The organism is Woronichinia naegeliana WA131 (assembly GCA_025370055.1).
GTDB classification, from domain to species: domain Bacteria; phylum Cyanobacteriota; class Cyanobacteriia; order Cyanobacteriales; family Microcystaceae; genus Woronichinia; species Woronichinia naegeliana.
Map to the genome: position 1 here is coordinate 4,671,391 of CP073041.1, position 115,343 is coordinate 4,786,733.

Below are 115,343 nucleotides of genomic sequence, written 5' to 3' on the forward strand. Positions count from 1 at the left end.
GTGCATCTAGGGAACCCCGCAAGCCATGCAGATTCAAACATTGTTCTTCCCACCAACCCAGACAAATTTGGGGGGTTAATTCGCCAACTTTGGGAGACTGGATGCGCTCAATGATGGCCCGATTATTGCCTTGCAGACCGAGAAAATCCCCCAGAATATACAAATCGCTAATAGTATCACTCTGCTGTTTAATGGAGGCTAACACCGCTTCATAGGCCGCCAAATTGCCTTCAATGCCACTACAAATAGCCCAATAACTATTAATCATTATTTTTTCTTTAAAATTCTCCGTAAAGCTTCTATTTTTAACTATAAGTATTTGCTAACGCTGACAGACGTGGCTAGGATCATCGGCCCGTTCCGCAAATTCCAATCCCTGGGCCAATCGCCAAGCAAAAATAGGTGGTAAACCTTTTTCGATAATGGCGGCGCAGGTGCGTTGATAGTCGTAGGGGACTTCCCGTAAGGTCACCTGGGTTGTCTCCGTATCGTATAAAACATAGGTGGCATTGGGGCGGCCGTGGCGAGGTTCCCCCACCGATCCTGCGTTGATAATCCGTTTCAGGGGCATGGTGAATTGTCGATCTGTTTTACCCTCTCCTCCTTGTGCCACCCGCACAGAAATCGTTCCTCCCTTCAAATCTCGCACATAGGGGACGTGGGTATGACCACAAAATAAAACATCGGCTTCGGTGGATAAAACCCTTTCTAAGGCGGCAAAACCATCCATGCTGGGCAGTAGATATTCGTGCTGACTGTTGGGGCTACCGTGAACAAAACAAAGGTTGCTTTCCCGTATTGTTAGGGGCAAGGTGGACAGGTATTCCCTTACTTCAGGGTGAATAGCCGCATTAGTCCATTCGTGGGCCGCTCGACCTCGGTTTTCTGCCAGTATAGAAGGATAACTACATTCGCAGGCATTCAGACCCTCTACAATATCTTCGTCCCAACACCCTTGGCAGGTGGGAATATCGAGGGAGCGAATCATTTCTACCACAGCGTTGGGGTGGGGGCCATAGCCCACTAAATCCCCCAAGCAATAAATTTGATCTGCTTTGTGCTGATCAATGTCCGATAAAACGGCATTAAGAGCTTCAAGATTACCATGAATGCAGGAAATAACAGCAAGTTTCATCCAGCGATCGCCTCCTCTAGGGGATTCAAATTTTTGTACTGTTGTTGGTAATGGGTCAGGATTTCATTGGATAGGCAACCTTCCATGAGGGTATCGGCAATCAATTTTTGATTGAGGTTCCAACCAGCCAGTTCAATGCCGCTGAAACGCTGGGGACGGCCCTCTAACCAAGGCTCAAGGGGTAATTCGGTGTATTCAATCCCCGTCAGTCCCTGGACAAAATCAATGTAAAAAGCTCGACCGTCTGGCATTTCAAAAATTCCCTTTAACCGTTGCAATTCTCCGTAGGCTCCCCCAGTTAGTTCCGCGAGAATCATGTCTAGACTAGGGGGATCAAAGACAATTCCTGTCAACGGCGATCGCCACAAATTGGGCAAAGACTCGGCATTTTCTAGAAAAAGATCATTGCCAGGGATAATTTCGTCGGCCCAACTATGCCATTCCGAATCCGTTAAGCAGGGGGGCAAGACTGCCAAATGACGACAGGGCCAAGGGTCAAACAGGGCTGAATTTAGATCAATCTGTACACCCAGTTCACAGTAAACCAACGCATTCAGAGGTAAATTTGTCAACCACGATTTCCCTGGGTCTCCAACAATGACCTGCACCGTGGGACAGGTGTAGTTAATGCGGGCCAAATCAACCGTGATCGGCCCCAGTCCTGGGGAAAAATAAAAAGTTGGATGGGTTGAATGCTTGAGTTGTTCAACAATCCAAGTGGTTTTACCGCCACCGGACGGCCCAGCAACAGCAATTAAGGAAGGCGATCGCATAGAGTACAGTGTTCAAGAAAAGACAAGGAGAAAAGGGAGGAAGCAAAACCTAAACGCTACTCCCTTGGGAAAAAATCTAGTGAAAAGAAGGACTATGGCGAATTAAATTCATAAACTCATCGCGGGTTTTGGCATCATCAGCAAAAATGCCCTGCATCGAACTCGTCACCGTCCAGGAGCCAGGTTTTTGGACTCCCCTCATTACCATACACATATGGGTTGCCTCCACCACGACGGCCACTCCCTGGGGTTGGAGTAATCCCTGTAAAGCATCAGCAATTTGGGCCGTTAAACGTTCCTGCACTTGGAGCCGCCGACCATACATTTCGCAAATACGAGCAATTTTGGATAGCCCAATCACCTTGCCATTGGGAATGTAAGCCACATGGGCCCGACCAATAATCGGTAAAATATGGTGTTCACAGGAACTAAAAAGGTCAATATCCCGAATGAGTACCATTTCATTAGCGTTTTCACTAAAAATGGCCCCATTCAACAGTTCATCCAAGGATTGTTGATAGCCAGAAGTCAAAAACTTTAGGGCTTTAACGACTCGTTTGGGAGTATCTCTGAGACCCTCGCGATCGGGATCTTCCCCCATCCCCAACAGTAATGTTCTAACAGCAGCTTGCATTTCTGCTTCGGAAACAGGCGGAGCAGCTTGGGTAGGAAGGGCGGCGATTGCTTGATTAGCGGTGAGTTTTTGGGAAGAAATTAAAGCAGTCATTTGTTTAAAAAATAGGGTTAGAGTAACAAAAAGACGAGAAATTCAAGAAATTGGGTTAGCTTTGCCAAACCAGTTTAACTGGGATAGCAAAGAGCCAACTGTTGATAAATATCAGCCTGGCTGATGTTCCTCCCAATAAAAACGATTTGATTCTTGGGAAAAGAGCCAGACCAGCCTTCAATTTCTAGAGTGCAACGTTTACCACTCAGTTGAAAAATATACTTTTGGGGACTCTCGGTAAACCAAAGTAACCCCTTGGCTCGAAAGACATTACCAGAAAGACTTTCTAGGAAATCTTGAAATGCTTTTAACACAAACGGACGATCGCTTTGATAGGAAATAGAGACAAAACCATCATTGTCTAAATGGTAAGAATGATGATGGTGGTGTTCGTGATCATGGTGGTCATGGCTATGGTGATGATGATCGGGATCTTGGACATCCTGGCGGGTTTGCTCAATTTCTTCCTCGACTAACCTTTGGTAAGTGTCTGGTTTGTTGTAACCCACATCTAAGATCAAGGGCAGGGGAACTTCAGCATTTTGACAACGCACAATGCGGGAATTTTCCTTGATCTCATTAATTTGAAATTCTAACTGATAAAGATTTTCAGGATTGACCAAATCCGCTTTATTGAGCAGAACAATATCTCCGTAAATAATCTGCTTTAAGGCAGCTTCACTATCAAAGTGTTCCGAGGTAAACTCTGACGCATCAACCAATGTAATGACGGAATCTAAATGGGTAAAGTCCCTTAATTCTGTCCCCAAAAAGGTTAACATAATCGGCAATGGATCGGCAATGCCAGTGGTTTCAATGACTAGATAATCAATGCGTTCTGTTTTTTCTAGCACATTGTAAACTGCTTCCACCAAGCCATCATTAATGGTGCAACAAATACAGCCATTGCTGAGTTGAACCATGTCCTGATCAACAGATGACAATAACTGGCTATCAATGTCAATGTCGCCAAATTCATTGACTAAAACTGCAATTTTAAGATTTTGACGGTTGTTCAAAATATGATTGAGCAGTGTCGTTTTACCACTCCCTAAAAAACCCGTGATGATAGTGACTGGTAAACCTCTTTTGGGAATTACTAAATCTGATGGTGAGGGATTGCTCATAGTCTAAATATCAATAAATCAGCAAAAAAAATTATCTAATGTTCAAGATGATTAGCTTGTAATTGCAGAGCCACATCCTTGGCAAAATAGGTCAAAATCAGATCCGCCCCCGCCCTTTTCATGCTGGTAAGGGTTTCTAGCACTACTTTTTTTTCGTCGATCCAGCCCCTGATCGCCGCCGCTTTGATCAGGGCGTATTCTCCACTGACGTTGTAGGCGACCACTGGTAAATGAGTGTGTGTTTTGATCTGACAAATCACATCTAAGTAAGCCAAGGCGGGTTTAACCATCACCATATCCGCCCCTTCCCGAATGTCTAAATCCACTTCCTTGAGGGCTTCTCGGACATTGGCTACATCCATTTGATAGGTTTGTTTGTCGCCAAATTTGGGAGCAGATTCTAGGGCATTCCGAAAGGGGCCGTAGTAGGCGGAGGCATACTTGGCGGCATAGGCTAAAATCCCCACATTGATCCATCCCGCTTGATCCAAGGCCGAGCGAATGGCCCCAATGCGACCGTCCATCATATCGGAAGGGGCTATAAAATCGGCTCCTGTTTCGGCTTGCATCAGAGCTTGTTTGACCAATACTGCCACGGTTTCATCGTTGAGGATTTTGCCGTTTTCCACAATGCCGTCATGGCCTTCACTACTGTAGGGATCGAGGGCCACGTCTGTAATGATGAGGATCTCTGGACAAACCTCCTTAATAGCTTTGATTGTCCTGGGTACTAATCCCTGGGGGTTATAACTTTCTGTGCCTGCATTGTCTTTTTTGGCATCGGCAATGAGGGGAAACAAGGCGATCGCCCCAATACCTAGTTCCCAAACGGTTTGGATTTCCGTCAATAATCGATCCAAGGAGTAACGGAAACAACCAGGCATAGAGGGGATTTCCTGTTCTAACTCTTCACCCTCCATGACAAAGAGGGGATAAATCAAATCTTCTACTGCCAGGGTGTTTTCCCGCACCAAACGTCGCAGGGTTGCTGTCCGCCGCAATCGTCGGGGTCGCTGGATTATCGGGGAAGCAGAATTCGACATGGGTTGACGGACTGGGACTCCAAGGGTTGGGGAACTAGGGGTCATGAATAAAAAGAGAAATGAGAATGATTATCATTCTTATCGTACCGCAGTTATTTCCGAAAGGGAAGTTGAAGGATAAACAAAAAACCGCAACCTTGCTTTTGAGCTGGGTTCACCCCTAAGAATAAGCAATGATATTGATTTGTCAGAAGAATACCGATCTTTTTGCGCTTTTGTGGCTGATTTCGTTAAGGAGTGTGATTGAAACCTTGACCGCGTTTTGTCTGTGACCAAATGAGAATTTCTCCATTTTCGCCCCCTGCGATCAGTTGCTCTCCCCTTGGATGCCAACTGAGACAGGAAAAGCCCTGGGATATGCCCTTTAATGATTGGATTAATTGTTTACCCCGATGCCAGAGATGAACCCGACCATCCTGACCCGCAGAGGCTAATAGGGTTTTTTGGGGTTGAAACGCGATCGCGGTAACTTTTTCGCTATGTCCTGTAATCTGGCTTGACCAACCCACAAAATCGTCTTGCTCCCGTCGGCAAATAACAATCTCTTCGCCACTGCTTACAGCGAGAAGCGGATAACCTTGGGAGGGGACTTGACACCAGGCTAATTGCTGTACTTTGCCCAGAAATCCCTGCATTAACCAGGGATTAGGATTGCCCCATTCATAGATCGTTAGGGTGCTATCTAAGTTACCACTGGCGAGATACTTGCCGTCAAAAGACCAGGTGATCGCGACACTGGCCGAAGGAATCTCTAAAACAGTGGGTTCTGCCTCCCAATTTAATGTGTCCCATACTTGCATACCTTGATAACCCGCGATCGCCAAATAACGACCATCTCTACGCCAATCTAAGGCTAAGACAGAAGATGCTTCAAAATTACGGCTAATCACTATTTTTTGTGACGTGGCATCCCAAACATGAATCCTTTTTCCCAGACTATAGGCCAACTGATTTTGGCTCGGATTCCAAACTAGGCGATCAATCCAAATCTTTGGATACTCCAAGGTTGTCATTAATTCGGGCAACCCGTTATTGATTTTCCAAATTTGTAGTTGCCCGTTTTGACCCGCTATGGCTAATAAGTTGCTATCCTGGGAAAAAGCTAAACAATCCACTGATTGTTCTGTTTTTCCTTGATGAATAATTTCTTCAAAGGTTGTCGCAGAAAATAAGCTGACTTCTCCTGCTCCCGAAGCGGCAGCCCAAAGTTTGCCATCAGGGGAATGGGTGATCGCGGTTACATAGTCGGATAACTGCCCCTGCCACCGTAATTGAAAATCGATAGCGGTTTTGGTTTTCATACTAAACAATCCCGAAATCCTTCTTTTAATTGCGTTTCGTCTAAATTACGACCAATAAAAACCAGTTCATTTTTGCGGGTTTCTTGGGGATACCAAGGGCGATCGGCTTTACCATCAAACAGCATATGAACCCCTTGAAAAACAAAGCGGTTATTTTCTCCCTGAATACTGAGAATTCCCTTCATCCGAAAAATATCTGGACCCTGATTGCGTAGGAGTTCACTAATCCAATTATTGAGCTTTTCACCGTTTAAATCACCCGACTCCACAATGGTGACAGAAATCACGGTTTCATCATGTTGGTGGGTATCTTCACCTAAAATTTCGGGGTCAATTTCGAGGGCATGATCCAGGCTAAAGGCTTCTATTCCCAGAATTTGATCAATCTCAATGTTGGCATCGTAAGTCGGATAAATTTTAGCCATTACATTCATGGACTGAATCTTTTGTTTAAGATTTTCCAGGGCTTGAGTTGTCACCAGATCGGTTTTATTGAGCAAGATGACATCTGCAAAGGCGATTTGTTCTTGGACTTCCTCGGATTCCCAATGTTGATCAATATGTTTGGCATCAACAACGGTAACGACCGAATCTAGAAAAGTCTGCGATCGCACATCTTCATCCATAAAAAAAGTTTGAATAACAGGAGCAGGATCGGCCAGTCCAGTGGTTTCGATGACTAAATGATCAAATTTATCCCGTCGTTTCATCAGATTCCCAATGATGCGAATCAAATCACCCCTGACAGTACAACAGATACAGCCGTTGTTCATTTCAAAGATTTCTTCTTCAACATCAATCACTAACTGATTGTCAATGCCCACTTCTCCAAATTCGTTAATAATAACGGCAACTTTTTTGCCATGCTCATGGGTAAGGATTCGATTGAGTAGGGTTGTTTTACCTGCTCCTAAGTAGCCCGTCAGAACGGTCACAGGAATGGGGGCTTGGCGATCGCTTGAAATCATAGAGTCCTCTTTCAAGAATGATAATCATTCTCAAATTACACCAACAAAGCTCCGCCGTCAAACACTCTGCTTTCACCCTAAAACTAATAGACTGACCAAAACGTCTAGCCCCTTGATTTTTGAGGTGACAAAAAAGATAATAATTCTTGTCCTGGCTTTACTGATTAACGGTATGTTTTGCCCTCCTAGCTCCCCAACTTTGGAGGGAACAATCAAAAGTCCCCCTCTCTTACGGTAGCTTCCCAATGAATAGTGACTGTTGTAGCCAAAGCGAAGAATTGCCGATACAGACTATTATTTCTACGACTGTCCGATTAACTCCTGGTCAAAAAGCCGTACTGAGCGTACTAGAAAAACAGCAAGCTGCGATCTCTGCCCAATCCCTCTTTATCCTTATGCAAAAGGAGCAACCTCTGGGATTAGCGACAGTATATCGAGCTTTAGATGTTCTGAAATTAGCGGGTTTGATTCAGCACCGTGTTAGTATCTCAGGAGAGATTCTCTATAGCGTTATTGAACAGGATCGCCACTACTTGACTTGCTTACAGTGTGGAGCCACTTTTCCTGTACCAATTTGTCCGATCAAAGAACTGAACGAGCAGTTGCAAGGTTCTAGTTCGTTCAAGATTTATTATCATATTCTCAGTATTGCCACCGTGATTGGTTTAGTGGGCGTGATTGAAACTTTCTTGCTCTATTACTTCACTGAAAAGCATTTAGGGCTACCTCACGAGATGGTGCAAACTCTGATTTATTTGCATCTAGCGGTAGGTGGCATGATGACTATTTACGTTACTCGTGTTCAAGGCCCTTTCTGGTCAATTCCCCCCGCCAATAAGATGTTAGCTGCTACAGGATTATCGGTAGCCATTTCGACCGTTATGGCCTGTTTTGGCATTTTAATGACTCCCATCGGCATTATGTGGACGTTAGCGAGTTGGGGCTATACGTTGGTCTGGTTTTTAATTTTTGATTGGGTCAAACTCTGGCTCTATCGTTTACTTGATCCGCACCAAGTCGTTATTCTAGGGTCACGCTATCTCAGTCATTGGAAACAACTGAAACGCCGTTTTTAAGGTAATTACGAAGCTAATGATTATCGCCTCGTTCAAAAAATTATGCCCTTTATTGTGGTCTTAACCCTAATTTTTCTCGGCAATTGGCTGTTTAACGGCCTATTGATTATATTTCCCCTGGGATTGTTGGATGGACTGCAAACCTTTGCCAAGATCTGCATCGGAATACTGATCCTAGGAATAGCGGCTTGGATCTTTGGAGATGAAGAAAAGGGCGGCAGATAGGCATTAACGAAAGTTGAAAAATAAAAAACTCTTGGGAGTCTTGCCTTGTTTCGACCCCAAGAGTTTCTTTTGTCGTTCTTACTACTCACACACTTGCCATTATGACGATAGCGAGATCAGAATGTTTCCAAGAATAAGACAGTTCAGAAATTGCCTGTTAAAGATTACGCTGATATTCTTCCAGTAAATCTATCTCTTTGGTCAGAGCAAGAGAGCTATAATGAAGAGAAAAGGCTAGTAGCAAAGTGGGGTATATGACAAAGCCAAGAGCTACAAAACCAACAGTACAATTTATAGATAGCTACGGTAAATTATGCAAAGACTTATTTCCAGAAGTGAGAGCCTATGAATATTTCAAATATTTACTACTAGGATTAATCAGTGATGTAAAAAGGAAAAGTTTACCAGAAATAGCCAAGATAGTCGGCTTGGAAAATTCTCAAGGTTTGCATAACTTTTTAACAGAATCGCCTTGGGAGGTGGAAGACATGAAAAAAAGAAGATTAGAAATAATTTTAACAGTATTAGAAGGAAAAGAAATAGAAGTAATAGTGGATGAAACGGGGGATAAGAAAAAAGGAAAAACAACGGATTATCTCTCTTGTGTTACTTTAGGAAATGATTTTAAATCTCAAATCCTATAACCCTTGCTCAACAAGGATTCTGTCGTTATTTCTGAGGGTAAAATAAAATATGTGTTTCCTCCTAACTTAATAGCTCAAAAGTCTTGCTATGGAAGGACATTAGTATTTGAGGTCTGAAAATGTCTTCCTAGTCTAACAGAAGAGAATTATGTCGAAAGACAATACTGGGGGACTTTGAACCGCTAAAGAGACCGATCGCCCCTTAAAATGGCTGCGGTGGTAATCATTTCTGTATAGAGCAAGGTTCGACGGCTAATCTGTCGCCAAAAATAACGACAATGGCGATCGGTATAGTCCATCATCGGAGCTGCACTTAAAGGATAACGATTAAGAGGTTTCATTCAGCGATCGCCTACCAATGAACTGACTTTATGAACATTTGTTAAGTTGTGTACCCCTTAGCAAGAAATTCATTAGTTTTATGATATAATGATTAAAAGCAAATTTCCCCACTGGATGAGATCACTCAGTTGCTCAATAACACAGGTGTCTGCTGTGTACATATATCTTGAAAAAGACACGCTTTGAGGGGGTGCGACCTTTAGTTGATAAAAGCTGTTGTAATCAGGGTTCTACAGGGAACCCATATTGATCAAGTTTTGCCCAAAATTGACTCCATCGTTCCTTGGTCAATACCAAAGCTCGTAGGCTCAAAATAATTCCTGCTCCTTTTTCCTTCCATCGCATCCCTGAACAACATAATCGTTGTTTGACCAACGTCTTACAAGCTGCTTCCGTAACACCTGAACCAATCGGATACTTTTTCTCTATGTATTCAGCATAATCCATTTGATGCTGATGATTCTCGTAATAAGTAATCGCCGCTTGTAGTTTCTCGGTAAGATTCTTAGAATGACTTTTTTCTTCTTTGACTTCTTTCATCAGATTTAGCAGTTCTCCTGCTTTTCCTTTTTCATGCTTGAGTTCTCGACAATTTTCAGTCAACCATTCTTTTTGTTTTGACACGGTATTCGGATGCAACGCTTCTGCCAAGGCACCTAAGTAACCAGAGGCATGATAGAAATCTAATATCTGTTCTTCCGTTTGCTTTTCTAAAAACTTCCAATTTGATTCTGCCCCGTCTGCTATCCCGACCAATGTTGCCTCTGGATAACGGTTTTTCGCTCGCTCAATTTCTCTTTCTAATCTTTCTAGAAAACTCTTTTTTCCATACTCTGGTGCCGCACCTAGATAGATTGTAGGTTGACGTTCGCCTTCACTATCGTATAGGGAAACGGTTCCCACCATTGCTTCACGGTAGCCATCCTCACACATCAGCATACAGGTTCCATCTAATCCTATTCCCACTGTTGCAATTTGGCTATCCTCCTTGGGCGGGGCATAACTCCACGCTTCTTCTTTTGCCTGTACCACACTTCCTACTGCTTCACTCAATCTTTGGATATAGGATAGCGCTACTTTTCTACCATGATTTTCTAATAAATCATTTTTCACCTCTTTGCCTGCCATCCCTGACATTTTTGAGGATACCTGTTTTGCCAATAATGGCGTTGATGTTATGATTATCCTTGCTTCTCTTTCTAAGGGGCAATACGTTTTTCCTCCTACTGAACGCTGATATACATGACGATTCACTATAACCTCACCATAAGGTGTTTGATATTCTTTCGGTTGCTCTCCCTTACTCTTCCAGATTTCTTCACCGATTTTTAAGGGTGAACCATCTGTATCTAAATATTTCAAGGCTTCTTTGCTGGCGATGCAACCTACTTCGTTTAAGCCTTTTTGAATATTTATTTCTGTATCCAACATTGAACGACTGAGTTCTAATGTTAGTTCTATTTTTATCTTTGAACCCTCTACATTAATTAGTTTTGCTGTCATCATTGTTTCCTCTTTGTCACTTTTCATCCCATGTTAACACTTTTCTTTTCCTTCATCAACTAAAGGTCACACCCCTTTGAGGCTTGATCCCCCTAAATCCCCCTTAAAAAGGGGGACTTCAAACCTTTAATTTGTCTTTCCCTTTCAAAGTTGTTCGTTACGCAAATCTCCTAATCTAAAAACTCAAAGCCTTACATAGCAAGCTTTTCATCTTCTCCCCCCTTATCAAGGGGGGTTGGGGGGATCTAGACTCAGCAAGGGTTTCAGAGGCTTCTGTGTAATGGATAGCTTGATAAGGGGGGCCGTAGGGCAGGGGGATCTTATCAATTTTAAGACCCATCTACTATTAATTTTAACTACACTTGATCTCCCATGAACAATAACATTCAATTCGCCTTACAACTCATCAACGATCTTCTGGCTGACTTTGCTAAAAGTGGTGATTTTTGGACTGACTTTGAATTGGCCTTTGGCACTCAATACAATCAAACCTTGGCTAATAGCATCAAAGCAAGCCTAGCCAATAAAACTTTTGTTCTGCCCAATATTGCTGTTGTCAATAATACAGTACTCGGTAGTGCCTTTGGAGCCTACGCAAGCAGTAATGATACCATTTATTTGAGTGAAGCTGTTGTCAATGCGGGCAATACTCAGCAATTAGTAGCAGTACTACTAGAAGAAATTGGCCACGCGATCGACAGTCAAATTAATAGTCAAGATAGTGCGGGAGACGAAGGGTGGATCTTCTCCCAACTCGCACAGGGCAATAGTATTAGTGCGACAGACTTGGCCGAATCAAAGGTCGAAAATGATCACAGTATTATTCAAGCAAATGGGACAAGTATTGCTGTTGAAAATAGTACGCCCAATTATATTATTAATCAACTGACTACTACTGGTACTGTCAATGAGTACAATCCTTTAATTTCAGGTGCTAATGTTGTTTGGGGTGTGAGTGATGGTACGGATAATGAAATTTATTTTTATAATGGTACAACTAAGGTTACAACGCAGATAACCAATAATGCTGTTGAGGATATTGATTATCAGATTGACGGTAATCGGGTGGTCTGGCGACAATTCGATACTGTTAACAGCGACTACGAGATATATCTCTATGATGCAACCCCCGCAACCCCTACGATTACTCGCTTAACCAATAATGACAATTCTGATTATGGGCCGAGTATTGCAGGTACTAGCATTGCTTGGAATGGTTATGATAACTTCACTGGTAGTTGGAGGATGTTCTTTTATAACGTTACAACCGCCACCACTACCACTGTTGCTCATAACAGTATTCAGCCTGGCACGATTCCCTTTGTTTCGGGTTCTAATATTGCTTGGATTGGCACTGATCTTGTCGGTGGAGATCAGGATATTTTCCGTTGGAATGGCTCAACCGTAACCAATATCAGTAATAATGCCCTTGTTGATAGTGATGTCCAGATTTCGGGTAATAATCTCGTTTGGCGGGCCTATAACAGCACTGTTGGGGATGATTGGGAGATCTATTTTTTCAATGGTACAACCGTCACCCAATTAACCAATAATATCTACAATGATTCGGCTCCTCAGATATCGGGCAGTAATATTACCTGGGAAAGTGATGGCAAGATCTACCTCTACAACGGCACAACCACTACCCAAATCAGTAGTAGCTTTGCAAGTGCTTCCAATCCTTTCATTTCGGGTAATAATGTTACTTGGAATCAAAATAACATCGTCTATTTGTACAACGGGACAACGGCAACCGTCACGACGATTAATGATGGTTTTTCTGGTGGTTATGGGATTGGCAATTTATGGAAACAAGCTATTTCTGGTACAAATGTAGCGACATTAGGCTATAACGCTGATAACAGTAGTTATGAAGTCTATTTAGCGACCCTAGCAACGGCGACGACTCCGAAACTGTCTGTTAATGATATTACTGTTACCGAAAGTACGGTTGCTGGAACCAACGTCAACGCGACATTTACGATTACGCTATCGGCGGCGAGTGCTGTCCCTGTGACTGTATTCTATCAACTGGTTAGTGGGACAGCTATATCTGGATATGATTATGACGGTACGGGTGGTACTGTTACCTTTGCGGCCAATCAACTCACTAAAACGATTACTGTTCCTGTTTACAATAGTGACGGACTCGAAGATACGCAAACTTTCTTTGTTCAACTCTACGATGCGGTTAATGCGGGAATTTTGGATGGACAAGGACAAGCCACTATTACTGATCCAGGCTACCCGACCTTAACCATTACGGCGACCGATGCTACAGCAGGCGAAAATGTCCCTGGCGCGCCTATCAATTCGGGTGTATTTACGATCACTCGTGGTGGTGTGTTGACTGATGCCTTAGATTTATATTTTGACCTTTCTGGTACGAGTTCTAACTACAACGTTTATTATAGCCGTGACTATGATTATACGGCTGCTTATCTAAACTCTGGCTACATTCATTTTGATGCTGGGGTGGCGACAGCAACAGTGACGATTAATCCCTTAGATGATCTCTACAAAGAAGGAACAGAAACGGTCACTCTCAAAATTGGTAATCAGAGTGCAACACTCAATATCTTAGACAACGACAGTGCATCAAACATCGTCCAGATTACGACCGACCATCTAGAGAAAGATCAGTTTGTGATCTCTGGCAATAATGCGGCTTGGCGGATTGATGATGACATTTATTTCTACAATGGCACTACTGCTACCAAAGTTACTAATGCCGATCAAAGCCGTCAGAATCAACAGATTGTTTTAGATGGCAGTAATCTAGTTTGGCTGGGTTACGATGGCCGAGATTGGGAGATTTATCGCTACAACGGTACGAGTGTTACTCAAATCACTAACGATAACAGCAATGACCAATATACTCCGAGAGTATCGGGCAATAACATTGTTTGGCAGGGTTGGGATGGTACCGATCAGGAGATTTATCTATACAATGGCACAACTACCATCAATCTAAGCAACAATACCAACTACTACGACAATACTCCTTCTATTTCTGGAAATCGAGTCGTTTGGTCGAGCAATGCGAATGATGGTACTGATACTGAGATTTTTTATTACAACGGTACGACAACGGTCAATTTGAGTGATAATGCCGTTGATGATCGCAACGCAAAAATTTCTGGTACAAACATTGTCTGGGAACGGTCTGATGGGACTGACTATGAACTCGTCTTCTACAATGGCACGACGACAACCCAACTAACAAACGATACCACCTATGAAGTAGATAACTATGCGATTGATGGCAACAAAGTTGTTTGGTCAATCGGTTCTCAAGTCTGGCTCTACAATGGCTCAACTACTACCCAGATAGCCAATGACAACAATAATTCTTATGGCCAACCTTTAGTTTCTGGCAATAATGTTATTTGGAAAAATAGTCCGTACCAAATGAAGTTATACGATGGCATCAATACTACCGTAATTAGCGATCCCAGTTTTCCCAACTATTATCCAGCTATTTCAGGCAATAAAGTCATCTTCACTAACGATAATCTTCAAGATCTTTATATCGTTAATTTGACAACGGTTAGCGTCGTTGCTACTGATAACATTGCCAATGAAACCCCCACTGACCTGGGTACTTTTACCCTCACTCGCACCGGTAGCACCGCTACTGCTTTAACTGTCAATTACACCATTACTGGCACCGCTACCAACGGAACTGATTATACCAGTATTCCTCTGACAGCTACTTTTGCCGCCAATAGTGCCACTACTACGGTGACGGTCACTCCCACCAATGACACCATTTCTGAAGGTAGCATTCCCGAAACAGTAACCCTGACCTTAACTAGCAATGCCAGTTATAGCATCGATACCACCAAACAAGCGGCAACGGTATCCCTGCTCGATAACGATGGTCAACCGATTATTAGTATCAATGATGTCACCCTAACAGAAGGAAATGCGGGAACAACCAATGCGGTCTTTACGGTTTCCCTTTCCAATCCCAGCAGTACGAACATAACCGTTAATTATCTGACAGCAAGTGGTACTGCGGCTGCGGGTAGCGATTATACCGCTTTAACCAGTACTGCCCTTACCTTTACCCCAGGTCAAACCAGCAAAACTATCACCGTTGCCGTCACTGGCGATACTACCTCTGAAGCTGATGAAACCTTCTTTGTCAATCTCTCTGGGGCTGTTGGTGGCATCATTGGGGATGGTCAAGGCCAGGGGACGATTACCAATGACGATGGAACTGTCACGGGTACAGTGATCAGCGTTGTGGCAACGGATAATATCGCCAGCGAAACTTCTGGTAACACCGATTTAGGAACTTTCACTCTAACTCGCACAGGTGTCTTAACCAGTGCCTTAACCGTCAGTTACACCATTGCAGGAACCGCGACCAATGGGACTGACTATACTAGCATTCCTTTAACTACGACTTTTGCCGCGAATAGTGCTACAGCTACACTGACGGTTACACCTACCAATGACACGACCTTTGAAGGTACGATCCCTGAAACAATAGTCCTCACCTTAGCGACAGGTACGGGCTACACCATTGATACCACTAAGCAAACGGCAACGGTACTGATTGCCGATAATGATCTGCCTCCCAGTATCAGCATCAATGATGTTAGCGTTACCGAAGGCAATACAGGGACAACTAACGCAACCTTTACTGTTTCCCTTTCTAATGCCAGCAGTAGTAATGTGACGGTTAACTATGCCACTGCCAATGACACAGCGATCGCCGGTAGCGACTATACCGCTTTGGCCAGTACCTTACTGACCTTTGCGCCAGGGGAAACCAGTAAAACGATTACGGTGGCGGTGACGGGTGACACCACAGTTGAAGCGAATGAAAGCTTTTTTGTTAACCTCACCAATGCGGGGGGCGCAACCATTGCCGATAATCAAGGACGAGGAACGATCACGAACGATGAAGCGACCGTGACTCCCAATATTACTATCTACGATGCCACCATTGTCGAAGGATTTGGGAATCCCAATCAGGCCTTGATTGTTGTTGGTTTAGATACAGCCAGTCTTCTACCCGTTACGGTCAATTACGCTACCAGTAACGCTACCGCGATCGCGGGTTCAGATTACACGGCCAGCACCGGAACAATCACTTTTAACCCAGGCGTTACAACTCAAACCATTGCTGTTCCGATCTTGAATGATAGTGTTAATGAACCGAATGAAACCTTTAATGTCACTCTAAGTACCCCAACCAATGCGGCGATCGCGGATAGTCAAGCAACGATTACCATTACAGATACTTTAGTGAGTAACTTTAACCGAACCTTACCGGCTTTGGTGGAAAACCTCACCCTTGTTGATGGTGCAATTACTGGTACTGGCAATGCTGGGGCTAACGTGATTACTGGCAATGCAAATAACAATACCCTGGCCGGACTAGATGGTAATGATACTTACTTCTATGACGCTGATACAGCCCAGGGGACGGATACCATTAACGAAACCCTCACCGGTGGCACTGATACCCTCGACTTTAGCAAAACTGCCGCACCAGTTAATATCAATCTTGGTTTAACTACTACTCAAACTGTCGCTGGTGCTAATCTTAAACTGGTCATTCCTACCGTTGCCTTGGAAAATGTCATTGGTGGTACGGGCAGCGATCGCCTCACTGGCAACAGTCTAGCCAACACCCTCTCTGGTGGTAATGGTGACGATCTGATTTCCGGTGCGGCTGGTGATGATAATATCTATGGCCAAGCAGGGAACGACTTTATCAATGGTGGCGCGGGGATTGATACGTTTTATTATACGGGTGCTTTAACAGGAGCGACTACTGCTACCAATTTATTCGGCGTAGATACGATCTCCGATTTCACATCGGCCCAGGATAAAATTGCCCTGAGCAAAGCCACTTTTGGACTTACTGCGGCGGCTGGTGCAGCGATCGGCACAGAGTTTGCGACGGTAAACGACATTAGTGAAGTGGAGACTAGTGCAGCAAAAATTGTTTATAGTCTTGGCACTGGCAGCCTTTTCTACAACCAAAACGGTGTCACTGCTGGTTTGGGTACCAATGGTGGCGAATTTGCCAATCTTTTAGGTTCACCCACTTTATTAGGAACTGACATTAGCATTCTTGCTTAAAAATGCCAAAATTATGGGATTTTGCTTTTGGGCGCAAGCCTTGCTACAGAATTACTTTTTTTGAATAGATAACTACCAACTATTCACTAAACGGCGATCGCGTATAATGAGCTTAACAGTTCTCTGAATGAGCAATGACGACCACACCCACTACAGTTAGCTATACCCTCGAAGATGTTCTAGATCGCTTCGAGCAAAAAATGGACAAGCAGTTTGCCGAAGTCAATCAAAAAATGGACAGGCAGTTTGCCGAAGTCAATCAAAAAATGGACAGGCAGTTTGCCGAAGTCAATAAACAGTTTGCCGAAGTTAACCAAAAGCTTAATAAACTGGAAATTGGGCAAGTAGAACTGTCGGGCGAAATTAAAACCCTAGACGAAAAAGTCAGTGGCATTGATAAACGTCTAGATAATCAGGAATTTCTTAATCGAGGAGTATTAGTTGCACTGATTGTTGCTCTCATTGGTGGAGCCGCTAAACTGTTTGGATGGTTGCCGACCAGTTGAACTCTCTCAATTTTGAAAGCGATCGCATTTTGAATGGATAATTGAGAATGGACAATGGATAATTATCAACTATTCACTATCAACTATTAACTAATCGGCGATCGCTGTTGGGTAATTTTCAAAGTAAAAGTCTTAATAATTGATAAACTAGGCGGAAAAGCGAGAGGATGGCCACGAGTCCTAGAGCACCAAAACTTGCCATCACAATTACGCCCCAAAAAGGGGTACTGAGCATGGGAAAAGATTGGGAAAGAGATAGAAAAAGAGAAGTAACTAAGGGGGTTTTAAGATAAAGGAGAGGCAAAAACCAAAATAATACCGTACTTACTCCGGTAATAACCAGCATTTCTAGTTTTTCGATAATCCTTCCCCATTGGGCAAAGATTAATCCGCCGGTCATCATGCCCCAGAGTCCCATACTGATACCTGGTGAGGAGAATAAACTAGTGGTTGCAATCCAGATCAGTGTGCTTGCATAACCTGTAAACGCTGCACAGCCCAAAAGTTCTAGGGTAGAAAATGCAGGTTGGTTTTGATGTTGTACCTGGCCTGAGGGCGGCGGTACGGCTGGTGTTGCTGGGGGAGTTCCTTGAATTTTGGTAGAGGAATGACTGGGGGGACTAGGAGGACTGGGAAGATTACTATTTAAGGCCGCGAGGGTTTCTGAAGCCGATTGATAACGATCCCTTGGTGTGGGTAATAGTAATCGATCAATCACCTGGGCCAGGCGATCGCTGACCTGGGGAGCAAATTGCCGCCAGTGCCAGGTATTGTGGTAGGAATCATAGAGATCCTGGGCTGATTTTCCCGTCAATAAATAAAGACAGGTAATGGCCAAGGCATAGAGATCCGTCGCCGGATAGACCTGACCTCCTGACATTTGTTCGGGTGGCGCAAAACCCATTGAATAAATCCCGGTAGAGCCACCCCCTGGGACAGAACCCACCGCAATCTCCTTAACGGCTCCAAAGTCCAATAGAAATAGAGTACCTTCCTGATCTCGCATAATATTGGACGGCTTAATGTCTCGGTGAATTGAACCCTTATCATGAACAAAGGTCAGGATCTTAAGCATTTCCTCCAATACATTGAGCACTTCTGATTCCGAAAAAGGGCCGCGATCGGCTAGTTCATCCTCTAGATTTTTGCCATTGATAAATTCCTGCACCAGATAAAAAAACTGATCTGACTTCCCTGTTCTAGGGTTATCTACCACCAAGGGGAAAAAGGCAAAGAGGTCTGGGATCTGATCATGCTTATTGCCTAACTTCTCTAAAACCGACGCTTCTCGCTCAAAAAGCCCTAATGCCACTTGTATTTGCGCCGCACTCAGATCACCCGCCGGTTGAAATTGTTTAACCACACAAAAACGCATGGTCGGAGTAAAACGATCTAGTGCTAAAAAGGCAGCCCCAAAACCACCTTGACCCAATAACTTCACCGGTAGATAGCGTCCCCCCAAAATTAAAGGCATTCCACAACTGGTACAAAATTTTTGTTGAGCCGTTTGCAATGTATTACGATTGTCCAGATCTGCAAAAGAATTAATACGAGAGCAACCTGGGCGGGTACAGAGAATGTCCATGCTTCTAATTGATTAGGGGGCAAAGGCTGAATCTTGGACGGAAGAATGAGTTTAATGGCTAGTTCAGTCAGATTTACCTTTGTTCTGATAGCCAAGAAACCTCTTTAGATATCATAATCAATAAAGACCACGCTTACTAGATTAGACCATTAAGCGTAAAGCCAGCCAATCTTCAGGAGTTTAAGCCCATTCTAACCGCTATTCCGATATCATTCTCCGTCAATCCATGAAAAAAATCGCCTATCTTGCGCCAGAAATTCCGTCTCTCTCTGCTACTTTTGTCTATGGAGAAATATTGGCTTTACAACAACGCAATATCACTATTACGTCTCTCTCCATTGATCGCCCTCACTTACCTGAACTAGACATTAATCTTCAGCAATTATTGGCTAAAACAACTTTTTTATATGAGCGACATTGGCTAGCAGTTTTACAGGATAATTTTGCTATTTTCAAACAAAATCCCTTTCGCTATCTAGCAATCATGGGATTAATGTTTCAAGATATTCTCCATTTAGGTTTATTTAATTCAACAGCCTTAAAATTGCTCTATCATTTCTGGCAAGCTAGTGCCGTCGCGAGAATTTTACAGCGTAATCAATGTGAGCACCTCCATATTCATTTTTCCTATGTACCTACCCAAGTGGGAATGTATGGCGCACTTTTAGCGAATATTCCTTTTAGTTTTACGTCTCACGCCAATGATCTGTTTGAACGCTGCTGGTTGATCGAACAAAAGATTAACCGATGTCAGTTTGCTGTAACTATTTCTGAATATAACCGTCAATTTTTAAAGACAAAAATTAATCTATCTCAAATTGACAAGGTAAAGGTTATTCATTGTGGCATTAATTTGAATGACTATACTTTTCAGTTAAAATCAAGCTTTTCGGAAACAATCAGGATTAAATCTCTAGGTAGATTTGTAGAAAAAAAAGGATTTGATACTCTTATTTTAGCCGCAGTCACTTTACGAAACCAGGGAATTAATTTTCATTTAGAAATTGGAGGTGATGGCCCAGAAAAAGCGAAATTATAGCAATTAATTACAGAATATCAACTTAGTTCCCACATTACCTTAGTGGGTTCTTTATCTCACCAGGCGGTTTTTCCCTGGCTTAGAGAAGCAGATATTTTTGTTCTGGCTTGTAAACAGGATCATAACGGCGATCGCGATGGTATTCCAGTTGTCTTAATGGAAGCAATGGCAGTGGGAATTCCCGTGATTTCGACTCAGATTTCTGGCATTCCTGAACTCATTGAGGATGGGGTATCTGGTTTTCTAGCCGTTCCGAACGATTCCCAATCTCTTGCCGATAAAATTATGCAATGTCTTTCCCAATCCGAACAAATGGCAATGATCACAAGTCAAGCCAGAGCAAAGATTGAAGCGTCTTTTAATATAGAAAAAACAACAGAGCAATTACTAGAACTATTTTAAAGATAAAAAATGCTCTAAGCTGTTCACTATTTAAAACGCATATAGGCAAGGGGCTTAAGCCCCTTGTTACAAGACTGTCAGCAAACTTGTTACAAGACTGTCAGCAAAATCGTTATGCCATTTAAATTCGTAACAGCTTGTGAGAACGTACTTTGTAATCTGAGTTTACTTTCTTCCTGATACTTTTCTTAACAATATTATTGCTAATGGATTCACCTATTGTTAATTTACGTCCGGCTCTAGATACAATCTTGGTTCCCCAGGGTTCAGAATATCAAGCAGTAATGAAGGGTTGGCAAAAAAAGCCGAATTGCCCTTCTATTTTAGCAATTCCTGTGGGTGGAAAGGCGGTTGAGAAGGCATTACTTAGGGGATTAATGTTCCAAAAAATGCGGAAAATTTCTCCTCAAGGGATCATTGTGATGGGATTGGCTGGTAGTCTTTCTCCTCAGTTAAAACTAGGTCAAGTTGTTTTATATCGTTCTTGCCTAGATTTAGAAAGTGATCAACTTCTGTTTTGTGATTCTTCTGCAACGGGTTATTTAGTAGAAAAATTAGGACATAAAGTTCAATTAGTCGAAGCTTTAAGCAGCGATCGCGTCATTACTGAGGCAGAGGAAAAGCAAAATTTAGGGAAACGGTATAAAGTCCAAGTAGTGGATATGGAAGGAGCCACCATTTTAAAATTTTTTGCAGCCCAACAAATTCCAGTGGTGATCCTACGGGTGATTAGCGATGAAATTAATCAATCTTTGCCGGATTTAAGTCAAGTTTACAATTCAGCCGGAGAATTACAGACGTGGCCGTTAACCAAGGCATTAATCTCTCAACCGATCGCCGGTTTTAACTTGATTCGGAGTTCCTTGTATGCCCTCAAGATCCTAGAAAAATTAGCCACAGAGATAACATTCATCTAAAAATTACTGATGATCAATGTCTCGCCGTTCCTGTTGTACTTCGGGATCTGCTTCTAAACTGGGATAGGTGGCAACTTGAGGCTTAAAGCCAAACAGCGATCGCAATTGTTGCCAACCTGATTCTTGAAACCAGCCGACAATACCATTGGGTAAAATGGTCACGACAATCAGGAATAATGCCCCTTGAAAGAAAACCCAAACCTCTGGAAATTGTTCACTTAAAGAACTTTGCGCGAGTCTAACTAATAGGGTTCCTAACACAGCCCCCACGAGAGTGGCCCGACCCCCTACCGCTACCCAAATCACCATTTCAATGGAAAAGGCTACCTCCATGATACTGGGGGTAATAATGCCCGTTTGTACCGTATAAAGTGCGCCCGATAAACCAGCGATCGCCCCCGAAATGGCAAATACTAAAACCTTAAAACCAGTGGGATCATAACCAGTAAAACGTACCCGATTTTCATCATCGCGAATGGCGACTAATAGCCGTCCAAACCGCCCACTGGTTAACCAACGACAGACGAGATAAACCAAAATTAGGCTAATAATCGTGATTTCATAAAAGCCAATTTGTACCCGATTATCACTGACTAATAAGCCAAAAATACTTTGGGTATCTGTTTTCAAGCCATTGGTGCCATTGATCAGTTTTTGTTGACCATTAAAGAAATTATAAAAAACGAGCAGGGCTGCCTGGGTTAGAATGGAAAAATAAACGCCCTTAATCCGATTCCGAAAAATAAGATAGCCGAGTAAACCTGCAATAATACTGGGAATAATAAAAATAGCAATAATAGTAATCGGTAAAGAATGAAACGGTTGCCACAACCAGGGTAATTCTGCTACGCCGTACAAACTAAAAAATTCTGGCAATTGACCCGCCGGTAATTGCAAATTAAGATACATGGCTAAACCGTAACCTCCCAGAGCAAAAAAGATACCGTGTCCTAAGCTGAGCAGTCCGGTATAACCCCAGATTAAATCAATTCCTAAAGCAACAATGGTCAAGGAAACAAAACGCCCTAATAGCCTCAGGCGAAAAGCCGGTAAAGCCAACGGTAAGATCACCGCAAAAATCACCGCGATCGCGATAATCGCACCACCTTCAATCCACAATTTACGCTTTTTTTGTTGCCGTTGGGATAACTGAATATCTGTCTCGATCGCCATAATAAAAACTCAGTAAAGATAGATTACAGTTCTGCTGTCCGACCTTTGGGGGCAAAAATACCGGCGGGTTTAATTTGGAGGAAAAGAATGATCAAGATAAAGATCATCACCTTGGCCATGCTCGTGGTCGCAAAAAAGTTAAAGAAATCCACCCCATTCTGTAGGATACCCTCAGGGGGAATAATGAGGGCAAAGGTTCCGCTACCAATCAAGTAGCTCAAAATGCCAATAATCATGGCAGCAATAATTGTTCCTAAAAGATTGCCCACGCCACCGACTACGACCACCATAAAAGTATCGACAATATAGTTTTGTCCCGTACTAGGGCCAACTGAGCCGAGAAAGCTAATGGCACAGCCGGCAATCCCCGCTAAACCAGAGCCGATCGCAAAGGTCAGGGCATCCACCTGGGCCGTGGGAATTCCTAAACAAGCACTCATGGTTCGATTTTGGGTCACAGCCCGAATCCGTAAACCCCAGTTGGAACGGTTAAAAAAGAGAATAATACCAATAATGCAGAGAATGGTCAGGATAATAATTAAAATGCGCGTATAGGGCAATTGAAAGCCAGCAAAGGGTAAACCGCCTCTGAGCCAGGCAGGAGCCGTCACATCCACATTTCTGGCACTAAACCAAGGACGAATTAAACTATCCTGTTTGGTCTGAGCAACGATAAAACCACCCGCCGCCGCGATCGCCGCCGAAAGAAAAAAGAATAATACCCTGGCCTTGCTGCGAATTTGCTCCCAATCAACTCTGCGACTCAGAAACCAGAGACCGCCAAAATACAAACCACAAAAAACAGCGATCGCAATCACTAATAGACCATTCACACTGCGAACAAATTGCTGCAAGATCAGACTTACGCCCCAAGTTGCCAACAAGGTTTCCAAGGGCCGTCCGTAAAGATAGCGAATCACCGTCCTTTCCAAGGCCAAACCCACTAATCCAGCCATCAAAAAAGCGATCGGTAAAGCAGCCAAAATATAAAAATTAAAAACCGGCTCTCCCAGAGGCTTGAAAACATTTTGAACCACATAGGTCGTATAGGCCCCTAACATCATCAATTCTCCGTGAGCCAAATTAATGACCCCCATCAGTCCAAAAACGATCGCCAAGCCTAAAGCTGCGATCAACAATACCGAACCAATGCTAATCCCGTTAAATAGACCTTCTAATAATGCAGACACAAAATTTTACTCCCTACCATGTTTAAGACGCTTGAATAAATTGCCGGTTGGTTTATTGCCAAAGCTTTCCCCCCTCTACTACAAAAGGGGGGTTAGGGGGAATCTAAATCAACTTATTTTTTAGCTGCGTCCTTAAATTTACCAGGGGTTTGAGGGGGTTTAATATCCGTGCGTGTCCAATCGCAACTATAACCCTTGGTTTCTGGAACAAACTGGTTCCAAGGGATCGGTACAACGGGGCCTTCCGTCGCCCAGACAATATCAAACAGACCGTCCTTATTCACCTGACCGATACGAACCGTCTTGGAAATATGGTGATTAGGGTACATCTTAACCTTGCCTCCGGGAGCATCCATCTCCTGACCGATCGCCGCCATCCGCACCTTTTCGAGATCATCGACGGTTCCAGCTTTCTCTGCGGCCTGTTTCCAAAGATAAACAGCAATATAGGCTGCTTCCGCAGGGTCATTCGTCACACGATCCGGGCCATATTTAGCTTTAAAAGCTTCTACAAACTTTTTATTGGCGGGGGTGTCAACGGTTTGGAAATAGTTCCAGGAAGCATATTGACCTAGCAGATATTCTTTCCCAATTTGTTGAACTTCTTCCTCGGCAATACTGACCGATAGTACTGGGTATTTATCAGGGGTTAAACCCGCAGATTGAATCTGTTTAAAGAAAGCGACATTACTATCCCCATTCAGGGTATTGAAAATCACCCCGCCCTTGGGTAAGGCCTGTTTAATCTTAGTAATGATCGGAGTCACCTCGGTATTGCCTAGGGGTAAATAGTCTTCACCGACGGTTTTGCCACCTTTGACCTTTAACTGCTCTTTGATAATGGTATTAGCCGTGCGAGGGAAAACGTAGTCAGATCCCACGAGGAAAAAGTCTTTCCCTTTATTTTTGAGTAACCAATCCACTGCTGGTTCAATTTGTTGGTTAGGGGCCGCCCCAGTATAGAAAATATTCTTAGAACACTCTTGACCTTCGTATTGGACGGGATACCAGAGCATATGGTTTTTGGATTCAAATACGGGTAGTACCGCTTTCCGGCTCGCAGAAGTCCAACAACCAAATACCGCCACTACCTTATCCTGATCGATTAATTTAGTGGCTTTTTCGGCAAAGGTCGGCCAATCTGAGGCTCCATCCTCCTTAATCGGTTCAATCTTTTTACCGAGAACGCCACCTGCTGCATTAATTTCTTCAATTGCCAACATTTCTGCATCAACAACGGTGGCCTCACTAATTGCCATTGTGCCACTGAGAGAATGTAAGATTCCCACCTTAACCGTTTCACCACCACCAGCCGCCGTTGATGCAGGACTGGTTTCTCCAGCGGGGGAGGTCGTTGTTGTTGGCTCTCCACCACCACAGGCTTTTAACAGTAAACTCGTTCCTAGTGTAGCCGAACCGTACAATAAAAATTTGCGTCGTCCTAATCGATTAATCATGGTAAGAATTAAGCAACCTCGTAGAAATTAAGCAGAATCGATGGATGAGGAGAAAAAAGAGCAGTATCTATTTTAATAAACAACATAGACGTTGTATATTACGTCCTAAATAATCTGCAAAATGTTATGAGATATACAAAAAATCCTCCCATCTCAGGAAGGTCAGGGAGAGACAGGGGCTGGGAAGAGAGGTCTGTGTGTGAGAGGTTAATCGACAGAGATCGCCGAATTCAGTAGATTTAATCGAGAGTCAGCACAAATTTTCAAAAATCGCTTGACAACTTCCTAGATAGTTCTGTTATGATGACAAAGGTTCGTCAATGGGGCGTAGCCAAGTGGTAAGGCAGCGGGTTTTGGTCCCGCCATCCCTAGGTTCGAATCCTAGCGCCCCAGTTCAATAAGATGCTGTGTTGTCGTTATTCGGGCTGGGAAGAATTCTTTTCGGGAAAGTCAGAGATTTGGCCAGATGACTCTTCTGGGGGCATCCAGTGCTGCAAAAATGTTTGGAGCTTACCACGCTCAATGTAGGGCCAGCCACCACTTTCCTCCACATCTTTTAAAAAAGCATAGAGATCCTTACGAGTATTGGGAAGCGATGGCTCAAATTGTTCTGTGCGGATCTGACGATGTAAACTTTCCAACGTCCTCAGTAATGACAACAGGCGATCGCTATCTTGGCCACAGAATTGGGACAATGACTCCACGAGGGCAACCAATTGTTGAAGTGTATCATTAAAGTATTGTCCGTCAGTCATGGAGATAAATCCTTAGTCCTTGAAAGAAAAGTAAGCCATCCCTCACTATAGAAGATCGGGGGACGCAAAGAATTCACCAAAGGATGACGCAGGAAGGTAACGAAAGTTTGATAAAGTAGATCCCGATAACAATAGCCTAACTTGCCCTCGATATTATTTGGTTACACCATGCGTAAGTCTTATTCAGGGCAAGAAACTACTAATTTGAGATTGACCAAGCGAGGTTAACCATGAGGTTTCGTTCAATAATCGTTGCCTTTCTATCACTGTGTCTAGGTATCCTTTCCTTATTGAATTGTGGATCGGCCCTAGCAGTTGACAAAAGCCAACTTACCTACGATGAAATTATCGGCACAGGACTGGCCAACGCTTGCCCTGCAATTTCTTCCTTTACCAGAGGGACGATCGCCGTAGAAGCTAACTCGACATATACGATAGCTGACCTATGCTTAGAACCACAACAATTTTTTGTTAAAGAAGAACCCCTTAACAAACGCCAATCAGCAGAATTTGTTCAAGGTAAACTCTTAACTCGTTACACTACTAGTCTGGAGCAAATCCGAGGATCTGTTCTGGTCAGTAACGACGGAGTATTAACCTTTAAAGAAAAAGATGGTATTGACTTCCAACCGATCACCGTTCTTTTGCCTGGTGGAGAAGAGGTTCCTTTCTTCTTTACCATTAAGAACTTTGTCGGCAAGACTGAACCTGGCTTTACCTCAATTAACAGTTCTACGGATTTTGTCGGTACTTTTAAAGTGCCTTCCTATCGAGGAGCAGGTTTCCTAGATCCCAAAGCTCGTGGGGTTTATACCGGCTATGACAATGCTGTTGCCCTTCCAGCTTCGGCAGACAGCAAAGAGTTGCAACGTACTAATGTCAAACAAACCCCCATCGGCAAAGGAACTCTTTCCCTACAAGTAACTCAGGTGGATGGAGAAACAGGAGAAATTGGTGGCATTTTTGAAAGCATCCAACCCTCTGATACGGACTTAGGGGCGAAGGAGCCGGTTGATGTTAAAGTGCGTGGTATTTTCTATGCCAAGGTAGAATCCTAAGGCATTGACTAAATACAGAATCTGTGAGTTTTTTCCTAGGGGCGATCGCCCCTCTTTTTTTGGAAATTTAATAATGACGAGGTTTTAACAAATGTTGTGTTTTATTGCGTTTAATCAGTTTTTTCCTATAATAATTATGCATGTAATAGAACGGATATCCTTGTTTTTGCACAAATTTATTAACCTCTCCGTGTAATTATGGATATTGAATTCTACGACCTCAGATAATTTGGTTAATTATGCCGTTGTAAATATAATTAGAGGAAAAGCAATTGTTAATCCTGCTCTTAAATTTATTGGCTTTTTTGCTTTTTCTATCATCTCAATTAATTCCATTAGTCAATCTTAATTGTTCTTACTAACTATTAAGAGTGTTATTATGCCTACCACCGCGAAAGAATCCCTTAAAATTGAAACCCTCACGCTTTTTCGAGCCTATCGAGAGTCAAAGACCACTCATCTTCGTAATCGTATTATGGAGTTGAATATTGGTTTGGTTCGTAAAGAAGCCCACCATTGGGAAAAACAGTTTGTAGAAGGTTATGAGGATTTGGTTCAAGTGGGTTGTTTGGGATTAATTCGGGCGATTGAACGCTTTGATCTAGATAAGGGTCATGCATTTAGTTCCTTTGCTGTTCCCTATATTCGAGGAGAAATTCAGCACTATTTAAGGGATAAAGGTTACTGTGTCCGTATTCCTCGGCGTTGGCTAGAGATTGGTCAGCAAGCGACCTTAGAACAACAGGCCTTTCAAAGCCGTTTTAATCGTCAACCGAGTGATTTGGAGTTGGTAGAGAAGTTAGAGATTTCCCTGACGGAGTGGCAAGACATTAAGTTAGCTTGGCAGAATCGAGAACCCCTCAGTTTAGATGCCCGTGTTAATAGTGAGGAGGATGGGACAGGCAATTTAGGCGATTGTTTATGCGAAAGTGAATACCGTAGCTTTCAATTGAGTTCCGAAGATCAAATTCGTTTGAACCAAGCTCTGTCTCTGCTAGAAGATCGGACACGCCATATTTTAGAATTTATTTTTCTGCACGATTTAACCCAACGGGAAACGGCTGATCAACTGGGAATTAGTGTGATTACAGTGTCTCGTCGTCTCAAAAAAGGGGTGAGTATCTTGAAACAATCCTTGATGACAGAAATCTTTTAACTAGAGGGATCTGCCTTTGCTATAGTGGTTACTACCCCAGTTCTATTGGGGCGATCGCCGACGAATGGCTAGGAGCAAAGGATGTTTGGATTAGGATGGCCAGAAGTGATTGTGATTCTGGTGGCAATGGCATTGATCTTTGGCCCAAGAAAAATTCCTGAGATTGGGGCAGCCTTTGGGAAAACGTTGCGGGGATTTAAGGAAGAAGTGAGTTCTCCAACAGAGGATTCTTCCCGCAATTCAGATTAATTGATTTTCTGCTGATGGTATGAGAATTTATGGTAATCGAGAACTGAAGACCTTGCCCGGTCAACTAACTCGTCCAACGGCAGCGAAGGTTCGTACTGCCTTATTTAATATTTGGCGGGATATTGAGGGCTGTTCCTGGTTAGATCTCTGTGCGGGAAATGGTTCGATGGGAGCCGAGGCCTTGGGGCGGGGAGCCAAAAAAGTGGTAGGGATTGAACAATCTGGCAAAGCTTGTGCGGTGATTCAGCGCAATTGGCAAAAAGTAGCTCAATCGTCTCAATCTTTTACCGTAATACGAGGTCATGTGTTAACTCAGCTAGGTCATTGGCAAGGAAATCCTTTTGATTATATTTATTTTGATCCTCCCTACGAGAGCAATCTCTATGAATCGGTTTTAATCGCGATCGCCTCTCAACACCTCTTAGAGTCAGGAGGAGAAATTGCCGTTGAACATGATCCTAAATATTGGACTGCTCAGGAGATTCCGACCTTAAGCATCTGTCGCCAAAAACATTATGGCAAAACAAGTTTGACCTTTTATCAAAGAAATGGGTTTAAAACCCCGTCCTTTTAGGACGGCTTTAGTTGGTTTTGAATATATTGCTTAAGGACTTCAAGAGGTGCGCCACCAACACTGGAAACAAAATAGGAAGGACTCCACCGAGCCTCTTTGCCATAAGGTTTTTGGAATCCAGATTGACCGTAGCGACGACTAGAAACACCCTTGAGCGCATTTACCATCTGAGAGATGGAGAGTTTTGGCAGAAATTCAATAAGCGCGTGAACGTGGTCAGATTCGCCATTAAATTCAAGAATTTGAAAATCCATTTTCTTGGCAACCTCTCCAAAGGATTTTTCTATAACAGCAAGACTTTCTAATGTCAAAATAGCTCTACGGTATTTAGTCACACAGACTAAGTGAACCTTAAGACTGGAAACACTATGACGCTCCCTTCGTAATTGGGTTGTCATTTTCACACAGACCAACTAAAATGTAGTTACAGACCAATTCTAGCACGGTAAATGAAAGCAAGGTATCAATTCAGATTTTACCCAACTGACCAACAAATACGGGACTTATCCCGATTATTTGGTTGCGTTCGCGTAGTCTGGAACGATGCTTTGGCGGCTTGTAAAGGTTCTGAAAAACTGCCATCCTATAATCAACTTTCCAGTCTGCTAACCCAATCCAAGCAAACAGAAGAAAGGGTGTGGTTGACAGAAGTATCGGCGGTTCCGCTACAGCAATCGGTTAGGAATCTAAATGTAGCCTATCAGAACTTTTTCAATTCCGTTAACGGAAAAAGAAAAGGAAAGAAAATTAATCCGCCAAGATTTAAAAGTCGAAAATCAAAGCAGTCTGCTACTTTTACTAATGTAGGCTTCTCTATTAAAGGAGAAAAAGTTTACTTGGCAAAAATAGGCTACCTAGATGTGATGTGGAGTCGCCCACTACCCTCGGAACCTTCCAGTGTCACTGTAATTAAAGATGCGGCGGGTCGGTACTTTCTTAGCTTCGTTGTAGAGATTAATCCTGAAAAGTTACCCGACAATGGTAAATCTGTAGGGATTGATTGGGTGCATCCCACTTAAGATAATACATTGACACTCAAAAGAGGAGAGTGATTGAGATAAGCACATCGTAGCCGAAGAATACGAGAAACATTATGAAGATGCCAACGTGCTCCCGACAATTTAACCCTAGCTCCCACCTGTTTAATCTTAGACTCCACATCACCAGAACCAATCACAATACCAAGCTGTTGATAGTATTGGTAATCAGGGATACGCTGATAATGCTTCGTCAAATAGGCTTGAAAATTCTTTGCCCTCTTGCTTTTGACTCCATCAAACGCATCTATTGCCTTGTTCACAAAACCCCGCCACAGTAAATGCTCCACTGCTTCTAGCCGTTTGAGAGAGCCACCCACTTTGAACAGATTCTCCTTGAGATGATACCAATCCAACACCTCTCGTCGTATCAGCCACGATTGAGTGGCGAAACTCTCTACCGCATTCCAGATTCCGGGATGACCATCTCCCAAAAAGGTCACTATTGGGGACAAAGGTTGAACATTGCTCCAATTCTTTAAGCCCTCTGGGTCTTGGAAAAAGGCTTCACAGACATTGCCATGAAGACTCACCAGTTTATAATCTCGCCACTGTCCCCCTTCCTTCTCCTCGCCCCGCAGACAAATCTTTCCCCCATCTATACTGACCCCCGCACTCTCTGACTGAGCTTGAGCTAAGGGCAGTTCTGTCCGTTCTACCAAGCGATGTAAACTGCTATGTCCTACTTTTATCCCCATCAACTCCTCTATATCTTCTTCTGCTTGTTGGTAGGATGTTTTCGCACTGGCTCTTAGACAGCATTTCTCTAAACCTGGACTTAAGACGATTTTTGGCGACACCTTTAGTTTTCTGGCTTGTTTTTGGCTTATTTCCACTTCTCCGACTAGGGTTTTGATTTTTCGCTTGTTTCCAGACCGTTTTTTTCCCCCTTCTGAAAAAAAAACTCCCCCATTGTTGGCCCCACAATTTCTAACATCTGGGTTCTGACTTCTACTTCGATGCTTCCAAAGTCCTTCTGTTTCTCTGGTTCCGTATATTTGCGCAAGATACGGGCTGATTCGGTGAGATGCTGTTTTAACAGTGCTTTTTCTTCTGGGGGAATCGGTAACATACTTTTTTCGCTCATCAGTTTTTTTCCATTTTACCCCAGATTCTATGTACTACTTTATCCGGGATGTACCCGATTGATTTGGGTATAACTGATTTTGCTACTTTAGATAACGGAGAAAAAATCAAGTCTCCTAAACCACTCAAAAAGCGATTTAAGAAATTAAGAAAAGCTCAACGTAATTTGTCTCGTAAGCAAAAAGGGAGTAAAAGACGTGAAAAAGCACGATTGAAAGTAGCTAAACTTCACGCAAAAATCAAAGATATTCGTACCGACTTTTTGCATAAACTATCCACTAGGCTCATTCGTGAAAACCAAACGATTGTGCTAGAGGATTTAAACACATCGGGAATGCTTAAAAATCGTAAGTTGTCTCGTGCAATTTCTGATTTAGGGGGTGCGACCTTTAGTTGATAAAAGCTGTTGTAATCAGGGTTCTACAGGGAACCCATATTGATCAAGTTTTGCCCAAAATTGACTCCATCGTTCCTTGGTCAATACCAAAGCTCGTAGGCTCAAAATAATTCCTGCTCCTTTTTCCTTCCATCGCATCCCTGAACAACATAATCGTTGTTTGACCAACGTCTTACAAGCTGCTTCCGTAACACCTGAACCAATCGGATACTTTTTCTCTAAGTATTCAGCATAATCCATTTGATGCTGATGATTCTCGTAATAAGTAATCGCCGCTTGTAGTTTCTCGGTAAGATTCTTAGAATGACTTTTTTCTTCTTTGACTTCTTTCATCAGATTTAGCAGTTCTCCTGCTTTTCCTTTTTCATGCTTGAGTTCTCGACAATTTTCAGTCAACCATTCTTTTTGTTTTGACACTGTATTCGGATGCAACGCTTCTGCCAAGGCACCTAAGTAACCAGAGGCATGATAGAAATCTAATATCTGTTCTTCCGTTTGCTTTTCTAAAAACTTCCAATTTGATTCTGCCCCGTCTGCTATCCCGACCAATGTTGCCTCTGGATAACGTTTTTTCGCTCGCTCAATTTCTCTTTCTAATCTTTCTAGAAAACTCTTTTTTCCATACTCTGGTGCCGCACCTAGATAGATTGTATGTTGACGTTCTCCCTCACTATCGTATAGGGAAACGGTTCCCACCATTGCTTCACGGTAGCCATCCTCACACATCAGCATACAGGTTCCATCTAATCCTATTCCCACTGTTGCAATTTGGCTATCCTCCTTGGGCGGGGCATAACTCCACGCTTCTTCTTTTGCCTGTACCACACTTCCTACTGCTTCACTCAATCTTTGGATATAGGATAGCGCTACTTTTCTACCATGATTTTCTAATAAATCATTTTTCACCTCTTTGCCTGCCATCCCTGACATTTTTGAGGATACCTGTTTTGCCAATAATGGCGTTGATGTTATGATTATCCTTGCTTCTCTTTCTAAGGGGCAATACGTTTTTCCTCCTACTGAACGCTGATATACATGACGATTCACTATAACCTCACCATAAGGTGTTTGATATTCTTTCGGTTGCTCTCCCTTACTCTTCCAGATTTCTTCACCGATTTTTAAGGGTGAACCATCTGTATCTAAATATTTCAAGGCTTCTTTGCTGGCGATGCAACCTACTTCGTTTAAGCCTTTTTGAATATTTATTTCTGTATCCAACATTGAACGACTGAGTTCTAATGTTAGTTCTATTTTTATCTTTGAACCCTCTACATTAATTAGTTTTGCTGTCATCATTGTTTCCTCTTTGTCACTTTTCATCTCATGTTAACACTTTTCTTTTCCTTCATCAACTAAAAGTCGCACCCGATTTAGGTTGGCGTAGCTTTAGGGATATGTTAAAGGCTAAATCAGAGAGGTATGGGCGTGATTTTAGGGTAATTTCTCGTTGGGAACCGACTACTCAAAAATGTTCTTGTTGTGGTCAAATTGGCGGCAAAAAAGAACTTTCTGTCAGGGAATGGACTTGTCTTTTCTGTGGAGAAACCCACGATAGAGATGTCAATGCTGCCAAGAATATTAAGGTCGCGGGAGGGCTTTCCGAGACTCGAAACGGACACAGAGGACGGCGTAAATCTAGCTTGCTAGTTGCTTCCGATGAAGTGTCAACCCGCCTATTACCCATTCAGTTAAATCTGATAGGAATCACCGTCGCTTCAGCGCGGTGAGGATGTCAAATTGCGCTTGGTAGTTGATCACCGTAATCTTGTTTGGGAAGTCTCCATCGGTTTAAAACACCGGAATTTCCATCATTCCTTGGCTGACCAAAACTGATGAGCCACCAACGGTAATTTTTTTGATGCCATCGGTCGATTGAGTAACCTGAATTTTTAATAAACTGGGACGACCCATTTCGATTCCCTGTTCCACTTGCCAGGTTAACAGTTCTTCTTGGCCAGACTGTAGGCACACTGCGCGATCTCGTTGGGCAAGATAGGCTCCTAGAACAGTGGCGGCGGAACCAGTGGCGGGATCTTCTTCAATACCCAGGTTTGGGGCAAACATTCTGGCTCGCAGATCGATCGAACTGGAACTTGTATCAAAGGTGAAGACATAAACGGAACTGGCCCAAAAGGAACTCAAATATTGCTGCCATAGTTCCCTGCGCAATTTAACGGCAGCGATCGCGCTTTGATCCCGTAGAGGAATTAACAAAAAGGGGAGTCCAGAGGAAAGAGCTTGGGGAGCATATTCGCCTGTTAAAATTTGGCCAGGTTTCAGAGATAAAATCTCTGCCAGAATATGAACAGGAGGCGGTTCCGGCCCGATTTCCGGTAATTGAGCCGCAGTTAATTCACTATAAACAGGCTGATCATTTTCCCAGAGAACTTTGACGGGAATGATCCCCACTCCCTCTTCAAAATACAGCGTCATTTCTGGGCCAGTCATGGGAACAGCCGCGATCGCCACTAAAACAAAGGCCGTTCCCACCGTCGGATGACCGGCAAAAGGAATTTCCGCTTTGGGGGTAAAAATACGAAGGCGTTTCGTCCCGTTAGGCGTTGCGGGCGGAAAAACGAAAACCGTTTCCGAGTAATTAATCTCCGCCGCCACTTTTTGCATTTGTGGGCCAGTTAAACCCACTGCATCGGGAAAAACAGCGAGGGGATTACCGCCAAAGATGGTTTCAGTAAAAACATCGGCGGTGTAGAAAGCGTAACGCATGACAAAAGAGTGGGATTAATTAACCAAAGCGACCACTCACATAATCCTGGGTTGCCGTTTGGGTGGGATTTTGGAAAATGATCTCTGTACGATCATACTCGACCAGATAACCGACCTTGGCCCCTTTCTGAGTGGCTTCTGCATTAAAGAAAGCGGTGTAATCGGATACCCGCGATGCCTGCTGCATATTGTGGGTGACAATGACAATGGTGTATTGCTGTTTGAGTTCGTGAATTAATTCTTCTACTTTGAGGGTAGAAATCGGATCTAGAGCCGAACAGGGTTCATCCATTAAAATTACCTGGGGTTGAATGGCGATCGCCCTAGCAATACAGAGTCGTTGCTGTTGACCTCCCGATAAAGCTAAACCACTTTGACGTAGTTTGTCCTTGACTTCATCCCAAAGAGCCGCTTTTTTTAGGGAAGATTCCACTAACTCATCCAGATCTCCTGAATAATTATTTAACTTGGCCCCAAAAGTAATATTTTCATAGATGGATTTGGGGAAAGGATTGGCCTTTTGAAACACCATACCGATGGAACTACGCAGACTGACCGGATCCACCTGGGCATCATAAATATCTCGACCGCGAAAGGTGACTTTCCCTTCTACTTTGGCACTGGCAACCAGATCATTCATGCGATTAAAGCAGCGCAAAATAGTACTTTTCCCGCAGCCGGAGGGGCCAATAAAAGCAATCACATTAAACTCTGGAATATCCACGGAAACTTCCCGCACTGCTAGATGGGAACCGTAGTAAACATTGACATTTTGGGTACGAAGCACAGCTTCAGTGATGACATTTTGATCAGAAACCATATTAGACATCTCCAAAAACTGGAAAGCCTAGTCTAGCAAGCAGTGTAGCTAAATCTAGACTCAGTAGACTTCTTGGTACATAGACGAGTTTACAGGGCTTTCAGACCTCCAAATTCAATTCTGGCAAAAAACAATGACTCATCTTTACCTCAATTACCTGCCCTGATTCGCTACATTTTATAATGCTTAATATCAGCGCATTTATCCTTAGTCTCACCAATCCACATACTGTTGAGATTAATGACTTATATCTTCCCTTTCTTAGTCTAAATTTTTCTTGCATCACTTTGAATACTTTGAGCAATCGAATCATATGTTCAACCACTACTCGTCGAGACGATAACCAACTATTTCTTTCTTTTTCTTCTTTGCTTAATTCTCGCCCCTTTGGTTTCTTTTTTGGTGTTGTTAATTGGAATTCTCCCTCGTAGGCTTTATCACCTAGAAAGCCTTGTTCTTGATGGAATTTAGCCAATCTTTGACGTAATATTTGTACATCGCTCTTTGAACCTATTTCTCCTATCACAACATCCACAATCTCCTTGATTTTTGGGCAAATGATTATTTGGCTTTTTGAGGTATGCCTTTTTTGTTTACCTGAGTAGTATGGTTTTTGTGCCTCCTGCCCTAAAGGTCTTTCTACTGGTTGTTCTGTCGCATCCACTATTAGTTCATGTTGGATTAGCTCCTCTTTAACTTTTTCTATTTCTTCTGGCAACTTTTTTAGTTGTTCAAATAGACTTGCTGGTAAATTTTCTCCGAATAGTGACTGCCAATAATTGAATATATTATGGGCAGACGATTCACTTATTTCAAACATTATTCCTAGTAGCTGAAAGGTCGGATAATGCCTTAAGTAAACTAGCATTAAAACTATTTGCTCCTCCTCTGATAATTTCGGTTTATTTCCACCACCTGCTTTAATCAGTGTGGTTTTGCTTTCTTCAAATTCTTTTTTAAGTAATTTGCCATAGGTTATAAGCTCTAATAATTTTGGGTACTCTATTCCTAACAACCTCTTTGTTTCTTGAGGCTGTTTTTGAATATAAGCCCACATATAGATGTATTCAGGCATAGTTACTCCTGTCTAAATTTCTATGATTATAGCATATTTGTCGATTTTATAGTATTATGGAGATGTCTATTTGTTAAAACCATTGTTAATAACCTAGAAGATAATTATTTCCCTTTAACCAAAGCGTCCACTCACATAATCTTTGGTTTCTTGTTCCTGGGGATTGCTAAAAATAAATTCAGTTTTATTAAACTCAACTAAATAGCCTACTTTGTTACCGCGATCCGTTGCTACTGCATTATAAAAAGCTGTCATATCAGCGACCCTGGTAGCCTGCTGCATATTATGGGTGACAATAATAATGGTGTATTTTTCCTTCAGTTCGTTCATTAATTCCTCGACTTTCAAGGTAGAAATGGGATCTAATGCTGAACAAGGTTCATCCATTAATAATACTTCGGGTTGCATGGCGATCGCCCTAGCAATGCAAAGTCGTTGTTGTTGACCACCGGAGAGGGAAAAACCACTGGCCTGTAATTTATCTTTAACCTCATCCCAGAGTGCGGCTCGACGCAAGGATTTTTCCACTAACTCGGCTAAATCCCCCGCAAATTTATTGACCCTGGCCCCATAGGCCACGTTATCAAAAATAGTTTTAGGAAAAGGATTCGGCTTTTGGAAAACCATGCCAATATGTTTACGAACTTCTACGGGATCAATCGTAGGGTCGTATAAATCCTGACCATGATAGGTGATTTTTCCTGTGGCCCGAAAGCCGTGAACCAAATCATTAAGACGGTTAAAACAGCGCAAAATCGTACTTTTTCCACAGCCCGATGGCCCAATAAAAGCAGTGATTTGATTTTTGGGAATCGCTAGGGAAACATCACGAACGGCTCGATAGGAACCATAGTAAATGTCCGTGTTTTGTACCTGAAGTACTGTTGTTGTTTGATCGTTTTCTGAGGACATAAGCACTCTTAAAGGGGGTGAACAAAAAATTCAAAACTTAGCTAGTCTTAATAGACTTTACGACGGGTGGCTAATCGAGCCGAAACACTGGTAATGAGGACGAGAAAAACAAGGATTAGAGAGCCAGCCCAGGCGAGTTCCTGCTGGGGTTTAAAAGGAACAGTGGCAAAGTTGTACACCAATACCGACAAAGTGGCGATCGGTTCTCTGATCCCATTCGGCCAGAAATTAGAAAAAAGGGCGGTAAAAATTAAGGGTGCGGTTTCCCCCGCCGCACGGGCGATCGCCAAGGTGACTCCCGTGAGAATCGAAGGTAAAGCTGCCGGTAAGACAATAAATAAAACGGTTTGGTAATTGTAGGCTCCGACTCCTAGGGCCGCCCAGCGAATCTCCTGGGGAACAATTTGGAGAGCTTCATCGGTTGTTCGTACAATAGTGGGCAACATTAACACTGCCAGAGCAACCCCACCGGCGATCGCTGAAAAGCCGACAATGCCCGTCGCCACTAACAGACCAAAGGCAAAAATTCCGGCAATAATGGAAGGCACACCGCTCAGAATATTGGTCGCAAAACGTACCCAACGAGCCACCTGATTATTATTACTAAACTCCGAAAGATAGACCGCCGCTAAAACCCCAAAGGGAACAGCAATTAAGGTGGCCAATCCCACCACAATCAACGTGCCAAGAATAGCATTAGCAATCCCCCCACCGGCTAATCCTGGGGGCGGCGGTAGTTTGGTGAACAAATTAAGATTAATATGGCTTAGACCTTGAACTGCCACATAAGTCAGAACTGCAAACAGGGGAATCAGGGTAATGATAATACAGGCTCCTGCAATCCCGGTCATGATTAAGCCAAACAGGGTTCGAGGACTAAACTTTTGTCTTTTCAGGTTTGAAGGATTCATGGGCAAAAATGAGGAAAATACAAAGTGAACTGATTGTTAATAAGCTTGCAGTAACTTAAACCACATCCTTAATTTGGAAACTAAAGTTTTTTTAGACATATTCCGGGGACAAGTCCCCCTTTTTAAGGGGGATTTAGGGGGATCGACAAACTGATAGATTTTGAGCTTTTTAAGGGAAATTGAGAGGGATAAATGAGCGATCAAAAATGATGGGTTTCGAGTTAGATGGAGTTTAATCAAAATCCGGTGAAATATTTAGGAATATTTAGCTTTCACTTTATTAACAATTAATTCCGCCAGTACATTAACAACTAAGGTTAAAACCATTAGCACCAATCCGGCATACATTAAGGCTGATACCTGTAGTCCCGATGCTTCTGCAAATTGATTGGCCAGTAGAGAGGCGATCGTATTAGCAGGATTAAGTAAAGAAATACTTAATTTATTGGAGTTCCCGATAATCATGGTCACGGCCATGGTTTCTCCCATTGCCCGACCCAAAGCCAACATAATACCGCCCACAATACCGGAAAAAGCAGCCGGAACCAAAACCCGAAAAATGGTTTCCCAACGGGTTGCGCCTAACCCTAAAGAAGCTTGTCTTAACTCAGGGGGAAGCGAAGCTAAAGAATCACGGGCGATCGCCGTAATAATCGGCAGAATCATAATACTGAGAACCATACCGGCAGGTAACATTCCTGGCCCGGCAGGAGCCGTATTGAAAATAGGCAACCATCCAAAATTTTCGTGTAACCAAAAACCTAAAGGTTTAATCAAGGGAATCAACACAAAAATCCCCCAGAGTCCATAAACAACGCTGGGAATAGCCGCCAATAATTCCACTAAAAAAACCAGCACTGTCCGAATATTGAGGGGAATAAAATCCTCACTTAAAAAAATTGCCGTTCCCAAACCTAACGGTACCGCAATCAATAAAGATAAAGCCGCACTGACTAAGGTTCCATAGATAACGGGTAAAGCACCATAGACATTTCTAACGGGATCCCACTGACTTTCAAACAAAAAGCCTAGGCCACTTTGCTGCATGGCAGGAATCGATTCAAAAAAAACAACGATCGCAATAATGAATAAAATTAAACCAATGCCTACCGCAAAGGCCAGGGTTGCCATCCGAAAAATTTTTTCGAGCAGTTTTTCGGTTTCAGAACGGGATTTTAAAGGAGCAGTGATCGGCGGATTAGAGGAAGCCATAACAATATTAACTGGAGAAATTAAGAGAGGAGGAAAGGGTAAAAAACAAAATTTCCTCCTAAGCATTGACTAACTACTTGATGGTGATTTGAAAATCAGGACTAATGACATCTGCTGCTTTAGCAACCTGCTCAACTACGGTTGCGGGGAGAGGAACATAGCCTAAAGCACTACTTTGTTTTTGTCCCTCCGTTAACCCATATTGAATCATCACTTCCATCGCTTTGGCTTTTTCAGGATCATCATATTTTTTGTAAGCCAAAATCCAGGTATAGGTGACAATCGGATAGGATTTTTCGCCATCAGGATTGGTAATAAATAACCGTAAATCGGGGGGAAGAGTCGCCGAAGCTAAGGTATCAGCCGCACTCTCTTCATTGGGTTCTATAAATTGTCCAGCTTTATTTTGCAGACTGGCCATGGTCAAGTTGTTATTTTTAGCATAGCCATACTCCACATAACCGATCGCACCTTGGTTTTGTTGAATCGATGCTGTCACCCCTTCATTCCCCTTGCTGCCGATAAACTTACCCTTGGCAGTGGGCCACTGTACACTTTTGCCTGAACCAATGCTCTTTTTCCATTCGGGACTGATCGCATCCAGATATTTGGTAAAAACGCCTGTTGTACCACTGCCATCGGAACGATGAACTACTGTAATCGGACTATCCGGTAATTTCAGATCAGGATTGTCCTTGACTAATTTAGGATCATTCCACTTGGTAATTTTGCCGAGGAAAATATCAGCTTGGTTGGCTTGAGAAAGTTTTAATCCCTCTACTCCGGGTAAGTTATAGCCCAAAACAATACTACCGGCGGTCATCGGCAACATCAGTACCCCTTTGCTGACCTTGGCAATTTCTTCATCCTTCATGGCCACATCACTGGCCCCAAAATCCACCGTCCCTTTCGTAAACTGTTCAACGCCAGCCCCACTACCCACGGACTGATAGTTAACTTGAAGTTGGGGAACGGCTTGATTTAATTGTACAAACCAATTTTGATATAACGGTGCGGGAAAGGAGGCTCCAGCCCCAGTTAAAGCGACATTACCTTTGAAATCAACTTTAATAGCACCCGCCTTATCCATCTCTCCGCCAGGAGTAGCTGTATTCTCTGACTGACCACCACAGGCAGCCAAACTGAGTGTCAGGGCCAGGGCTGAGAGTAGTGCAACAGATTGACGGGAAAATTGCTTAGAACTGCGAGAGATAGTCATAAAATTAACTGAAATTATCAAATCATTCACTGATAATATCTGTACAAATAACATTTATGGGTAAAGGTAAGATTAAGAAGAGAAGATTGATGGGTCTCTAGTGGTCTGTCAAGCTAAAGATTGTGAATTTGAGGGAAAATGGAGAGGCTATTCATTACCTCAACAGATATCGTAATAAGTAACCATGCTCAAGACCTATATTGTCCGATTAAGTCAAGGGGTGTGACCTTTAGTTGATGAAGGAAAAGAAAAGTGTTAACATGGGATGAAAAGTGACAAAGAGGAAACAATGATGACAGCAAAACTAATTAATGTAGAGGGTTCAAAGATAAAAATAGAACTAACATTAGAACTAAGTCGTTCAATGTTGGATACAGAAATAAATATTCAAAAAGGCTTAAACGAAGTAGGTTGCATCGCCAGCAAAGAAGCCTTGAAATATTTAGATACAGATGGTTCACCCTTAAAAATCGGTGAAGAAATCTGGAAGAGTAAGGGAGAGCAACCGAAAGAATATCAAACACCTTATGGTGAGGTTATAGTGAATCGTCATGTATATCAGCGTTCACCTTTGAGGAAAAACGTATTGCCCCTTAGAAAGAGAAGCAAGGATAATCATAACATCAACGCCATTATTGGCAAAACAGGTATCCTCAAAAATGTCAGGGATGGCAGGCAAAGAGGTGAAAAATGATTTATTAGAAAATCATGGTAGAAAAGTAGCGCTATCCTATATCCAAAGATTGAGTGAAGCAGTAGGAAGTGTGGTACAGGCAAAAGAAGAAGCGTGGAGTTATGCCCCGCCCAAGGAGGATAGCCAAATTGCAACAGTGGGAATAGGATTAGATGGAACCTGTATGCTGATGTGTGAGGATGGCTACCGTGAAGCAATGGTGGGAACCGTTTCCCTATACGATAGTGAAGGCGAACGTCAACATACAATCTATCTAGGTGCGGCACCAGAGTATGGAAAAAAGAGTTTTCTAGAAAGATTAGAAAGAGAAATTGAGCGAGCGAAAAACCGTTATCCAGAGGCAACATTGGTCGGGATAGCAGACGGGGCAGAATCAAATTGGAAGTTTTTAGAAAAGCAAACGGAAGAACAGATATTAGATTTCTATCATGCCTCTGGTTACTTAGGTGCCTTGGCAGAAGCGTTGCATCCGAATACCGTGTCAAAACAAAAAGAATGGTTGACTGAAAATTGTCGAGAACTCAAGCATGAAAAAGGAAAAGCAGGAGAACTGCTAAATCTGATGAAAGAAGTCAAAGAAGAAAAAAGTCATTCTAAGAATCTTACCGAGAAACTACAAGCGGCGATTACTTATTACGAGAATCATCAGCATCAAATGGATTATGCTGAATACATAGAGAAAAAGTATCCGATTGGTTCAGGTGTTACGGAAGCAGCTTGTAAGACGTTGGTCAAACAACGATTATGTTGTTCAGGGATGCGATGGAAGGAAAAAGGAGCAGGAATTATTTTGAGCCTACGAGCTTTGGTATTGACCAAGGAACGATGGAGTCAATTTTGGGCAAAACTTGATCAATATGGGTTCCCTGTAGAACCCTGATTACAACAGCTTTTATCAACTAAAGGTCGCACCCATTAGATGGAACCTGTATGCTGATGTGTGAGGATGGCTACCGTGAAGCAATGGTGGGAACCGTTTCCCTATACGATAGTGAAGGCGAACGTCAACCTACAATCTATCTAGGTGCGGCACCAGAGTATGGAAAAAAGAGTTTTCTAGAAAGATTAGAAAGAGAAATTGAGCGAGCGAAAAACCGTTATCCAGAGGCAACATTGGTCGGGATAGCAGACGGGGCAGAATCAAATTGGAAGTTTTTAGAAAAGCAAACGGAAGAACAGATATTAGATTTCTATCATGCCTCTGGTTACTTAGGTGCCTTGGCAGAAGCGTTGCATCCGAATACCGTGTCAAAACAAAAAGAATGGTTGACTGAAAATTGTCGAGAACTCAAGCATGAAAAAGGAAAAGCAGGAGAACTGCTAAATCTGATGAAAGAAGTCAAAGAAGAAAAAAGTCATTCTAAGAATCTTACCGAGAAACTACAAGCGGCGATTACTTATTACGAGAATCATCAGCATCAAATGGATTATGCTGAATACATAGAGAAAAAGTATCCGATTGGTTCAGGTGTTACGGAAGCAGCTTGTAAGACGTTGGTCAAACAACGATTATGTTGTTCAGGGATGCGATGGAAGGAAAAAGGAGCAGGAATTATTTTGAGCCTACGAGCTTTGGTATTGACCAAGGAACGATGGAGTCAATTTTGGGCAAAACTTGATCAATATGGGTTCCCTGTAGAACCCTGATTACAACAGCTTTTATCAACTAAAGGTCGCACCCAAGTCAAGAAGAACGTCAGACCCTAAAAGATTTGGTATCCATCGGCAAAGGAGCGGCTTACAAAATTAAGCACGCCAATATTCTGTTAAACATTGATGTGAATGGACAAGGATGGACGGATGAGGAAGCTGCCGCCGCCTTTAGTTGTCACCGTAACACAGTCGCCAATCTCAGGGAGCGATTGGTCAATGAAGGTGTGGAGTCAGCATTAAGCCGCAAGCCCCGCAAAACGCCGCCTCGTCAACCGATTATTGATGGAGAGGTAGAAGCAAAACTAATCGCCTTACGTTGTGGAGAACCGCCTGCTGGTCAAGCCCGTTGGACATTGAGGTTACTAGCCGACAAGGCGGTCGAGTTAGAAATTGTGCCAGCAATTAGTCACGAAACCGTGCGTCAAGTGTTAAAAAAAACGAACTAAAACCTCATCTGCGACAGATGTACGTGATTCCACCAGAAAAGAGTGCCGAATTTGTGTCTAACATGGAAGATGTTCTAGAAATTTATCACCGACCCTATGACCCCAATTGTCCAGTGATTTGCATGGATGAGCAACCTATACAATTGGTCAAAGAAACCCGCCTTCCTCTACCAGCCAAACCTGGACAGCCAGAGGCGCATGATTACGAATATGAACGCAATGGAACAGCCAATATCTTTATGTTTACAGAACCCTTGTCTGGGTGGCGAAAGACAGTTGTCAGTGAACGTAGAACATCGGTTGACTGGGCAACAGAAATTAAGAATTTACTCGATAACGACTATGCTGATAACGACAAAGTCATTTTAGTATGTGATCAGCTAAATACTCACAAACTTGCCTCACTATATGAAGCATTTGAGCCTTCCACGGCTCGTCGTCTAGTCGAACGGTTGGAAATTCACCATACCCCAAAACATGGCAGTTGGCTTAATATTGCTGAAAACGAGCTGTCCGCAATGACTCGGCAATGCCTAGCTCGTCGAATTCCAGATCGGGAAACTTTAGAGCAAGAAACAACGGCTTGGTACACTCAGCGCAATCATTCCCAAAAGTCGGTAGATTGGCAATTCACGACGGCTGAGGCTCGTATCCGTCTCAAGCGTCTTTATCCACAAATAGAAAATTGACAGACCACTAGTGTAAGTTGTTTATAGCTTATAATCCTTTTATAGCAACGCTTTTAGAGCGATTGAGGAAATAATCTCATCCGCATAAGCTGTTCACTATCTAAAACGCATATAGGCAAGGGGCTTAAGCCCCTTGTTACAAGACTTTCAGCAAAATCATTATGCCATTTAAATTCGTAACAGCTTAGCGACGACTGTAGTTCTCTTTTTTTCGTTCTCTTAATTTAGTATTTAGGGCTTGCTGAAAAAAGCTGAAACCTTTACGGAGAAAAATAGTAGGCGAATTAAGAACCGCTAGAATGCACGAAAATAGGGTAGAATGCCTCAAAACCATTGCATTAAGAAGAGAGAAAGCAGATGTACCGAAAGCAACAGTACTCAATTGAAACACCAGAAAACTTGAAAAATCTGTTCGGCGGGCAGTTAGACGAAGAAAATCGTTGGATAGAAATGTCAAAAATGATTCTTTGGGAAGAATATGAGGAAGAATATGCAAAAAACTTCACAGAAAAAAAAGGAGCCCCAGCCAAATCATTTAGAATGGCATTAGGAGCATTAATTATCAAAGAAATTTCAGGAAAAAGTGACAGAGAAACAGTAGAACAAATAAAAGAGAACCCTTATTTACAGTACTTTATAGGAATGGAAAGCTATAGTAGCAAAGAAGCATTTAATGCGTCAATGATGGTTCATTTTCGTAAAAAAACAGGAATGGAATTAATAAATAAAATTAATAAAGAAATAGAAAAAAAGCGACGGGTGTAGCGTCAGAAAAAAAAGAAAATGAAGGAAAGTTATTGTTAGATGCGACTTGTACACCAGCCTGACTTTTCCCGTTAAGTGCGGATTGCAAGCTGCCAGCCTTGGCAAAGGTCATGCAACTTCAACCAACCGCGCCAAAGGACTTGGATACCGAGAGGAGTTTTACGACGATGTTCAAGATAACCACCAAGAAAAGCAACAGACTCGACAGCCCAAGCAACAGTCAAAATAGGGGGAAGTTTTTGAGAGGCGGCTGCTTTTAACACCTGAAGTTGAAGAGGATTAAGAATTTCAATCGCGAGAGCATCGGGCTGGGTACGATGAAGATAAGTAACGTGTAAAAGTTCAACAGCAATGACACTTAAAAAACCCAAAAGAGTTTTCATTCCATCAGAGGCAAGTCGATAACGCTCACTCTGACAACCAGACTTAAGGACTTTATGAAATTCTTCAACCCGCCATCGGTAGGTGTACCAACGAAGAATAGTGACAGCCATCTCAATAGTCTCAACAACTTCTGTAGTCAGAAGCATCCAAGATAAAGGAGTTTCGCCTTCGGGACAATCGATTTCTGTCGCATAAACAGCATAGACATTCAACGGGTCACGATTATCAAAACGATAGGGAGTTCGTAGATTAACTGAGCAAAATCGGACGGCAAGCTTAACCTTCCGTGCTTTTCTTTTTCCTGTACTCGGAATCTCGATTTCTTGATGAAAACGAATCGGTTCTGATTCCAAATGTTGCCAAAGTCGTTCACTATTTTTGTCTAAACTACGATTATGAGACGCTCTGACCAGCACTCCTGTATGCTTGAGTTGACGCACTGAGTCAAAGACTTCTGAAACATCTCCTTCTCTGTCAAATACATGAATTACCCTCGTTGAACTTTCTACCTGTTTCTCACAGGTGTTTAGAGCCTCTACCCATTTGTAGGATTCTTTTTCCTCAAATGGTCTTTGACGAGCTGCTTTTCTTTGTTCTTTCTGTCTTTCTTTTTTCTGCTTCGCCGTTTCATCTGTTGGGGGCTTTTCTTTTACCTCCCTATTCCACAGTTTTTGCCATAATAAACCTAATACTTGTCCTTTTTCTGGCTCAATTGCTAAAGCACTATGCAGTATTAATCCATTCCCTCCTTTTCCAGTCGGCCCATACCCTTCCCTTTTTTCCTTGATATTGCGATAATCTAAGAAGGTCGTATCTCCGACTGATAGCATTATCTTATATTCTTCTACGGCGGCAGTTGTCATTTCACAGTGCGGCTCTATTATCTTGACAAAGTCTGTTTTCGGATTCCCAAAAATTCATAGGCCCTCTTTAACTCGTTTCCTCCCTTAAACACTTCTGATAAGGCTTTTCCAAACCCCTCACTTAACTTTTTCCCAATCGAGAAGGCACGATTGTTTAGCCTCTCGTCTCCCAATTCACAACTGGCAAAGTTTTTTGTCCACCATTCCAACATTTTTTGACCTGCCCTTTAAGATTTTCTCCATTTTACAGTCTCATACTCCCTTCATCCTTTGTTTTTGAAATTTGAACGATAAGCGGGATGATGGCTTCAGAATATTTTTTTCCTGTCAAGAGAATCATTACTCAAACCCTTGCCAGATAAAGCCTCTAGAAGTTTGCATTGCTGGATTTTGGACTTAACGGGAAAAGTCAGGTACACCAGCAGATATAAAATATCCAACGGATATAGGAATATTGAATGATGCCAGAGAAAAAACAGAAAAAATAATAGATAAGCTGTATGAAGAAATAAAAGAGAAAAGGAAAGAAAAGAAAAGCCGAGGACTTATAGGGAAGTGGCAAGAAAAGAGTACTTAGCCATAGCAAAAAACGTCGTGTGTCAAAAAAAGAAAGAAGAAAAGGAACAAAAAAACAACTAGGATATATAAAAAGAAACTTGTCTCATATAGAAAAAATGATAGAAGAGGGAGCAAAGTTAGAAAAACTAACGAAAAAAGAGCAAGAAGAGCTTGTAACGATAGGAAAAGTGTATGAGCAACAGTTAGAAATGTATGAAAAAAAGACAAATAAAGTAGAAAACAGAATTGTGAGTGTAAGCCAACCTCACGTGCGTCCAATAGTGCGTGGAAAAGCGGGAAAAGCAGTAGAGTTTGGAGCTAAAATATCGGCAAGTAATGTGAATGGCTTTGTCTTCTTAGACAAATTAAGTTGGGATAATTACAACGAATCGGGAGATTTACAAGCGCGAATAGAAGAATATAAAAGGGAAACAGGATGTTATCCGGAATCGGTTCATGTGGATAAAATCTATCGAACAAAAGCGAATCGAGCTTATTGTAAAGAAAGGGATATAAGAATGAGTGGTCCCCGATTGGGAAGACCGCCGAAAGAGGTGAGCAAAGAAAAAAAGAAAGAGGCACGCTCAGATGAAAGAGTGCGTAATGCCATTGAGGGTAAATTCGGACAGGGAAAGAGGAAATTTAGTCTTGGTCGAGTGATGGCCAAACTACCTGAGACCTCGGAAACGGTAATTGCGATGAACTTTTTGGTAATGAATCTTTCTACTCTACTTCAGAAGACAAAAAGTAAAAAGTTGTAGAGTCGTTTTTCTTGTGAAAAATGGTGTTAATTTTCCTCTCTTTTGTGAGGAGTGATTTGTGTTGACCTTTTTAGACAGAAAGGAACAATAGATTAAACAAAATCTGTATTTTGATTTGTTTCCATAAGGATAAGTTATCTATGCTTTTTCAGTCCATACTTCCCTAACCCACATTTCTTTCGTTTTTTGACTTTTTCAGCAAGCCCTATTTAGTTTTAAATTCGTTTTAAACCGATTCCCAGGATTCGTAAACAGGGCAATATCCTTCCGGGGTGACACGAAAACCGGCCAAGGGAGAAACGGTATTCCAACAACGTTGATGGCGATAGTAGCGACAATTACTACAACAATCTAAATCTTCCTGAGGTTTGGACTCTTGGTGTTGTTTTAAGAGTTCCCGTTGACTGATGCCCCGCAAGACTAATTCTTCTCCCTGCCAACGTCCTTCAACTAAGCCGGTATTCGCAAAGGTCTGCCAACGCGGATCTTCGGTGAGGCGATCGCTGAGGGTAATCGTAATACTAGGGGCCAATTCACCACTGCTGGAATCTAACTCATTCACTTCACCTTCATAAACGGTGGGAGTGGGAGAAGGCGGTTGTAAAAAGCGATCGCCGATAGGTAAATCGACCAGAACACCGGCCGAGGGAGAATGGAGTTGATACCGATTTTGCAGTTCTTCTAAGGCCGTCAGATCACCAATATCGGGGGCAGAACCATGCACAAAAACAATGTGTTGGGGGCGGACATTGTGAATGAATTGTGTTGTATTGCGTCCGTCGCTGTGTTCCGCTAACAAATAGGTTTCGATTGCCACCCTTGGGCTGGGTTGAGCCGCCAGGTTATTAAAATCCGGCAGACTTTCTTCGGTGGGAAATTCAGGTAATAGAACTGTCCAGACTCCCCTTTGCCAATCCTCACTTTGCCAAAAAGTCTCCCACTGATCGGTGAGGACAATATAGGGCTTATCGGTTGCGGTCTGCTCCTGTTTGAAGGTTAAGGGTCGCAAGCGGGGACAAACTCGTTCATCCCAAAAGAGAGGTTGATGTTTAGCAAAATTCTGAACGGCCAGGGGAAATTGCGGTAAAAGCTCCAGATAGCGATCGCAAGCTTGTTGCAAACTACCACCGACCCAAATATCGAGATCCTGTCCGGTAAATTGATGGTGCGATCGGAGTAACTTCAAAATCTCTTGACCCAAACCCAACGGCGGAACTGGCAACAAAACATTCCGTCCCCGTTGTAAGGCCTCATTAATTTGTTCCATCAACCGTTTTTCCTGTTGTCGTCGATGGGGATGACGGCGAGTTCCGTAGCTACTTTCCACAATCAAAACATCAGGAGCCAAGCCTCGCAAATTCTCTAGGGAAAGCCCTTCTACCAGTTGGAGATTAGAAAGGGAAAAATCTCCCGTATAAAGCACCTTATAGGTACGATTCGGTAATTGATAGGTTAAAAGAATCAGGCTGGCCCCAGGCAGATGACCCGCCGGAATTAACTCTAGAGAAAGATTTTCAAAGAGCGGTAGGGAACTGCGCCAGGGTAGGGGCTGACAAAAATCGGAACTAACATTGCGATTAGGCCAATGGAGCGGCAACAACTGGGTCGTCACTTCACTGGCATAGATGGGCAAAGTGGGAAAAGTTTGATGAAGCGCGTACAGTCCCCTCACATGATCGCCATGAGCATGACTACAAACTACTACGTCGGCTGGCGATGTACCATCAGTTTGTAAATCTGTAATATCTGGAAGTCCACAATCCAACAAAATGCGATAGGGGCCTAGGCGCACTAATAGACACACCCCTTCTTTTCCGTGACCCACCGCATAGGAAAAACAGGATAGTAGTGATTTTGAAGGGGCCGAGAAACGACGCTGAGGCATAATTAATGGGCGGAACCATTGCCATCATAATTATCAGTATCATAGAACCCGTTTTTCGTGCCAAAAAAGAGCGCGGAAACAATAAAAATTCCTGTCAGTACGATCAGGATTATTTTGACATCTACCATCGTTTATTCCTCACAGCGATTTTCCTGTCTATCCTATCGTGTTTTTCTGATCGGGGCAGTATTTAACAACGCTTTGTTAAGATTTTGTACCCAGGACAAAGACTCTACCCAAGCGAGCAGGGGGGCCAAGGCCGAACGGGCTGTTAGGGACTGAGCCAAGGCATTCGGTTCGTAACTTTCCAAATAGATTTGTAAATTGCCAGTATTTTGGGAATTCAGATCTTGCTCAAATTTAAAAATAATTCGAGAACCATCGGTTAAGCCCAGACAGTAGCCTCCCTGTTCAATGGTCTGAAATTGTCTCTGGTCATAGTATTTGAGAGGGTAACTATAGACAATCTCATGATGTCCATTGGCTTGTTCTCGAAAATCTTGATTTTGCAGAGATTCCCAGAAAGGATAAAGAATCTCTAGGTCGATGTCTCTATAGGTTTGACAGAGATGGTAATTGCGTCCGTACTTTAACCAATGGGATTGGAGAATCGTTTCTACGGATTGCTGACGGAGAGCAATGATATTCAGCCAAAAAAGGAGGGCCCAAAGTCCATCCCGTTCTCGACTAAAATTGGCCCCTAACTCTCCCTGCTCATTACCCGCTAAGGTGATACCTGGACTTTCTAGACTCTCACTCAGAAACTCCCATTGATCGGAGCTTTCGTAACAAGGAAAGGCTAAACGGGCGCAAACATGATCGACGGCAACACTAGCAAAGGGCGATCGCGCCACGGTAATCTCTTGACCTCGATAAGCTGGAATTAAAGCCGTATGGGCGACTAAAATGGCTAAACTATCACTGGCTGTGACCCCACGTTCCTTGCCAAAAATACCATAGCGATGTTGGGTTAAAACCGCCGTCAAGGAGGGAGGATGATTGCCCCTGGGGAGATTAATACGGGCTTCTAGGGTATCTAAGAGAGGAGGAAAGGTTTCAAAGGAGACAGTGCCAATCGGTAATCCTAGGTTTTTTTCTAATAGCAATTGACCATAGGCATAGTTAACGGGATCAAAGCATTTAACTGCAATGCGGTAGTTTTGTGGGAGTAAATAATCCTGAATCGCATCTAAATCAAACAGTGAGGCTAACAATTTGCTATAAATCGCCGCAGAATTAATCACTTCTAAGGTCAAATTTTCTAGGCTGACCACCATCGCTCGATTGAAGTTAAGATCCGGTATATCCAACAACTGATAGTTCTGAATAATTTGGCTCCGTTCTTGTAGGGCCTCCAGTATATGCGAAGAGGCAATTCTACCGTTTTTCTCGTAGTAATCTAATTGGATCTCTCGTTCATTCTCTAACTGTCGAGAAGAGAGCAGTATTCCGCCGATCGCCTGATAATGGCCAATCAAATAGGAAAGTATCGACGGGGAAAGAACACCCTGGCTACCAATAATAATGCGACTCAGCCCACTAGCCGCCGCAATTTTGAGCACAATTTGGAGCAGTTCCTGGGTCATCATCTGGCCATCTCCCCCAATGACCAAGGTTTGACCCGTTCGATCGCCCAAAATTCCTAAAAAGCACTGCACTAAATTTGCCAGATAGTGAGGCTGTTGAAAAATGCTGAGGGATTGACGCAACCCTCGCGGCAAGTGACGATGTTCAGAAAAAGGTTTAGTGGCAATAATTCGCAGTTCGGTCATGGGGTTGGGGATGACGAAGAAGCAGTGGTGACTGGCTCAACGGTCGAAATAGTTGTAACCGCAATGGGACTTACTTTAGCGCGATAGAGGAGTTTTTTGCCCTGACGATAACCCACGTAACGGACAATCATCGGGGTGCCTGGCTCACTCGGCAATTCACTTTCCATTAATTGATGCCATTGAGGATCGAAAAGAACGGTTTCCCCAACAACTGCGATCGCTTCTACCTGCCACTGTTTCAACAAATTTGCCAAGGGTCGCACTAGAGGGAGTAACTTAACGGCGGGCCATTGGGGGTTTTTCTGGGCAGCCGCAGCCGCAGTGGGCCATTGTAATAACCAGGGTTCTAGGATTCTCAGGACTTCCTGTTGCAACTCTTCCTTGACATTTTCTCTTTGCTCCAGAAGTTGCATTTCTAACCGTTCATAGTCCGCCGTCAGACGTTCAATTTCTGCCTGGCGATCGGGAAGCGTGGGGACTAAGGGTTCTCTGGAAAGATGATTTAAAACAACGGCAAGCGGTAAATTAAGAGCCTTCGCTAACTGCACTAGGGTCTCGACCGACATTTTAGGCAATAGCCCATATTGAATACGGCTCAACTGCCAAGCCGACAATCCAGAAGCTTGCTGCAAGGTTTCCAGGTCGGCAATACCAGCCTGCTGCATCAATTGCTCTAAGGTCGAACGGTAGGGAGGATTGGGCATCGGACAACCTGGAAATCGATAATCCCATCATAACGAAGGAGCGATCACATGGTGATAATGGTGGCAGAAGATCGCCGTTCACTAGTAAGCATCTTAGGGATCACGATAGGGAGAAGGCGTAATCCGATAACGGTAGAGAAACTGATCAATCGATTTTAAAGTGGCTAAATCCTCTAGGGGTAAGGGATGATTTTCGGGAATGAGGGCTGCTTGGTCGCGGGACAATTGTTTATCTAAAAAGGCAAAGGCTTGACGAAATTGTGGCGGAGTCACGGCCAAAGGTGCGTCAAAGTGACAGGGAATCAAGCGATTAAAATGCCATTTAGTAATTTGGTCTGCCCAGTCTAAAGTTTGCTGGGGTTGGCGGTTGAGAATTAATTCTTGCAAAATGGGAGCGACCAACAAACGGCCATTTCCCCGTAACTGCTGAAACGACTGGGGCCAACTGCTTAACCATTGAAAAGGAAAGATCCCCCAAAAGGCCTTCGCCGAGCGATCCCAGGCCTGTTGAGCCTCCTGAACTGCTTGGGAAAATTTAGCCACTTCCAGGGTACTGGCTTGAAAATACAAAGCAAACAGACAAATCCGTTGCCAACCCTTGCGACGATTTTCAGGACTATCCAAGATGGGTGCCCTGGCCTGATCCTTGGCATGAAAAAGCAGAGGATAGGGATCAATCTCTAAAATAGGCGGTGGTTCCTGGGGAATTGAGATCAGAGTATCCGTCACTAATACCGTCTGCGATCGCCGATGAAAGAGAGCCACCTCGCCAAATTGTCCCAGATTCAGATCGATAGGGCCAAGTATGCGATAGTCAAACTCTGCATAAAAAGGAGTGGTACTGCTATCAACCGGTAAAAAATGAGTGCGTTGGGCGGGAAATCCTAGCCAGGATAGCGGCAAATTGAGGGGGAAACTCCACTGGCCAGGAGCGACATAAACTTTTGCCTGGGGAAACTGGCGAGCAAAGGGGCCAACAACGGCCTTATGTTCTAATCCTGATACTGTGGGCAGAATAATATATTGAACAGCACCGTATTGGGCTTCTAATTCTCGCACTAAACCTAAGCATTCTGACGTTAGGGCGATCGGTGCATAGACCAATAATCCTCCTGCTTCCAGACGAATCACCGTCATCCGAATGGGAACGACGACATAAAAAATGCCTTGGTATTGTTCAAAACACCAAATCCAGTCAGGAACCACCTCAAATCGGAGCGTTGGTTTTTGGCTATAGGGATAAAGGGGAACCAAATACCACCAAGGATAGTACCGCTCCGGCGATTTTGGCTGCGTTTGCTTGCTCGGCTTCTCTCTAGTCCACTGCTTCATAATCGCTAGAAATGGTTTCATCCGCATCGAAGTCAAAACCTTCATCATCAGGGAACTGATAAATAGGGGATGTCTCCGCATAACTAGGCATCGCTTCCGTCGGACGAGAAGAGGGGCGAGGCATTCGCTTTGTTTGACTTTCTAATTGAGTATCAATGGCTTCTATTAAATTGTTGCCAAAGGTTTCAAAGGGATGAACACTGCCCACATTGGCTTGCTGATAAACGTCCGTCCCAATCAAAAGAATAATCTGACGGAAATCTTCAACCAAGACCTGAAGTTTCTCTACCGTTACTGTTGGAGTTCGCAAAGCCACAGCCAATTGTTCTTTCTTACGGCGACTTTCCTGTTTGAGTTCTTCGCGGATAAACTGGCTATTTTCCTTAAGGGTTGTATCGTAGGTATAGAACAAACTATCAGACTGATTCCGCAGTTCCATCATGCGCATACGACGGCGATCTTCTTCGGCATACCGTTCCGCTTCCTGACGCATCCGTTCAATTTCATTACTTTTTAGCCCACCCGTGTGACTAATTAAAATACTTTGCTCTCTTCCTGTGCCCTGATCTTGAGCTAATACCTTAAGAATGCCATTGACATCAATTTCAAAACTGACTTCAATTTGGGGAAGACCTCTCGGAGCAGGGGGAATGCCAGCTAAGAGAAACTTGCCTAGACTTTTGTTATCGTTGGCCATGGCCCGTTCGCCCTGAAGCACATGGATTTCAACGGAGGTTTGACCATCCGCAGCCGTAGAAAAGACTTCGGATTTGCTGGTCGGAATAGTGGTATTGCGCTCAATAATTTTGGTAAAAACTTCTCCCAGAGTTTCAATGCCCAAAGAAAGAGGGGTGACATCTAATAACAACACATCATCCACTTCTCCTCCTAATACCCCCGCTTGGATAGCTGCTCCCAGGGCAACTGCTTCGTCAGGATTAATGGAGCGATCTAACTGACTGTTGGGAAACAGTTTTTGGATCATGCTCTGGACGGCCGGAATTCGCGTTGACCCTCCCACTAAGATGACACGCTGAATATCCCCAGGCTTTAATTCTCCATCACTGAGAGCTTGGGTGAGAGGGGTTAGGGTTTCCTGTAAAAGGTCTTTGCTTAATTCTTCAAATTGCGATCGGCTCAGTTCGGTTTCCAGATGTTTTGGCCCACTTTCATCCGCCGTAATAAAAGGTAGATTAATAGATGTATTGAGGAGACTGGAAAGCTCAATTTTGGCTTTTTCGGCTGCTTCTCGCAGGCGTTGAATGGCCATTTTATCCGTACTAAGATCGATTTTTTCTCGATTTTTAAAGTTTTCTACCATCCAGCGGACAATCTTATTGTCAAAGTCATCTCCCCCTAGATGATTATTGCCAGAGGTTGAAACCACTTCAAACACGCCCTTACCCAGTTGGAGGAGCGATACATCAAAGGTGCCGCCACCCAAATCAAAAACAAGAATCAGTTCTTCTTGGGTTTGTTTATCCAAACCATAGGCGAGGGCAGCTGCCGTCGGTTCATTGATAATGCGTAGGACTTCTAGCCCAGTAATGGTGCCAGCATCTTTGGTGGCCTGACGTTGGGAATCGGTAAAATAGGCCGGAACTGTAATGACGGCTTCGGTGACAGATTCTCCTAAAAAGGCTTCTGCATCAATTTTGAGCTTTTGCAGAATCATGGAGGAGATTTCTTGAGGCGTATATTGCTGTCCACGGATATCCACATTGACGGTATCTTCCCGACCCTTCACGCAATTGTAGGGAACACGAGAACGCTCTTCTAGGGTTTCATCCCAACGGCGACCAATAAAACGTTTAATGCTGTAAACCGTATTTTCGGCATTGGTTACGGATTGCCGTTTGGCTAATTGGCCAACCAGTCGCTGACTCCCCTTCCCAAAACCGACAATACTAGGCGTGGTTCTTCCCCCTTCGGAGTTGGGAACCACGATCGGTTTACCGCCTTCTAGAACGGCAACACAGCTATTGGTTGTCCCAAGGTCAATCCCAATGACTTTTCCCATGATGCTTATCGCGTTTTCGTCGGTTTAGGTATAAGGAGGGAGGAGTCAGCTTTTATTTCCGCCAGCAAACAGCGGAGCAGAGGGAGGCTGCACTCAGAAGAAAGGTAGCGTTGTGGGGCTAGATTGGCGTGTCTGTAGATTCTGATGGCTCTGTCGCCTCTCCTTCTGAGGGTATCACGGATTCTTTGGGAGTTGCAACTTTCACCATTGCGTGGCGCAGAACGATTTCTCCAAGCTGATAGCCTCGTACTAATTCTTCAATAACGGTTCCTTCTGGATATTCGCCAGTTTGTTCCCTGAGCATGGCTTCGTGATAATTGGGATCAAAGAGCTGTCCCTCTGGCCGCATGGGAGCAACACCTAAGCGTTTTAAGCCATCGACAAAGCTTTTATAGACACTTTGATAGCTTTTATGGATTTCCATTTCGCCATCGTTAGTGGGTTTGAGTTGGGTTCTGGCTCGCTCGAAATTATCGACGACGGATAACAGTTCTGTAATCGTTTTACCTTTGATCTGTTGTTCGAGTTCTTCTCTTTCTCGTTGAGTTCGTTTGCGAAAGTTGTCAAATTCGGCTGCCAGGCTCAGATACCGTTTTTTAAAGGCATCTAATTGTTCTGCTTGCTGGGCTAATTCCTGGCGATGATTGGCCAATTCCTGTTGTAAAACAGCGATCGCAGTTTCTGGGTGAACAGTATCCTCGTCCGGCTCTGGAGAAGTCGTGTCGGCCGTTTCTGCCGGACTGTCAGGATTGAGATTCAATATTTCCTCTGGGCTGGCCGTTGCACCTTCAGGAGTTTCTAGGGTTGAGGAAAGATCGGGGGTTTCACTTATTCCAGTAGAGACAGATTCCATAGCTTCGTTAGGGTCGTTCAAGATTTCTAAGGGCTTTTGGGCTTCATTCATAGGATATCTTAATGCGTGCTCTGAGTGATTGCGATTTAGCGATCGCGGTCAGGGCGAACGCATCTTATTTTTGAAAGGTAGGCTGGATAAGGGTTTCCGAGATCATGATTGATTTTTTATGAAACGCTGAAAGTCTTATCAGATAAGGAGTCTAGAATTTAGATGCGTTTGCTCTGCGATCGCGGTTTTGAGTCTTGTTATAGAAAATTAATCGCTTTTCCTGTTGATGCTGCTCTTGAGCAAGTTGCCTAACTGGACAGTGCGAAGTTTATGGATGCCAGATAAGGTCAGAACAGGGCAAACGCATCTTATCCGAGTAAAACCTTAAGGAGATAGTCCTCGTCCCAACCAGCGCGTAGCCGTTTATTCTTGATACCAAGTTTCAGAGTATTTTCCTTTGTGAGCAAGTTAAGAGCGATATGGCGTAAGACGGCTAAATTCTCAGGAGCAAAATCCTTGGAACTGGTATCGTCTGATCAAAGTTGGAAAAAGTTATGGTGTAAGGCTTTGAGAAAATAGAAAAATAGTTTAAGACTAGACATCGGCCCGTTTTTATTATACTATTATTATTGTCATTATATCAAAGAAGAAGGAAACAGAAAACAATGTCAATATTAAAGAAAAGCTCTATGAAAATCCTGAATGATGTTGGCTTGTGCCAAGAGAAAGAGGATGCCTTATTCAAGAAAAACTGTCCTCATTGCTATAGTGAAAACGTAAAAATACATTCTCATTATCAAACGAAAGGTAACGGGGAACGTAAAATGTTCATTTGTCAAGAATGTAGTTCTTGTTTTGCTGAGACTTATGGTAGCGTAATCGCTGGCGTAGAAACCCCATTAAGTGAAATTGTAAAAGTATTAAAAGCCAGAATGGAAGGAATAGGATTAAATGCAGCAGCCCGAGCATTCGGCTACGCGAAAACAACAATATTGAATTGGGAAAAGAAATTATCAGGATTACAAGAGACATTATTTTTATACGCCTTAGTGAATGAATTTGTTAAATTAGTAATAGAAGGGGATGAACTATACACAAAAGTTGGAAAAAATAAAGAAGCAAGTGCCTCTGAGGGGTGGACAATCGTGCTCATGGACAGGGCTAGCCGCTTTATTTGGCATTTAAAATGTGGTCGAAAAGAGCAGAAATTATTTCTAGAAGCAATGATGACGGTAGCGGAATTATTTGAAAGGAGTGCAGAATCTCTCCAGTTATTTACAGATGGAGAAAAGCGATATAGTCAACTGCTATTTAATATTTGTCACGAAGTATTAAGGACTGGAAAGCGAGGTCGTCCCACCAAAGTATTACCGAAGGGTCTTGTAGTAAGACTAAAAAATAAGAGTAGTAAACGTCGAGATTCTGAGGGTAAACTAAAGAAAGTAGAAACTCCGAAACCAGAACATCCAGAGACAACAGAAAAACCAGAAGAAAAGGACGTCCATGCCAACCACGTTGAGGCATTTAATAGTGCTATCCGACGCTATTTAGCCGCCTTTCGTCGTCGTACAAATACTTATGCTAAATCTGTTGTGGGATTACAGCGAGTCCTAGATATTTTCTGGATGGTTCATAACTTTGTTCGCAGCCATTTTACGACTAGAGAAGTTCCTGCTGTAGCTCTCGGTATAATTGAAAAGGGGTTAACTTGGGAGGACTTACTCCAAATTCGCCTGATTTCTTGAACCTCTCGTATTGCAACGTTTGTAGCTTCTAGCTAGACGATACCAGTGCCAAATCCTTACGAATGCGACAAGCATCCTCGTTGAAGGCCAAGTCTAGAACCCAATGTAAAGAGTTTTCTATCAACCAATGACTACGAACAGATTGGGATAATTTTTGAGCATTACTCGGCAGGCTACTGATATAGTAGCGAGTCTCATACTCTGTTTTGTCTTTCAATCGTCTCTCCGCTTTAATCATACAGATGCTCGTCAACTTTGCCCATTTCTCCCCACCCAGCAAAAATTCTGTTTGTTCCATCGTCCAGCAACGGCGAATTTCAATCCGTCCATGTCCCTTGTCTATTGTTTGATGAAAATCATGCTTAATTCCCACAAAATTAACCGATTGAGCATGAGCAAATAATTGTTCAACATCCTCACATAAATTACCTTGATTGCCTTTCAATGCCAAAACATAATCTCCCCCTCGCCCTACTATCTGTTGGGCAATCTTTGTCTGAGTTCCCATGGCATCAATCGTTACGATACAACCTTTGACCTCTAGCATTTTCAGGAGTTTAGGAATCGCCGTGATTTCATTCGATTTGCTTTCCACCTTGCACTGTCCTAGTACTAGACGATTTGCTGTTGCCCATGCACTTACCATCTGAATTGCGCCCTTTCCGTTGGCATTGTCATAGGAGTGGCGAAGGGTTTTGCCGTCAATCGCTATCACTTCTCCTTCACTTACCTCCGCTATACTTTTGACCCAATGCAGAAAACAGTCTTGAAATTGCTCTGGATTCAGACTAGCAAATACACGCGCAAACGTATCGTGGGAGGGGATGCCATTCGGCAATTCCAAAATTTTTTTTAGCCATTGATGTTTAGCCTTGCCGAAACTTTCCATGGCTACCCAACCTTCTGCTCCACAAATGACGGCTAAGATGGCAATCGTTAGAATATCAATGAGTTTATGCCGTTTTGTTCGTTCGATGCGAGGGTCATCTATTTCGGCAAAGTGTTCTACCAGTCTATATTTGGGTCGGAGTTTCATCGCTTTTGTTTTCTATGCACTTTCCCTTATTTTCCCTTATCCATCCCTCTATAATGTTCTTGTATCTGTATCATTTTTAGATGCGTTCGCCCTGAAGGTCAGAACTTATGCATTGACAAAAAGACTAAAATGTGCATAATTTAGTTTTGGTAGCTTTAGATACAATTTTCTCTGAACTCTTGACAAAATCCTCTCCGATTTGATTTCCTGACATAAGGGTGTCTCTTTTTACCGAACAAAGCCATGAGAAACATTACTAAGCCAACAACGGCTAAATGTAATAGGGCTATTTATACCTTATTTTTGCTCTGTGAGCCTAAATATGTAAGCTGTGTTCGGTTAGCTCAAATTCTGGGCAATTTATCTCATGACAGTATCAATCGGTTCTTGTGGCGAGAGGACTATACACCCAAGGATTTATTCGATGAAGTGGCTCCGCAAATTGAACTAGAAGGCGGAACACTCAGTGTAGATGACACGGTAATTGACAGGCCTTATAGTAACCAAGCCAAGGCTGAGTTAATCGATTACTTTTACTCAGGTAAACACAAAAAGGTAGTCAAGGGTATAAACGTGGTTACCCTATATTAGACCGACGGGCAGGGATTGTCAGTTCCTGTCAATTATCGAATAGTTAATAAACAGGAGGGAAAGACAAAACATGAATATTTCTTAGAGATGTTGGCAGAAGTAAAAGCTTGGGGACTGAAGGCAGAGACAGCCACAGGAGATAGTTGGTATGCTTCGAAAAACAACCTGAATACCATTAAAGACAAGGGCTTTCAGGGATTGTTCGCTTTGGAAGCAAATCGTTTAGTCTCGGTTGAACTAGAAACTAAATATGTTCAAGTTCAAACTTTAGATATTCCTCAAGATGGCTTAATTGTTTATCTCAAACAAGTGGGACGAGTCAAGGTATTTAGAACGGTTCTCAAAAACGAAATTCGTTACTACGTGATGTTCGTCCCCAATTTAGATAAACTGGACTCAATCACCTGGAGAGAATTCCAGAAAATTCATGATCAACATTGGGGAATTGAGGAGTATCATCGCGCCTTAAAACAAGTGTGTAATATTGAGAGGTTTCAAGTGAGAGAAAGTCGGGCGATAAGGACTCATATCTTTTGTGCCATTCGCTGCTTTGTTCAGTTAGAATGCCTCCGATTTAAAGGGCAAATTATCAATTGGTATTCCTTGCAGAGAAATTTATTTACTGAGGTCATCCGCTCTTTTATTGTTAATAATTTAGAGTCTAACTGCCTTGACCTCAATAACTGGGAAGGAATAGTCTGAAGCTCAAATACACATTATGGAAATCCTGTCAATGCGTAAGTTCTGTTAACAGCAATTCTAAATTTGAAAAATCAGGAGGAATTAGTGGCGGGTAGAGGGTCAAATGGCTCAAGCATAAAATCAAGAAGGTGTTGCCAGCTATCAAAGACAAAATAGGTAGTAAGAGTACGTAAATGGGAAAAAAAGCATCTTCGAGTCCCTAAAAGTAGTCGGATACGTTGGTAGGACTCATCTAAAAGCTGTAAAACGGTGTGAAACAAGAAAGCCAGTAAATTTAAGGTGAGCAAAAAGGTAGCAAGATGCTCGTCACCATGTCCAAAATTGTGTTCTAGATGGTAGCCCTGAGTCTTAAGAGTATTATGGTTCTCATTTTCGGTTTTCCAACGAGAGCGAGCGACACTGACTAACTCAACAATGTTATCGGCTTGGGGAAAAAGGTCGGTAATCCAATCGTTGTGAAAGAGAACCTGACCGTCAGAACGGCGAGTAACAGTGACCTCAAACCAATGAGTATTGAGGGCGGCGGAACCATCTCTTAGGGGCAAGTGATAAGTCCAACGATAATGATAGTCATGCCAATCGCGACCATGACGACGACGCTCATGGAAAGAGTAAACTTCCCCAATCTTCTCGGCATAGTCCAAAAACTCATAGAGAGTAGGGTGAGATTCAGGCAAACAGACAAAAAGATAGTGAAAGTGGTTTTGAAGAGCCTCTTCGCACATCGGTTGACGACTATAGAGGTCATCCCCCAATCATAGTAACGCTAAACGGGTCAAAGAATTCTCGATGTCTGTGGAGCCAACGTTTTGCCGCCGCTACCTCACAGTCCTGTTTCTCGTGACCATCTTGAGGAGTAATAAATTCAGGGTCAAGACTAATCACTGCTTTTTGCTGAGGTGAGACAATTACCGGTAAAATTGCCGAATGAAAGTAAGTCACTGTCCCGTTTTTATGGGTTCGATGGGAACATTGCTCACAGTGAATATTTTGGGAGGAGAAATACTCTGTGCCATCTAGCGGAATTAGTAATTGCTTGTCTAACACCTCATACCGAGTCAATATTCCTCTGGTCTTTAGTAGTTGATAAATGTCACTAAACACCACAAATAACGAATTGGCTTTGATTTTATCCAGGATATTGCGGATTTGATTGTCACTAGGTAGGGCTTGCTGAATAAGTAGGGCTTGCTGAAAAAGTCAAAAAACGAAAGAAATGTGGGTTAGGGAAGTATGGACTGAAAAAGCATAGATAACTTATCCTTATGGAAACAAATCAAAATACAGATTTTGTTTAATCTATTGTTCCTTTCTGTCTAAAAAGGTCAACACAAATCACTCCTCACAAAAGAGAGGAAAATTAACACCATTTTTCACAAGAAAAACGACTCTACAACTTTTTACTTTTTGTCTTCTGAAGTAGAGTAGAAAGATTCATTACCAAAAAGTTCATCGCAATTACCGTTTCCGAGGTCTCAGGTAGTTTGGCCATCACTCGACCAAGACTAAATTTCCTCTTTCCCTGTCCGAATTTACCCTCAATGGCATTACGCACTCTTTCATCTGAGCGTGCCTCTTTCTTTTTTTCTTTGCTCACCTCTTTCGGCGGTCTTCCCAATCGGGGACCACTCATTCTTATATCCCTTTCTTTACAATAAGCTCGATTCGCTTTTGTTCGATAGATTTTATCCACATGAACCGATTCCGGATAACATCCTGTTTCCCTTTTATATTCTTCTATTCGCGCTTGTAAATCTCCCGATTCGTTGTAATTATCCCAACTTAATTTGTCTAAGAAGACAAAGCCATTCACATTACTTGCCGATATTTTAGCTCCAAACTCTACTGCTTTTCCCGCTTTTCCACGCACTATTGGACGCACGTGAGGTTGGCTTACACTCACAATTCTGTTTTCTACTTTATTTGTCTTTTTTTCATACATTTCTAACTGTTGCTCATACACTTTTCCTATCGTTACAAGCTCTTCTTGCTCTTTTTTCGTTAGTTTTTCTAACTTTGCTCCCTCTTCTATCATTTTTTCTATATCAGACAAGTTTCTTTTTATATATCCTAGTTGTTTTTTTGTTCCTTTTCTTCTTTCTTTTTTTGACACACGACGTTTTTTTGCTATGGCTAAGTACTCTTTTCTTGCCACTTCCCTATAAGTCCTCGGCTTTTCTTTCCTTTTCTCTTTTATTTCTTCATACAGCTTATCTATTATTTTTTCTGTTTTTTCTCTGGCATCATTCAATATTCCTATATCCGTTGGATATTTTATATCTGCTGGTGTACAAGTCGCATCTAACAATAACTTTCCTTCATTTTCTTTTTTTTCTGACGCTACACCCGTCGCTTTTTTTTCTATTTCTTTATTAATTTTATTTATTAATTCCATTCCTATTTTTTTACGAAAATGAACCATCATTGACGCATTAAATGCTTCTTTGCTACTATAGCTTTCCATTCCTATAAAGTACTGTAAATAAGGGTTCTCTTTTATTTGTTCTACTGTTTCTCTGTCACTTTTTCCTGAAATTTCTTTGATAATTAATGCTCCTAATGCCATTCTAAATGATTTGGCTGGGGCTCCTTTTTTTTCTGTGAAGTTTTTTGCATATTCTTCCTCATATTCTTCCCAAAGAATCATTTTTGACATTTCTATCCAACGATTTTCGTCGTCTAACTGCCCGCCGAACAGATTTTTCAAGTTTTCTGGTGTTTCAATTGAGTACTGTTGCTTTCGGTACATCTGCTTTCTCTCTTCTTAATGCAATGGTTTTGAGGCATTCTACCCTATTTTCGTGCATTCTAGCGGTTCTTAATTCGCCTACTATTTTTCTCCGTAAAGGTTTCAGCTTTTTTCAGCAAGCCCCACTTACACGCCTCGAGAACTTCCCACTGTCCAGATAAAAAACTCAAATTTTTAAAATGTTTACGACAAAAATTTTATGGTTTAAGATAACAAAAATTAAGCCATAAAACTTTTATCAAAGTTGAGGAATTAATGTTCAATCCATTGGGCATTGCTAGTAATACAAACACCACCTGCTTTTTTTAAGTAAGGATTAAGGTGTTCAGTTACATAATTAAGCTGCTTTTCGTTTGTGCAAACAGTCATAATATAAATGCCCGAAAAGAAACAACTAAAATCGGAACAGGATTCGCCGCGATCGCCTCTGCCCGAAGTTTCATCAATGACTGTATAACCAGAAACTTTAGCCTGATCCAGTAGCTTTAAAACATCCTTAAATACGGCATGGTCAACAATCATTTCAACTTTGGTTACTTCTTGCATAAATACCTCTTAGGAAAGTCTATATTTTTAATAAAACTATTAGTGGACTAACCAATTTGCCTCGGTGACTAAAAAGACACCACCCACCTTTTTAAGTAATGGTGTAATCATTTTTACTAACTGTTCTAGTTGTTGTTCATTAGTGCAAACAGTCATAAAATAACTATTACTAAATTCCCTGTCCAAATCATTATAAGTTTTCCACAGCCTAACATTTTTAAGAGTTACGCATTGTGAAATTTTCCCTAATGTGAATGGACGAAATAAAGACGTTTGAGCCCTCCAGCACAATGTCTAGGAACAGGTCTAATGACGATAAATGTCGCCGAAACCCAAGCAAAAATATATCTTAGACTACCAATTTTTACTTATTCACAATTAAGGGCTTTTGCCAATGCGTAACTTCTAACAGAAAGAAATATTATGGCGGATTGAATATTTTAATCTGCAAACTAATGTTTATAGCGATTGTGTTCTGGGAATGCCCCTGGTAAGCTCGGTATCGGTTCAGGTACCTGACTTTTCCCGTTAAGTCCAAAATCCAGCAATGCAAACTTCTAGAGGCTTTATCTGGCAAGGGTTTGAGTAATGATTCTCTTGACAGGAAAAAAATATTCTGAAGCCATCATCCCGCTTATCGTTCAAATTTCAAAAACAAAGGATGAAGGGAGTATGAGACTGTAAAATGGAGAAAATCTTAAAGGGCAGGTCAAAAAATGTTGGAATGGTGGACAAAAAACTTTGCCAGTTGTGAATTGGGAGACGAGAGGCTAAACAATCGTGCCTTCTCGATTGGGAAAAAGTTAAGTGAGGGGTTTGGAAAAGCCTTATCAGAAGTGTTTAAGGGAGGAAACGAGTTAAAGAGGGCCTATGAATTTTTGGGAATCCGAAAACAGACTTTGTCAAGATAATAGAGCCGCACTGTGAAATGACAACTGCCGCCGTAGAAGAATATAAGATAATGCTATCAGTCGGAGATACGACCTTCTTAGATTATCGCAATATCAAGGAAAAAAGGGAAGGGTATGGGCCGACTGGAAAAGGAGGGAATGGATTAATACTGCATAGTGCTTTAGCAATTGAGCCAGAAAAAGGACAAGTATTAGGTTTATTATGGCAAAAACTGTGGAATAGGGAGGTAAAAGAAAAGCCCCCAACAGATGAAACGGCGAAGCAGAAAAAAGAAAGACAGAAAGAACAAAGAAAAGCAGCTCGTCAAAGACCATTTGAGGAAAAAGAATCCTACAAATGGGTAGAGGCTCTAAACACCTGTGAGAAACAGGTAGAAAGTTCAACGAGGGTAATTCATGTATTTGACAGAGAAGGAGATGTTTCAGAAGTCTTTGACTCAGTGCGTCAACTCAAGCATACAGGAGTGCTGGTCAGAGCGTCTCATAATCGTAGTTTAGACAAAAATAGTGAACGACTTTGGCAACATTTGGAATCAGAACCGATTCGTTTTCATCAAGAAATCGAGATTCCGAGTACAGGAAAAAGAAAAGCACGGAAGGTTAAGCTTGCCGTCCGATTTTGCTCAGTTAATCTACGAACTCCCTATCGTTTTGATAATCGTGACCCGTTGAATGTCTATGCTGTTTATGCGACAGAAATCGATTGTCCCGAAGGCGAAACTCCTTTATCTTGGATGCTTCTGACTACAGAAGTTGTTGAGACTATTGAGATGGCTGTCACTATTCTTCGTTGGTACACCTACCGATGGCGGGTTGAAGAATTTCATAAAGTCCTTAAGTCTGGTTGTCAGAGTGAGCGTTATCGACTTGCCTCTGATGGAATGAAAACTCTTTTGGGTTTTTTAAGTGTCATTGCTGTTGAACTTTTACACGTTACTTATCTTCATCGTACCCAGCCCGATGCTCTCGCGATTGAAATTCTTAATCCTCTTCAACTTCAGGTGTTAAAAGCAGCCGCCTCTCAAAAACTTCCCCCTATTTTGACTGTTGCTTGGGCTGTCGAGTCTGTTGCTTTTCTTGGTGGTTATCTTGAACATCGTCGTAAAACTCCTCTCGGTATCCAAGTCCTTTGGCGCGGTTGGTTGAAGTTGCATGACCTTTGCCAAGGCTGGCAGCTTGCAATCCGCACTTAACGGGAAAAGTCAGAGTAGCTGTTACACTCCCTCCGAACGATTACGTTAAATTTAATTGAAATACTATGGAAATTCATAAAATATGAATGGGTAGAAGTAAGTGCGTATGAAAGCAAAAAGAGTTTACGCAATTACCTCACAAAAGTGCTTGAAGGCTTCGGGACTGAGTATGTAATTAATTTTGCATGATCACTTACTTGCCAGTATTATCTGTTGTCATGAGAGTTTTTCTTATTTTCTTTGTCCTTGTTTTTAGTACGGAATGTGGGTAAAAAACAAAGGTAACGCTGTCAATACAGTTTGGATGCTCAACAGCTTAGTTGGTGGATTTCTTCAATGATGAATTGTGCCATCGGGTAAGATCGCTCCTGCCAAAATTACGCCCGTTAGCTTGACCATCATCCGTTTGCCAACGAGAATTTTCGCGCCCCGAAGATTGGCCTGACTTAAATCTGCGCCACTGAGATCAGCCCCAATCAAGTTGGCTTCCTGTAGGTTAGCAAAGCGGAGATTCGCTTCCAGTAAATTGGCTCTAAATAAATTGGCCTGAAAGAGGTTGGCCTGTTCTAGGTTGATTTGATGAAGAAAGGCATCACTGAGGTCAGCATGACTGAGATCAGCTTGAATCAGTTTTCGCCCAGACAGATCCTTTTCTTTGAGATTGGCCCCTCGTAGATCTGCACCAGTCAAATCCTGATAGTAGGGACGTTTATGGGATTCCCGTGGGGGATGAGTTGGCTCTCGATGGGTGACAGTTTGAGGTGGGCGACGATCGCCGTTCGGAGTCGTCGATGCTTTCGGGGTTGGAAGGGTAGAACAGTTAAGCAGTCGTAGCTGATCGCGCGCTTGGTTAATTTCCTTCAGTTTAATGGCGGCTTTTTCCTGTAAACGAGGATTATCCATTGGTAGGCGATCGGGATGCCAGATAAAAGCCAGATCACGATAGGCTTGGTTAACCTCTTCCAAAGAAGCTCCCACCTCTAATCCCAATACCTGATAATAGTATTCACAGTTTGTCATCACAACTTTAACCTCATTCCGATTCAGTTTTAGGCGGCTTTATACGGCGATCACTAAAAAGAGAGATGGCGCGATCGCAATCAATGGTTAATCGTTTACTAGTTTTAAGGATAAGACGGTTTTTCAGATCACAAGCTTAAAAGAATCCAAAAAAATCAAAAGTTACCAAAAGTTCAAAATTTGTAATCTTTGCTTGACAGAATACTGGGATTGGATAGGATCGGTTTAGAACGCCTTCTCGCCTTGATTCTTGCTATTATCACTAGTCTGCGTTGGTATGAGGAAATATGTTCAGTCGTCTTAAAACTGTATTGAGTTCATTAGGCAGAGGGTCTCAAGGGGTAGGGTTAGAAATTACGCCTGAACGACTGAATTTAATTCAATTAGCAAAACAAGGTCAAAATCACAAACTCAATAAGTACTGTTTTACCGCTCTACCGGAAGGCATTTTTGAGGAAGGCAAAATTATTGACTCTCCTACCCTCGCAGAGATCATTCAGGAGATGTTCAGGGACAATAAAATAACCGCTAAAAAGATCGCCACAGCCGTCCCTATGCGAGAAGCCATTATTCGGATCATTCCAGTGCCAGCCGAACTAGATGAGCAAGAACTACGAGATATGATACTCAATCACGAAGCGGCTCTGTATTTACCCTATCCCCGTGAAGAAGTGGATCTGGATTACCAAAAACTCGGCTTTTTTGAAGATGACGATGGCATTGAGAAAGTCCAAGTTTTATTAGTCGCCACTCGACGAGAAGTAACAGACTCCTATTTAGATACTTTTCAACAAGCGGGTCTAGAAGTGGATATTTTAGAAATTAATAGTTTTGCCCTGATTCGCACCATTCGCGATGAACTGCGTCGATTTGGCTCTAAGGAAGCTGCTGTTCTAGTCGATATTGAGTTTGACAATACAGAAATTGCCATTATTGTAGATGGGGTTCCCCAATTTTCGCGTACTGTTCCTATTGGCACCTACCAGATGCAAAATGCCTTATCCAGGGCAATGAATTTGCCTCCCTCTCGCAACCCTGAAATTCTGCAAGGAATGACCATTCCTGTCACCCAGTTTGATACTCTAAGTACCCAGGGTACTGCGATTAACCCCGGCATGACAGCCCTAATGCGAGTGATGGGAGAATTGACAGATGAGTTAAGACGGTCTATTAATTTTTATCTCAATCAAGCTGAGGATTTAGAGGTTGTGCAATTGTTATTAGCCGGGCCCGGCGGCGGACTGATACAACTAGACGAGTATCTAACCCAACGTCTGAGTATTCCCAGTATGCACATTGATCCCTTTACCTCTTTAAATATTGATAGTGCTCAGGAAATTCCACTCGTGGAGCGTCCGAGTCTAGCTACTGTGCTGGGTTTAGGGTTAAGGGAAGCCTGAATACTTGGAATTCTCTCTGTTGCCCAACTATTGCCCCGTAAGGATCTATGTATAGTTTAGACGTTAATTTTCTTAAAGATCGCAATCTTGACTCCAACAAAGGCGTATTAACGACTCAAAAAGATGCGGGTTCCTCTCTAGAAAAACAATTACCAATTTACATCGGAGCCGGTGTTATGGCTCTCTTACCCTTGCTGGCGGGTTTAGCCATTTTATTTGTGTATTGGCAGAAGGATCAAACGCAGCAAAATATTCAAGCATTGGAAGCGGAATTAAGTCGTCTGAAAGCTCAGAATCAAAAAATTCTGGAACTAGAAGGAAAAACCAAAACCATTGAGGACGATATTGCCGGATTAGTGGGCGTATTTGATCAGATTAAACCTTGGTCTGCCATCTTACAAGATTTGACCGATCAAACTCCCTTCGGAGTTCAATTGGCAAGTATTCAACAAACAGGGAAACAGTTAAACATTAGTGGTTTTGCGGTTAACTATGCGGCTCTCAACGATTTTATGTTGATGCTGCAAAACTCTCAATTTCTCAAGGCGGATAAAACAAAATTAATGACCGCAGTCACATCGGCTCTACCTATTTCAGGGGAAGGGGTAACTTCTGAGACGGATGATCCCATGACCACTCAGGGAACTTCCTTGATTCAAATCCCTAGAGGGGTAAAATATTCCATCCAAACAGAGTTAAGCGATACTCCCGATAAAGAATTAATGCCAGAACTGATTCGGAAAGGGGCGATCGGGTTGATTACCCGCTTTAAAACCCTAGAGCAAAAAGGTATTCTACAATCTCCTTCACCATTGCCACCTCCAAACGTTGCACCAGCACCAGGGGCTAACCCGAATCCATCTACTTCGCCTATCATAAAATCTCCCACTCCTACATCGGCTAATTCCCCAGCTAAACCCTAAAGCGGCTCCTTTGAAGAGAAACGAAGACCATTATGACCTTCACCGAAGACTATACGACAACAACCATTCTCGATTCTGAATTTGAGGGTAATGAGAATTATCCGACTGCCTTTGGGATTACCTTTACGCCAAGGGTAACCGGTATTTCATTGGGGGTGTTGGGTATTGTTGGGGCCTTCTACATTCTATTTAGCTTTTTCTTACCAGCTTGGGATGAATATCAAAAGTTAGTAACAGATGAAGCAGCCAAACAACAGGAAGTCGATACCCAAAAAGCCAGTCAGTTAGAGAGTCGTTTAGCCCAGGCAGAATTAAAGTTAAAACAAGCAGAGGATCGTAAAACTCAAGTGCTAGGATTGTTTGCCAATAGTAATGACTTACAAACATTGCTATTGGATTTAAGTCAACTCTTTCAAGCTCGTAAGGTCAGTCTTTTGACTTTTTCTCCCCAGGGAGATCCAGTGATTGTTGGAGATAGCTCCTTGGGGCCCACCGTTAACAATAAACTTAAACGCCAAACCTTTCTCGTCACTTTTAAAGGTTCCTTTGGCAATACTCACAATTTGATCCGAGATTTAGAGCGATTACAGCCATTAATTGTCATGAAAGATCTTAAAACAGATCTCGTTAAACCGGATTTTCCCATTAAAGTGATCAAAAAAGATAATCAGGTGCAGATTAAAGCAGAACCGAATGACACATTAAGCACTAGTATGACTTTAGAAGTCATCCTAACACTAACACCGGAAGAAATTGCAGCCTTAGCTCCACCACCTCCGGCCTCTGGTGACTCTCCTGCGCCTGGTAAGTAGCTAGACAAAATTAATTACATAGTTGGTTCCAATTTCTCTTAAGATTTTTTCCAGACATTCTACAAAAGTTTTCCAGTCTTTGTAAGCGTCTAGGGGGAGCCACTCATACTTGATGAACTGCTATAAAATTTCAATGAGATTCAACTCTAGCGAATAAGTTGGTAACTCAAAGATAATTATGCTGATTCCGCAAGAGTTTGTGTCTGAGGTAAAATAAAGGAAAAGAGAAGTGGAGAGAAAAGAGAATGTCATCAACCCGCATTTCTCACAAAAAGAATGAGTACGAAACCCAGAAACCTTACAGAGTGTGGGTTTTGACGGGTTACTCGTCTTGGAGAAAAAAAGACAGTGTGTGATTAGGATTCAATCTAAGAACATCATCAATTAGAGATTGAAAAAAGGACGAATTTGGAGCGTATATTTTGGAGCTAATAAATTGATAAATCATCAATTTTAAGCAGAAAAGAGTTAAAAGCTTGCTATAATTTATTCATTAGAATTAGGCTCTCCTGAATAAAGAGTTATAATCAAAACTTATCACGAAAAGCAAGCTAAAAAGCGACTTCGCATATTATCAAAGTTAACAAATCCATAAGCTTGACGCTTAATTAGGGCTTGCTGAAAAAAGCTGAAACCTTTACGGAGAAAAATAGTAGGCGAATTAAGAACCGCTAGAATGCACGAAAATAGGGTAGAATGCCTCAAAACCATTGCATTAAGAAGAGAGAAAGCAGATGTACCGAAAGCAACAGTACTCAATTGAAACACCAGAAAACTTGAAAAATCTGTTCGGCGGGCAGTTAGACGAAGAAAATCGTTGGATAGAAATGTCAAAAATGATTCCCTGGGAAGAATATGAGGAAGAATATGCAAAAAACTTCACAGAAAAAAAGGAGCCCCAGCCAAATCATTTAGAATGGCATTAGGAGCATTAATTATCAAAGAAATTTCAGGAAAAAGTGACAGAGAAACAGTAGAACAAATAAAAGAGAACCCTTATTTAGGGCTTGCTGAAAAAAGCTGAAACCTTTACGGAGAAAAATAGTAGGCGAATTAAGAACCGCTAGAATGCACGAAAATAGGGTAGAATGCCTCAAAACCATTGCATTAAGAAGAGAGAAAGCAGATGTACCGAAAGCAACAGTACTCAATTGAAACACCAGAAAACTTGAAAAATCTGTTCGGCGGGCAGTTAGACGAAGAAAATCGTTGGATAGAAATGTCAAAAATGATTCCCTGGGAAGAATATGAGGAAGAATATGCAAAAAACTTCACAGAAAAAAAAGGAGCCCCAGCCAAATCATTTAGAATGGCATTAGGAGCATTAATTATCAAAGAAATTTCAGGAAAAAGTGACAGAGAAACAGTAGAACAAATAAAAGAGAACCCTTATTTACAGTACTTTATAGGAATGGAAAGCTATAGTAGCAAAGAAGCATTTAATGCGTCAATGATGGTTCATTTTCGTAAAAAAATAGGAATGGAATTAATAAATAAAATTAATAAAGAAATAGAAAAAAAAGCGACGGGTGTAGCGTCAGAAAAAAAAGAAAATGAAGGAAAGTTATTGTTAGATGCGACTTGTACACCAGCAGATATAAAATATCCAACGGATATAGGAATATTGAATGATGCCAGAGAAAAAACAGAAAAAATAATAGATAAGCTGTATGAAGAAATAAAAGAGAAAAGGAAAGAAAAGCCGAGGACTTATAGGGAAGTGGCAAGAAAAGAGTACTTAGCCATAGCAAAAAAACGTCGTGTGTCAAAAAAAGAAAGAAGAAAAGGAACAAAAAAACAACTAGGATATATAAAAAGAAACTTGTCTGATATAGAAAAAATGATAGAAGAGGGAGCAAAGTTAGAAAAACTAACGAAAAAAGAGCAAGAAGAGCTTGTAACGATAGGAAAAGTGTATGAGCAACAGTTAGAAATGTATGAAAAAAAGACAAATAAAGTAGAAAACAGAATTGTGAGTGTAAGCCAACCTCACGTGCGTCCAATAGTGCGTGGAAAAGCGGGAAAAGCAGTAGAGTTTGGAGCTAAAATATCGGCAAGTAATGTGAATGGCTTTGTCTTCTTAGACAAATTAAGTTGGGATAATTACAACGAATCGGGAGATTTACAAGCGCGAATAGAAGAATATAAAAGGGAAACAGGATGTTATCCGGAATCGGTTCATGTGGATAAAATCTATCGAACAAAAGCGAATCGAGCTTATTGTAAAGAAAGGGATATAAGAATGAGTGGTCCCCGATTGGGAAGACCGCCGAAAGAGGTGAGCAAAGAAAAAAAGAAAGAGGCACGCTCAGATGAAAGAGTGCGTAATGCCATTGAGGGTAAATTCGGACAGGGAAAGAGGAAATTTAGTCTTGGTCGAGTGATGGCCAAACTACCTGAGACCTCGGAAACGGTAATTGCGATGAACTTTTTGGTAATGAATCTTTCTACTCTACTTCAGAAGACAAAAAGTAAAAAGTTGTAGAGTCGTTTTTCTTGTGAAAAATGGTGTTAATTTTCCTCTCTTTTGTGAGGAGTGATTTGTGTTGACCTTTTTAGACAGAAAGGAACAATAGATTAAACAAAATCTGTATTTTGATTTGTTTCCATAAGGATAAGTTATCTATGCTTTTTCAGTCCATACTTCCCTAACCCACATTTCTTTCGTTTTTTGACTTTTTCAGCAAGCCCTATTTACAGTACTTTATAGGAATGGAAAGCTATAGTAGCAAAGAAGCATTTAATGCGTCAATGATGGTTCATTTTCGTAAAAAAATAGGAATGGAATTAATAAATAAAATTAATAAAGAAATAGAAAAAAAGCGACGGGTGTAGCGTCAGAAAAAAAAGAAAATGAAGGAAAGTTATTGTTAGATGCGACTTGTACACCAGCAGATATAAAATATCCAACGGATATAGGAATATTGAATGATGCCAGAGAAAAAACAGAAAAAATAATAGATAAGCTGTATGAAGAAATAAAAGAGAAAAGGAAAGAAAAGCCGAGGACTTATAGGGAAGTGGCAAGAAAAGAGTACTTAGCCATAGCAAAAAAACGTCGTGTGTCAAAAAAAGAAAGAAGAAAAGGAACAAAAAAACAACTAGGATATATAAAAAGAAACTTGTCTCATATAGAAAAAATGATAGAAGAGGGAGCAAAGTTAGAAAAACTAACGAAAAAAGAGCAAGAAGAGCTTGTAACGATAGGAAAAGTGTATGAGCAACAGTTAGAAATGTATGAAAAAAAGACAAATAAAGTAGAAAACAGAATTGTGAGTGTAAGCCAACCTCACGTGCGTCCAATAGTGCGTGGAAAAGCGGGAAAAGCAGTAGAGTTTGGAGCTAAAATATCGGCAAGTAATGTGAATGGCTTTGTCTTCTTAGACAAATTAAGTTGGGATAATTACAACGAATCGGGAGATTTACAAGCGCGAATAGAAGAATATAAAAGGGAAACAGGATGTTATCCGGAATCGGTTCATGTGGATAAAATCTATCGAACAAAAGCGAATCGAGCTTATTGTAAAGAAAGGGATATAAGAATGAGTGGTCCCCGATTGGGAAGACCGCCGAAAGAGGTGAGCAAAGAAAAAAAGAAAGAGGCACGCTCAGATGAAAGAGTGCGTAATGCCATTGAGGGTAAATTCGGACAGGGAAAGAGGAAATTTAGTCTTGGTCGAGTGATGGCCAAACTACCTGAGACCTCGGAAACGGTAATTGCGATGAACTTTTTGGTAATGAATCTTTCTACTCTACTTCAGAAGACAAAAAGTAAAAAGTTGTAGAGTCGTTTTTCTTGTGAAAAATGGTGTTAATTTTCCTCTCTTTTGTGAGGAGTGATTTGTGTTGACCTTTTTAGACAGAAAGGAACAATAGATTAAACAAAATCTGTATTTTGATTTGTTTCCATAAGGATAAGTTATCTATGCTTTTTCAGTCCATACTTCCCTAACCCCTAAGTACAGGACAAAAGGCTTGAAAAGTATACGAGAAAGGGGTTTCATGGAAGATGAACGTAATGTAAGAAAACCCATGAACCAATATAACGCATTGAAACAAGCCCTAAAACCCCATTTGGGATGGCATGGTGCCAGACTCTCCTTCCTAGCCTTGTTCTTACTCGCCCTCCTCAAAGTGAAAACGGTTAACCTTAAAGAATTGGCTCTGGGTTTTGAAGGTCGGGCATTGGTGGATTCTCATTACAAACGCTTACAACGCTTTTTCTCAGGATTTGAGCTGGATTACCATCACATTGCCCGTATTGTAGTCAGTTGGCTGGATATCCCTCAACCTTGGGTATTAAGTATTGACCGCACAACCTGGGAGTTTGGCAGTCATGGTTATAATATCCTCACTGTCGGCATTGTCCATGAAGGAGTAGCCATTCCCATCTTGTGGTGGATGCTTAGCAAGAAAAAGGGCAATTCTAACAGTGATGAACGAATGCGTTTTATCGAGGAGATGCTCAAGATTTTTCCCACCGCCCTGATTCGTTGTTTATGTGGCGACCGTGAGTTTATTGGTCAGGCTTGGCTTCGCTATCTTCTGCTCGAACCGCTACTGGCTTTCTGTCTGAGAATTCGGGCTACGGACAAGATTGAGCACAATGGCAAGCTTTTGGCCGCCAAAGTCATTTTTGCCCATCTTGCAAAAGAGTGAATCTCAACGTCTTCAAGGGAGTTGTCGGGTTTGGGGATATCCTGTTTCTGTAGAGGCTCTTCGCTTGCCTGATAATTCTCTACTCATCGTCATTGGACATCCCGATTCCCAAGGTCTTATTCACGATTATGCCCTGCGTTGGGGCATTGAAACCCTTTTTGGCATCTTTAAGACTCGTGGCTTTTGCTTGGAATCTACTCACTTTACTGACCCCAAGCGTCTTCGTAAGCTTTTGGCTTTACTGACTTTAGCTTTGGCTTGGTCTCTCAAAACTGGTCTAGCAATTCATCATCTTCATCCCATTCCCCTCAAGAAACATGGTCGCCTAGCGCAGAGTCTTTTTCGTCTTGGTTTTGACCATCTTCGTCATCTTGTTCTTAATCCTTCTCTACCCAATTTTTCTCTTTTTCTCGACTCCCTACATTTTTTGTCCTGTACTTAGCCCTAACCCACATTTCTTTCGTTTTTTGACTTTTTCAGCAAGCCCTAATTAGTCACCGCAATAAAGAAGGAAATTATTGAGAATGAGAAGCAAATGAAAAAAGTAAAGAATAATGAAGAAAGGAAAGGCGGTTAAAGAGATAGGTTAGAATAGGGAGACTATGAAAAAACTAGACCCAGTTCCAGACTTAAACCAAGAAGAAGTGAAAATGCCATGGCAAAAAGAAGTGGCAAAAGATTGGTATGAAGATTATCAGAAAGAAAAAGAAGAGAACGAAAAGCTGAGAAAAGAATTGGTAGAGTTAAAGAAAGAGATAGAAAAGTTGAAAGAAAAGCTGAAAAAGCTTAACCAAAGGGGTGTGACCTTTAGTTGATGAAGGAAAAGAAAAGTGTTAACATGGGATGAAAAGTGACAAAGAGGAAACAATGATGACAGCAAAACTAATTAATGTAGAGGGTTCAAAGATAAAAATAGAACTAACATTAGAACTCAGTCGTTCAATGTTGGATACAGAAATAAATATTCAAAAAGGCTTAAACGAAGTAGGTTGCATCGCCAGCAAAGAAGCCTTGAAATATTTAGATACAGATGGTTCACCCTTAAAAATCGGTGAAGAAATCTGGAAGAGTAAGGGAGAGCAACCGAAAGAATATCAAACACCTTATGGTGAGGTTATAGTGAATCGTCATGTATATCAGCGTTCACCTTTGAGGAAAAACGTATTGCCCCTTAGAAAGAGAAGCAAGGATAATCATAACATCAACGCCATTATTGGCAAAACAGGTATCCTCAAAAATGTCAGGGATGGCAGGCAAAGAGGTGAAAAATGATTTATTAGAAAATCATGGTAGAAAAGTAGCGCTATCCTATATCCAAAGATTGAGTGAAGCAGTAGGAAGTGTGGTACAGGCAAAAGAAGAAGCGTGGAGTTATGCCCCGCCCAAGGAGGATAGCCAAATTGCAACAGTGGGAATAGGATTAGATGGAACCTGTATGCTGATGTGTGAGGATGGCTACCGTGAAGCAATGGTGGGAACCGTTTCCCTATACGATAGTGAAGGCGAACGTCAACATACAATCTATCTAGGTGCGGCACCAGAGTATGGAAAAAAGAGTTTTCTAGAAAGATTAGAAAGAGAAATTGAGCGAGCGAAAAACCGTTATCCAGAGGCAACATTGGTCGGGATAGCAGACGGGGCAGAATCAAATTGGAAGTTTTTAGAAAAGCAAACGGAAGAACAGATATTAGATTTCTATCATGCCTCTGGTTACTTAGGTGCCTTGGCAGAAGCGTTGCATCCGAATACCGTGTCAAAACAAAAAGAATGGTTGACTGAAAATTGTCGAGAACTCAAGCATGAAAAAGGAAAAGCAGGAGAACTGCTAAATCTGATGAAAGAAGTCAAAGAAGAAAAAAGTCATTCTAAGAATCTTACCGAGAAACTACAAGCGGCGATTACTTATTACGAGAATCATCAGCATCAAATGGATTATGCTGAATACATAGAGAAAAAGTATCCGATTGGTTCAGGTGTTACGGAAGCAGCTTGTAAGACGTTGGTCAAACAACGATTATGTTGTTCAGGGATGCGATGGAAGGAAAAAGGAGCAGGAATTATTTTGAGCCTACGAGCTTTGGTATTGACCAAGGAACGATGGAGTCAATTTTGGGCAAAACTTGATCAATATGGGTTCCCTGTAGAACCCTGATTACAACAGCTTTTATCAACTAAAGGTCGCACCCAACCAAAGAACGAGTGAAAATAGCTCTCAGCCCCCAAGCAGTGACGGTTACAAAAAGAAAGTCGCCAAAACCTTCGGTCAAAAAGGAAAAAAAAGAGGTCCAAAGTACGACCATGTGGGTAAAACCAGAAACGGGTTTGGTCGGGTAGATGAAATAGTAGATTTAAGGATGGAAAAATGCCCAAAATGTGGTGCGTCAGTGGAAAAGCAAAAGGAGACTATCATCAAAAAAAATCAAATAGCTGAATTAGTCAGTAAACCAGTAGAGGTAAGGGAATATGTTAGGGAAAAGTATCAATGCTCAAAATGTGATTGGGAAGGTTATGCCCCACTTCCTTTGGGATGTCGTGAAGATTTTAGCTACGGTGCAACCTTATCCAGCTTAGTGGGATGGCTGGGATATGGGGGAAATTTGACTTGGCTAAAACAACGATACTTGGTAGAAACGGTCTTTGGCATTCCTCTGTCTCAAGGGAGTTTAGCTAAAATGCACCGATGGTTTTGCGAAAGCTTGTATCCTAGTTATGAACAGTGGTGGACTTACATACAGGAGCCTGGAGTCCGTTGTGTGGACGAAACCAGCTATCGCGTCAATGGGGTTAACTATTGGATGTGGGTGGCTACTTCCTCCTCTGTTTGTGTTTTGTTTCTGGCTCCCAGCCGGAGTTCCGATGAGGTTCATTCCCTATTAGGTAAAGATTTTCATGGGCTTCTCAGTACGGACTGTTGGGGGGCTTACCATCGCCAAAATGCCCAGCATAAACAGAAATGTCTGGCTCATATTGGGCGGGAATTGAAGGCCTTGGAAACTTCCCACTTTTCTGAAAATAAACTTTTTGCTCAGAGAGTTTTTCCTATTCTAGAGCAAGCTCGTCAATCCCATCGAGATTATCATCAAGGCAAACTGAGCTTAGAAGCTTTACAACAACAGCGACCCCTAGTTGAAGCTCAACTTCAAGAGGTTCTGGATAATCCGCCGCCCACGGGATGGGCAAGTGATTCCCAATTGTTATCTAATCGCTTTCGACGTTATTGGCATGATTGGTTTACTTTTCTTACTTTTCCTGAAGTTAAACCTGATAACAATGATGCCGAGAGAGCCTTGCGTCCTGTTGTTATTCATCGTAAGGTTAGTGGCGGTGCTAGAAGTCATTGGGGCGGACAACTTGTTGCCATGATGTTTAGTTTTCTTGAAACCATGAGACTTCAAGGTAAAAGTGCGGTCGAACAGTTATCTCTTATTTTATCTTCCTCTGGTCTTTCTCCTCCTTCCATTGATGACTTTCTTCCTCTCTAGTATTTTTGGGGCTTAATGAGAATTAAGCCCCACTTATTGCTGTGACTAATTACTGGTTCCGTATATTTGCGCAGGATACGGGCTGATTCGGTGAGATGCTGTTTTAACAGTGCTTTTTCTTCTGGGGGAATCGGTAACATACTTTTTTCGCTCATCAGTTTTTTTCCATTTTACCCCAGATTCTATGTACTATTTTATCCGGGATGTACCCAGTGCGATCGTTATTAGCCGATTATTAATATAATGTTAATTGAGCTTAGAAGGAGACAAACCTATGACAGCATCCTATGAGCAAGACTATGGATTTTGGGCTGAACAAATGGCAAATCTATTGGCCTCTGGTCGTTTTTCTGAGTTAGACATTGAGAATTTAGTCGAAGAGGTACGGGATTTGTCTAAACGGGAGCGAGATCGCTTACTCAGTAGTCTAAGATTAATTTTGCATCATTTATTAAAGTGGGACTATCAACCTAAACGGCGATCGCGCAGTTGGCTGGGAACTATTCAACGGGAACGGGCTAACATTAGGCTCTATTTGGACGATAGCCCCAGTTTAAAGCGATATTTAACAGATGAAAGTATATTTAAACTCTATGCTGTTGCTTGTTCCGATGCCTTTAGGGAGACAGGATTAGAGTTTCCGCCCATTTGTCCGTATGGCATTGAGGATATTTTAAATCGCTCTCTTGTTTTGTCGGAACGATCGACTTAAAAAGGGTGTGACCTTTAGTTGATGAGGGAAAAAAAAGTGTTAACATGAGATGAAAAGTGACAAAGAGGAAACAATGATGACAGCAAAACTAATTAATGTAGAGGGTTCAAAGATAAAAATAGAACTAACATTAGAACTAAATCGTTCAATGTTGGATACAGAAATAAATATTCAAAAAGGCTTAAACGAAGTAGGTTGCATCGCCAGCAAAGAAGCCTTGAAATATTTAGATACAGATGGTTCACCCTTAAAAATCGGTGAAGAAATCTGGAAGAGTAAGGGAGAGCAACCGAAAGAATATCTAGGGCGTGTCATCAATCAGCAATTCCAAATTCAAATGGTATAAATAGAGACAGAAAAACTTTGACCTATAGGAAGTTATGAATAAAGAGAAAAGTGTCTACTGATTTTGCAGAGAGAAAGATGGAAGTAAACGACCTAAGTTTTGACGGAATCGTTCACTGTTTAAACGAGGTCATTGGGAAGATAGATGACCCCCGTTCGGTTAGTAATGCAACGAAATATAGTCTAAGAGAGGCGATACTGGGGGCATTTGCCGCCTTTTTTATGCAAAATGAGTCATTTTTAGAGTACCAACGTCAGCTTAACAGCCGTTGTGGGCGAGATAATGCTCAGAGCTTGTTTGGACTAGAAAAAATACCAACAGTAGAACAGATTCGCAACATTGTGGATGGGGTAGCAGCGAGTAGTCTATTCCCTTTGTTTGGGTTAATTTACCAAGCATTGAGGAGCATGGGATTCTTGAAAGCCTATGAAATATTGAGGGGAAATCTTCTAGTAGCAATGGATGGGACAAATTACTACAGTTCGGAAAAAGTAAATTGTCCATGCTGTTCAACCAAAACGTCAAAACAGGGAAAAGTCACCTACTTCCATCAGGCATTATTGCCCGTGATTGTTTCCCCAGACCATGAATCAGTTTTTTCCTTACCCCCTGAATTTATCACCCCTCAAGACGGGTCTGAAAAGCAAGATTGTGAGCAAAATGCGGCGAAACGTTGGATAAGTAACCATGCTAGTAGTCCAAGGCGTAAGTTTGGGTGCTATAAAATTTAAGCAGCCAAAACCTTCCCCCGATACGTCCATCGAAAGGGCTTCGCCATAGTGCGGTTAAAATAGTCGATGAATTCAAGAATTTGCGTTCTTAGATCATCTTGACTGAGAAAATTTCCTCGTTTCAGTAACTTACGCATTAAAATACCAAACCAAATCTCAATTTGATTGAGCCATGAACAATGCTTCGGTGTGAAGTGAAAAACAATTCGATGATTGGGGTCACTGAGAAAAGTTGCTCTACTCGCCATTGATTGAAGGATGCCACTCTTGCCCTTCTCTCCTAATTCAAGATTAAGTCCCTCAAATTCTGCTACATAGGGCTTGCTGAAAAAGTCAAAAAACGAAAGAAATGTGGGTTAGGGAAGTATGGACTGAAAAAGCATAGATAACTTATCCTTATGGAAACAAATCAAAATACAGATTTTGTTTAATCTATTGTTCCTTTCTGTCTAAAAAGGTCAACACAAATCACTCCTCACAAAAGAGAGGAAAATTAACACCATTTTTCACAAGAAAAACGACTCTACAACTTTTTACTTTTTGTCTTCTGAAGTAAAGTAGAAAGATTCATTACCAAAAAGTTCATCGCAATTACCGTTTCCGAGGTCTCAGGTAGTTTGGCCATCACTCGACCAAGACTAAATTTCCTCTTTCCCTGTCCGAATTTACCCTCAATGGCATTACGCACTCTTTCATCTGAGCGTGCCTCTTTCTTTTTTTCTTTGCTCACCTCTTTCGGCGGTCTTCCCAATCGGGGACCACTCATTCTTATATCCCTTTCTTTACAATAAGCTCGATTCGCTTTTGTTCGATAGATTTTATCCACATGAACCGATTCCGGATAACATCCTGTTTCCCTTTTATATTCTTCTATTCGCGCTTGTAAATCTCCCGATTCGTTGTAATTATCCCAACTTAATTTGTCTAAGAAGACAAAGCCATTCACATTACTTGCCGATATTTTAGCTCCAAACTCTACTGCTTTTCCCGCTTTTCCACGCACTATTGGACGCACGTGAGGTTGGCTTACACTCACAATTCTGTTTTCTACTTTATTTGTCTTTTTTTCATACATTTCTAACTGTTGCTCATACACTTTTCCTATCGTTACAAGCTCTTCTTGCTCTTTTTTCGTTAGTTTTTCTAACTTTGCTCCCTCTTCTATCATTTTTTCTATATGAGACAAGTTTCTTTTTATATATCCTAGTTGTTTTTTTGTTCCTTTTCTTCTTTCTTTTTTTGACACACGACGTTTTTTTGCTATGGCTAAGTAGGGCTTGCTGAAAAAAGCTGAGACCTTTACGGAGAAAAATAGTAGGCGAATTAAGAACCGCTAGAATGCACGAAAATAGGGTAGAATGCCTCAAAACCATTGCATTAAGAAGAGAGAAAGCAGATGTACCGAAAGCAACAGTACTCAATTGAAACACCAGAAAACTTGAAAAATCTGTTCGGCGGGCAGTTAGACGAAGAAAATCGTTGGATAGAAATGTCAAAAATGATTCTTTGGGAAGAATATGAGGAAGAATATGCAAAAAACTTCACAGAAAAAAAAGGAGCCCCAGCCAAATCATTTAGAATGGCATTAGGAGCATTAATTATCAAAGAAATTTCAGGAAAAAGTGACAGAGAAACAGTAGAACAAATAAAAGAGAACCCTTATTTACAGTACTTTATAGGAATGGAAAGCTATAGTAGCAAAGAAGCATTTAATGCGTCAATGATGGTTCATTTTCGTAAAAAAATAGGAATGGAATTAATAAATAAAATTAATAAAGAAATAGAAAAAAAAGCGACGGGTGTAGCGTCAGAAAAAAAAGAAAATGAAGGAAAGTTATTGTTAGATGCGACTTGTACACCAGCAGATATAAAATATCCAACGGATATAGGAATATTGAATGATGCCAGAGAAAAAACAGAAAAAATAATAGATAAGCTGTATGAAGAAATAAAAGAGAAAAGGAAAGAAAAGCCGAGGACTTATAGGGAAGTGGCAAGAAAAGAGTACTTAGCCATAGCAAAAAAACGTCGTGTGTCAAAAAAAGAAAGAAGAAAAGGAACAAAAAAACAACTAGGATATATAAAAAGAAACTTGTCTGATATAGAAAAAATGATAGAAGAGGGAGCAAAGTTAGAAAAACTAACGAAAAAAGAGCAAGAAGAGCTTGTAACGATAGGAAAAGTGTATGAGCAACAGTTAGAAATGTATGAAAAAAAGACAAATAAAGTAGAAAACAGAATTGTGAGTGTAAGCCAACCTCACGTGCGTCCAATAGTGCGTGGAAAAGCGGGAAAAGCAGTAGAGTTTGGAGCTAAAATATCGGCAAGTAATGTGAATGGCTTTGTCTTCTTAGACAAATTAAGTTGGGATAATTACAACGAATCGGGAGATTTACAAGCGCGAATAGAAGAATATAAAAGGGAAACAGGATGTTATCCGGAATCGGTTCATGTGGATAAAATCTATCGAACAAAAGCGAATCGAGCTTATTGTAAAGGGGTGTGACCTTTAGTTGATGAAGGAAAAGAAAAGTGTTAACATGAGATGAAAAGTGACAAAGAGGAAACAATGATGACAGCAAAACTAATTAATGTAGAGGGTTCAAAGATAAAAATAGAACTAACATTAGAACTCAGTCGTTCAATGTTGGATACAGAAATAAATATTCAAAAAGGCTTAAACGAAGTAGGTTGCATCGCCAGCAAAGAAGCCTTGAAATATTTAGATACAGATGGTTCACCCTTAAAAATCGGTGAAGAAATCTGGAAGAGTAAGGGAGAGCAACCGAAAGAATATCAAACACCTTATGGTGAGGTTATAGTGAATCGTCATGTATATCAGCGTTCACCTTTGAGGAAAAACGTATTGCCCCTTAGAAAGAGAAGCAAGGATAATCATAACATCAACGCCATTATTGGCAAAACAGGTATCCTCAAAAATGTCAGGGATGGCAGGCAAAGAGGTGAAAAATGATTTATTAGAAAATCATGGTAGAAAAGTAGCGCTATCCTATATCCAAAGATTGAGTGAAGCAGTAGGAAGTGTGGTACAGGCAAAAGAAGAAGCGTGGAGTTATGCCCCGCCCAAGGAGGATAGCCAAATTGCAACAGTGGGAATAGGATTAGATGGAACCTGTATGCTGATGTGTGAGGATGGCTACCGTGAAGCAATGGTGGGAACCGTTTCCCTATACGATAGTGAAGGCGAACGTCAACCTACAATCTATCTAGGGCTTGCTGAAAAAGTCAAAAAACGAAAGAAATGTGGGTTAGGGAAGTATGGACTGAAAAAGCATAGATAACTTATCCTTATGGAAACAAATCAAAATACAGATTTTGTTTAATCTATTGTTCCTTTCTGTCTAAAAAGGTCAACACAAATCACTCCTCACAAAAGAGAGGAAAATTAACACCATTTTTCACAAGAAAAACGACTCTACAACTTTTTACTTTTTGTCTTCTGAAGTAGAGTAGAAAGATTCATTACCAAAAAGTTCATCGCAATTACCGTTTCCGAGGTCTCAGGTAGTTTGGCCATCACTCGACCAAGACTAAATTTCCTCTTTCCCTGTCCGAATTTACCCTCAATGGCATTACGCACTCTTTCATCTGAGCGTGCCTCTTTCTTTTTTTCTTTGCTCACCTCTTTCGGCGGTCTTCCCAATCGGGGACCACTCATTCTTATATCCCTTTCTTTACAATAAGCTCGATTCGCTTTTGTTCGATAGATTTTATCCACATGAACCGATTCCGGATAACATCCTGTTTCCCTTTTATATTCTTCTATTCGCGCTTGTAAATCTCCCGATTCGTTGTAATTATCCCAACTTAATTTGTCTAAGAAGACAAAGCCATTCACATTACTTGCCGATATTTTAGCTCCAAACTCTACTGCTTTTCCCGCTTTTCCACGCACTATTGGACGCACGTGAGGTTGGCTTACACTCACAATTCTGTTTTCTACTTTATTTGTCTTTTTTTCATACATTTCTAACTGTTGCTCATACACTTTTCCTATCGTTACAAGCTCTTCTTGCTCTTTTTTCGTTAGTTTTTCTAACTTTGCTCCCTCTTCTATCATTTTTTCTATATGAGACAAGTTTCTTTTTATATATCCTAGTTGTTTTTTTGTTCCTTTTCTTCTTTCTTTTTTTGACACACGACGTTTTTTTGCTATGGCTAAGTACTCTTTTCTTGCCACTTCCCTATAAGTCCTCGGCTTTTCTTTCCTTTTCTCTTTTATTTCTTCATACAGCTTATCTATTATTTTTTCTGTTTTTTCTCTGGCATCATTCAATATTCCTATATCCGTTGGATATTTTATATCTGCTGGTGTACAAGTCGCATCTAACAATAACTTTCCTTCATTTTCTTTTTTTTCTGACGCTACAACCGTCGCTTTTTTTTCTATTTCTTTATTAATTTTATTTATTAATTCCATTCCTATTTTTTTACGAAAATGAACCATCATTGACGCATTAAATGCTTCTTTGCTACTATAGCTTTCCATTCCTATAAAGTACTGTAAATAAGGGTTCTCTTTTATTTGTTCTACTGTTTCTCTGTCACTTTTTCCTGAAATTTCTTTGATAATTAATGCTCCTAATGCCATTCTAAATGATTTGGCTGGGGCTCCTTTTTTTTCTGTGAAGTTTTTTGCATATTCTTCCTCATATTCTTCCCAGGGAATCATTTTTGACATTTCTATCCAACGATTTTCTTCGTCTAACTGCCCGCCGAACAGATTTTTCAAGTTTTCTGGTGTTTCAATTGAGTACTGTTGCTTTCGGTACATCTGCTTTCTCTCTTCTTAATGCAATGGTTTTGAGGCATTCTACCCTATTTTCGTGCATTCTAGCGGTTCTTAATTCGCCTACTATTTTTCTCCGTAAAGGTTTCAGCTTTTTTCAGCAAGCCCTATCTAGGTGCGGCACCAGAGTATGGAAAAAAGAGTTTTCTAGAAAGATTAGAAAGAGAAATTGAGCGAGCGAAAAACCGTTATCCAGAGGCAACATTGGTCGGGATAGCAGACGGGGCAGAATCAAATTGGAAGTTTTTAGAAAAGCAAACGGAAGAACAGATATTAGATTTCTATCATGCCTCTGGTTACTTAGGTGCCTTGGCAGAAGCGTTGCATCCGAATACAGTGTCAAAACAAAAAGAATGGTTGACTGAAAATTGTCGAGAACTCAAGCATGAAAAAGGAAAAGCAGGAGAACTGCTAAATCTGATGAAAGAAGTCAAAGAAGAAAAAAGTCATTCTAAGAATCTTACCGAGAAACTACAAGCGGCGATTACTTATTACGAGAATCATCAGCATCAAATGGATTATGCTGAATACATAGAGAAAAAGTATCCGATTGGTTCAGGTGTTACGGAAGCAGCTTGTAAGACGTTGGTCAAACAACGATTATGTTGTTCAGGGATGCGATGGAAGGAAAAAGGAGCAGGAATTATTTTGAGCCTACGAGCTTTGGTATTGACCAAGGAACGATGGAGTCAATTTTGGGCAAAACTTGATCAATATGGGTTCCCTGTAGAACCCTGATTACAACAGCTTTTATCAACTAAAGGTCGCACCCTTGTAAAGAAAGGGATATAAGAATGAGTGGTCCCCGATTGGGAAGACCGCCGAAAGAGGTGAGCAAAGAAAAAAAGAAAGAGGCACGCTCAGATGAAAGAGTGCGTAATGCCATTGAGGGTAAATTCGGACAGGGAAAGAGGAAATTTAGTCTTGGTCGAGTGATGGCCAAACTACCTGAGACCTCGGAAACGGTAATTGCGATGAACTTTTTGGTAATGAATCTTTCTACTCTACTTCAGAAGACAAAAAGTAAAAAGTTGTAGAGTCGTTTTTCTTGTGAAAAATGGTGTTAATTTTCCTCTCTTTTGTGAGGAGTGATTTGTGTTGACCTTTTTAGACAGAAAGGAACAATAGATTAAACAAAATCTGTATTTTGATTTGTTTCCATAAGGATAAGTTATCTATGCTTTTTCAGTCCATACTTCCCTAACCCACATTTCTTTCGTTTTTTGACTTTTTCAGCAAGCCCTAATTAATGCTCCTAATGCCATTCTAAATGATTTGGCTGGGGCTCCTTTTTTTTCTGTGAAGTTTTTTGCATATTCTTCCTCATATTCTTCCCAAAGAATCATTTTTGACATTTCTATCCAACGATTTTCTTCGTCTAACTGCCCGCCGAACAGATTTTTCAAGTTTTCTGGTGTTTCAATTGAGTACTGTTGCTTTCGGTACATCTGCTTTCTCTCTTCTTAATGCAATGGTTTTGAGGCATTCTACCCTATTTTCGTGCATTCTAGCGGTTCTTAATTCGCCTACTATTTTTCTCCGTAAAGGTTTCAGCTTTTTTCAGCAAGCCCTACATAGCGAACCAAAGATTCTGACTGATGGGTATTTAGGCAATCCATGCTCAAGTGCCATTTTGCTACATCAGGGCTGGTGGCAATGGTTTTTTGGATATGGCTTAAATAGTCTGCCTCTGTGCGAGTATTTCCGACTGTAGAGCAGATTACTTGACCCTTGGCCACATCAAAACTGGCTATTAACGTTTGAGTGCCGTGACGAATATATTCAAATTCTCGACCTTGAATCTTCCCCTGAGACATCGGAAGGTCTGGTGCTTTCCGCTCTAATGCTTGAATTCCCGTCATCTCGTCTAGACAAATAGTCTTTTCTCAGCAATTCTCAGTTTTAGATACAGCAAGCCTTTTAGGGATTTAAAGAACATTTCAAAGGGGGTTTTTGGGGCAATTCTATGTGTACTACCATGCCTGAAAGCCTGAAGACTCGTAAAATGAACTTGTTAATCCCGTTGAATTTTACCCCGTATTACGCGAACTAAAACCTGAAACCCTTGCTACAGGGCAAATTTAGAATTGCTGAGTCTTTTCTCCCTTTTCCTCTCCTAAAATTGCACTCTCATAGACTTGACAGATATCACTCACTTTTTCTTCAAAATTTGGGTCAGGGGGGGGATTCAGCCAGTATCCTGACTGATGAGGTTTAATATCTGCTTCTTCCAGTAATCTTCCTACCTGCCGAGGAGATATACTTTCCACTATTCCTTACTTTACCAATTCCTCTGCTAATTCTCGTCCTGTCCAGTGACTTATCGGACGAGCATAATCCCTTGGGTCATCACAGGCTAATTTGAACAACTGCAATATTTGTTCGGGTTGAAACTTGGCGGGTGCTCCACTACGCTCAGCATCTTTTATTCTTTCTGTTATTTCTATTCCCTTTGCCTGCCCTGCTATCCATCTTTCTCTCCATTGACTTGCCATTTTTCCAGCAATTCTAAATTTAAGGATGGGTAAGGGTTGTAGAAAAAAAGGATAATGGGAAAGGACAACAAGGTAGCCAGAGAGGAAGAAAAGATGCAAGGAACAATCAGTATGACTGGTCTGATAGCGTACTTGGTAGCAAGTATAGAGAAAATGAAAGACCCTCGCCAACCCAGTCCAAATACAACCTACAGCCTAAAAGATGCGGTACTAGGTGGTTTCAGCCTGTTTCTAATGCAATGTGAATCATTCCTAGAACATCAGAGACAACTGCATAGTCGCAACGGTAGGGATAATCTTCAAACTCTATTCGGTGCCATCAAAATACCTAGTGACAATCAAATCCGCAATATCCTGGATAAAATCAAAGCCAATTCGTTATTTGTGGTGTTTAGTGACATTTATCAACTACTAAAGACCAGAGGAATATTGACTCGGTATGAGGTGTTAGACAAGCAATTACTAATTCCGCTAGATGGCACAGAGTATTTCTCCTCCCAAAATATTCACTGTGAGCAATGTTCCCATCGAACCCATAAAAACGGGACAGTGACTTACTTTCATTCGGCAATTTTACCTGTAATTGTCTCACCTCAGCAAAAAGCAGTGATTAGTCTTGACCCTGAATTTATTACTCCTCAAGATGGTCACGAGAAACAGGACTGTGAGGTAGCGGCGGCAAAACGTTGGCTCCACAGACATCGAGAATTCTTTGACCCGTTTAGCGTTACTATGATTGGGGGATGACCTCTATAGTCGTCAACCGATGTGCGAAGAGGCTCTTCAAAACCACTTTCACTATCTTTTTGTCTGTTTGCCTGAATCTCACCCTACTCTCTATGAGTTTTTGGACTATGCCGAGAAGATTGGGGAAGTTTACTCTTTCCATGAGCGTCGTCGTCATGGTCGCGATTGGCATGACTATCATTATCGTTGGACTTATCACTTGCCCCTAAAAGATGGTTCCGCCGCCCTCAATACTCATTGGTTTGAGGTCACTGTTACTCGCCGTTCTGACGGTCAGGTTCTCTTTCACAACGATTGGATTACCGACCATTTTCCCCAAGCCGATAACATTGTTGAGTTAGTCAGTGTCGCTCGCTCTCGTTGGAAAACCGAAAATGAGAACCATAATACTCTTAAGACTCAGGGCTACCATCTAGAACACAATTTTGGACATGGTGACGAGCATCTTGCTATCTTTTTGCTCACCTTAAATTTACTGGCTTTCTTGTTTCACACCGTTTTACAGCTTTTAGATGAGTCCTACCAACGTATCCGACTACTTTTAGGGACTCGAAGATGCTTTTTTTCCCATTTACGCACTCTTACTACCTATTTTGTCTTTGATAGCTGGCAACACCTTCTTGATTTTATGCTTGAGCCATTTGACTCTCTGCCCGCCACTAATTCCTCCTGATTTTTCAAATTTAGAATTGCTGTTCTGAAACCCGGTAGTGTTCTGAATCTGTGGAAGCACATCTAAATAAGACATCCAAATTCAAAGCGATTGATAAATAATCCAAGGACAATATCGTGCATCACAATAGATTTGGAGAAACAAATCGTTTTTCTCGCTAATCTCTTTATTCGAGTTCTCAATGTCAAGTGCTTTCGTTCGATTTTTTGAGTATTATACTTACCCACCTCATGCAATGCTGGCTCAATATGTCGTTCGTAAGCCCCCCATCCATCTGTATAATATTGAGTAATACCAAAAGGTTCTAACAACTCTTTTAGCCTTAGAAATGCTTCATCTTTGTGACCAGACAAAACATAAGCTAATATCTCACCTGTCTTATGATCAATAGCGTGCCATAACCATCTTTGCTCTTTTTTGCTCTTCACAAAACCCCACATTTCGTCGAGTTCTGCTTCCACGTCATTCCATTGGCAGAGCGTTACAATACTCTGACTGGGTTCCAGTTCTGCTAGTTTTTTTTCGTTGACGAATACTAAACTAGACTCTTTTTTTTTAGTTCACTAATCACTGTTGATGGACTAATCCTCAGCACACGGGCTGTATCCCTTATGCCACTACCATTCATTGCCATTTCGGCAATCTTTTCCTTTACTTCTGGCAAATAACCTTTATAAGTAGGGCTTGCTGAAAAAGTCAAAAAACGAAAGAAATGTGGGTTAGGGAAGTATGGACTGAAAAAGCATAGATAACTTATCCTTATGGAAACAAATCAAAATACAGATTTTGTTTAATCTATTGTTCCTTTCTGTCTAAAAAGGTCAACACAAATCACTCCTCACAAAAGAGAGGAAAATTAACACCATTTTTCACAAGAAAAACGACTCTACAACTTTTTACTTTTTGTCTTCTGAAGTAGAGTAGAAAGATTCATTACCAAAAAGTTCATCGCAATTACCGTTTCCGAGGTCTCAGGTAGTTTGGCCATCACTCGACCAAGACTAAATTTCCTCTTTCCCTGTCCGAATTTACCCTCAATGGCATTACGCACTCTTTCATCTGAGCGTGCCTCTTTCTTTTTTTCTTTGCTCACCTCTTTCGGCGGTCTTCCCAATCGGGGACCACTCATTCTTATATCCCTTTCTTTACAATAAGCTCGATTCGCTTTTGTTCGATAGATTTTATCCACATGAACCGATTCCGGATAACATCCTGTTTCCCTTTTATATTCTTCTATTCGCGCTTGTAAATCTCCCGATTCGTTGTAATTATCCCAACTTAATTTGTCTAAGAAGACAAAGCCATTCACATTACTTGCCGATATTTTAGCTCCAAACTCTACTGCTTTTCCCGCTTTTCCACGCACTATTGGACGCACGTGAGGTTGGCTTACACTCACAATTCTGTTTTCTACTTTATTTGTCTTTTTTTCATACATTTCTAACTGTTGCTCATACACTTTTCCTATCGTTACAAGCTCTTCTTGCTCTTTTTTCGTTAGTTTTTCTAACTTTGCTCCCTCTTCTATCATTTTTTCTATATGAGACAAGTTTCTTTTTATATATCCTAGTTGTTTTTTTGTTCCTTTTCTTCTTTCTTTTTTTGACACACGACGTTTTTTTGCTATGGCTAAGTACTCTTTTCTTGCCACTTCCCTATAAGTCCTCGGCTTTTCTTTCCTTTTCTCTTTTATTTCTTCATACAGCTTATCTATTATTTTTTCTGTTTTTTCTCTGGCATCATTCAATATTCCTATATCCGTTGGATATTTTATATCTGCTGGTGTACAAGTCGCATCTAACAATAACTTTCCTTCATTTTCTTTTTTTTCTGACGCTACACCCGTCGCTTTTTTTCTATTTCTTTATTAATTTTATTTATTAATTCCATTCCTGTTTTTTTACGAAAATGAACCATCATTGACGCATTAAATGCTTCTTTGCTACTATAGCTTTCCATTCCTATAAAGTACTGTAAATAAGGGTTCTCTTTTATTTGTTCTACTGTTTCTCTGTCACTTTTTCCTGAAATTTCTTTGATAATTAATGCTCCTAATGCCATTCTAAATGATTTGGCTGGGGCTCCTTTTTTTTCTGTGAAGTTTTTTGCATATTCTTCCTCATATTCTTCCCAAAGAATCATTTTTGACATTTCTATCCAACGATTTTCTTCGTCTAACTGCCCGCCGAACAGATTTTTCAAGTTTTCTGGTGTTTCAATTGAGTACTGTTGCTTTCGGTACATCTGCTTTCTCTCTTCTTAATGCAATGGTTTTGAGGCATTCTACCCTATTTTCGTGCATTCTAGCGGTTCTTAATTCGCCTACTATTTTTCTCCGTAAAGGTTTCAGCTTTTTTCAGCAAGCCCTATTTAGGGCTTGCTGAATAAGTATAGAACCCTTGCCAGATAATGCTTTCAAGCATTTTAAAAACGATCAGGTGCAAGGTTATGGCCTTTGGAGGCTCAAAGCCCATGCACGTCGTTGGAAAACTGGGGGTTGAAATTGGAAACTACTCTCTGAAGTCACCATTTTTCGCCTCCTGTGGCATCTAGGTTCGTTTTGTGGACTTTTTCAGCAGACCCTATTTATTATTACTCTTTTCCACAGGTTTAGAATACGACCCAAATTGAGATGTGGTTCAGTATGCTGATGAGTAAGTTACTCAGACGAGGCAATTTCATGAGCAGAGAACAGCTCAAAACTCGCATCCTTGACTTCATTGATTACTTTAATCGCACTATGGCTAAACCCTTCAAATGGACTTATCAAGGCAAGGCATTAAAGCAATGATAAACGGTCGCTCTATTCCCGCCCAAGTCTACTAGGGAGATTAAAAAAGAGAGAGTCGGACATAAGCCGGGTTCTGTTCCCAATGATCATTCCATCAAAGGGGGGTGTTATCTATCTGGGAAACTTGTTACCAAATTCCTCAAGCGGTTCCTCTAAAGCGGGACGGGAAAAAGATCAACCCTTGTCCCTCCGACCTTGCTTCCCACCGGGGTTTACCGAGCCAGTACCTCACGATACTGCTGGTGCGCTCTTGCCGACACCTTTGCACCCTTACCCAATTAGAGAATAGTTTCAAGTGAATAGTGATTAACTTTAAATTATCAACTATCCATATTCACTATTAACTAATGAGGCGGTATTTTTCTGTGGCACTATCCTCACGCTCACGCGCACTGGGCGTTACCCAGCAAGTTTGATTTTTTGGAAGCCCGGACTTTCCTCAGATTCTCCGAAAAAAATCTGCAACTCCCTCGCCAACTCTCTCCATCATCTAGTGTAGAGTCGCCAGGACGTTTTAGGGACTAGAAATATTTTGTAGCACCACAGAAAAGCAAAACCCCATCCGATTTTCAGAATGAGGTTAACATTGCTTTTAACTAAATGGCGGGAGGCGGATTTGAACCACCGACCTTCGGGTTATGCTTACCATCTACAGCTTTCGCTGCCTGAACTACTCAGTTTGTGGTCTGGACTTTCTCTTCACCCTCAGAATTTTCTGTTAGGGTGTCTCCCATAAAGTCTCTACACCTTCCAATCAAGCTAGTTATTAGCTTTTTGGCTTGGCTCGGGATTACCAGATTAAAGGCTTCCCCGAGTTTGAGAGATTATCACGCACAAGTTTCCTCACGCGCAGCCCTTTTAAAGATTAACTCCCACGCCTCACGATATTGAGAGGAACGAGGTTTTCTTTGACGTTTATCAGTTTCTACCAAGTGAATCTCACTGCCATAACTGATAGAAACATCTACCGGAAACACATAAAACAGATCAAGGTTTTAAATATAGGCAAGGGCAAAATCAAAGTCAGATTGGTCATAAACTTCTCTAAGCATTATTCTGCGGTTTGTCTTAGTCCGACGATTATCTACAACATAGTTGTTAGCTTTTTCATCAAACCAAGAACTTTTTACCTGCACTTTCAACAGAGATCCTTCAACGTCGAAAACTAAGTCATAGGCTAGACGGTCTCCGATTGGCTTTAGAACCCTCCAACCAAGCTTCATTGCATGAAGGATGGCTGCTTGTTCTGCGATGTCTCCTTTGAGTTTGGTACTCATTGTTAACCTTGCGATTCGAGCCCGACGAGCTACCAGGCTGCTCTATCCCGCGTCGCTTTTATTAAGATAACCTATCCCTCCCCCATTAGGCAAGCTATTTTAGAAATTTTTTTTACTTGCCATAAACCGCAGAACCTATGCACTACTCGATCAAGAGGATAATCCAGGAATTCGGTTTACACCGTCAGACAGAAAAGTCATTCGACGTACTGAATACCACCTATTTTCTATACGTAAGTATTCCTCGTCAGTGAAGTCAGGCTTTATTAACTTATGGGTATGAACACAGAGGCAATTAGCAAAAATAAATTTGGAACGGTTTTGCGTCGTTTCAGCGATCACTGTAATTGTTAAGAATTGTACAACTCTCTTGTTATAACCCACATTTCGTGCTAGTTTGAAAAATAAAAATAAAGTGAGAAATGGTAACGGAATAAGCTGTTAGTCATCTAAATGGCATTTAATGAAAATAAAAAAGGAGAAAAGCTATGCCAGTAAAAAACTATCTAAAAAAAGAAGAAAAAGAAAAGCTACAGAGCGAACTAAAATATAATGACCATCCTGATATCAGGGAGAGAATCCTAATATTATTATTACAAAATGATGGTAAAACTCAGCAAGAAATAGCAGACTTTGTAGGATGCTCATTAAGAAAGGTAGCCTATTGGTGTGTTCATGGAGATGCCAATAAATTGGAAAGCCTAAAAGATGAAAGAATGGAAGGAAATTATCAAAAAGCGACTCCAGAATATGTTAATAAACTTATGGAGGTAATAGATAAAGACCCCGAAGAATTAAGTTACGAATTTGGGAGATGGACAGCCCAACGATTAGCAACATATTTAGAAGGAGAGACAGGAATAAAGTTAAGCGGAAGTCAAATAGGAAGAATATTAAAATCAAAAAAGTATGTGTATATCTGGGCAAAGTATAGCTTGGAAGAAAGCCAAGACCCAGAGAAAAGAAAGTTATTTAAAGAAACTGGACAGTGGGAAGTTTATGGATGGCAGAGAAGGTAATGACTATGCGGCCAAAGTAAGTCTATCAGGACTTGGAAAAGGGTCAAGTTTAGCGGCAAGGAATTTAGGCAAAAGCAGACTAGGTGGACTTTGAGGAAAAATCATTGGGGCTTGATGTTGGATGGCTAGTTGAGCAATGCGTTCACTAGGATAGCCATGGGAGGGTAGAGTCCGAAACCAGCGAGGGAAATTAGCCCAAATCCCCTGGGGTAACTCTAAGGAAAGAATTTGAAGTAAGCCGAGAACAATGACATGAAGATTAACAAAACGCTCAAAGGCTTCTACTTTGTTTAAAATCTGAGTCTGAACAGTTTGGGGATAGTCAGGGAGGATAAGATTGCTAGGCCAGGTCGGTAAAGTAGGAAGAGCCTTAAGCCAAAAACGATAGGCAAAGCCGCCCAAAAGACAGCAATTCCAAATTCAGAATGTAGTCAAAGATACAAAAGGCTCGATGTATTTACTGGCAAGGGTTTTGCTATGAAAATTGCCAATTAATCAACTAGGAAGAATTCGAGACAGCGAGAGAAACTGAGTCATCAAGCATAAAATCTAAAAGATGATGCCAGCTTTCAAAGAACAGATATTTGGTCAAAGAGAGAATATCTTGAAAGAATCCCTTACGAGTGCCGCGTTGGACGCGAATTCTCTGGTAACGTTCATCAACCAAACCTAAAACCGTGTGCAAGAGAAAAGCCAGCAAATTCAGGGTAAGCAAAACAGAGGCGAGGTGTTGTTTACCATGCCCAAAATTATGCTCTAAGTGATAGCCTCGATTTTTGAGAATATTGTGATTCTCGTTCTCAGTACGCCAACGAGTCCGTCCAGCACGACAGACATCAAGAACGATGTAAGGGGTGAGAAAATGATTGGTAATCCAACTATTGTGATAAAGAAGTTGAGCATCGGATTCGCGGTGGATTTTTAGCTCACACCAGTTAACCAACAAAGCAGGCTGTTGGTCTCGCAGGGGAATCTGATTGAGATAACGGCAGTGCCAAATCTCGAAATACTTCCCATTCCAACGTCGGTGTTGAGTGGTTTTGACTTCTCCATTAGCTTCTAAATAGGGCTTGCTGAAAAAAGCTGAAACCTTTACGGAGAAAAATAGTAGGCGAATTAAGAACCGCTAGAATGCACGAAAATAGGGTAGAATGCCTCAAAACCATTGCATTAAGAAGAGAGAAAGCAGATGTACCGAAAGCAACAGTACTCAATTGAAACACCAGAAAACTTGAAAAATCTGTTCGGCGGGCAGTTAGACGAAGAAAATCGTTGGATAGAAATGTCAAAAATGATTCCCTGGGAAGAATATGAGGAAGAATATGCAAAAAACTTCACAGAAAAAAAAGGAGCCCCAGCCAAATCATTTAGAATGGCATTAGGAGCATTAATTATCAAAGAAATTTCAGGAAAAAGTGACAGAGAAACAGTAGAACAAATAAAAGAGAACCCTTATTTACAGTACTTTATAGGAATGGAAAGCTATAGTAGCAAAGAAGCATTTAATGCGTCAATGATGGTTCATTTTCGTAAAAAAATAGGAATGGAATTAATAAATAAAATTAATAAAGAAATAGAAAAAAAAGCGACGGGTGTAGCGTCAGAAAAAAAAGAAAATGAAGGAAAGTTATTGTTAGATGCGACTTGTACACCAGCAGATATAAAATATCCAACGGATATAGGAATATTGAATGATGCCAGAGAAAAAACAGAAAAAATAATAGATAACTGGACAGTGGGAAGTTCTCGAGGCGTGTAAGTGGAGAAAAGAAAATCGGACATCCGATACAAAAGAGTGCCGTTATGTCCGAAACTGGCTGATATAAGAAAATCGATAGCCAGTGCTATCTATCAATTATGCAACTATGTCAGCGACTAGAGCAAATCCTAGAGAATCTCCGTCCAGCCTTTAGCCGAGAAGCAACGTTCCAATGGTTTATCCTGTTAGTCTGGGGAGTAGTGCTCAACAGCCAACCCAGCGCAATAACTAGCTATGTCAATGCCATTGGCTTAACAGAGAGCTACTACAATCAGGCTCTACATTGGTTTGATTCCAAGGCGTTTAGGGTCGAAGGACTAACTTTACAATGGTCAAAGTGGCTAAGTCAGCATGAAAGTCTATACAGAATTAAAGGGAAACGGGTGTATGTGGGTGATGGCATCAAAGTGGGGAAAGAAGGACGCAAGATGCCAGGTGTAAAACGACTACACCAAGAATCGGAAGATGTGTCCAAGCCAGAGTGGATAAGGGGTCATTACTTCAATGCCTTGAGTATTTTGGTGGGAGTAGGGAAAGCCTGCTTTGCCTTGCCCTTAGTGTTGCGGCTAGACGATGGCATCAAGTCCAAAGCAACCGAGAAGGGGGAGGGAAAAGGCAAAAAAAAGGTGAAGACGAGCCTGGTGACAAAAATGGCTGACCTTTGTGTTACTTACGCAGAGGCAGGGAGTTATGTAATTTTGGATGCTTATTTTGCTTGCGAACCAGTGCTCAAAAGTTTTCGCCAGAACGCCTTGCATCTAATCACAAGAGTGCGTTGCTCCACCGTCGCCTATGCCCCCTTTTGTTCCGTGCCGACGCTGACGGGGAGAGGACGACCACGGATTTGGGGGAGTTCGATAAAACTAGAAAAGCTGTTCGCTCTGGCGGCGGACTTTCCGACAGCTAAAGTCTGGCTCTATGGTCAACAAGTCACGGTTTCTTATCAGTGCTTTGAGTTCCACTGGGATAGTCCCCATCAGCTCGTCAAGTTTGTTCTGACCCAATTGCCTAACGGACGACGACTGATTCTGCTTTCTACTGATCTCTGTTTGACTGGACCTGAGATTATTGCCGCTTACGGTCTCCGATTTAAGATTGAAGTCACTTTTCGTCAATTAGTCCATCTTTTGGGCAGCTTTGCCTATCGTTTTTGGCTTAAGAGTCTTCCTACTTTACCTACCTGGCCCAGCAATCTTATCCTCAGTGACTATCCACAAGCTGTTCAGACTCAGATTTTAAACAAGGTAGAAGCCTTTGAGCGTTTTGTTAACCTTAATGCCATTGCTTTAGGGCTACTTCAAATTCTCGCCTTAGAGTTACCCCAGGGGATTTGGGCTAATTTTCCTCGATGGTTTCGGACATTACCATCCCATGGCTACCCTAGTGAACGGATTGCTCAACTAGCCCTTCAACATCAAGCCCAAATGATTTTTCCTCAAAGTCCACCCAGTCTGCTTTTGCCTAAATTCCTTACCGCTAAACTTGCCTCTTCCTCAAGCCCTGATATGCTTACTTTCGTCGCATAGTCATTACCTTATCTGGCATCCATAAACTTCCCACTGTCCAGATAGATAAGCTGTATGAAGAAATAAAAGAGAAAAGGAAAGAAAAGCCGAGGACTTATAGGGAAGTGGCAAGAAAAGAGTACTTAGCCATAGCAAAAAAACGTCGTGTGTCAAAAAAAGAAAGAAGAAAAGGAACAAAAAAACAACTAGGATATATAAAAAGAAACTTGTCTCATATAGAAAAAATGATAGAAGAGGGAGCAAAGTTAGAAAAACTAACGAAAAAAGAGCAAGAAGAGCTTGTAACGATAGGAAAAGTGTATGAGCAACAGTTAGAAATGTATGAAAAAAAGACAAATAAAGTAGAAAACAGAATTGTGAGTGTAAGCCAACCTCACGTGCGTCCAATAGTGCGTGGAAAAGCGGGAAAAGCAGTAGAGTTTGGAGCTAAAATATCGGCAAGTAATGTGAATGGCTTTGTCTTCTTAGACAAATTAAGTTGGGATAATTACAACGAATCGGGAGATTTACAAGCGCGAATAGAAGAATATAAAAGGGAAACAGGATGTTATCCGGAATCGGTTCATGTGGATAAAATCTATCGAACAAAAGCGAATCGAGCTTATTGTAAAGAAAGGGATATAAGAATGAGTGGTCCCCGATTGGGAAGACCGCCGAAAGAGGTGAGCAAAGAAAAAAAGAAAGAGGCACGCTCAGATGAAAGAGTGCGTAATGCCATTGAGGGTAAATTCGGACAGGGAAAGAGGAAATTTAGTCTTGGTCGAGTGATGGCCAAACTACCTGAGACCTCGGAAACGGTAATTGCGATGAACTTTTTGGTAATGAATCTTTCTACTCTACTTCAGAAGACAAAAAGTAAAAAGTTGTAGAGTCGTTTTTCTTGTGAAAAATGGTGTTAATTTTCCTCTCTTTTGTGAGGAGTGATTTGTGTTGACCTTTTTAGACAGAAAGGAACAATAGATTAAACAAAATCTGTATTTTGATTTGTTTCCATAAGGATAAGTTATCTATGCTTTTTCAGTCCATACTTCCCTAACCCACATTTCTTTCGTTTTTTGACTTTTTCAGCAAGCCCTACTTATCCAACGTTTCGCCGCATTTTGCTCACAATCTTGCTTTTCAGACCCGTCTTGAGGGGTGATAAATTCAGGGGGTAAGGAAAAAACTGATTCATGGTCTGGGGAAACAATCACGGGCAATAATGCCTGATGGAAGTAGGTGACTTTTCCCTGTTTTGACGTTTTGGTTGAACAGCATGGACAATTTACTTTTTCCGAACTGTAGTAATTTGTCCCATCCATTGCTACTAGAAGATTTCCCCTCAATATTTCATAGGCTTTCAAGAATCCCATGCTCCTCAATGCTTGGTAAATTAACCCAAACAAAGGGAATAGACTACTCGCTGCTACCCCATCCACAATGTTGCGAATCTGTTCTACTGTTGGTATTTTTTCTAGTCCAAACAAGCTCTGAGCATTATCTCGCCCACAACGGCTGTTAAGCTGACGTTGGTACTCTAAAAATGACTCATTTTGCATAAAAAAGGCGGCAAATGCCCCCAGTATCGCCTCTCTTAGACTATATTTCGTTGCATTACTAACCGAACGGGGGTCATCTATCTTCCCAATGACCTCGTTTAAACAGTGAACGATTCCGTCAAAACTTAGGTCGTTTACTTCCATCTTTCTCTCTGCAAAATCAGTAGACACTTTTCTCTTTATTCATAACTTCCTATAGGTCAAAGTTTTTCTGTCTCTATTTATACCATTTGAATTTGGAATTGCTGCCCAAAAGATGGATTAATTGACGAAAAGTGACTTCAATCTTAAATCGGAGACCGTAAGCGGCAATAATCTCAGGTCCAGTCAAACAGAGGTCAGTAGAAAGCAGAATCAGTCTTTGTCCGTTGGGCAATTGGGTGAGGACAAACTTAACGAGCTGATGGGGACTATCCCAGTGGAACTCAAAGCACTGATAAGAAACGGAGACTTGTTGACCATAGAGCCAGACTTTAGCGGTGGGAAAATCCTCCACAAGAGCAAACAGGCTTTCTAGTTTTATTGAACTCCCCCAAAGCCGTGGTCGTCCTTTCCCCCTCAAGGTCGGAACGGAAGAAAAGGGAGCATATGCCACTGTAGAGCAACGCACTCGGGTGATGAGATGCAAGGCATTTTGGCGAAAACTTTTGAGCACTGCTCCACAAGCGAAGTAAGCATCCAAAATCACATAGCTTCCCGCCTCTGCGTAGGTAGTGCAAAGCTCCCCCATTTTCGTGACTAGAGTAGTCTTCTCTTTTTTGCTGCCTTTTTTCCCTTCCTTTGCCGTTACTTTGGACTTGATGCCATCGTCTAGCCGCAACACTAAGGGCAAGGCAAAGCAGGCTTTTCCTGCTTCCACCAAAACACTCAAGGCATTGAAGTAATGCCCCCTTATCCATTCTGGCTTCGCCACATTTCCGGATTCTTGGTGTAGTCGTTTTACCCCTGGCATCTTGCGCCCTTCTTTCCCCACTTTGATTCCATCCCCCACATACACTCGTTTTTCCTTGATTCGATATAGATTTTCATGCTGACTTACCCACTTCGACCATCCCAAGGTCAGTCCTTTGACGTTAAATGCCTTGGATTCAAACCAATGTAGTGCCTGATGGTAGTAGCTCTCTGTTAACCCTAAGGCATTGACATAGCTTGTTATTGCGCTCGGTTGGCTGTTGAGCACTACTCCCCAGGCTAATAGGATAAACCATTGGTACGTTGCTTCTCGGCTAAAGGCGGGACGGAGATTCTCTAGGATTTGCTCTAGTCGCTGACATAGTTGCATAATTGATAGATAGCACTGGCTATCGATTTTCTATATCAGCCAGTTTCGGACATAACGGCACTCTTGGGTATCGCATGTCCGATTTTCTTTTCTCACTTACCCTGCTCGAGAACTTCCCACTGTCCAGTAAAGAAAAATTTTATGAATATTTAGGGTCTGCTGAAAAAGTCCACAAAACGAACCTAGATGCCACAGGACGCGAAAAATGGTGACTTCAGAGAGTTGTTTCCAATTTCAACCCCCAGTTTTCCAACGACGTGCATGGGCTTTGAGCCTCCAAAGGCCATAACCTTGCACCTGATCGTTTTTAAAATGCTTGAAAGCATTATCCGGCAAAGGTTCTATACTTATTCAGCAAGCCCTAATTAGGCGCTACTGAAAACGTTACGTTACGAGTAATCCGCTACGCTGAAAACAGCAAAGGAGAAATTCTCTTCCTGGGTGTGACCTTTAGTTGATGAAGGAAAAGAAAAGTGTTAACATGAGATGAAAAGTGACAAAGAGGAAACAATGATGACAGCAAAACTAATTAATGTAGAGGGTTCAAAGATAAAAATAGAACTAACATTAGAACTCAGTCGTTCAATGTTGGATACAGAAATAAATATTCAAAAAGGCTTAAACGAAGTAGGTTGCATCGCCAGCAAAGAAGCCTTGAAATATTTAGATACAGATGGTTCACCCTTAAAAATCGGTGAAGAAATCTGGAAGAGTAAGGGAGAGCAACCGAAAGAATATCAAACACCTTATGGTGAGGTTATAGTGAATCGTCATGTATATCAGCGTTCACCTTTGAGGAAAAACGTATTGCCCCTTAGAAAGAGAAGCAAGGATAATCATAACATCAACGCCATTATTGGCAAAACAGGTATCCTCAAAAATGTCAGGGATGGCAGGCAAAGAGGTGAAAAATGATTTATTAGAAAATCATGGTAGAAAAGTAGCGCTATCCTATATCCAAAGATTGAGTGAAGCAGTAGGAAGTGTGGTACAGGCAAAAGAAGAAGCGTGGAGTTATGCCCCGCCCAAGGAGGATAGCCAAATTGCAACAGTGGGAATAGGATTAGATGGAACCTGTATGCTGATGTGTGAGGATGGCTACCGTGAAGCAATGGTGGGAACCGTTTCCCTATACGATAGTGAAGGCGAACGTCAACCTACAATCTATCTAGGTGCGGCACCAGAGTATGGAAAAAAGAGTTTTCTAGAAAGATTAGAAAGAGAAATTGAGCGAGCGAAAAAACGTTATCCAGAGGCAACATTGGTCGGGATAGCAGACGGGGCAGAATCAAATTGGAAGTTTTTAGAAAAGCAAACGGAAGAACAGATATTAGATTTCTATCATGCCTCTGGTTACTTAGGTGCCTTGGCAGAAGCGTTGCATCCGAATACCGTGTCAAAACAAAAAGAATGGTTGACTGAAAATTGTCGAGAACTCAAGCATGAAAAAGGAAAAGCAGGAGAACTGCTAAATCTGATGAAAGAAGTCAAAGAAGAAAAAAGTCATTCTAAGAATCTTACCGAGAAACTACAAGCGGCGATTACTTATTACGAGAATCATCAGCATCAAATGGATTATGCTGAATACATAGAGAACAAGTATCCGATTGGTTCAGGTGTTACGGAAGCAGCTTGTAAGACGTTGGTCAAACAACGATTATGTTGTTCAGGGATGCGATGGAAGGAAAAAGGAGCAGGAATTATTTTGAGCCTACGAGCTTTGGTATTGACCAAGGAACGATGGAGTCAATTTTGGGCAAAACTTGATCAATATGGGTTCCCTGTAGAACCCTGATTACAACAGCTTTTATCAACTAAAGGTCGCACCCCTCTTCCTAAACCTAAACAAAGTTTAACCGATGCCCACTGATAACGAACGTCTTGATCGCATCGAACAAATTCTGGAAATAACCCTCACTTTTGGTCAACAGTTTCGTGAAGATCTGATACAGATTGACCAGATGACGAAACGAAACGCTTCTGCCATTACCCGATTAGAGGAAAAAGTTACCCAATTTGTTGACCAGTCCATACAAGACAGGGAAACTGTAACCTCTGAATTCAGGGGATTACGCTTAGAGATGCAACGTTTGATCGAGTTGACTTTGGGGCAAAATGATTAGGCGATCGCTTTACTTAGGGCTTGCTGAAAAAAGCTGAAACCTTTACGGAGAAAAATAGTAGGCGAATTAAGAAGGGTGTGACCTTTAGTTGATGAAGGAAAAGAAAAGTGTTAACATGAGATGAAAAGTGACAAAGAGGAAACAATGATGACAGCAAAACTAATTAATGTAGAGGGTTCAAAGATAAAAATAGAACTAACATTAGAACTCAGTCGTTCAATGTTGGATACAGAAATAAATATTCAAAAAGGCTTAAACGAAGTAGGTTGCATCGCCAGCAAAGAAGCCTTGAAATATTTAGATACAGATGGTTCACCCTTAAAAATCGGTGAAGAAATCTGGAAGAGTAAGGGAGAGCAACCGAAAGAATATCAAACACCTTATGGTGAGGTTATAGTGAATCGTCATGTATATCAGCGTTCACCTTTGAGGAAAAACGTATTGCCCCTTAGAAAGAGAAGCAAGGATAATCATAACATCAACGCCATTATTGGCAAAACAGGTATCCTCAAAAATGTCAGGGATGGCAGGCAAAGAGGTGAAAAATGATTTATTAGAAAATCATGGTAGAAAAGTAGCGCTATCCTATATCCAAAGATTGAGTGAAGCAGTAGGAAGTGTGGTACAGGCAAAAGAAGAAGCGTGGAGTTATGCCCCGCCCAAGGAGGATAGCCAAATTGCAACAGTGGGAATAGGATTAGATGGAACCTGTATGCTGATGTGTGAGGATGGCTACCGTGAAGCAATGGTGGGAACCGTTTCCCTATACGATAGTGAAGGCGAACGTCAACCTACAATCTATCTAGGTGCGGCACCAGAGTATGGAAAAAAGAGTTTTCTAGAAAGATTAGAAAGAGAAATTGAGCGAGCGAAAAAACGTTATCCAGAGGCAACATTGGTCGGGATAGCAGACGGGGCAGAATCAAATTGGAAGTTTTTAGAAAAGCAAACGGAAGAACAGATATTAGATTTCTATCATGCCTCTGGTTACTTAGGTGCCTTGGCAGAAGCGTTGCATCCGAATACCGTGTCAAAACAAAAAGAATGGTTGACTGAAAATTGTCGAGAACTCAAGCATGAAAAAGGAAAAGCAGGAGAACTGCTAAATCTGATGAAAGAAGTCAAAGAAGAAAAAAGTCATTCTAAGAATCTTACCGAGAAACTACAAGCGGCGATTACTTATTACGAGAATCATCAGCATCAAATGGATTATGCTGAATACATAGAGAAAAAGTATCCGATTGGTTCAGGTGTTACGGAAGCAGCTTGTAAGACGTTGGTCAAACAACGATTATGTTGTTCAGGGATGCGATGGAAGGAAAAAGGAGCAGGAATTATTTTGAGCCTACGAGCTTTGGTATTGACCAAGGAACGATGGAGTCAATTTTGGGCAAAACTTGATCAATATGGGTTCCCTGTAGAACCCTGATTACAACAGCTTTTATCAACTAAAGGTCGCACCCATTAAGAACCGCTAGAATGCACGAAAATAGGGTAGAATGCCTCAAAACCATTGCATTAAGAAGAGAGAAAGCAGATGTACCGAAAGCAACAGTACTCAATTGAAACACCAGAAAACTTGAAAAATCTGTTCGGCGGGCAGTTAGACGAAGAAAATCGTTGGATAGAAATGTCAAAAATGATTCTTTGGGAAGAATATGAGGAAGAATATGCAAAAAACTTCACAGAAAAAAAAGGAGCCCCAGCCAAATCATTTAGAATGGCATTAGGAGCATTAATTATCAAAGAAATTTCAGGAAAAAGTGACAGAGAAACAGTAGAACAAATAAAAGAGAACCCTTATTTACAGTACTTTATAGGAATGGAAAGCTATAGTAGCAAAGGAGCATTTAATGCGTCAATGATGGTTCATTTTCGTAAAAAAATAGGAATGGAATTAATTAATAAATAAAATTAATAAAGAAATAGAAAAAAAAGCGACGGGTGTAGCGTCAGAAAAAAAAGAAAATGAAGGAAAGTTATTGTTAGATGCGACTTGTACACCAGCAGATATAAAATATCCAACGGATATAGGAATATTGAATGATGCCAGAGAAAAAACAGAAAAAATAATAGATAAGCTGTATGAAGAAATAAAAGAGAAAAGGAAAGAAAAGCCGAGGACTTATAGGGAAGTGGCAAGAAAAGAGTACTTAGCCATAGCAAAAAAACGTCGTGTGTCAAAAAAAGAAAGAAGAAAAGGAACAAAAAAACAACTAGGATATATAAAAAGAAACTTGTCTGATATAGAAAAAATGATAGAAGAGGGAGCAAAGTTAGAAAAACTAACGAAAAAAGAGCAAGAAGAGCTTGTAACGATAGGAAAAGTGTATGAGCAACAGTTAGAAATGTATGAAAAAAAGACAAATAAAGTAGAAAACAGAATTGTGAGTGTAAGCCAACCTCACGTGCGTCTAATAGTGCGTGGAAAAGCGGGAAAAGCAGTAGAGTTTGGAGCTAAAATATCGGCAAGTAATGTGAATGGCTTTGTCTTCTTAGACAAATTAAGTTGGGATAATTACAACGAATCGGGAGATTTACAAGCGCGAATAGAAGAATATAAAAGGGAAACAGGATGTTATCCGGAATCGGTTCATGTGGATAAAATCTATCGAACAAAAGCGAATCGAGCTTATTGTAAAGAAAGGGATATAAGAATGAGTGGTCCCCGATTGGGAAGACCGCCGAAAGAGGTGAGCAAAGAAAAAAAGAAAGAGGCACGCTCAGATGAAAGAGTGCGTAATGCCATTGAGGGTAAATTCGGACAGGGAAAGAGGAAATTTAGTCTTGGTCGAGTGATGGCCAAACTACCTGAGACCTCGGAAACGGTAATTGCGATGAACTTTTTGGTAATGAATCTTTCTACTCTACTTCAGAAGACAAAAAGTAAAAAGTTGTAGAGTCGTTTTTCTTGTGAAAAATGGTGTTAATTTTCCTCTCTTTTGTGAGGAGTGATTTGTGTTGACCTTTTTAGACAGAAAGGAACAATAGATTAAACAAAATCTGTATTTTGATTTGTTTCCATAAGGATAAGTTATCTATGCTTTTTCAGTCCATACTTCCCTAACCCACATTTCTTTCGTTTTTTGACTTTTTCAGCAAGCCCTACTTAGCACTTCATGAAAATTTATGGGCATCACTAGTTTAACTTTTAGAAGAAAACAAAAGCGATCGCGGTTTTTGAAGACGACAAGGCGATCGCCCTCAACTATAAACTGTAAAATACTTAGGGCTTGCTGAAAAAGTCAAAAAACGAAAGAAATGTGGGTTAGGGAAGTATGGACTGAAAAAGCATAGATAACTTATCCTTATGGAAACAAATCAAAATACAGATTTTGTTTAATCTATTGTTCCTTTCTGTCTAAAAAGGTCAACACAAATCACTCCTCACAAAAGAGAGGAAAATTAACACCATTTTTCACAAGAAAAACGACTCTACAACTTTTGACTTTTTGTCTTCTGAAGTAGAGTAGAAAGATTCATTACCAAAAAGTTCATCGCAATTACCGTTTCCGAGGTCTCAGGTAGTTTGGCCATCACTCGACCAAGACTAAATTTCCTCTTTCCCTGTCCGAATTTACCCTCAATGGCATTACGCACTCTTTCATCTGAGCGTGCCTCTTTCTTTTTTTCTTTGCTCACCTCTTTCGGCGGTCTTCCCAATCGGGGACTACTCATTCTTATATCCCTTTCTTTACAATAAGCTCGATTCGCTTTTGTTCGATAGATTTTATCCACATGAACCGATTCCGGATAACATCCTGTTTCCCTTTTATATTCTTCTATTCGCGCTTGTAAATCTCCCGATTCGTTGTAATTATCCCAACTTAATTTGTCTAAGAAGACAAAGCCATTCACATTACTTGCCGATATTTTAGCTCCAAACTCTACTGCTTTTCCCGCTTTTCCACGCACTATTGGACGCACGTGAGGTTGGCTTACACTCACAATTCTGTTTTCTACTTTATTTGTCTTTTTTTCATACATTTCTAACTGTTGCTCATACACTTTTCCTATCGTTACAAGCTCTTCTTGCTCTTTTTTCGTTAGTTTTTCTAACTTTGCTCCCTCTTCTATCATTTTTTCTATATCAGACAAGTTTCTTTTTATATATCCTAGTTGTTTTTTTGTTCCTTTTCTTCTTTCTTTTTTTGACACACGACGTTTTTTTGCTATGGCTAAGTACTCTTTTCTTGCCACTTCCCTATAAGTCCTCGGCTTTTCTTTCCTTTTCTCTTTTATTTCTTCATACAGCTTATCTATTATTTTTTCTGTTTTTTCTCTGGCATCATTCAATATTCCTATATCCGTTGGATATTTTATATCTGCTGGTGTACAAGTCGCATCTAACAATAACTTTCCTTCATTTTCTTTTTTTTCTGACGCTACACCCGTCGCTTTTTTTTCTATTTCTTTATTAATTTTATTTATTAATTCCATTCCTATTTTTTTACGAAAATGAACCATCATTGACGCATTAAATGCTTCTTTGCTACTATAGCTTTCCATTCCTATAAAGTACTGTAAATAAGGGTTCTCTTTTATTTGTTCTACTGTTTCTCTGTCACTTTTTCCTGAAATTTCTTTGATAATTAATGCTCCTAATGCCATTCTAAATGATTTGGCTGGGGCTCCTTTTTTTTCTGTGAAGTTTTTTGCATATTCTTCCTCATATTCTTCCCAAAGAATCATTTTTGACATTTCTATCCAACGATTTTCTTCGTCTAACTGCCCGCCGAACAGATTTTTCAAGTTTTCTGGTGTTTCAATTGAGTACTGTTGCTTTCGGTACATCTGCTTTCTCTCTTCTTAATGCAATGGTTTTGAGGCATTCTACCCTATTTTCGTGCATTCTAGCGGTTCTTAATTCGCCTACTATTTTTCTCCGTAAAGGTTTCAGCTTTTTTCAGCAAGCCCTACTTAATCGCCCTCAATTACAAACGCCACAATACTTGATCGCCGTCTCAATTCTCAATTAAAAAGCAATCGCACTCGATTATAAATTGCAAAATACTTGATCTCGGTCTCAACTCTTATCAAAACGCGATCGCTGAAAGTACGGCCACGCAGATCGCCCTCACTGTAGGTTAAGTCGAGAAATCCGAATGTTATCCGAGTTATGGTCAACAAATTTTTGTCAGAAGGGGTGCTTTTTTCCAAAAAAACTGGTACGATGTTTCCTAACTGTCTTGTCTAACGTCCTATTTGGGAGTGTTATACAGAAAGATTCTGAATAAAATCCGTATTTGGGGTAACATACGGAAATTTTCTGTATAATCCTTAATTAGCTAATCAAGAGTTCTAGTAAAAATTGATAAGAAATTAAATGAATATTTATAGCGTTTCCGATGTATTTAATGAAAGCGAAATTCCAGTACTCACCTTTGTTGAACCGCGAGAGTTTAATGACATAGTTGGCTCACTAGTTACCAGTGGGAAGCACGTGACTTTAAGTGGCCCCTCTGGTTGTGGCAAAACTACACTGGCAAAAAAATCTCTCAATGATGCGGGATTTGGACCCAGGGCGAACGCATCTAAAAATGATACAGATACAAGAACATTATAGAGGGATGGATAAGGGAAAATAAGGGAAAGTGCATAGAAAACAAAAGCGATGAAACTCCGACCCAAATATAGACTGGTAGAACACTTTGCCGAAATAGATGACCCTCGCATCGAACGAACAAAACGGCATAAACTCATTGATATTCTAACGATTGCCATCTTAGCCGTCATTTGTGGAGCAGAAGGTTGGGTAGCCATGGAAAGTTTCGGCAAGGCTAAACATCAATGGCTAAAAAAAATTTTGGAATTGCCGAATGGCATCCCCTCCCACGATACGTTTGCGCGTGTATTTGCTAGTCTGAATCCAGAGCAATTTCAAGACTGTTTTCTGGTACTGGTATCGTGTGATCAAAGCTAGAAAAAGTTATGGTGTAAGAGTTTGAGAAAATAGAAAATAACTTACGACTGGACATATTCCCGTTTTTGTTATACTATTATTATTGTCATTATATTAAAGAAAGGGAAAACAGAAAGCAATGTCAACATTGAATAAAAGCTCAATTGACCTCCTAAGTGATATTGGCTTACCCCAAGAGAAAGAGGAAGCCTTATTTCAGAAAAACTGCCCTCATTGCTATAGTGAAAACGTAAAAATACATTCTCATTATCAAACGAAAGGTAACGGGGAACGTAAAATGTTCATTTGTCAAGAATGTAGTTCTTGTTTTGCTGAGACTTATGGTAGCGTAATCGCTGGCTTAGAAACCCCATTAAGTGAAATTGTAAAAGTATTAAAAGCCAGAATGGAAGGAATAGGATTAAATGCAGCAGCCCGAGTATTCGGCTACGCGAAAACAACAATATTGAATTGGGAAAAGAAATTATCAGGATTACAAGAGACATTATTTTTATACGCCTTAGTGAATGAATTTGTTAAATTAGTAATAGAAGGGGATGAACTATACACAAAAGTTGGAAAAAATAAAGAAGCAAGTGCCTCTGAGAGGTGGACAATCGTGCTCATGGACAGGGCTAGCCGCTTTATTTGGCATTTAAAATGTGGTAAAAAAGAGCAGAAATTATTTCTAGAAGCAATGATGACGGTAGCGGAATTATTTGAAAGGAGTGCAGAATCTCTCCAGTTATTTACAGATGGAGAAAAGCGATATAGTCAACTGCTATTTAATATTTGTCACGAAGTATTAAGGACTGGGAAGCGAGGTCGTCCCACCAAAGTATTACCGAAGGGTATGGTGGTAAGATTAAAAAATAAGAGTAGTAAACGTCGAGATTCTGAGGGTAAACTAGAGAAAGTAGAAACTCCGAAAACTGAACATCCTGAGACAACAGAAAAACCAGAAGACAAGGATGTTCATGCCAACCACGTTGAGGCATTTAATAGTTCTCTACGACGCTATTTAGCCGCCTTTCGTCGTCGAACAAATACTTATGCTAAATCTGTTGTGGGATTACAGCGAGTGCTAGATATTTTCTGGATGGTTCATAACTTTGTTCGCAGCCATTTTACGACGAAAAAAGTTCCTGCGGTAGCTCTCGGTATAATTCAAAAAGGGTTAACTTGGGAGGACTTACTCCAAATTCGCCTGATTTGTTGAACCTCTTGTATTGCAACGTTTATAGCTTCTAGCTAGACGATACCAGTGCCGTATTCATCCCTTCCGTTAATCCATTAGTTGTATGGTTTTCAAAATAATTGCATATACCTGTCAAATGAGTTTTCAGCATACCCACACTTTTTTTATAGAATAGGCACGCTGTTCTCATCCATTTTTCAAATTTTCTCCTTGCATCATTTGTCGTTCTTGAATGCTCATAAATATCTCTAATCTCTTCCTTCATTTCATACGCTATTCCTAAACAAGGATACATTTTCAATATCTCTTCTAACTCTTCTCTTTTTTCTTTTTTTAACTCTTCTTTATTTTTCCATAATAGGTATGTTAAACCCTTTTTATGCATATTCATTTTCTTTCTCAATTTATTCAATTCTTCATTTATATTTTTCATTACATGAAATCTATCATAGACGATTTTAGCATTTACAAATAACTCCTTTATTGCTGACGTAAATCCCTCCCACATATCCACACTTACTTCCTTTACATTCTCTCTAACCCTTGCTGGCTGCACCTTTAGAGCTTCTATTATCTCTTCTTTTTTGTGTCCTTTTATTACTTCTAACAATTCCTTTTTATTTATATCTATCACTGTTGTAATAAAGTCTTTTTTTCCTTTTCTATTACTAAATTCGTCTAAACTTATCTTTTCTGGTAATTCCCATTCCTTCTTTTCTGCCTGCTTTGCATACTCTTCAAATATTGATTCCAATGTTCCCCAACTTATTTCTTCTTCTTGCCTTACCTCTTCTACATTTTTCTTTTTTACTTGCTCATAAATCTTTTCTTCATAACGAATTGTATAATGTTTTCTTAGCCGCATAAAGTCCAGTCTTTCTGTTATGTAGGGCTTGCTGAAAAAAGCTGAAACCTTTACGGAGAAAAATAGTAGGCGAATTAAGAACCGCTAGAATGCACGAAAATAGGGTAGAATGCCTCAAAACCATTGCATTAAGAAGAGAGAAAGCAGATGTACCGAAAGCAACAGTACTCAATTGAAACACCAGAAAACTTGAAAAATCTGTTCGGCGGGCAGTTAGACGAAGAAAATCGTTGGATAGAAATGTCAAAAATGATTCCCTGGGAAGAATATGAGGAAGAATATGCAAAAAACTTCACAGAAAAAAAAGGAGCCCCAGCCAAATCATTTAGAATGGCATTAGGAGCATTAATTATCAAAGAAATTTCAGGAAAAAGTGACAGAGAAACAGTAGAACAAATAAAAGAGAACCCTTATTTACAGTACTTTATAGGAATGGAAAGCTATAGTAGCAAAGAAGCATTTAATGCGTCAATGATGGTTCATTTTCGTAAAAAAATAGGAATGGAATTAATAAATAAAATTAATAAAGAAATAGAAAAAAAAGCGACGGGTGTAGCGTCAGAAAAAAAAGAAAATGAAGGAAAGTTATTGTTAGATGCGACTTGTACACCAGCAGATATAAAATATCCAACGGATATAGGAATATTGAATGATGCCAGAGAAAAAACAGAAAAAATAATAGATAAGCTGTATGAAGAAATAAAAGAGAAAAGGAAAGAAAAGCCGAGGACTTATAGGGAAGTGGCAAGAAAAGAGTACTTAGCCATAGCAAAAAAACGTCGTGTGTCAAAAAAAGAAAGAAGAAAAGGAACAAAAAAACAACTAGGATATATAAAAAGAAACTTGTCTGATATAGAAAAAATGATAGAAGAGGGAGCAAAGTTAGAAAAACTAACGAAAAAAGAGCAAGAAGAGCTTGTAACGATAGGAAAAGTGTATGAGCAACAGTTAGAAATGTATGAAAAAAAGACAAATAAAGTAGAAAACAGAATTGTGAGTGTAAGCCAACCTCACGTGCGTCCAATAGTGCGTGGAAAAGCGGGAAAAGCAGTAGAGTTTGGAGCTAAAATATCGGCAAGTAATGTGAATGGCTTTGTCTTCTTAGACAAATTAAGTTGGGATAATTACAACGAATCGGGAGATTTACAAGCGCGAATAGAAGAATATAAAAGGGAAACAGGATGTTATCCGGAATCGGTTCATGTGGATAAAATCTATCGAACAAAAGCGAATCGAGCTTATTGTAAAGAAAGGGATATAAGAATGAGTGGTCCCCGATTGGGAAGACCGCCGAAAGAGGTGAGCAAAGAAAAAAAGAAAGAGGCACGCTCAGATGAAAGAGTGCGTAATGCCATTGAGGGTAAATTCGGACAGGGAAAGAGGAAATTTAGTCTTGGTCGAGTGATGGCCAAACTACCTGAGACCTCGGAAACGGTAATTGCGATGAACTTTTTGGTAATGAATCTTTCTACTCTACTTCAGAAGACAAAAAGTAAAAAGTTGTAGAGTCGTTTTTCTTGTGAAAAATGGTGTTAATTTTCCTCTCTTTTGTGAGGAGTGATTTGTGTTGACCTTTTTAGACAGAAAGGAACAATAGATTAAACAAAATCTGTATTTTGATTTGTTTCCATAAGGATAAGTTATCTATGCTTTTTCAGTCCATACTTCCCTAACCCACATTTCTTTCGTTTTTTGACTTTTTCAGCAAGCCCTATGTATTTCTGACATTTTTCACAATGGAACTGGCGGCGGGGCACTTCCAGATATACTTTCTTTCCCAATAGGGATAAATCCCGAACCAAATTATATTCTATTTGATTTATATCTTCCAATTCTTTATGACAATTTGGACATTCTATTACTTCGTTTTTCATTTTTAATTTTAAGAACAAAGCACCATCTATTTCTCGATAGTTTACGACTGTTACCTTTGGCAAACCTAGTAGCTCATCCAAGTTTATCCACATACTCCACCTCCTACTGTGGTATTACTATTATACACTTTCCACACAGTTGGGGGAAGAGCCTCAGTCTTTTCTGTTTATCCGTTGGTTAGAGATTGACGGCATTCAAACTATCGTTAATTTGACCTCCAAACACAAACATATTCTTTCCTTTCTTGGCTCTTCATGTCAAAAGTACTACTTTGTCTCTTGACTTACCTGCGGAATGTGGGTTGCAAGCATTGTCAAACATAGATAAATTTTAATATTTTCAGCGATCGCCCCTTAATGTCAAGAAAAAAGCGATCGCCGATCAATGATTATCTAAATTTTTAATTATTTTGATTAGCTACAAACTGATTGACTAAAGCAATATCAATATCTAATTCTTCAGCAATTTCCGCGATCGATAACCCTAATTTTGTAAGTAGAGGGATTGTTTCAAGCTTGCCCTCAAGCTTGCCCTTGAGCAGACCTAGCTGTTCTCCTTTTAGAAGACCTAGCTGTTCTCCCTCCTGCAAAATTTCTTGATAAACGGCTGATTCTTTCATAATGTCACTCCTTAAAATTTTTTTAATCGTTTCAGGTGCCATCACTAATCCTGCGAATACTGCCGTTGCCGCCATGAGATTAGCCCTCACCCCTTGGTTTTCTATTCTATCCAATCCCTTGGCAACCTCTCGTAAACGTGTTGTTGGCTTCTCACATTGGGTTAATATCGCTAGGGGCAATAAACCTGGACTTGTTAGAAATAAATCAGAAGACTGTTCCCAAAGACGAATGACTCGATAATGATGAGTTGTTGCTCCTAGTTGAAAGCTATCTTGATAAACCAAGGCCGATTTAGTTCGTTTCAGATAAATAACCACTTGGTGCATGGTTTTAAGCGGAAAACGACGATAAACCCTGACTCGATAATCTAACATCCGAAAACCCATTGTTTCATCGGGTTCGGTCTGAAATTCTAGGTGTAATACCAGATCTTCCGATTGTTCCAATATTAGGGAATCAGCGCGAATCGGTTCTAAAGATAATTCTGTGGGACTCAGTTTGGTCAGGGTAATGGGACGACCAAGCAACCAAGTGGCATAATCTTCAGAAAAGTTTTCAGCTAGGAATTTGCAAGCATTGTCAAACATAGATAAATTTTAATATTTTCAGCGATCGCCTCTTAACTATGAAGAAAAAAGCGACGCTGATCAATTGAAGTCAGGATCATTGGAATTTAATGATGAAACCAAATTTCTTTCACATTCTTGAAAAATATAGCGTAAAGCTCCTAACGTTTGAGCCGCATCATCCGAAATATAAGTTCTAGTTTCATAGACTGCACTCGTCAAAGTCAGTTTATAAAATACCCATCCTTGTCCATTCGTTACAATTCCAAAGACATCTATTGGTCTTCGCACCTGATTATTTTGCCATTGGCAGGCTTGCATTTCTACGAGACATTGAGCCAGTCCTTGCTCAAAATCATCACGTTTTGCCTCAACAATACACAAAAAAGGCGTATCCAAATAATCTTGTCTTTCCGCAATCAAATAATCCGCATTCCCGACTAAGACATCACTCTCTATTTTGCCTCCTTTCCAAATTTTTAGATTTTCAACTTTCTCCATTGCTTCTTCACAGAAAGCATCAATTAGCAATTTTTTTGACTCTTCATAGGTTCGGAGATCAAAAATATTATGGAGTCGCTCTAACCTTTTAATGAAAAAATCTGTAGGCTTAAGGGAAATGGCTGGCAATAACCAAGGTAGTAACGTCTTAATCCCCAATTGTTTATAGGCAGAAGCAAGATCAAAGCCTGAAAAACTTCTTTTTTTTGATTTAGGTATTTTAGATGTATTTCTTGGCATTTTTGATTTTCTAGATTTTTATTAAAAGACTGTCCTTCCACAGGATAATTTATTGAGGGGGCTGTTAGTCAAAAGCGATCGCCTCTTCCCCTTCAGTCAGAAAAAAGCGATCGCCTCTTCCCCTTCAGTCAGAAAAAAGCGATCGCCAAAAAAATTTAACGTTTAGATGAACTAATAGTATTCAGATTGTCTAGGGGCGGACACCTAGGCTAGAAGCAATTTTAGCTTCCGGTAAACGAGGAGCCGTCACTAATTCGGCATAGATATTGTTAGCACTAGCTTCAGCCACTTGGGTATAGGACTGACGTAACTGGCCATTGAGAGCCACCGTTGTCACATCGTAGGATTGAGTCGCTAATTTGGGATAGAAACCCACTGCAATGATTGGTAACAAGAAACAAGCGGCGATAAAGACTTCCCTGGGATAGGCATCTTCATAATGGGCATTTTCGGGTAACACACAACTGGTTCCAAAACAGACTGCCTCTTGACTTTCCCGTTTGGTCTGATTTTGATCTTCCAGACCACAAACCAGAGGGGCATCGGTTCCATAGAAGAGTTGGCGTAGCATCGAGAGCAGATAAATTGGCGTTAACACTAAACCAATGGCGGCTAAAAAGACGGTGACTGTGCGGAAAGTGGTGCTGTAAATATCGCTACTGCTAACACCGACAAAAATGGATAGTTCACTGGCAAAGCCACTCATACCAGGCAGGGCCAGGGATGCCATAGCGGCGATCGTGAAAAGGGCAAAGACTTTAGGCATAATTTTGCCAATGTTCCCCATTTCAGCCAAATTCAGGGTATGGGTGCGATCGTAGGTGACACCAGCTAAGAAGAATAAAGCGGCAGCAATAAGACCATGAGAGATCATTTGTAGCATGGCTCCACTAATCCCTAGATCCGTAAAAGAGGCGATTCCAATCAACACAAAGCCCATGTGGGAAATGGAAGAGTAGGCTAAACGCCGTTTCATATTGGTTTGAGCAAAGGAGCTAAAACCGCCATAGATGATATTAACGACCCCTAAAATGACCAGAATAGGAGCGAAGTAAACATGAGCCTGCTCTAACAATCCTAAATTGAGACGAATTAAGCCATAGCCACCCATTTTGAGCAATACACCCGCTAAAATCATCGAAACAGGAGCAGACGCTTCACCGTGAGCATCGGGGAGCCAGGTATGAAGGGGAAAGACGGCTAATTTAACACCAAAGGTGATTAACAGTCCGGCGTAGAGAAATAGTTCTAAGGCGAGGGGATATTCTTTTAAACCTAATTCAGCAATATCAAAGGTCATGTTATCGCCATAGAAGGCCATGCCCAGGGCTGCAACCAGAATGAAAATAGAAGCGGCGGCTGTATAGAGTAAGAATTTCATGGCGGCATACTGTCGCTTCTGGCCACCCCAGATCGATACCAGTAGGTAAACCGGAACGAGTTCCAACTCCCACATGATGAAGAGCAACAGCATATCCTGGGCGACAAAGACACCAATTTGGGCTGCATACAACAGCAGCATTAAAAAGTAGAATAGTCGAGGTTTGTGGTCAACTTGCCAAGCGGCAAAGATGGAGAGAGTGGTGACTAAACCGGCCAATAGGACTAAGGGCATGGAAATTCCGTCCACCGACAAAGCCCAACTCAGTCCAAATTGGGGAATCCAAGCGTATTTTTCGACTAATTGAAAGGATGATTGCGTGGGGTCGTAATGCTGACTGAAAACATAAATCATTAACATAAAGTCCGCGATCGCCACACCGAGGGCATACCAACGAACTTGTTTACTGTCTTTGTAAGGCAGTATGGGAATGAGACAAGAAGCAATCAGGGGAAAGAGAATGATTGCAGAGAGCCAAGGGAAGTGATCCACCGTCATGACAATAAGAAGAAATACCTATTAGTTGTTGCTCTGATTATATTAAAGTTTGTAAACTTTTTGTTAACTTTTGCAAATAAATTTTTTGAGCTATTTACATTGTTTTTCTCTATGGAATGAGTCAACAGGATTGTCCTTAGTCTATGTAGATAGCAAGAAGACATCAATGCTTCAGATTTTCGAGCGTTGCAGACAGGCTCTTGACCCCGACAACGCCACTAAAAATCTTCGGCGATCGCCAAAATCTTCCCTTACTACTCCAATTCAATTCTTGCCCAAGAACCGAGAGGACTACTGCCTAGA

At 41.2% G+C, this 115,343-nt stretch carries 84 protein-coding genes, 1 tRNA gene, 1 other RNA gene and 35 pseudogenes (1 of these 121 running past the window's edge); 57 read left to right on the forward strand and 64 right to left on the reverse strand.

Annotated features, from left to right (window positions below):
* From KA717_23375 to KA717_23410, 8 genes are all read right to left on the reverse strand, one after another.
* Nucleotides 1-268, reverse strand: the beginning of a protein-coding gene (locus KA717_23375; GenBank protein ID UXE58928.1) for a metallophosphatase. The gene continues 443 nt to the left of window position 1, outside the view; the window shows 268 of its 711 coding nt (coding positions 1-268); the start codon lies at nt 266-268; the stop codon falls past the left edge of the window.
* A 54-nt stretch (nt 269-322) separates the two neighbouring features.
* The gene (locus tag KA717_23380) at nt 323-1,135 is read right to left on the reverse strand and encodes a metallophosphatase family protein (protein UXE58929.1); all 813 of its coding nucleotides are present in this window, start codon (nt 1,133-1,135) and stop codon (nt 323-325) included.
* Entirely contained in the window at nt 1,132-1,908 is a 777-nt protein-coding gene (locus KA717_23385) for a GTP-binding protein (GenBank protein ID UXE58930.1), read from the reverse strand. The genes KA717_23380 and KA717_23385 overlap by 4 nt, the downstream gene beginning before the upstream one ends.
* A gap of 76 nt (nt 1,909-1,984) precedes the next feature.
* Nucleotides 1,985-2,635, reverse strand: coding sequence for a GTP cyclohydrolase I FolE (folE, locus tag KA717_23390; GenBank protein UXE58931.1), 651 nt, complete (start codon nt 2,633-2,635; stop codon nt 1,985-1,987).
* 74 nt (nt 2,636-2,709) lie between these two features.
* A complete protein-coding gene (locus KA717_23395) occupies nt 2,710-3,762 on the reverse strand; it encodes a GTP-binding protein (GenBank protein ID UXE58932.1) in 1,053 nt (350 codons plus the stop codon).
* 35 nt (nt 3,763-3,797) lie between these two features.
* Complete coding sequence (gene hemB / locus KA717_23400) at nt 3,798-4,805, reverse strand: porphobilinogen synthase (GenBank protein ID UXE58933.1); 1,008 nt, start codon at nt 4,803-4,805, stop codon at nt 3,798-3,800.
* Nucleotides 4,806-5,035: 230 nt separating this feature from the next.
* Entirely contained in the window at nt 5,036-6,106 is a 1,071-nt protein-coding gene (locus KA717_23405; protein ID UXE58934.1) for a hypothetical protein, read from the reverse strand.
* A complete protein-coding gene (locus tag KA717_23410) occupies nt 6,103-7,074 on the reverse strand; it encodes a GTP-binding protein (GenBank protein UXE64760.1) in 972 nt (323 codons plus the stop codon). The genes KA717_23405 and KA717_23410 overlap by 4 nt, the downstream gene beginning before the upstream one ends.
* 278 nt (nt 7,075-7,352) lie before the next feature.
* On the opposite strand from KA717_23410, the gene KA717_23415 reads away from it, so the two are divergent.
* Together KA717_23415 and KA717_23420 are read left to right on the forward strand one after the other, a co-directional pair.
* Nucleotides 7,353-8,150: a transcriptional repressor gene (locus tag KA717_23415; protein ID UXE58935.1), complete on the forward strand. Its 798-nt coding sequence runs from the start codon at nt 7,353-7,355 to the stop codon at nt 8,148-8,150.
* Between the two features lie 479 nt (nt 8,151-8,629).
* A pseudogene (locus tag KA717_23420) lies at nt 8,630-8,974 on the forward strand (transposase).
* Nucleotides 8,975-9,210: 236 nt separating this feature from the next.
* Here the strand turns inward: KA717_23420 and KA717_23425 are convergent.
* Both KA717_23425 and KA717_23430 read right to left on the reverse strand, forming a co-directional pair.
* Nucleotides 9,211-9,360, reverse strand: a pseudogene (locus KA717_23425) (tRNA-dihydrouridine synthase).
* Between the two features lie 223 nt (nt 9,361-9,583).
* Nucleotides 9,584-10,864 (reverse strand): ISKra4 family transposase, encoded by a 1,281-nt coding sequence (locus KA717_23430; GenBank protein ID UXE64761.1) that lies wholly within the window; start codon nt 10,862-10,864, stop codon nt 9,584-9,586.
* Between the two features lie 372 nt (nt 10,865-11,236).
* Here KA717_23430 and KA717_23435 point away from each other — a divergent pair, with 372 nt between their 5' ends.
* Nucleotides 11,237-16,969 carry a hypothetical protein gene (locus KA717_23435; GenBank protein UXE58936.1) on the forward strand — a complete coding sequence of 1,911 codons (5,733 nt, stop codon included), beginning with the start codon at nt 11,237-11,239 and terminating at the stop codon, nt 16,967-16,969.
* 134 nt (nt 16,970-17,103) lie between these two features.
* Nucleotides 17,104-17,475, forward strand: coding sequence for a DUF4164 domain-containing protein (locus KA717_23440; GenBank protein UXE58937.1), 372 nt, complete (start codon nt 17,104-17,106; stop codon nt 17,473-17,475).
* A gap of 118 nt (nt 17,476-17,593) precedes the next feature.
* On the opposite strand, the gene KA717_23445 is transcribed toward KA717_23440, so the two are convergent.
* Complete coding sequence (locus KA717_23445; protein UXE58938.1) at nt 17,594-19,060, reverse strand: serine/threonine protein kinase; 1,467 nt, start codon at nt 19,058-19,060, stop codon at nt 17,594-17,596.
* A 226-nt stretch (nt 19,061-19,286) separates the two neighbouring features.
* On the opposite strand from KA717_23445, the gene KA717_23450 reads away from it, so the two are divergent.
* The 3 genes from KA717_23450 (at nt 19,287) to KA717_23460 (ending at nt 21,418) form a co-directional block, all read left to right on the forward strand.
* Nucleotides 19,287-20,099: a glycosyltransferase gene (locus KA717_23450; GenBank protein UXE58939.1), complete on the forward strand. Its 813-nt coding sequence runs from the start codon at nt 19,287-19,289 to the stop codon at nt 20,097-20,099.
* 42 nt (nt 20,100-20,141) lie between these two features.
* Nucleotides 20,142-20,501: a glycosyltransferase gene (locus tag KA717_23455; protein ID UXE58940.1), complete on the forward strand. Its 360-nt coding sequence runs from the start codon at nt 20,142-20,144 to the stop codon at nt 20,499-20,501.
* 206 nt (nt 20,502-20,707) lie between these two features.
* A complete protein-coding gene (locus tag KA717_23460) occupies nt 20,708-21,418 on the forward strand; it encodes a hypothetical protein (GenBank protein ID UXE58941.1) in 711 nt (236 codons plus the stop codon).
* Between the two features lie 3 nt (nt 21,419-21,421).
* On the opposite strand, the gene urtC is transcribed toward KA717_23460, so the two are convergent.
* From urtC to urtA, 3 genes are all read right to left on the reverse strand, one after another.
* Nucleotides 21,422-22,591, reverse strand: a complete 1,170-nt coding sequence (urtC, locus tag KA717_23465) for an urea ABC transporter permease subunit UrtC (GenBank protein ID UXE58942.1) — start codon at nt 22,589-22,591, stop codon at nt 21,422-21,424.
* A 23-nt stretch (nt 22,592-22,614) separates the two neighbouring features.
* Entirely contained in the window at nt 22,615-23,781 is a 1,167-nt protein-coding gene (locus tag KA717_23470; GenBank protein UXE58943.1) for a branched-chain amino acid ABC transporter permease, read from the reverse strand.
* A gap of 113 nt (nt 23,782-23,894) precedes the next feature.
* Nucleotides 23,895-25,238 (reverse strand): urea ABC transporter substrate-binding protein, encoded by a 1,344-nt coding sequence (urtA, locus tag KA717_23475; protein ID UXE58944.1) that lies wholly within the window; start codon nt 25,236-25,238, stop codon nt 23,895-23,897.
* 321 nt (nt 25,239-25,559) lie between these two features.
* Between urtA and KA717_23480 the strand changes: the two genes are divergently transcribed.
* Nucleotides 25,560-25,631 (forward strand) — tRNA-Gln (locus KA717_23480).
* A 23-nt stretch (nt 25,632-25,654) separates the two neighbouring features.
* On the opposite strand, the gene KA717_23485 is transcribed toward KA717_23480, so the two are convergent.
* The gene (locus KA717_23485) at nt 25,655-25,993 is read right to left on the reverse strand and encodes a hypothetical protein (protein UXE58945.1); all 339 of its coding nucleotides are present in this window, start codon (nt 25,991-25,993) and stop codon (nt 25,655-25,657) included.
* A gap of 230 nt (nt 25,994-26,223) precedes the next feature.
* On the opposite strand from KA717_23485, the gene KA717_23490 reads away from it, so the two are divergent.
* The 4 genes from KA717_23490 to rsmD all read left to right on the forward strand — a co-directional run bounded on the left by KA717_23490 (nt 26,224) and on the right by rsmD (nt 29,030).
* Nucleotides 26,224-27,051, forward strand: a complete 828-nt coding sequence (locus KA717_23490; GenBank protein UXE58946.1) for a photosystem II manganese-stabilizing polypeptide — start codon at nt 26,224-26,226, stop codon at nt 27,049-27,051.
* Between the two features lie 379 nt (nt 27,052-27,430).
* Nucleotides 27,431-28,207 (forward strand): RNA polymerase sigma factor SigF, encoded by a 777-nt coding sequence (locus KA717_23495; GenBank protein UXE58947.1) that lies wholly within the window; start codon nt 27,431-27,433, stop codon nt 28,205-28,207.
* A gap of 81 nt (nt 28,208-28,288) precedes the next feature.
* Complete coding sequence (tatA, locus tag KA717_23500; protein UXE58948.1) at nt 28,289-28,456, forward strand: twin-arginine translocase TatA/TatE family subunit; 168 nt, start codon at nt 28,289-28,291, stop codon at nt 28,454-28,456.
* A 19-nt stretch (nt 28,457-28,475) separates the two neighbouring features.
* A complete protein-coding gene (gene rsmD, locus KA717_23505; GenBank protein UXE58949.1) occupies nt 28,476-29,030 on the forward strand; it encodes a 16S rRNA (guanine(966)-N(2))-methyltransferase RsmD in 555 nt (184 codons plus the stop codon).
* Here rsmD and tnpA read toward each other — a convergent pair.
* On the reverse strand, nt 29,027-29,428 hold the full coding sequence (gene tnpA, locus KA717_23510) for an IS200/IS605 family transposase (protein ID UXE58950.1): 402 nt from the start codon (nt 29,426-29,428) through the stop codon (nt 29,027-29,029). The genes rsmD and tnpA overlap by 4 nt on opposite strands.
* Nucleotides 29,429-29,479: 51 nt before the next feature.
* Here tnpA and KA717_23515 point away from each other — a divergent pair, with 51 nt between their 5' ends.
* Nucleotides 29,480-30,049, forward strand: a complete 570-nt coding sequence (locus KA717_23515) for a transposase (GenBank protein ID UXE58951.1) — start codon at nt 29,480-29,482, stop codon at nt 30,047-30,049.
* Here KA717_23515 and KA717_23520 read toward each other — a convergent pair.
* Nucleotides 30,046-30,924 (reverse strand): ISKra4 family transposase, encoded by an 879-nt coding sequence (locus KA717_23520; GenBank protein ID UXE64762.1) that lies wholly within the window; start codon nt 30,922-30,924, stop codon nt 30,046-30,048. The two genes, KA717_23515 and KA717_23520, sit on opposite strands and share 4 nt — an antisense overlap.
* On the reverse strand, nt 30,912-31,154 hold the full coding sequence (locus KA717_23525) for a hypothetical protein (GenBank protein ID UXE58952.1): 243 nt from the start codon (nt 31,152-31,154) through the stop codon (nt 30,912-30,914). Before KA717_23525 ends, KA717_23520 begins: the two co-directional genes overlap by 13 nt.
* Before the next feature lie 48 nt (nt 31,155-31,202).
* On the opposite strand from KA717_23525, the gene KA717_23530 reads away from it, so the two are divergent.
* Nucleotides 31,203-31,550 carry a transposase gene (locus tag KA717_23530; GenBank protein UXE58953.1) on the forward strand — a complete coding sequence of 116 codons (348 nt, stop codon included), beginning with the start codon at nt 31,203-31,205 and terminating at the stop codon, nt 31,548-31,550.
* Between the two features lie 15 nt (nt 31,551-31,565).
* Here the strand turns inward: KA717_23530 and KA717_23535 are convergent, their stop codons facing one another.
* Nucleotides 31,566-32,846, reverse strand: coding sequence for an ISKra4 family transposase (locus tag KA717_23535; protein ID UXE64763.1), 1,281 nt, complete (start codon nt 32,844-32,846; stop codon nt 31,566-31,568).
* Nucleotides 32,847-32,947: 101 nt separating this feature from the next.
* Here KA717_23535 and KA717_23540 point away from each other — a divergent pair, with 101 nt between their 5' ends.
* The gene (locus tag KA717_23540) at nt 32,948-33,280 is read left to right on the forward strand and encodes a transposase (protein ID UXE58954.1); all 333 of its coding nucleotides are present in this window, start codon (nt 32,948-32,950) and stop codon (nt 33,278-33,280) included.
* A gap of 61 nt (nt 33,281-33,341) precedes the next feature.
* On the opposite strand, the gene KA717_23545 is transcribed toward KA717_23540, so the two are convergent.
* The 7 genes from KA717_23545 to pstS all read right to left on the reverse strand — a co-directional run bounded on the left by KA717_23545 (nt 33,342) and on the right by pstS (nt 40,456).
* A complete protein-coding gene (locus tag KA717_23545; protein ID UXE58955.1) occupies nt 33,342-34,277 on the reverse strand; it encodes a PhzF family phenazine biosynthesis protein in 936 nt (311 codons plus the stop codon).
* A 19-nt stretch (nt 34,278-34,296) separates the two neighbouring features.
* Nucleotides 34,297-35,097, reverse strand: a complete 801-nt coding sequence (pstB, locus tag KA717_23550) for a phosphate ABC transporter ATP-binding protein PstB (protein ID UXE64764.1) — start codon at nt 35,095-35,097, stop codon at nt 34,297-34,299.
* Nucleotides 35,098-35,197: 100 nt separating this feature from the next.
* Entirely contained in the window at nt 35,198-36,154 is a 957-nt protein-coding gene (locus KA717_23555; protein UXE58956.1) for a transposase, read from the reverse strand.
* A gap of 132 nt (nt 36,155-36,286) precedes the next feature.
* Nucleotides 36,287-37,084 (reverse strand): phosphate ABC transporter ATP-binding protein PstB, encoded by a 798-nt coding sequence (pstB, locus tag KA717_23560; GenBank protein UXE58957.1) that lies wholly within the window; start codon nt 37,082-37,084, stop codon nt 36,287-36,289.
* 47 nt (nt 37,085-37,131) lie between these two features.
* Nucleotides 37,132-37,935 (reverse strand): phosphate ABC transporter permease PstA, encoded by an 804-nt coding sequence (gene pstA / locus KA717_23565; protein ID UXE58958.1) that lies wholly within the window; start codon nt 37,933-37,935, stop codon nt 37,132-37,134.
* A 315-nt stretch (nt 37,936-38,250) separates the two neighbouring features.
* A complete protein-coding gene (gene pstC / locus KA717_23570; GenBank protein ID UXE58959.1) occupies nt 38,251-39,207 on the reverse strand; it encodes a phosphate ABC transporter permease subunit PstC in 957 nt (318 codons plus the stop codon).
* A gap of 73 nt (nt 39,208-39,280) precedes the next feature.
* Nucleotides 39,281-40,456, reverse strand: a complete 1,176-nt coding sequence (pstS, locus tag KA717_23575) for a phosphate ABC transporter substrate-binding protein PstS (GenBank protein ID UXE58960.1) — start codon at nt 40,454-40,456, stop codon at nt 39,281-39,283.
* A 262-nt stretch (nt 40,457-40,718) separates the two neighbouring features.
* On the opposite strand from pstS, the pseudogene KA717_23580 reads away from it, so the two are divergent.
* The 4 genes and pseudogenes from KA717_23580 to KA717_23595 all read left to right on the forward strand — a co-directional run bounded on the left by KA717_23580 (nt 40,719) and on the right by KA717_23595 (nt 44,670).
* Nucleotides 40,719-42,000, forward strand: a pseudogene (locus KA717_23580) (ISKra4 family transposase).
* Between the two features lie 50 nt (nt 42,001-42,050).
* A complete protein-coding gene (locus KA717_23585; protein UXE58961.1) occupies nt 42,051-42,767 on the forward strand; it encodes a hypothetical protein in 717 nt (238 codons plus the stop codon).
* Nucleotides 42,768-42,832: 65 nt separating this feature from the next.
* A protein-coding gene (locus KA717_23590; GenBank protein UXE58962.1) for an IS630 family transposase occupies nt 42,833-43,908 on the forward strand; the annotation gives its coding sequence in 2 pieces (ribosomal slippage) (nt 42,833-43,196 and nt 43,196-43,908; 1,077 coding nt in all).
* 357 nt (nt 43,909-44,265) lie between these two features.
* A pseudogene (locus KA717_23595) lies at nt 44,266-44,670 on the forward strand (transposase).
* A 74-nt stretch (nt 44,671-44,744) separates the two neighbouring features.
* Here KA717_23595 and KA717_23600 read toward each other — a convergent pair.
* A complete protein-coding gene (locus tag KA717_23600; protein UXE58963.1) occupies nt 44,745-45,920 on the reverse strand; it encodes an IS4 family transposase in 1,176 nt (391 codons plus the stop codon).
* Nucleotides 45,921-45,937: 17 nt separating this feature from the next.
* A complete protein-coding gene (locus KA717_23605) occupies nt 45,938-46,132 on the reverse strand; it encodes a transposase (GenBank protein ID UXE58964.1) in 195 nt (64 codons plus the stop codon).
* 206 nt (nt 46,133-46,338) lie between these two features.
* Here KA717_23605 and KA717_23610 point away from each other — a divergent pair.
* A pseudogene (locus KA717_23610) lies at nt 46,339-47,239 on the forward strand (IS5 family transposase).
* 226 nt (nt 47,240-47,465) lie between these two features.
* Here KA717_23610 and KA717_23615 read toward each other — a convergent pair.
* The 7 genes and pseudogenes from KA717_23615 to KA717_23645 all read right to left on the reverse strand — a co-directional run bounded on the left by KA717_23615 (nt 47,466) and on the right by KA717_23645 (nt 56,314).
* Nucleotides 47,466-49,043, reverse strand: coding sequence for an MBL fold metallo-hydrolase (locus KA717_23615; protein UXE58965.1), 1,578 nt, complete (start codon nt 49,041-49,043; stop codon nt 47,466-47,468).
* A gap of 242 nt (nt 49,044-49,285) precedes the next feature.
* Nucleotides 49,286-50,896 carry a hypothetical protein gene (locus KA717_23620; protein ID UXE58966.1) on the reverse strand — a complete coding sequence of 537 codons (1,611 nt, stop codon included), beginning with the start codon at nt 50,894-50,896 and terminating at the stop codon, nt 49,286-49,288.
* Nucleotides 50,893-51,600: a helix-turn-helix domain-containing protein gene (locus KA717_23625; GenBank protein ID UXE58967.1), complete on the reverse strand. Its 708-nt coding sequence runs from the start codon at nt 51,598-51,600 to the stop codon at nt 50,893-50,895. The genes KA717_23620 and KA717_23625 overlap by 4 nt, the downstream gene beginning before the upstream one ends.
* 93 nt (nt 51,601-51,693) lie before the next feature.
* Nucleotides 51,694-52,932 (reverse strand): DUF4336 domain-containing protein, encoded by a 1,239-nt coding sequence (locus KA717_23630; protein ID UXE64765.1) that lies wholly within the window; start codon nt 52,930-52,932, stop codon nt 51,694-51,696.
* The gene (dnaK, locus tag KA717_23635) at nt 52,916-54,952 is read right to left on the reverse strand and encodes a molecular chaperone DnaK (protein ID UXE58968.1); all 2,037 of its coding nucleotides are present in this window, start codon (nt 54,950-54,952) and stop codon (nt 52,916-52,918) included. Before dnaK ends, KA717_23630 begins: the two co-directional genes overlap by 17 nt.
* 118 nt (nt 54,953-55,070) lie before the next feature.
* Nucleotides 55,071-55,805: a nucleotide exchange factor GrpE gene (gene grpE, locus KA717_23640; GenBank protein UXE64766.1), complete on the reverse strand. Its 735-nt coding sequence runs from the start codon at nt 55,803-55,805 to the stop codon at nt 55,071-55,073.
* A 359-nt stretch (nt 55,806-56,164) separates the two neighbouring features.
* Nucleotides 56,165-56,314: pseudogene (locus KA717_23645) on the reverse strand (ISAs1 family transposase).
* A 147-nt stretch (nt 56,315-56,461) separates the two neighbouring features.
* Here KA717_23645 and KA717_23650 point away from each other — a divergent pair.
* Entirely contained in the window at nt 56,462-57,541 is a 1,080-nt protein-coding gene (locus KA717_23650; GenBank protein ID UXE58969.1) for an IS1 family transposase, read from the forward strand.
* 46 nt (nt 57,542-57,587) lie between these two features.
* On the opposite strand, the pseudogene KA717_23655 reads toward KA717_23650, so the two are convergent.
* Nucleotides 57,588-58,577, reverse strand: a pseudogene (locus tag KA717_23655) (ISAs1 family transposase).
* Between the two features lie 243 nt (nt 58,578-58,820).
* On the opposite strand from KA717_23655, the pseudogene KA717_23660 reads away from it, so the two are divergent.
* Nucleotides 58,821-59,870 (forward strand): annotated as a pseudogene (locus KA717_23660) (transposase).
* A gap of 71 nt (nt 59,871-59,941) precedes the next feature.
* Here the strand turns inward: KA717_23660 and KA717_23665 are convergent.
* From KA717_23665 to KA717_23680, 4 genes and pseudogenes are all read right to left on the reverse strand, one after another.
* Complete coding sequence (locus KA717_23665) at nt 59,942-60,625, reverse strand: hypothetical protein (GenBank protein UXE58970.1); 684 nt, start codon at nt 60,623-60,625, stop codon at nt 59,942-59,944.
* Nucleotides 60,615-60,974, reverse strand: coding sequence for a hypothetical protein (locus KA717_23670; GenBank protein ID UXE58971.1), 360 nt, complete (start codon nt 60,972-60,974; stop codon nt 60,615-60,617). Before KA717_23670 ends, KA717_23665 begins: the two co-directional genes overlap by 11 nt.
* A 307-nt stretch (nt 60,975-61,281) precedes the next feature.
* Nucleotides 61,282-62,619, reverse strand: a pseudogene (locus KA717_23675) (IS5 family transposase).
* Between the two features lie 252 nt (nt 62,620-62,871).
* On the reverse strand, nt 62,872-63,165 hold the full coding sequence (locus KA717_23680) for a hypothetical protein (protein UXE58972.1): 294 nt from the start codon (nt 63,163-63,165) through the stop codon (nt 62,872-62,874).
* A gap of 716 nt (nt 63,166-63,881) precedes the next feature.
* On the opposite strand from KA717_23680, the gene KA717_23685 reads away from it, so the two are divergent.
* The 3 genes and pseudogenes from KA717_23685 (at nt 63,882) to KA717_23695 (ending at nt 65,458) form a co-directional block, all read left to right on the forward strand.
* On the forward strand, nt 63,882-64,076 hold the full coding sequence (locus tag KA717_23685) for a transposase (protein UXE58973.1): 195 nt from the start codon (nt 63,882-63,884) through the stop codon (nt 64,074-64,076).
* A 17-nt stretch (nt 64,077-64,093) separates the two neighbouring features.
* Nucleotides 64,094-65,269: an IS4 family transposase gene (locus KA717_23690; GenBank protein ID UXE58974.1), complete on the forward strand. Its 1,176-nt coding sequence runs from the start codon at nt 64,094-64,096 to the stop codon at nt 65,267-65,269.
* 45 nt (nt 65,270-65,314) lie between these two features.
* Nucleotides 65,315-65,458, forward strand: a pseudogene (locus KA717_23695) (IS630 family transposase).
* A 144-nt stretch (nt 65,459-65,602) separates the two neighbouring features.
* Here KA717_23695 and KA717_23700 read toward each other — a convergent pair.
* Nucleotides 65,603-66,289: a pentapeptide repeat-containing protein gene (locus tag KA717_23700; protein ID UXE58975.1), complete on the reverse strand. Its 687-nt coding sequence runs from the start codon at nt 66,287-66,289 to the stop codon at nt 65,603-65,605.
* Nucleotides 66,290-66,576: 287 nt separating this feature from the next.
* Here KA717_23700 and KA717_23705 point away from each other — a divergent pair, with 287 nt between their 5' ends.
* From KA717_23705 to KA717_23750, 10 genes and pseudogenes are all read left to right on the forward strand, one after another.
* The gene (locus KA717_23705) at nt 66,577-67,689 is read left to right on the forward strand and encodes a pilus assembly protein PilM (protein UXE58976.1); all 1,113 of its coding nucleotides are present in this window, start codon (nt 66,577-66,579) and stop codon (nt 67,687-67,689) included.
* Nucleotides 67,690-67,736: 47 nt separating this feature from the next.
* Entirely contained in the window at nt 67,737-68,612 is an 876-nt protein-coding gene (locus KA717_23710; protein ID UXE58977.1) for a PilN domain-containing protein, read from the forward strand.
* Between the two features lie 32 nt (nt 68,613-68,644).
* Entirely contained in the window at nt 68,645-69,424 is a 780-nt protein-coding gene (locus KA717_23715) for a pilus assembly protein (GenBank protein ID UXE58978.1), read from the forward strand.
* A 734-nt stretch (nt 69,425-70,158) separates the two neighbouring features.
* Nucleotides 70,159-70,427 (forward strand): annotated as a pseudogene (locus tag KA717_23720) (transposase).
* A 123-nt stretch (nt 70,428-70,550) separates the two neighbouring features.
* Nucleotides 70,551-71,888, forward strand: a pseudogene (locus tag KA717_23725) (IS5 family transposase).
* 224 nt (nt 71,889-72,112) lie between these two features.
* A pseudogene (locus tag KA717_23730) lies at nt 72,113-73,188 on the forward strand (IS5 family transposase).
* 268 nt (nt 73,189-73,456) lie between these two features.
* Nucleotides 73,457-74,525, forward strand: a pseudogene (locus KA717_23735) (IS4 family transposase).
* Nucleotides 74,526-74,685: 160 nt separating this feature from the next.
* A complete protein-coding gene (locus tag KA717_23740) occupies nt 74,686-74,898 on the forward strand; it encodes a hypothetical protein (protein ID UXE58979.1) in 213 nt (70 codons plus the stop codon).
* Between the two features lie 55 nt (nt 74,899-74,953).
* Nucleotides 74,954-76,235: pseudogene (locus tag KA717_23745) on the forward strand (ISKra4 family transposase).
* Nucleotides 76,236-76,272: 37 nt separating this feature from the next.
* Nucleotides 76,273-77,565 (forward strand): annotated as a pseudogene (locus KA717_23750) (IS66 family transposase).
* On the opposite strand, the gene KA717_23755 reads toward KA717_23750, so the two are convergent.
* Nucleotides 77,562-77,720: a hypothetical protein gene (locus KA717_23755; GenBank protein UXE58980.1), complete on the reverse strand. Its 159-nt coding sequence runs from the start codon at nt 77,718-77,720 to the stop codon at nt 77,562-77,564. The pseudogene KA717_23750 and the gene KA717_23755 overlap by 4 nt on opposite strands.
* 119 nt (nt 77,721-77,839) lie before the next feature.
* Here KA717_23755 and KA717_23760 point away from each other — a divergent pair, with 119 nt between their 5' ends.
* The 3 genes from KA717_23760 to KA717_23770 are packed head-to-tail and all read left to right on the forward strand — an operon-like array spanning nt 77,840 to nt 79,354.
* Nucleotides 77,840-78,277 (forward strand): DUF29 domain-containing protein, encoded by a 438-nt coding sequence (locus KA717_23760; GenBank protein UXE58981.1) that lies wholly within the window; start codon nt 77,840-77,842, stop codon nt 78,275-78,277.
* A gap of 49 nt (nt 78,278-78,326) precedes the next feature.
* On the forward strand, nt 78,327-78,623 hold the full coding sequence (locus tag KA717_23765) for a hypothetical protein (protein UXE58982.1): 297 nt from the start codon (nt 78,327-78,329) through the stop codon (nt 78,621-78,623).
* A 50-nt stretch (nt 78,624-78,673) separates the two neighbouring features.
* Nucleotides 78,674-79,354 (forward strand): hypothetical protein, encoded by a 681-nt coding sequence (locus KA717_23770; GenBank protein ID UXE58983.1) that lies wholly within the window; start codon nt 78,674-78,676, stop codon nt 79,352-79,354.
* 122 nt (nt 79,355-79,476) lie between these two features.
* Here the strand turns inward: KA717_23770 and KA717_23775 are convergent.
* Both KA717_23775 and KA717_23780 read right to left on the reverse strand, forming a co-directional pair.
* Nucleotides 79,477-79,578, reverse strand: a pseudogene (locus KA717_23775) (transposase).
* A gap of 299 nt (nt 79,579-79,877) precedes the next feature.
* Nucleotides 79,878-80,633: pseudogene (locus KA717_23780) on the reverse strand (transposase).
* A 117-nt stretch (nt 80,634-80,750) separates the two neighbouring features.
* Here KA717_23780 and KA717_23785 point away from each other — a divergent pair.
* The 3 genes and pseudogenes from KA717_23785 (at nt 80,751) to KA717_23795 (ending at nt 82,656) form a co-directional block, all read left to right on the forward strand.
* Nucleotides 80,751-81,851, forward strand: a pseudogene (locus KA717_23785) (IS5 family transposase).
* Between the two features lie 48 nt (nt 81,852-81,899).
* Nucleotides 81,900-82,328 (forward strand): hypothetical protein, encoded by a 429-nt coding sequence (locus KA717_23790; protein ID UXE58984.1) that lies wholly within the window; start codon nt 81,900-81,902, stop codon nt 82,326-82,328.
* Nucleotides 82,294-82,656: a hypothetical protein gene (locus KA717_23795; protein ID UXE58985.1), complete on the forward strand. Its 363-nt coding sequence runs from the start codon at nt 82,294-82,296 to the stop codon at nt 82,654-82,656. Before KA717_23790 ends, KA717_23795 begins: the two co-directional genes overlap by 35 nt.
* A 155-nt stretch (nt 82,657-82,811) precedes the next feature.
* Here the strand turns inward: KA717_23795 and KA717_23800 are convergent.
* Nucleotides 82,812-84,149, reverse strand: a pseudogene (locus KA717_23800) (IS5 family transposase).
* A 219-nt stretch (nt 84,150-84,368) separates the two neighbouring features.
* On the opposite strand from KA717_23800, the gene KA717_23805 reads away from it, so the two are divergent.
* Both KA717_23805 and KA717_23810 read left to right on the forward strand, forming a co-directional pair.
* Nucleotides 84,369-84,902, forward strand: coding sequence for a hypothetical protein (locus KA717_23805; protein ID UXE58986.1), 534 nt, complete (start codon nt 84,369-84,371; stop codon nt 84,900-84,902).
* Between the two features lie 35 nt (nt 84,903-84,937).
* Nucleotides 84,938-85,201, forward strand: a pseudogene (locus KA717_23810) (transposase).
* Nucleotides 85,202-85,408: 207 nt separating this feature from the next.
* Here the strand turns inward: KA717_23810 and KA717_23815 are convergent.
* The 4 genes and pseudogenes from KA717_23815 to KA717_23830 form a co-directional block, all read right to left on the reverse strand.
* Nucleotides 85,409-85,612 (reverse strand): annotated as a pseudogene (locus KA717_23815) (IS5/IS1182 family transposase).
* Nucleotides 85,613-85,714: 102 nt separating this feature from the next.
* On the reverse strand, nt 85,715-86,026 hold the full coding sequence (locus tag KA717_23820) for a transposase (GenBank protein ID UXE58987.1): 312 nt from the start codon (nt 86,024-86,026) through the stop codon (nt 85,715-85,717).
* A 219-nt stretch (nt 86,027-86,245) separates the two neighbouring features.
* Nucleotides 86,246-86,434: a hypothetical protein gene (locus KA717_23825; GenBank protein ID UXE58988.1), complete on the reverse strand. Its 189-nt coding sequence runs from the start codon at nt 86,432-86,434 to the stop codon at nt 86,246-86,248.
* A 6-nt stretch (nt 86,435-86,440) separates the two neighbouring features.
* Nucleotides 86,441-86,659 (reverse strand): helix-turn-helix domain-containing protein, encoded by a 219-nt coding sequence (locus KA717_23830; protein ID UXE58989.1) that lies wholly within the window; start codon nt 86,657-86,659, stop codon nt 86,441-86,443.
* 54 nt (nt 86,660-86,713) lie between these two features.
* Here KA717_23830 and KA717_23835 point away from each other — a divergent pair, with 54 nt between their 5' ends.
* Nucleotides 86,714-87,406, forward strand: a complete 693-nt coding sequence (locus KA717_23835; protein ID UXE58990.1) for a hypothetical protein — start codon at nt 86,714-86,716, stop codon at nt 87,404-87,406.
* On the forward strand, nt 87,396-88,079 hold the full coding sequence (locus KA717_23840; GenBank protein ID UXE58991.1) for a hypothetical protein: 684 nt from the start codon (nt 87,396-87,398) through the stop codon (nt 88,077-88,079). Before KA717_23835 ends, KA717_23840 begins: the two co-directional genes overlap by 11 nt.
* A gap of 62 nt (nt 88,080-88,141) precedes the next feature.
* Here the strand turns inward: KA717_23840 and KA717_23845 are convergent, their stop codons facing one another.
* The 5 genes and pseudogenes from KA717_23845 to KA717_23865 form a co-directional block, all read right to left on the reverse strand.
* Complete coding sequence (locus KA717_23845) at nt 88,142-88,540, reverse strand: IS1 family transposase (GenBank protein ID UXE58992.1); 399 nt, start codon at nt 88,538-88,540, stop codon at nt 88,142-88,144.
* 74 nt (nt 88,541-88,614) lie between these two features.
* Nucleotides 88,615-88,743 (reverse strand): IS1-like element transposase, encoded by a 129-nt coding sequence (locus KA717_23850; protein ID UXE58993.1) that lies wholly within the window; start codon nt 88,741-88,743, stop codon nt 88,615-88,617.
* A 243-nt stretch (nt 88,744-88,986) separates the two neighbouring features.
* Nucleotides 88,987-90,323, reverse strand: a pseudogene (locus tag KA717_23855) (IS5 family transposase).
* A 594-nt stretch (nt 90,324-90,917) separates the two neighbouring features.
* Nucleotides 90,918-91,351, reverse strand: an RNA gene (gene rnpB / locus KA717_23860) — RNase P RNA component class A.
* A gap of 346 nt (nt 91,352-91,697) precedes the next feature.
* Nucleotides 91,698-92,093: pseudogene (locus KA717_23865) on the reverse strand (group I intron-associated PD-(D/E)XK endonuclease).
* Between the two features lie 542 nt (nt 92,094-92,635).
* Between KA717_23865 and KA717_23870 the strand changes: the two are divergent.
* Nucleotides 92,636-93,127 (forward strand): annotated as a pseudogene (locus tag KA717_23870) (IS630 family transposase).
* A 42-nt stretch (nt 93,128-93,169) separates the two neighbouring features.
* On the opposite strand, the gene KA717_23875 reads toward KA717_23870, so the two are convergent.
* A complete protein-coding gene (locus KA717_23875; protein ID UXE58994.1) occupies nt 93,170-93,568 on the reverse strand; it encodes a hypothetical protein in 399 nt (132 codons plus the stop codon).
* Nucleotides 93,569-93,665: 97 nt separating this feature from the next.
* Complete coding sequence (locus KA717_23880; GenBank protein UXE58995.1) at nt 93,666-94,109, reverse strand: hypothetical protein; 444 nt, start codon at nt 94,107-94,109, stop codon at nt 93,666-93,668.
* Nucleotides 94,110-94,355: 246 nt separating this feature from the next.
* Here KA717_23880 and KA717_23885 point away from each other — a divergent pair.
* The 3 genes and pseudogenes from KA717_23885 to KA717_23895 all read left to right on the forward strand — a co-directional run bounded on the left by KA717_23885 (nt 94,356) and on the right by KA717_23895 (nt 97,320).
* Nucleotides 94,356-94,895, forward strand: a pseudogene (locus KA717_23885) (transposase).
* Nucleotides 94,896-95,023: 128 nt separating this feature from the next.
* A complete protein-coding gene (locus tag KA717_23890; GenBank protein ID UXE58996.1) occupies nt 95,024-96,451 on the forward strand; it encodes a transposase in 1,428 nt (475 codons plus the stop codon).
* A 41-nt stretch (nt 96,452-96,492) separates the two neighbouring features.
* Nucleotides 96,493-97,320, forward strand: a pseudogene (locus KA717_23895) (transposase).
* A 195-nt stretch (nt 97,321-97,515) separates the two neighbouring features.
* Here KA717_23895 and KA717_23900 read toward each other — a convergent pair.
* Together KA717_23900 and KA717_23905 are read right to left on the reverse strand one after the other, a co-directional pair.
* Complete coding sequence (locus tag KA717_23900) at nt 97,516-98,160, reverse strand: hypothetical protein (GenBank protein UXE58997.1); 645 nt, start codon at nt 98,158-98,160, stop codon at nt 97,516-97,518.
* 46 nt (nt 98,161-98,206) lie between these two features.
* Entirely contained in the window at nt 98,207-99,271 is a 1,065-nt protein-coding gene (locus KA717_23905) for a transposase (protein UXE58998.1), read from the reverse strand.
* Nucleotides 99,272-99,784: 513 nt separating this feature from the next.
* On the opposite strand from KA717_23905, the pseudogene KA717_23910 reads away from it, so the two are divergent.
* The 4 genes and pseudogenes from KA717_23910 (at nt 99,785) to KA717_23925 (ending at nt 104,273) form a co-directional block, all read left to right on the forward strand.
* Nucleotides 99,785-101,066: pseudogene (locus KA717_23910) on the forward strand (ISKra4 family transposase).
* Between the two features lie 64 nt (nt 101,067-101,130).
* Nucleotides 101,131-101,394 carry a hypothetical protein gene (locus tag KA717_23915; protein UXE58999.1) on the forward strand — a complete coding sequence of 88 codons (264 nt, stop codon included), beginning with the start codon at nt 101,131-101,133 and terminating at the stop codon, nt 101,392-101,394.
* A gap of 147 nt (nt 101,395-101,541) precedes the next feature.
* A pseudogene (locus tag KA717_23920) lies at nt 101,542-102,823 on the forward strand (ISKra4 family transposase).
* A gap of 108 nt (nt 102,824-102,931) precedes the next feature.
* A pseudogene (locus KA717_23925) lies at nt 102,932-104,273 on the forward strand (IS5 family transposase).
* A 577-nt stretch (nt 104,274-104,850) separates the two neighbouring features.
* Here the strand turns inward: KA717_23925 and KA717_23930 are convergent.
* Nucleotides 104,851-106,188, reverse strand: a pseudogene (locus tag KA717_23930) (IS5 family transposase).
* Nucleotides 106,189-106,720: 532 nt separating this feature from the next.
* Between KA717_23930 and KA717_23935 the strand changes: the two are divergent.
* The 3 genes and pseudogenes from KA717_23935 to KA717_23945 all read left to right on the forward strand — a co-directional run bounded on the left by KA717_23935 (nt 106,721) and on the right by KA717_23945 (nt 108,515).
* Nucleotides 106,721-106,960, forward strand: a complete 240-nt coding sequence (locus KA717_23935) for a hypothetical protein (GenBank protein UXE59000.1) — start codon at nt 106,721-106,723, stop codon at nt 106,958-106,960.
* Nucleotides 106,961-107,008: 48 nt separating this feature from the next.
* Nucleotides 107,009-107,269, forward strand: a pseudogene (locus tag KA717_23940) (transposase family protein).
* A 166-nt stretch (nt 107,270-107,435) separates the two neighbouring features.
* A complete protein-coding gene (locus KA717_23945) occupies nt 107,436-108,515 on the forward strand; it encodes an IS1 family transposase (protein UXE59001.1) in 1,080 nt (359 codons plus the stop codon).
* A gap of 43 nt (nt 108,516-108,558) precedes the next feature.
* Here KA717_23945 and KA717_23950 read toward each other — a convergent pair.
* Nucleotides 108,559-109,389 (reverse strand): annotated as a pseudogene (locus KA717_23950) (ISL3 family transposase).
* A 117-nt stretch (nt 109,390-109,506) separates the two neighbouring features.
* Here KA717_23950 and KA717_23955 point away from each other — a divergent pair.
* Nucleotides 109,507-110,844, forward strand: a pseudogene (locus KA717_23955) (IS5 family transposase).
* A gap of 227 nt (nt 110,845-111,071) precedes the next feature.
* Here KA717_23955 and KA717_23960 read toward each other — a convergent pair.
* The 4 genes and pseudogenes from KA717_23960 to KA717_23975 form a co-directional block, all read right to left on the reverse strand.
* A pseudogene (locus KA717_23960) lies at nt 111,072-111,326 on the reverse strand (transposase family protein).
* Between the two features lie 308 nt (nt 111,327-111,634).
* Nucleotides 111,635-112,441, reverse strand: a complete 807-nt coding sequence (locus KA717_23965; protein UXE59002.1) for an Rpn family recombination-promoting nuclease/putative transposase — start codon at nt 112,439-112,441, stop codon at nt 111,635-111,637.
* A 60-nt stretch (nt 112,442-112,501) separates the two neighbouring features.
* Entirely contained in the window at nt 112,502-113,161 is a 660-nt protein-coding gene (locus tag KA717_23970) for a hypothetical protein (GenBank protein UXE59003.1), read from the reverse strand.
* A gap of 190 nt (nt 113,162-113,351) precedes the next feature.
* Nucleotides 113,352-115,040, reverse strand: coding sequence for an NAD(P)H-quinone oxidoreductase subunit 4 (locus KA717_23975; protein ID UXE59004.1), 1,689 nt, complete (start codon nt 115,038-115,040; stop codon nt 113,352-113,354).
* Nucleotides 115,041-115,343: the final 303 nt, after the last annotated feature.

What these genes read in the sequence shown, in the direction of transcription:
- KA717_23790 (UXE58984.1), top strand. Translation starts at nt 81,900, where the DNA reads ATGAAAAGTGACAAAGAGGAAACAATGATGACAGCAAAACTAATTAAT.
- KA717_23710 (UXE58977.1), top strand. Translation starts at nt 67,737, where the DNA reads ATGTATAGTTTAGACGTTAATTTTCTTAAAGATCGCAATCTTGACTCC.
- tnpA (UXE58950.1), bottom strand. Translation starts at nt 29,428, where the DNA reads ATGACAACCCAATTACGAAGGGAGCGTCATAGTGTTTCCAGTCTTAAG.
- KA717_23795 (UXE58985.1), top strand. Translation starts at nt 82,294, where the DNA reads ATGTCAGGGATGGCAGGCAAAGAGGTGAAAAATGATTTATTAGAAAAT.
- KA717_23395 (UXE58932.1), bottom strand. Translation starts at nt 3,762, where the DNA reads ATGAGCAATCCCTCACCATCAGATTTAGTAATTCCCAAAAGAGGTTTA.
- KA717_23765 (UXE58982.1), top strand. Translation starts at nt 78,327, where the DNA reads ATGAAAAGTGACAAAGAGGAAACAATGATGACAGCAAAACTAATTAAT.
- KA717_23555 (UXE58956.1), bottom strand. Translation starts at nt 36,154, where the DNA reads ATGTGGGCTTATATTCAAAAACAGCCTCAAGAAACAAAGAGGTTGTTA.
- folE (UXE58931.1), bottom strand. Translation starts at nt 2,635, where the DNA reads ATGACTGCTTTAATTTCTTCCCAAAAACTCACCGCTAATCAAGCAATC.
- KA717_23685 (UXE58973.1), top strand. Translation starts at nt 63,882, where the DNA reads ATGTTGGAATGGTGGACAAAAAACTTTGCCAGTTGTGAATTGGGAGAC.
- KA717_23965 (UXE59002.1), bottom strand. Translation starts at nt 112,441, where the DNA reads ATGTTTGACAATGCTTGCAAATTCCTAGCTGAAAACTTTTCTGAAGAT.
- pstB (UXE58957.1), bottom strand. Translation starts at nt 37,084, where the DNA reads ATGTCCTCAGAAAACGATCAAACAACAACAGTACTTCAGGTACAAAAC.
- KA717_23540 (UXE58954.1), top strand. Translation starts at nt 32,948, where the DNA reads ATGTTAAAGGCTAAATCAGAGAGGTATGGGCGTGATTTTAGGGTAATT.
- KA717_23975 (UXE59004.1), bottom strand. Translation starts at nt 115,040, where the DNA reads ATGACGGTGGATCACTTCCCTTGGCTCTCTGCAATCATTCTCTTTCCC.
- KA717_23405 (UXE58934.1), bottom strand. Translation starts at nt 6,106, where the DNA reads ATGAAAACCAAAACCGCTATCGATTTTCAATTACGGTGGCAGGGGCAG.
- pstB (UXE64764.1), bottom strand. Translation starts at nt 35,097, where the DNA reads ATGGTTTCTGATCAAAATGTCATCACTGAAGCTGTGCTTCGTACCCAA.
- KA717_23690 (UXE58974.1), top strand. Translation starts at nt 64,094, where the DNA reads ATGACAACTGCCGCCGTAGAAGAATATAAGATAATGCTATCAGTCGGA.
- KA717_23440 (UXE58937.1), top strand. Translation starts at nt 17,104, where the DNA reads ATGACGACCACACCCACTACAGTTAGCTATACCCTCGAAGATGTTCTA.
- KA717_23715 (UXE58978.1), top strand. Translation starts at nt 68,645, where the DNA reads ATGACCTTCACCGAAGACTATACGACAACAACCATTCTCGATTCTGAA.
- KA717_23605 (UXE58964.1), bottom strand. Translation starts at nt 46,132, where the DNA reads ATGTTGGAATGGTGGACAAAAAACTTTGCCAGTTGTGAATTGGGAGAC.
- KA717_23650 (UXE58969.1), top strand. Translation starts at nt 56,462, where the DNA reads ATGTCAATATTAAAGAAAAGCTCTATGAAAATCCTGAATGATGTTGGC.
- KA717_23515 (UXE58951.1), top strand. Translation starts at nt 29,480, where the DNA reads ATGAAAGCAAGGTATCAATTCAGATTTTACCCAACTGACCAACAAATA.
- pstC (UXE58959.1), bottom strand. Translation starts at nt 39,207, where the DNA reads ATGGCTTCCTCTAATCCGCCGATCACTGCTCCTTTAAAATCCCGTTCT.
- KA717_23485 (UXE58945.1), bottom strand. Translation starts at nt 25,993, where the DNA reads ATGACTGACGGACAATACTTTAATGATACACTTCAACAATTGGTTGCC.
- KA717_23915 (UXE58999.1), top strand. Translation starts at nt 101,131, where the DNA reads ATGCCCACTGATAACGAACGTCTTGATCGCATCGAACAAATTCTGGAA.
- KA717_23535 (UXE64763.1), bottom strand. Translation starts at nt 32,846, where the DNA reads ATGACAGCAAAACTAATTAATGTAGAGGGTTCAAAGATAAAAATAGAA.
- KA717_23890 (UXE58996.1), top strand. Translation starts at nt 95,024, where the DNA reads ATGCAACTATGTCAGCGACTAGAGCAAATCCTAGAGAATCTCCGTCCA.
- KA717_23905 (UXE58998.1), bottom strand. Translation starts at nt 99,271, where the DNA reads ATGCAACTATGTCAGCGACTAGAGCAAATCCTAGAGAATCTCCGTCCC.
- KA717_23740 (UXE58979.1), top strand. Translation starts at nt 74,686, where the DNA reads ATGAAAAAACTAGACCCAGTTCCAGACTTAAACCAAGAAGAAGTGAAA.
- KA717_23530 (UXE58953.1), top strand. Translation starts at nt 31,203, where the DNA reads ATGTACCCGATTGATTTGGGTATAACTGATTTTGCTACTTTAGATAAC.
- KA717_23435 (UXE58936.1), top strand. Translation starts at nt 11,237, where the DNA reads ATGAACAATAACATTCAATTCGCCTTACAACTCATCAACGATCTTCTG.
- KA717_23970 (UXE59003.1), bottom strand. Translation starts at nt 113,161, where the DNA reads ATGCCAAGAAATACATCTAAAATACCTAAATCAAAAAAAAGAAGTTTT.
- KA717_23380 (UXE58929.1), bottom strand. Translation starts at nt 1,135, where the DNA reads ATGAAACTTGCTGTTATTTCCTGCATTCATGGTAATCTTGAAGCTCTT.
- KA717_23625 (UXE58967.1), bottom strand. Translation starts at nt 51,600, where the DNA reads ATGCCCAATCCTCCCTACCGTTCGACCTTAGAGCAATTGATGCAGCAG.
- KA717_23585 (UXE58961.1), top strand. Translation starts at nt 42,051, where the DNA reads ATGCTGATGTGTGAGGATGGCTACCGTGAAGCAATGGTGGGAACCGTT.
- KA717_23755 (UXE58980.1), bottom strand. Translation starts at nt 77,720, where the DNA reads ATGAGCGAAAAAAGTATGTTACCGATTCCCCCAGAAGAAAAAGCACTG.
- KA717_23385 (UXE58930.1), bottom strand. Translation starts at nt 1,908, where the DNA reads ATGCGATCGCCTTCCTTAATTGCTGTTGCTGGGCCGTCCGGTGGCGGT.
- urtC (UXE58942.1), bottom strand. Translation starts at nt 22,591, where the DNA reads ATGGCGATCGAGACAGATATTCAGTTATCCCAACGGCAACAAAAAAAG.
- KA717_23600 (UXE58963.1), bottom strand. Translation starts at nt 45,920, where the DNA reads ATGACAACTGCCGCCGTAGAAGAATATAAGATAATGCTATCAGTCGGA.
- KA717_23445 (UXE58938.1), bottom strand. Translation starts at nt 19,060, where the DNA reads ATGGACATTCTCTGTACCCGCCCAGGTTGCTCTCGTATTAATTCTTTT.
- KA717_23495 (UXE58947.1), top strand. Translation starts at nt 27,431, where the DNA reads ATGCCTACCACCGCGAAAGAATCCCTTAAAATTGAAACCCTCACGCTT.
- KA717_23450 (UXE58939.1), top strand. Translation starts at nt 19,287, where the DNA reads ATGAAAAAAATCGCCTATCTTGCGCCAGAAATTCCGTCTCTCTCTGCT.
- KA717_23680 (UXE58972.1), bottom strand. Translation starts at nt 63,165, where the DNA reads ATGCAAGAAGTAACCAAAGTTGAAATGATTGTTGACCATGCCGTATTT.
- KA717_23945 (UXE59001.1), top strand. Translation starts at nt 107,436, where the DNA reads ATGTCAACATTGAATAAAAGCTCAATTGACCTCCTAAGTGATATTGGC.
- KA717_23820 (UXE58987.1), bottom strand. Translation starts at nt 86,026, where the DNA reads ATGACGGGAATTCAAGCATTAGAGCGGAAAGCACCAGACCTTCCGATG.
- tatA (UXE58948.1), top strand. Translation starts at nt 28,289, where the DNA reads ATGTTTGGATTAGGATGGCCAGAAGTGATTGTGATTCTGGTGGCAATG.
- urtA (UXE58944.1), bottom strand. Translation starts at nt 25,238, where the DNA reads ATGATTAATCGATTAGGACGACGCAAATTTTTATTGTACGGTTCGGCT.
- KA717_23460 (UXE58941.1), top strand. Translation starts at nt 20,708, where the DNA reads ATGGATTCACCTATTGTTAATTTACGTCCGGCTCTAGATACAATCTTG.
- pstA (UXE58958.1), bottom strand. Translation starts at nt 37,935, where the DNA reads ATGACCGGGATTGCAGGAGCCTGTATTATCATTACCCTGATTCCCCTG.
- KA717_23630 (UXE64765.1), bottom strand. Translation starts at nt 52,932, where the DNA reads ATGAAGCAGTGGACTAGAGAGAAGCCGAGCAAGCAAACGCAGCCAAAA.
- KA717_23525 (UXE58952.1), bottom strand. Translation starts at nt 31,154, where the DNA reads ATGAGCGAAAAAAGTATGTTACCGATTCCCCCAGAAGAAAAAGCACTG.
- hemB (UXE58933.1), bottom strand. Translation starts at nt 4,805, where the DNA reads ATGTCGAATTCTGCTTCCCCGATAATCCAGCGACCCCGACGATTGCGG.
- dnaK (UXE58968.1), bottom strand. Translation starts at nt 54,952, where the DNA reads ATGGGAAAAGTCATTGGGATTGACCTTGGGACAACCAATAGCTGTGTT.
- KA717_23935 (UXE59000.1), top strand. Translation starts at nt 106,721, where the DNA reads ATGAATATTTATAGCGTTTCCGATGTATTTAATGAAAGCGAAATTCCA.
- grpE (UXE64766.1), bottom strand. Translation starts at nt 55,805, where the DNA reads ATGGAATCTGTCTCTACTGGAATAAGTGAAACCCCCGATCTTTCCTCA.
- KA717_23410 (UXE64760.1), bottom strand. Translation starts at nt 7,074, where the DNA reads ATGATTTCAAGCGATCGCCAAGCCCCCATTCCTGTGACCGTTCTGACG.
- KA717_23620 (UXE58966.1), bottom strand. Translation starts at nt 50,896, where the DNA reads ATGACCGAACTGCGAATTATTGCCACTAAACCTTTTTCTGAACATCGT.
- KA717_23830 (UXE58989.1), bottom strand. Translation starts at nt 86,659, where the DNA reads ATGGCAAGTCAATGGAGAGAAAGATGGATAGCAGGGCAGGCAAAGGGA.
- KA717_23490 (UXE58946.1), top strand. Translation starts at nt 26,224, where the DNA reads ATGAGGTTTCGTTCAATAATCGTTGCCTTTCTATCACTGTGTCTAGGT.
- KA717_23760 (UXE58981.1), top strand. Translation starts at nt 77,840, where the DNA reads ATGACAGCATCCTATGAGCAAGACTATGGATTTTGGGCTGAACAAATG.
- KA717_23430 (UXE64761.1), bottom strand. Translation starts at nt 10,864, where the DNA reads ATGACAGCAAAACTAATTAATGTAGAGGGTTCAAAGATAAAAATAGAA.
- rsmD (UXE58949.1), top strand. Translation starts at nt 28,476, where the DNA reads ATGAGAATTTATGGTAATCGAGAACTGAAGACCTTGCCCGGTCAACTA.
- KA717_23835 (UXE58990.1), top strand. Translation starts at nt 86,714, where the DNA reads ATGGGAAAGGACAACAAGGTAGCCAGAGAGGAAGAAAAGATGCAAGGA.
- KA717_23700 (UXE58975.1), bottom strand. Translation starts at nt 66,289, where the DNA reads ATGACAAACTGTGAATACTATTATCAGGTATTGGGATTAGAGGTGGGA.
- KA717_23705 (UXE58976.1), top strand. Translation starts at nt 66,577, where the DNA reads ATGTTCAGTCGTCTTAAAACTGTATTGAGTTCATTAGGCAGAGGGTCT.
- KA717_23545 (UXE58955.1), bottom strand. Translation starts at nt 34,277, where the DNA reads ATGCGTTACGCTTTCTACACCGCCGATGTTTTTACTGAAACCATCTTT.